Below are 107,245 nucleotides of genomic sequence, written 5' to 3' on the forward strand. Positions count from 1 at the left end.
CACTGCCCGTCGCATGGCTCGTCACAGCATGGGGCGGGCTCGAGCCACAGCCTGACCAGGAGGAGGACCCGGGGTCCTGGGCCCGTTTTGTCAGCTCCGATTCGTACCAGTTAGGCCACCTGCTCGGCGCTACCGCAGGCACCATCCTGGCCCTCTTCGGAGTCTTCGCCTTAGGCTGCTTCCTGGCCAACAGCCGGTCAGGGCGCCTTGCGTTGCCCGCGATGATGACCGCTGCTGCCGGTACCACTTTGCTGCTGGTTCCGGCAGTCATCTCCACGTTTGCCACTCCGGCCATTGGAGCGGCCTACCTCAAAGGCAACGAGGACGTGATGCAGTTGGAGTTTCCGGGGTCCATGACCGGAGCGTTCCTGCTCGGACTCCTGCTTGCCTTCGTGGGTTCAGTCCTCCTGGGCGTCGCGGTATGGCGTTCCGGGGTTCTGCCGCGCTGGGCAGGGGCACTTTGGGCAGCAGGCGCCGTCGTGTTTTACGTCCTGGGCGTTGTCCTGGGACTGGCTACGACAGGCAGCAGCCTGCCAACGCAATCCGCGGGCGCAGTGCTCCTGGCAGCGGCCGGGGGATGGATCGCTTGGAAAGGATCCCGGCAGGTTCCCTTACCCGCCAGAGGGTGAGTCTCAGACATCAGCCATTTTCGGCTGATAGACAATAATCAGCTATTTATGATTGATTATTACCAATCAGCTGCGTACGGTTAGGACATGTACGTTCTGACCGTTGACCAGCGGGGCAGCACCTCCGACGTCGATCGCGTGCCGGAGCTGATTTCCGCACTGCAAAGCCTCACGCCCGCGCGCTTTGAACGTTCGGTAGGTGACGAGCTCCAGGGCGTCGTGGAGCAACCCGACGAAGTGGTGGATATCGCCCTGCATGCCCTCCGCAGCGGGTACTGGTACGTCGGAATCGGTATCGGTGTGGTGCAGCTGGTTCCGGGAGGCAGCCCCCGCGAAGGTTCCGGAAGCGGATTCGTCGCCGCGCGCAAAGCCGTGGAGCTCGCGAAGAGCGCCGCGGGACAGGTGCCGTTGTCAGTGGTGGCGGGAACTATTGGCCGTGGCAAGGAAATCCCGCCCCAAGCCAAGGAAGGTGCCATGGCCGGTGCAAACGCCCAGGCTGTGCTGCGGTTGATTGGACGTCTTGTCCAGCATCGGACGCAGGCCCAGTGGCGGGTAGTGGACAGCCTTCGCGCCCTGCAGGCGGGCGACGGCAAACACGGCAGCCAGAAGCATGTAGCCCAACAGCTGGGAATAACGGAGCAATCGGTGAGCCGTGCCGTCCTTCGCTCGGGCTGGCAGGAAGAATGGGCAGCCAGGCCGGCGGCAGCAATGCTCCTCGACTACGCCCAAAGCCGGATCGTAGCTACCCAAACTGCCCCGACCCAGACTGCCGCGACCCAAACAGCCCAGCCTCAAAGCGACCCGCCCCAAACTGTCCGGCCCCGGAATGAAGGAGACACGTGACCGCACTCTGGATCACCGTCGCACTGCTCGTGGCCGGCTTCGCCGGCTGGCCGGTGACGTCCTTGGTGTTCCGGCTCGCCCGGACCATCGACGACAGGGCGGATGCCGCCAAAGCCGCAGAAGAGGCCGGGAGGGCAGCGGAGGACCCCTCGGCAGACGTCACTGTTGATTCCCCACACATCGAAACCCAAAGCGTGGACGGTGAGCTGACAGCGGCCACTGACGCGCCGCCGTCGTCCGGATCTGCTGCGGAACCGCCGGCGCCAACCCAGCGCATCCTGCGCGGCGGGGCGATCATCGGAATCCTCGAAAGGCTCGGGGTTTGCCTGGCCATCCTGACCGCGCAGCCGGTGGCCATCGCCTACATTGTGGCCATCAAGGGCCTGGGCAGGTTTGCGGAGTTGAAGGAAACACCCGTGGCGGCCGAACGCTTTATCATCGGGACACTGGCCTCCATGCTCTGGGCGGCCGGAACGGCAGCGGCCGTCAAAGTTTTGTTCCTGTCCTAGGAACAAATTGCCGATGTCCTGGGAACAAATGCCGATGCGGGTGTGGGAAGAATCCCGTTCGGGCCTCCGGATGCGTGCAACGGCAGGCAGGGCGATAGGGTAGCCGTATGACAGTTTTTGCCGTTGAGTACGTTTACGCCGCCGATTCCACCGAAGCCCGCAACGAGGCCAGGCCAGCACACCGCGAATGGCTCGCGGGCCTGGCGCAGGACGGCGCCCTCCTGGCCAGCGGTCCGTACGGCGACGGCGCCGGGGCGCTCCTGATCTTCAAGACAGCAGACGAGGCCGCCCTCAACTCGATTCTCAAGCAGGACCCCTTCGCCGCCGCCGGAGTCATCGCCGGGACCCGCATCACGGAGTGGTCACCCATCATCGGCGTGCTCGCCGGACTCGTCGCGTAGCCGCCTCAACACCTTCAAATTCTAGGAGTCCACGTGACCTCGGTCAGCTTGGGAATGCCTGCAGCACCGCCGCCCGTCCTTGCCCCCCGGCGCAAGACCCGCCAGATCAAAGTCGGTTCAGTGGGGGTCGGTTCTGATTCCCCCATCAGCGTGCAGTCCATGACCACCACGCCCACCACCGACATCAACGCCACCCTGCAGCAGATCGCGGAGCTCACGGCGTCCGGCTGTGACATCGTGCGCGTCGCCTGCCCTTCGGCAGACGACGCCGAAGCGCTGCCCATCATCGCCAGGAAGTCCCAGATCCCGGTCATCGCGGACATCCACTTCCAGCCAAAGTACGTCTTCGCCGCCATCGAAGCCGGCTGCGCCGCCGTGCGCGTGAACCCCGGAAACATCCGTAAGTTCGATGACCAGGTCAAGGAAATCGCAGCAGCAGCACGCGATCATGGGACGTCCATCCGCATCGGTGTGAACGCCGGCTCACTGGAGCCGGGCATCCTCAAGAAATACGGCAAGGCCACCCCTGAGGCGCTGGTGGAGTCTGCCGTCTGGGAAGCGTCCCTGTTTGAAGAGCACGGCTTCCACGACTTCAAAATCTCTGTGAAGCACAACGATCCCGTGATCATGGTGGCGGCTTACGAGATGCTGGCGGAGAAGGGCGACTGGCCGTTGCACCTCGGGGTGACCGAGGCCGGGCCGGCCTTCCAGGGAACCATCAAGTCCGCCACGGCCTTCGGTGCGCTCCTGTCCCGGGGCATCGGCGACACCATCCGGGTTTCCCTCTCTGCTCCGCCGGTGGAGGAAATCAAGGTGGGTAACCAGATTCTCCAGTCCCTGAACCTCCGCCCCCGGAAGCTGGAGATTGTCTCCTGCCCATCCTGCGGCCGCGCCCAGGTGGACGTGTACACGCTCGCCGAGCAGGTGACTGCCGGCCTGGAAGGCATGGAGATCCCGCTGCGCGTGGCCGTGATGGGCTGCGTGGTGAACGGTCCGGGCGAGGCCCGCGAGGCAGATCTTGGCGTTGCTTCCGGCAACGGCAAGGGCCAGATCTTTGTGAAGGGTGAAGTCATCAAGACTGTGCCCGAGAGCCAGATTGTTGAGACACTGATCGAAGAGGCCATGCGTATCGCGGAAGAGATGGGGGAGGCCGATGGCGAAGATGCTGTCAAGGGTAGCCCCGTGGTTAGCGTCTCGTAAGGACGTCCCGGACCCGCCGGGACTTTCCGTCCGCACCCTGGACGGCACGGATACTGCCGCGCTCAGGCTGCTGGCACAGCAGGATCCGGTCGCCAATGTCTTTATCCTTGCCCACCTGCTTGCCGCCGGCACTGCCGCACCCACCAGCGGCGGCGCCGGCGTCATTGGTGTTTTTGACGACGGCATCCTGGTGGGGGCGTGCTGGGCAGGGGCCAACCTGGTTCCGGTCCAGCTGGACCCCGAGCTGGCAGGTGTGGTCGCGGAAGTAGCCAACACCTCCGGCCGCCGGTACGCCTCAGCTTTTGGCCCGGCCGAGTCGGTCCTGGCCCTGCACGCCGAACTCGTGGAACTGGGCCACCGGGCCCACGAAGTCCGCGCCGAACAGCCCCTCATGACCATCACGGGCCCGCCGTCGATCGCACCGGACCCCGGCCTGGCCCTGGGAAACCTTGCAGACTTCGACCGCATTCTTCCCGCCTGCGCCGCCATGTTCGAGGAGGAAGTGGGGTATTCCCCGTTCCTCGGCGGCAGGGAGTTCTACAGCCGGCGCGTGGAAGGGCTGATCCGCCAGGGCCATTCCCTGGTCCACTTGAATAACGCCCGCGAGGTGGTTTTCAAAGCCGAACTGGGCGCCGTTACCTCCGAGGTCACCCAGATCCAGGGCGTCTGGATGAACCCGCTCTACCGGGGCCAGGGCTTGAGCGCCGGGTACATGGCCGCCGTGGTGGAGCAGGCGCGGAAAGTTGCGCCCATCACCAGCCTGTACGTCAATGGCTTCAATCTGCGCGCCCGCGCCACCTACGAGCGGGTCGGCTTCCAGCAGGTGGGAACGTTCGCTACTGTTCTTTTCTAGCCGCCTGTTCCAGCCGCAGCGGTGCCGTTAGCTGCCAGGTCTCCGGTCAGGTAGCGCTGTACATTCGGTGCCACGAGCCTGACGACCTCCTCCCGTGCAGCCGACGCCAGGGGTTCCAGGCGGACCACGTAGCGGACCATCATGAGTCCCACCATCTGCGTCGCCACCAGGTCTCCGCGCAAGGCAACTTCCTGAGGCGGCCCAGGCACTCCTGCCATGATCCGGCGGACGACAGTCCGGGTCACCAATTCGCGGAGGAGTGCCGTCCGGGCCTTTGAGCTGAGGGTGCCGCGCAGGAAGGCCAGCAGGCTTGGCTGGGCGGGACTTTCCCAGAGGCGCAGGACGGCGCGGACGATCACCTCGGCCCGCTGTTCCGGGCGGGCGGCCGAAACATCCGCCAGCACGTCCTCCGGGTCGGCTGGGAGTTCCACACTCTGGGCGAAGAGCTCATCCTTGCCGTTGAAGAAATGGTGGACCATGGCAGGATCCACCCCCGCCGCGCGGGCCACCTGCCGCAGGCTGGTGCCCTCGAAACCGTGTTCGGCGAACAGCCTCCGGGCGGCATCCAGGATCCGGTCCCTGGACTCTGTTGTTCCGCCACGCCGACCCCGCCGTGCCGGCAGGGAATCACCTTCCTGCGCGCTCACGCAGTCCGCCTGCGCAGCGTCAGCGACGCAAGCACCAGGACGCCCAGCACGATGGCACCCATGATGGCTGCGTCCTGCCACATCTGTTCCGTCGCCTCCGGGTTGGCGGCAATCTCCTGCAGGGCGTCCACGGAAAACGTCAACGGAAGAATATTCGAGATGGCCTCGAGGACATCATTCATGCGGTCCCGCGCCACGAACAGTCCGCATAGGAGGATTTGCGGCACCACCACTACCGGCATGAACTGGACCGCCTGGAATTCGGTGCGGGCAAACGCTGAGCAGAGCAGGCCCAGGGCCACGCCCAGGACTGCGTTGATGACGGCGATCAGGACCACGAAGCCAGGCGGGCCTTCAATATCAAGATCGAAGATCCAGTACGCCACGGCAGTCGCCACCAAGGACTGCAGGGCGGCCATGATGGAAAACGCGAGGCCATAGCCAAAGAGCAGATCGGATTTATGGACGGGTGTGGTGAGCAGCCGCTCCAGAGTCCCCGAGGTCCGCTCACGCAGCATAGTGATGGAGGTGACCAGGAACATCACCACAAACGGGAAGATGGCCAGCATCATCAGCCCTACGCGGTCGAACGTGCGCGGCGCCCCTGCCGGCAGGGTCTCATTCTCGAAGAGGAAATACACGGCCGTCAGCAGCAGTGCCGGGACCACCAGGATCATGGCGATGCTGCGGTGGTCGTGCCGGAGCTGCTCCAGCACCCGACGGGTGGTTGCGAGCATCATCAGGACATCCATCACCGCATGCTCCTGTCCTGAGTTGCCTTGTCCTGAGCTGCCTTGTCCTGAGTTGTACCGCCCTGCGCGGCCCCGTCCTGGGCAAGATCGTCCTGGTCCGGATCGTCCTGGTCCGGATCGTCCCGGGCAAGGGGAGCCCGTTCTCCTCCCGCCTCCTGGATGATGTGCAGGAAGGCTTTCTCCAGGTCGGCGCTGTGCCCGCGCCGGCTCAGCTCCGCCGGCGTCAGCTGGGCCAGCAGCCGGCCTTCCCGCAGGAGAAGGAGCGTCTCGCAATGGCTTGCCTCCTCCATGACGTGGCTTGATACGAGCAGCGTGGTCCCTTGCCCGGCCATGGTGCGGAAACGGCCCCAGAGGTCCGCCCGCAGCACAGGGTCCAGCCCTACCGTCGGTTCATCCAGCACCAGCAGGCGCGGGCGGGCCACCAGCGCGCAGGCGAGGGATACGCGGCTGAGCTCGCCCCCGGACAGATCCGAGGTCTTCTGCCGCGCCAGCGGTTCCAGTCCGACGGCGGCAATCGCCTCCGCTGCGTCGGCCGCCCCTTTGCGGTGCATGGCCCCGAAGTAGCGCACGTTGCCTTCCACGGTGAGATCAGGGTAGACGCTGGGCGACTGCGTCACATACCCCACCTGGTGCCGCAGCGGGCTGCTGCCCGCACGCTGCCCCAGGACACGCACAGAGCCTGAGGTGATGCGCTGCACCCCGACGATGGCCCGCATCAGCGTGGTTTTCCCGCTTCCGGAGGGACCCAGGAGTCCGGTAATTTGTCCGGCAGGAATAGCAAAGTCAAGGTCCCGAAGGACATGAGTCCTGCCCCGCACAACCGTCACGGCGCTGGCTGCCACCGCAGCGGTGTTGCCCTCAGTGAATGCGCTTTCGGGTGCCGAACGTGACATGGCCGCCTCCGTTGAACTGCAGGTGGTCCGGGGCCGGCAAGCCCGTTAATTCATCACCTGATGAATTAACGCTAAGCCTGCAGGTGCCCGTAATCAACCGCATTGAATGGAAAAGTACTTGATAAATGTGGGCGCTATCACTTAGGTTCGATCTAGCTGCGCTGGAGTGGCGTGGGCGGTCTCACCAGTCCTCACCAGTACTTAGGCGATAACGGCGTTGAGCCACGCCCGGATGCGATGACCAGCCTCGAGGGGGGCCAGGGGCTTTGTATTCCCGGGCGTGGCTCTACTGTGTCCGGAGGAGCCGGGGGCCTACCCGGGGAGTGGGGGCCAGGTGTCCAGTGCCGGTAGATTAGTACCCAGACGAATTTGTCCGGCCCTGCTGATCCAGCACCTCCCCAGAAACGGATATCCTCCCGTGGTTACAAGACTGTCCCAGCTTTTCCTGCGCACGCTGCGTGAAGATCCCGTCGACGCCGAGGTGGCAAGCCACCGGCTCCTGGTCCGTGCGGGCTACATCCGCCGTGCTGCCCCCGGAATCTACACCTGGCTTCCGCTGGGCCTCAGCGTCCTCCGCAAGGTCGAGGCCATCATCCGCGAGGAAATGGCGAATATCGGCGCTCAGGAAGTCCACTTCCCGGCCCTCCTGCCGCGTGAACCCTATGAGGCCACCAACCGCTGGACCGAGTATGGCGAAGGCTTGTTCCGCCTCCAGGACCGCAAGGGCGCGGACTACCTGCTGGCCCCCACGCACGAGGAAATGTTCACGCTGCTGGTCAAGGACCTTTACTCCTCCTACAAAGACCTCCCGCTCAGCCTGTATCAGATTCAGAACAAGTACCGCGATGAGGCCCGCCCCCGGGCCGGCCTGCTGCGCGGACGCGAGTTCATCATGAAGGACTCGTACTCTTTCGACGTTGACGACGCCGGCCTGGATGCCAGCTACACTGCCCACCGTGGTGCCTACCTGCGCATCTTCGAGCGCCTCGGCCTGGAAGTCATCCCGGTCACCGCAACGGCGGGGGCCATGGGCGGATCCAAGAGCGAGGAATTCCTGCACCCCACCGATGTTGGCGAGGACACCTTCGTCCGCTCCGCCGGCGGCTATGCAGCCAACGTTGAGGCGGTCACCACGGTGGTTCCTGCCGACATCGACTACAGTGACGCCCCGGCGGCTGAAGTCCTTGACACCCCGGATACCCCCACCATCGACACGCTGGTGGCTGCAGCCAACGAGCTGGCTCCCCGCAGCGAGGCCGACGGCGGCGCCTGGACCGGGGCGGACACGCTCAAGAACGTGGTGCTCGCCGTTACCCTGCCCACCGGGGAACGCCAGCTTGTGGTCATCGGACTGCCGGGCGACCGTGGCGTTGACCTGAAACGCGTCGAAGCCAACATCGGCTCCTTCCTGCCCATCGCCGGCGAGATCGGCCTGGAGGCAGCCAACGACGACGACCTCAAAAAGCAGCCCCTCATCGTCAAGGGCTACCTCGGCCCCGGCCTCACGCTGGACGAACCCCTGCTTGGCAGCGAAAGCGCCACTAAGCTCCTGTACCTCGTGGACCCCCGCGTTGTCAGCGGCACTACCTGGATCACCGGTGCCAACGAAGCCGGCAAGCATGTGTTCGGCCTCGTGGCCGGCCGCGACTTCACCTGGGACGGCGTCATCGAATGCACCGACGTCCACGAAGGCGATCCGGCCCCGGACGGCTCCGGTCCTTTGGAAATCGCCCGCGGCATCGAGATGGGCCACATTTTCCAGCTGGGCCGCAAGTATGCCGCGGCCCTGGACCTGAAGGTCCTGGACCAGAACGGCAAGCAGGTGGTGGTCACCATGGGTTCCTACGGTGTGGGCGTGACCCGCGCCGTGGCAGCACTGGCCGAATCCAACCATGACGGCAAGGGCCTGGTGTGGCCCCGCGCGGTGGCACCCGCAGACGTCCATGTGGTGGCTGTGGGCAAGGGTGAGGACATCTTCGCCACCGCCGAGCAGCTGGCAGCGGAACTTGAAGCCGCAGGCCTTGACGTCCTTCTGGACGACCGGCCCAAGGTCTCGCCGGGCGTGAAGTTCGGGGACGCCGAACTCGTGGGCGTCCCCACCATCCTCGCCGTGGGCCGCGGCCTGGTGGACGGTGTTGTCGAGATCAAGGACCGCCGCAGCGGCGAAGCCGAGAACGTTGCCGTGGACAAGGCGGTTGACTACGTGGTCAACGCTGTCCGCGCCTCCTGACCCCGGAAGTGCTCCTGGGGATTGAGTCCATCCAGCTCACCACGCTGGTCCTGATCGTGGTGGCCGGTTTCGCCGCCGGCTGGGTGGATGCTGTGGTGGGCGGGGGCGGGCTGATCCAGCTCCCCGCCCTGCTGCTGGTACCGGGCATCACTCCCGTCCAGGCGCTGGCAACGAACAAGATGGGGTCCATTTTCGGTACCGCCACCAGCGCCGTCACCTACTACCGGCGGGTGGGACCGGACCTCCGGACGGCGGTGCCGATGGCCGTCATTGCCCTGGCCGGCAGTTTCGGCGGCGCCGTCCTTGCCGCCAGCCTGCCGTCCAGCGTCTTCAAACCCATCATTGTCGCCGCACTGGTGGCAGTCGCACTCTTTACGGCGCTGAGACCCGACGCCGGCCACATCACCGCGCTGCGGCACGAGGGCCACAAACACTATGTGGTGGCCTGTCTCATCGGTGCTGTGATCGGCTTCTATGACGGCCTGATTGGCCCGGGGACCGGTTCCTTCCTGGTCATCGCCCTGGTCTCGGCGATGGGGTACGCGTTCCTGGAAGCCAGCGCCAAGGCGAAGATCGTGAATATGGCAACCAACGCCGGTGCGCTGCTGTTCTTCCTGCCGCACGGTTCCATCCTGTGGGCCCTGGGCCTGCTGCTCGGCGCAGCCAACATGGCCGGCGGATACCTCGGGGCACGGACGGCGGTGGCGCAGGGCAGCAAGTTTGTCCGCGTGGTCTTCCTGGTGGTGGTAGCTGCCCTCATCATCAAACTCGGCTTTGACGTCTGGCAGGAAAATTTCGCCACCCAGGGCGTAAACGCAGCAAGGTAACGCCCACGAAGTGCAGCGGGCACCAGGGGAAGCCAAGGCTCGTGGCGGTGAACGGCCGGGCGTAGCATGCAGGTATGCCACAGGGTGACGATGAATACGCCAGCGCTTTGTCTGCAGCGGCTGGCCACGCCACGGCATGGCTTCGCAGCCTGCCTGACCGGCACGTCGGCCCCCGTGTACCGGCCCATGACCTGACCGGGGCGTTCGGCGGCCCGTTGCCAATCTCCGGCATGCCCGCGGCAGACGTCGTCGACCTCCTCGCCCGGACAGCCGAGCCCGGGCTCATGGCCATGCCGTCCGGCCGCTTCTTCGGCTGGGTCATCGGCGGAACCTTGCCCGCGGCCCTTGCCTCCGACTGGCTGGTCAGCGCCTGGGACCAGAACGCCGGCCTGCGCTACGCTACCCCCGCCATGGCAGCCATCGAGGAAATCGCCGGAACCTGGCTGCTGGAACTGCTGGGGCTTCCCGCCGGGTCCGACGTCGGCTTTGTCACCGGAGCCACGATGGCCAACTTCACCGGGATGGCAGCGGGACGGTGGCGGCTCCTCGCGGACGCCGGCTGGGACCTTGACCGTGACGGGTTGAGCGGCGCTCCCCGCATCCGCTGCTTCGTTGGCAGGGAGCGGCACGACACCGTAGACCTCGGCCTCCGATACCTCGGGCTGGGCAGGCCCGTGATCGTGGATGCCGATGACCAGGGACGCCTGGTTCCCTCAGCCCTGGAAGCAGCGCTCTCTGAAGGTACCGGGCCGGCCCTCGTGTGCCTGCAGGCAGGGAACCTCCATTCGGGTGCCTTTGATCCATTTTCCGAAGCCATCCCAATTGCCCGGAAGCACGGTGCATGGATCCACGTCGATGGCGCTTTCGGCCTCTGGGCGGCGGCGCCCCGGACCTGCGCCATCTCATCCGCGGCTTCGAGGACGCCGACTCGTGGGGAACTGACGCGCACAAGACCCTGAACGTGCCCTATGACTGCGGCATCGCCGTGGTGCGGGACGCGTCCGCCCTCCGGTCCGCGATGGGCCTGCACACCAGCTACCTGATCCATGACGCCGAAGGGCCTGGCGACCCCTTTGAGAAGGTACCCGAACTGTCACGCCGTGCCCGGGGCGTGCCGGTGTGGGCGGCACTGAAGAGCCTGGGCCGTGACGGTGTGGCAGCCCAGGTGCGGGGCTTGGCGGACGCCGCCTCGGCGATCGCGGCAGGGCTGGCGGACCTGGACGGCGTGGAGGTGCTGAACGACGTCGACTACACCCAGGTGAGCGTGGCGTTCGGCGACGACGACACCACCCGTGCCGTGACGGCGCGCATCATCGAGGACGGCAGGGTGTGGATGTCCGGCTCCCGCTGGCGCGACCGGGACATCCTGCGCGTGTCCGTGAGCAACTGGCGGACAGGGGAGGACGAGGTAGCGACTGCTGTCGCTGCTGTCGGCTCCGCCCTTGCTGCAGTGAAGAGTGCTTGATCAGCTGAAGGCCTTCAGCTGACGCCCACCCCCCTCGCCGGGCTCCGGCAGGCGGTGGGCCGGGGGAAGCCCCTCGAGGGTTCTGCCGGCGAGCGTGCTGGCCACCCAGAGGGACCGCGCCAGGTCGCCGCGATGGTCGGGCTTGCCCGCATACTCCAAGGCGTTTGCCACTTCCCGGGCAATGCCCCACTGCCGGGCCACGTCCGGGTCCAGGCCCGCCGCAGAGCTGAACTCGGCGCAGCGCCGGTGCAGACCGGCCGCGGGATCCCCCAACGGCAAATCGGACAGGCGGTTCCACAGCAGCGGCGCCACGGCAAACTCCGGCTCCCCGATCATCGGTTGGGGATCGATGGCGGCGTAACCGGCCGCCGTCGTAAATTCCGTCTCTGCCTGTCCGGCTACTGCTTGTCCGGCCGATGCCTGTCCGTCTAGGCGCGCCAGGACGTTGAGGTAATGCAGGTCCGTATGCACCAGGGCATCACGCGCCGAACGCCGGCCCACCGCACCCCGGGTCTGGCACACCTCCAGGGCGGCCTCGAGGAGCCACCGGGGGAAGGGGCGCCTCAGCTGTTCCCAGTCGGCAGGCAGGTCATCGCTCCATTGCTCCGCCCGGGCGGCGATGTGCTCGAACTCAAACCACTGCGGCCGGTCGTCGGGGGTGAGGCTCAACTGCCGCACCAGCCCGGCCCAGACCACCACGGCGTCTTCCATGGGTACGGTGGCGAGCGAGCGTCCGCCGTCGAGCCGTTCCAGGAGCATGGCGCAGGTGCCGGCGTCGGAGGCGAGCAGCGCTACCGCGCCCCGGCCCTGCCAGAGGGCCAGGGCGTGCCGCTCAACCCTCGCTTCGTCGTGCGGAAAGGCGATCTTCAGGGCAGCCGGGGCGCCATCCTCCTGCCGGACCGGGATGACGATTCCGCCGTGGCCGTTCCAGGGCAGGGCGCCGGGGAGCAGGTCCGGGGTCAGCTGCCAGTTTTCCAGGCGGCCCCGGATGAGGTCCGGCAGCGACGCGAGCCATGCGCGCCCGGCACTGCTGCGGGTGTAGCGGGCAGCGAGGTCCGGAGGGATGGGTACTACAGCTGGCTGGCTCATCAATCCCAGCCTAAGTCCACGGGCGCGGCCAGTACCGCAGGTCCCGGTCAGACCACGCCCGTGGCCCCCAGCAGGTTGCCGATGCTGAAGGTTGCGGCGAGTGCCAGGGCTCCGCCCACCACCACGCGTACGGCGGCGCGGAGCCTGGAGCCGCCGCCGATCCAGGCACCCAGTGCTCCCGTCAGCGCCAATGCCAGGAGCACAGCGACGAAGGTGACCTGAACCCGGACGTCCGGCGGCGGGAGAAGGATGGCCAGCATGGGCAGCGTTGCCCCGATCACAAAGGCCACCGCCGAAGCAAAGGCCGCATGCCAGGGGCTGACAATATCGTCTTCGTCAATGTTGAGCTCAGCGGAAAGGTGTGCCGCGAGGGCGTCGTGCGCGGTCAGTTCCGCCGCCACTTGCCCAGCCGTTTCCGCTGTGAGGCCCTTGGCCTGGTAGATCGCCGTGAGTTCTGCCAGTTCCAGCTCAGGTTCTTCGGCCAGCTCGCGGCGTTCCTTGTCGATCAGGGCTTTCTGGCTGTCGCTTTGGCTGCTGACCGAGACGTACTCGCCAAGCGCCATCGACACGGCACCGCCCACCAGGCCGGCTGCTCCTGCGGCAAGGATCGCGCCGGACGCGGCAGTTGCTCCGGCGACGCCCACCACAATCGCTGCTACGGAAACGATCCCGTCGTTGGCGCCCAGGACACCGGCGCGCAGCCAGTTCAGGCGCTGGGCCATGTCGTTCCGGTGGGGTTCATTGTCGTGAAAGGAGGATGCGCCCGCGGTGTCCATCCCTACAGCAAACCATCCGGCGCCCCGGCCTGCCAGCACCCGGGGAGAAGGGGCCGGCGATCAATGTGCAGTGTGTGAGCTGCTCCCGGCCCAAGCGGAAGTCGCCCTTCGCCCAGGACCAGCCCGCCATTACTGCGGCAATGGCGGAAGTTGCCCCTCGCCCAAGACAAGTGCGCCCGCCATCACTGGGGCAATGGCGGAAGTCGCCCCTCGCCCAGGACCAGCCCGCCATTACTGCGGCAATGGCGGAAGTTGCCCTTCATCCAGCACAAGGCCCGGTAGCGGGTTCGGGCCGGCGCCCCAGTGCTGTGCGCGCCGCGCTGCTGCCTGGAGGGCCGACAGGGCCCAAGCCCTCGTGGCCCCGTCAGCCAGGGCCACGACGTCACCGTAGGACGGCAAAGTGTCGGTCTCCAAGGCAGCAAGTCCGGAGGCGGGAGCGTCGAGGAACCCCGGGGCCAGGACGTACCCGGGCGGCTGCGGTGGCAGCGCCCCGCACTGCACCAGCGCATACTCGTCAGCCTGGGCGGCGAGCCCATGGTGCTGCGCCAGGAATTCCGAAGCCGGGCCGGCAGCTTCCGGAGGAAGGCGGGTGAGTGCCGCCTGGTAGCCGTACACCGTCTCCAGCTCGGCGCCAGCGGCGGCGACGAGGGCGGTCCCCAGGCTGGCGGCAGCGGGAGGGGAAGTCGAGTCGGAATTGGCAGGGGAGGGCGTGGCCGGGCATGCAGGGGCGGGCAAGGTGGCGTCTTGACGTGCAGTCACTTGCGGTTCAATTCCAAGGGCGCCTGCCGCGCCAAGCCGTTCTGCTGCGAGGAGTTGCGCCGTCCCGGCGCCGGCAAGCAGACGTGCCATGCCGCCGTCGGCCGTTTCCGCGTCCTTGAGGCGCTGCCGGCCGCTGGCAGCGAGGTCTGCCGCGAATTCCGCAACTGGTACTGCGCCACGAGGGCTGGGGGATGTGGGAGCTGCGGTGGGCCGCACACTGGCCGGCGGCGCCGCTTGGGGTGAAGCTGCCGCTGCGGATGCCGCATTTCCCGGCGGCAGCAGCGCCCGGGCCTGGATGGTCAGCAACGTCACAACCTGGCCCATAGCGTCGGCGGCCGGAGTGCCGGCCGCACCGCCCATTTCCGCAGCTGCCAGCTCCTGCCCGGCAGACCGCAGCTCCAGGGCCTCCTCCAGCGCGGCTGCCCGGGCCTGCTCGGAGAAGGGTGGTTCCGCAGGAGCAGGCGGTTCTGGCGGGATCAGGGCGAAGCCGAGGCTAAGGACAAGAAGGGCCGCGAGCGAAAAAACGGCGTACCGGAAATAGCGCATCCGCCTCCGGTTTTCCTGGTTGTCGTCTTTCACAACAGACCATGGTGTCACGTCGGGGAGGAATCTCCGTGCACCAATGAACCGGTAAAATAGCTACGCTAGTACACACAACATCATCTATAGGGAGGCGGCCGGCATCGTGAGCAATGCAGAAGCCACGGCTTCATCAGACCATACCGGAACGGGTAAGGCTGAGGCCGCACACAATCCGGAAGCTGCACGGCTCAGGGCGCTCCTTGAACCCTCGGTCCAGGCCAACCGCCTGTACCTGGAGGACGTGGCCATCCTTCCCGGATCCCACCGTGTAGTCCACGTAGTGGTGGACCTGCCGCAGGAGGAGACCGGCGGCGTCAGCCTTGATGTCATTGCCGACATCTCGAAGGTGCTCTCCGATGTTCTGGACAACGATCCCGGAGATGACGGCCGTCCCTACGATCTTGAAGTCTCCTCGCCGGGCGTCGGCCGCCCGCTGACAGAGCCCCGCCACTGGCACCGCGCCAAGGGCCGGATGGTCAAGGTCAACGTGCTCCAGGGCGATAACGTCACAGGCCGCATCCAGGCCGTTGACAATTCCGGCGTGACCATCGTGCCTGAGATCGCCGTCAAAAAGGGGATGAAGCCCAAGCAGGGCGATCCCATCAAGCTTCCTTTCGACAGGATCCGCAACGGAAAAGTCGAGATCGAATTCAGCCACCTCCTCGAGGATGGTCTGGAACCTGGACACAATGGACCTTCTGAGGAGGCCTGATGGATATTGACATGAGCGCACTGAGACTTCTGGAGCGTGAGCGTGAAATCCCGCTGGACCTCCTGATCCCCACCATTGAGCAGGCGCTCCTGGTGGCCTACCACAAGTCGCCCGGCGCCTTCGAGAAGGCCCGCGCGGAACTGGACCGCAAGAGCGGCCACGTGACCATCTGGGCTGTGGAGATTGACGACGACGGCGCCCCCATCGGCGAGTTCGAGCACACCCCGGAGGGTTTCGGCCGCATTGCTGCCAGCACCGCACGGCAGATCATCCTGCAGCGGCTCCGCGACGTTGAGGACGACAACGTACTGGGCGAGTTCAAGGGCCGCGAAGGCGAACTGGTGGCCGGCACCATCCAGCAGGGCCACAACCCGCACATGGTCCAGGTCAACCTGGGCACCGTTGAAGCGCTCCTGCCCCCGCCCGAACAGGTGCCGGGGGAGAAGTACCTTCACGGCAACCGCCTGCGCGCCCTGGTGATCGACGTGCACCGCGGCTCCAAAGGCCCGTCCGTCACGCTGTCCAGGTCCCATCCGGGGCTCGTCCGGAAGCTCTTCGAACTGGAAGTTCCCGAAATCGCCGACCGCTCCGTCGAGATCGTTGCCCTGGCCCGTGAAGCCGGGCACCGCACCAAGATCGCCGTCAAGGCCAACATCCCCGGCATCAACGCCAAGGGCGCCTGCATCGGTGAGATGGGTTCCCGGGTGCGGGCCGTGATGACGGAACTGAACGACGAAAAGATCGACATCGTCGACTTCAGCGAGAACCCCGCCACGTTCATCGCCAGTGCACTGTCGCCGTCGAGGGTGAATTCGGTCACCATCACTGACGAAGCCACTCGTTCCGCCCGCGTGGTGGTTCCCGATTACCAGCTTTCCCTGGCCATCGGCAAGGAGGGCCAGAACGCCCGTCTGGCGGCCAAGCTGACCGGCTGGCGGATCGATATCATTTCCGACGCAGCCACCACGCGCGAAAACTAGGCAGGCACGCTCCCGGGGCGGCCACGCCCCGGGAGCGTTGCGGTTTCGGGCAGAACGGCCCGGAGGGGCTAGAATAGAAAAGGCCGCGCCCAACGGCCGGCAGCCGTGTGCCTTGAGCATGCCCCTTCCGCTGACACAGCGGAGGTCAGGCATTCCCCGGGCCAGCAGATATGAATGTCAGGAAGATGACCGTGGCAGTGCTTTCCACCGGAAATCAACCCGAGCGTACCTGCATCGGATGCCGGAAGAAGGGCCTGCGGTCGGAATTGCTCCGGCTCGTCGCCGAAGGCAGCGGGTCAACCGCTGTCCTGGTGGATGAACGACGCCGGCTGGCTGGCCGGGGTGCTTGGTTGCACCCCAGCGAATCGTGCCTGGCTCTGGCGATCAAACGGCGGGCTTTCGGACGTGCCCTTCCGGGCGCAACCGGAACTGCCGCCGTCGAACACTGGATCAAGCCGGACACGAACGTTGCAGGCACCACGGCAACTGCAACACCAACCGTCCAACCTGAAAGCGGGTCAGAAATCTGATGGAAACCCGATGAGTTCCCAGCGATGAGTGCGCAACGATGACAACTTTGTTGCGCTCTGCAATGGGCCCTTCCGCAGTAATCGCGGCTGGGGTCCGCAGTAAGAAGTAGACGGTTCGTGCCTGGCTCGGTGCGGACCGAGACAGGAGAAATGTGGCCAAGGTCCGCGTACATGAGCTCGCCAAAGAGCTCGGTATTACTTCCAAAGATGCAGTGACTAAACTGCAGGAACTGGGCGAATTTGTTCGCTCCGCCTCTTCCACCATTGAGGCCCCCGTTGTGCGTAAACTCCGCAACGCCTTCCCCGACGCTGCTGCCAAGGCCTCAGCACCGGCGGCCGCGCCCAAGGCGACCGCCCCGGCCGCAGAAGCACGTCCTTCAACTCCAGCCCCCGGCCCGGCAGCTCCCAAGGCTCCGGCTCCCGCGGCGCAGGCACCGGCCCCCGCCGCTCCTGCGGCTCCGGCCCAGCCTGCTGCTTCGGCTCCGGCGGCACCTGCTGCCAGCAGGCCCTCGGCTCCGGCGGCCCCCGCTGCCACGTCCACCGGCACTGCTCCGTCCACCGGCGCAAAGCCCGGCGCACGTCCGGCTCCCAAGGCCGAAGCTCCCGCTGCCCCCACCCGCTCCGGCGGTCAGGGCGGTTCGGCAGGCAGCTCCGCTCCCCGTCCCGGCGGTCCCCGTCCGGGCAACAACCCCTTCGCTACTTCGCAGGGCATGCCCCGCGGCCGTGGCGGCGACGGCGAGCGTCCTCCCCGTCCGGGCAACAACCCGTTTGCCACCTCACAGGGCATGCCCCGCCCCGGTGGAAGCCGCACCGACGGCGACCGTCCCGGCGGTCCCCGTCCTGCAGCTGGTGCCGGCGGGCCCCGTCCCGGCGGGCCGCGTCCCGCAGCCGGTGCGGGCGGTCCCCGTCCCGCCGCAGGTGCCGGTGGACCCCGCCCGGGTGCCCCGCGCCCCGGCGGCGCCGGTGGAAACCGTCCTACTCCGGGCATGATGCCCAACCGCACTGAGCGTCCCGCACCCGCAGGTGCAGGCCGTCCCGGTGCCGGCGGCCGCGGCCCCGGACGCCCCGGTGGCGCTCCCGGAACCGGTGGTCCCGGTGCCGGTGGCGGAGCTCCCGCAGGCGGTGGCTTCGGCAAGGGTGGCCGCGGACGCGGTGGCACCCAGGGTGCTTTCGGCAAGGGCGGCGCAGGCCGCGGCAAGCAGCGCAAGTCGAAGCGTGCAAAGCGCCAGGAACTTGAGCAGATGAGTGCCCCGTCGCTGGGTGGCGTGAGCGTACCCCGCGGCGACGGCAACACCGTCATCCGCCTCCGCCGTGGCTCGTCCATCACGGACTTCGCCGACAAGATCGAGGCGAACCCCGCCGCTCTGGTTACCGTGCTGTTCCACCTCGGTGAAATGGCAACGGCCACCCAGTCGCTGGACGAGGAAACCTTTGCGTTGCTGGGCGAAGAGCTTGGCTACAAGCTCCAGGTCGTCTCGCCGGAGGACGAGGAGCGCGAGCTGCTCTCCACCTTCGACATCGACTTCGAAGCAGAGCTTGAGGCTGAAGGCGACGAAGACCTCGAGGCACGTCCTCCGGTTGTCACGGTCATGGGCCACGTTGACCACGGTAAGACCCGCCTGCTCGATGCCATCCGCAAGTCCGACGTTATGGCGGGCGAGCACGGCGGTATCACGCAGCACATCGGTGCCTACCAGGTCACGCACAACCACGAAGGCGACGACCGTAAGATCACCTTCATCGATACCCCGGGCCACGAGGCGTTCACCGCCATGCGTGCCCGTGGTGCGAAGGTCACCGACATCGCCATCCTGGTGGTCGCAGCGGACGACGGCGTGATGCCCCAGACCGTTGAAGCCCTCAACCACGCCCAGGCAGCCAACGTGCCCATCGTGGTGGCCGTGAACAAGATCGACAAGGAAGGCGCCAACCCGGACAAGGTCCGCGGCCAGCTGACCGAGTACGGCCTGGTTCCCGAGGAATACGGTGGCGACACCATGTTCGTTGAGGTCTCTGCCCGCCAGAACCTCAACATCGACGAGCTGCTCGAGGCAGTCCTGCTCACCGCAGACGCTGCCCTGGACATGCGCGCCAACCCGAACAAGGACGCCCGCGGTATCGCCATCGAAGCCAACCTGGACAAGGGCCGCGGTTCCGTGGCCACCGTCCTGGTGCAGTCCGGCACCCTGCGCGTCGGCGACACCATCGTGGCAGGCACGGCCCACGGCCGCGTCCGTGCGATGTTCGACGACGACGGCAGCGCCCTGACCGAGGCCGGCCCGTCCCGCCCCGTCCAGGTGCTGGGTCTGTCCAACGTCCCGCGTGCAGGCGACACCTTCTTCGTGACCGCTGACGAGCGCACCGCCCGCCAGATCGCCGAGAAGCGTGAAGCTGCGGACCGCAACGCCGCCCTGGCCAAGCGCCGCAAGCGCATCAGCCTCGAAGACTTCGACCAGGCCGTCGCCGAAGGCAAGATCGACACCCTCAACCTCATCCTCAAGGGTGACGTGTCCGGTGCCGTGGAAGCCCTCGAAGACGCCCTGCTCAAGATCGACGTCGGGGAAGGCGTGCAGCTGCGCGTCATCCACCGCGGTGTTGGTGCCATCACGCAGAACGACGTCAACCTGGCAACAGTGGACAGCGCCGTCATCATCGGCTTCAACGTCAAGCCTGCCGAGCGGGTTGCCGAACTGGCAGACCGCGAAGGCGTGGACATGCGCTTCTACTCCGTCATCTACTCCGCGATCGATGACATCGAGATGGCGCTCAAGGGCATGCTCAAGCCGGAATACGAAGAATTCCAGCTGGGCACCGCCGAAGTCCGCGAAGTCTTCCGCTCCTCCAAGTTCGGAAACATCGCCGGCTCGATCGTCCGCTCGGGCATCATCCGCCGTAACACCAAGGCACGCATCAGCCGCGACGGCAAGATCATCGGTGACAACCTCACCGTTGAGACGCTCAAGCGCTTCAAGGACGACGCCACCGAGGTCCGCACGGACTTCGAGTGTGGTATCGGCCTTGGCTCGTACAACGACATCACCGAAGGCGACATCATCGAGACCTTCGAGATGCGTGAGAAGCCGCGCGTCTAGTCTGAAGTCAGTTTCATAAAGGTGCGGGGCCGTTGGAATTTTTCCGGCGGCCCCGCCCCTTCGCTGGGTGGCCTACGTCTAACGACGTCGGCCACCCAGCTTCGGCAGGCCCGATGCCACTCCCTGGCCGCCGGAAAAATCCCAACGGTGCGTCGTTGACTCGCCTTTCGTGCGTGGCATCAATCCAATCGGGGTACGTTCTGCTGCATCAGGCCGTAGTACCCCCAAATTTTTCTTCTTATAGGAGTTGTTCATGGCTGATCCGGCACGTGCTGCCAAGTTGGCGCAGCGGATTAAGGTTGTTGTTGCTGAGGCTTTGGGCCGGAAGGTTAAGGATCCCCGGCTGGAGGGTATTACTGTTACTGATGCCCGGGTGACCAATGATCTGCAGCATGCCACCGTGTATTACACCGTCCTGGGGGACCAGGCCGTTCAGGCTGATGCTGCCAAGGGCCTGGAGAAGGCCAAGGGTGTGCTTCGGCAGGAGGTGGGGCGCAACCTCAGTATCCGGCTGACTCCCACCCTTGAATTCGTCTCCGACGAGATTCCCGTTATCGCGTCCAACCTCGAGGAGCTGCTCCGGGAGGCCAAGAAGCGCGACGCCGAAGTGGCCGCCCTTGCCGCGCAGGCCCGGCACGCCGGGGACCCCGATCCCTACAAGAGCGACGCGTCCGCCGACGTGGACATCGACGAAGACGACTTCGACGAGGAGGACCTCGACCTCACCGACGCCGGGGAACCCGACGAAGACGGCAGCAAGTAGTCAGCGGACATCCCGCAAACAGAAAACAGGACCCGGATGCGTATCCGGGTCCTGTTTCATTTAAGTCCTCTCCTGATCAACCGTCGACTTCGATGACCCTGCCTTCAGGCTTGGGTGCGGGGGCCTCTGGCATTGACGGATCCGGCTCCGCCGGCAGTGCGTCAACCGTGGCGAAGACGTCGCCGTCCCTAAACTCAACATCCGCGGGCTGGTTCACAGCCAGGAACTGGGACCGCTCTGACCTGGAGTCGAACTTCAGGATCTCACCGCCGAACAGGGACGCCACGTACACGTCGCCATTGTCGGCCACGGCCAGGCCGGTTGGGCTGAGGATGTGGTCCGCCCAGACGGTCGTGTCACCGTTCCACGGGTTGATCTTGAAGATCGCGCCACGCTTGCCCAGTTCGGGTACCTCGGGGCCGCCGGGCAGCGACGTGACGTACAGCCAACCATCCGGACCAATCTCCACATCCGTGGGGACCGGTTCGAAAGCGTACTCGAACCCTGTGCACTCAGGCACGCCCAAAAACTCTGAAACGTCCTTGGAGATCGTAGCCGGCCGCGGTGGAAGGACCACCAGCGTTGACACCTTGCCGGACTCCAGATCAACCTTGAGGACAGCATTCATGCCGGCATCGGCAACGTACGCTGTATCATTCCGGATGGCCAGGGCGTACGGATGCGAGTCGACGATTCCCGTGTACTGGGGTGGAGGGGCATCCGGAAGGGACGCTATTGCAGCAATGCATTCCTCGCTGGTGCCATCCTCCAAGCCGTAGTGCTGGTCCCCGTCCGGGTTGTGCTTCCGTTCGAAGTCCGCGAAGCTGGCGATGGTGCGGACGTCCTTCTCCGGCCCCAGCACCTTCAGATAGCCCTCGAGCTTTTCCGGGTCGCCCTGGCCGGCTCCAACACTCTCCAGGAAATAGGTGCTGGAATCATGGATTTCCACGCCGGCCACTTCCCAACCCGGTTTGGCCGTGTATACATCTTTCGTATCACCATTGGGTTCCACTCGGGTGAGTATGCCCGCGAAGTCCTGGCTGACGCGCACGGATTCGCCGCTTCCGACAGCCAGGTGGAGGGGCGAGAAGAGGCCGGTGGCCATAACCTCGATATCAGGTTCCTGGCTGGATGCGAAAGCCGGAGCGGCCGGGACCATCGTCACGGCCAGGCAGGCAATAAAGGCGAGTTTTCGTTTCATAATTGGGTACTCCGGTTTGGCGCCCTTCACGGGCCGGATAAGGAGCCTCGCGAGAGGCATAAAATTCGGAAACCCCCGGCTCAGGTTAGGCCTGCCGGGCAAGGAATGTCGCCCGGATTTCCCCCTATTGCACCCCCTAGTTTCATCCCCTAACACCAACCCTTTGGCTAGGATCGAGCTATGAACCAGGCGGACAACGGCGATGCCAACCAGTACCTCGAACGGGCGGTGGCCCTGGCCACCCGGAACGTTGCCGACGGCGGCGGTCCCTTCGGTGCTTTAGTGGTGACCAAGGACGGACGGGTACACGAAGGCGTCAACCGGGTCACGCGCGATAACGACCCCACCGCCCATGCCGAGGTGGTGGCCATCCGCACCGCCGCTGCCGCCATCCGGCACTTCGACCTGCGCGGGGCAGTCCTGTACACCAGCTGCGAGCCGTGCCCGCTGTGCCTGGCGTCTGCCCTCTGGGCACGGATCGACCGTGTCTACTTCGCCGCGGACCGCTACGGCGCTGCTTCCGCCGGCTTTGATGACGCCATCTTCTACGACTACTTCTCCGGTACGCGTCCCGAACTCCTCCCGGTCAGCAGGGGAGACGTGCCGGCGTCGGACGCCCCGTTCCTGGCCTGGGGCGAGCACAAAAGCAGGAAGGACTACTAGGTATGGAAGCGTCCCTCATCAAATGTCCGCACTGCGCGAAGACCAACCGGATCCCGGCCAGTGCCGCCGGCCGGCCCCGCTGTGGAAGCTGCCATCGCGGACTGCCGTGGATCGTGGAGGCCGGTGATGCCGATTTCGGCCCGGTGGCCGAACAGTCGCCTGTTCCGGTACTGGTGGACTTCTGGGCTGAGTGGTGCGGGCCGTGCCGCATGGTCAGCCCCGTCCTGGACAAGCTGGCCCGGGAACGGGAGGGAGCCGTCAAACTGGTCAAGGTCGACGTCGACAGGAATCCGGGACTGTCCCGCCGGTTCGATGTGCAGGCCATTCCCACGCTGATGGTTATCGTTGACGGCAAGGTCGCGGCCCGCCAGGCGGGGGCCGCGCCGGCGGAGGTGTTGCGGACGTGGCTGGACGGGGCGCTGGCCGGAACGCGGCGCTAGCTGGAAAGCCGATTAAAGGCGCCCCGGGAGCCTGGACAGGCCTTCCAGCAGTTCCTCGCGCTTGCCGCACAGCGCAATCCGCACCCAGCCCTCGCCAATGGAACCGAAGGCCGTCCCTGGTGCGAGGGCCACGCCTGACTCCGCAAGGAAGCGCCGGACCCAGACGCGGACGTCCCCGCCGCTGGCATGGGACACGTCCGCCCAGAGGTAGAACGCGCCGTCGGCCTTCAGGTACGGAATGCCCTTGGAGTCGAGCACCGCGGACGCGGCGTCCCGGTTGGCCCGGTAGTGTCCGTGCGCGTGCTGGACGTAATCCTGCGGCCCGGTGAGGGCGGCGAGCGCCGCATACTGTGACGGCGACGCCACGCACGAGACGATCGACTCCATCACGTTGTTCATCTTCTGCTCCAGCCCCGGTGGGCATACCAGCGCGCCGATCCGGAGCCCCGTGAGGCCGTACGTCTTGGAAAGTGTCAGCGAAGTGAAGACGCGCGCTTCGCCCGGCAGCCCGCCGTCGAACCTTGCCGGACTCACGTGCGGCACATCGTAGGTGAACGCTTCGTAGCACTCGTCCGAGATTACCCAGAGATCGTGCTGCCGGGCCAGTTCCACGAGTTCCCGCGTCAGCTCTTCGCTGAGGACCGCGCCCAGCGGATTGGACGGCGAGTTCAGGACCAGTACGCGGGTCCGGTCCGTGATGAGCGCCTCGATGTCCCGGGTCCTGGGCTGGAAGCCCTGCTCCGGGTACAGCGGGTAGCCCACGGGAACAGCATTGAGGAGCCGGCTGGTCATGGCAAAAGTGGGGTAGCCCGGGTTCGGGATCAGGATCTCGTCGCCGGGGGAGAGCAGCAGGCTCATGGCGAAGTGCAGCCCCTGCTGGGCGCCGTCCACCACGTACACGCGGTCGGCGTTAATATCGCAGCCCTGCTGCGCCCGGAACCTGGCTGCGAACGCTTCGCGCAGGGCGGGAATGCCGGCGTTGGGGGTGTAGTTGGTTTCGTCGCGGTCGAGGCAGGCCATGCCGGCGTCGAGGACGTGGCGGGGAAGCGGGAACCCGGGCTCGCCGATGCTGAGCACCAGGGCGCCGGGGGTGCGCCACGCGGCCTCCGTGATCTCACGGATCTGGCTGACGGGCACGTCGCGGACATGGGCGGCAAGCTCAGGCATGCCTGCCATCCTAACCGGCTCTTCAGCAGCTGCGTTCAAGCTGCGGCGGGGCCTGGTGGGGCGTGGGCGGGTGCCGGGACCAGCGCCGATATACTGGGAAGCGTGCTTTCTGGACTGGTGATAGTGGACAAACCGCAGGGATGGACCAGCCATGATGTGGTTGGTCGGATGCGGCGCATCGCCGGTACGCGGAAAGTAGGGCACGCCGGCACCCTGGATCCCATGGCAACCGGCGTCCTGGTGGTGGGCATCAACAAGGCCACCCGCCTGCTCACCTACATCGTGGGCACCTCCAAGACGTATACGGCCACCATCAGGTTGGGCCAGTCCACAGTGACGGACGACGCCGAAGGTGAAGTCACTGCCACAGCCGCCGCTGCCGGGGTGGATGAGCAGGCAATTCACCGCGGTGTCGCCGATCTCACCGGGCAGATCCAGCAGGTGCCCAGCAGCGTGAGCGCGATCAAGGTCAACGGCGAACGCGCCTACGCCCGTGTCCGCTCCGGTGAAGAGGTCAAGCTCGCGTCCCGCCCGGTCACTATCCACAGGTTCGAGGTGCACAGCATCAGCAGGGACGATGAAGCGGACGTAGTGGACCTGGACGTCACCGTTGAATGCTCGTCGGGAACCTACATCCGCGCCCTGGCCCGCGACCTTGGCAACGCCCTCGGCGTCGGCGGACACCTCACCGCCCTGCGGCGCACCCATGTGGGACCATACTCCCTGGAGCAGGCGCGCACCCTCGAACAGCTCGCGGAAGAGCTCGACGTCCTCGACATGGCAGAGGCTGCCCGGGCGCTGATGCCCAACCGCGAGCTCAGCCCGGAGGAAACCACCGAGATTTCATTCGGCCGCCGGATTGCCGCCGGCGCCGCCCCCGGCAACCCCGCCGCAGCCACTGCCGAACACCCCGCAGCCGCCTTCGCCCCTGACGGAAGCCTGGTGGCACTGCTGGCAGATGCGGGCAGCTTCGCCAAGCCCGTGCTGGTCTTCGCCCCCGGGACCGGCGGATCCGCAAACGGCCCGGGCACGGGCACCACTGGGGCGGCCTGAGCGTGGACGCGTATTTCTACATCATCCTGGTGGTGGGTCTCCTGTCCACCGGGATCTGCCTGCTGGCCGGCATCCTGAAGAAGGCGCCGAACGACGTCACCATCCTCTCGGTGGCCGCCGTCGAGGTGGCACTCCTGGTATACCTGGTGGGATCTATCGTGCGGGTCATCGCGGGTGAGCCCATCGCCGGGGAGGCGTGGGAGTTCTGGGGCTACCTGGCCACGGCCATGCTCCTGCCGCCCGCCGCCGTCTACTGGTCCGTCCTGGAGCGGACCCGGTGGAGCAACTTTGTCCTGGCCGCCGTCGGCGTCACCGCACTGGTGATGGCCGCCCGAATGAACCAGATCTGGTACTGAAGTGGAAGAAGCACGCAACGTGAAAAACCAGAAACCCGCCGCCAAGGGCGCATCCGCCGCCGTGGCTAGCAAGCAAGCTCCGGTGCGGAACACCCGCAACACCGGGCCGGGCCGCCTGCTGATCGCCGTCTATGCGGTGTTCGCCATCTCAGCGACGGCCCGCGCCGGGTACCAGATCTTCACCAAGTTTTCTGAGGCGCCGCTGGCCTACCTGCTGTCCGCGTTCGCCGCGCTGGTGTACGTGGTGGCCACGGTGTCTCTGGCCAAAGCCGGCAGCACGTGGTTTAAGGTGTCCGTCGCAGCGGTGCTGGTTGAACTGGTGGGCGTCCTGGTTGTGGGTGCCCTGAGCGTCGTTGACTCCGTCCAGTTCCCGCACGAGACGGTTTGGTCCCTGTTTGGCCGCGGCTACGGATTCATTCCGCTGCTCCTGCCGGTCCTGGGCCTGGTGTGGCTGTACCGCCGCCGGCCCTCACGTACAGACTCCAAACGCCGCTAGTCCCACCTACTCTGGTTTAGCGTTGACAGGACGGCCTGCAGCGTCATAAGCAGTTTGTCGGTAGCAGCGCGGGCTTCCGGGTGGTGGTGTCCGTACTTATTTTGGAGTTCAGCTACATTCAACAGTTCCAGCTCGATGGCGTCCTCGTAGCGGAACGGATCCGGCAGCCTCTCGCGCAACTCAGTCTCGGTCACTTCCTGCGGGAGTGGGAATTGGTCGGACAAGATACTGATCACTCGCCGATAAGCCTCCGGCACATCTGTTGACCGCCCGCTTTCACGCAAGGTGTCCGCGAGGGTCCGCAGCATGGGCAGCACACTAACCAGTCCACCTCCGGTGCGCGCATGGTCATCCACGGCCGCTTGGAGAATTTCCACCGATTCGTGAGCATGACCAGCGTCTGCAAGGGCATTTGCCAGGCTGTAACGGATTCTCGTGGTGTCGCTGTGTTCCTCTCCCAGAATCCGTGTTGACTCCACCACGTTCCACCTCAGCAACTCAAAGGCCTGCTCATGTTGGCCCTCTTCGTACAGGCTGCGGGCAAAATCGTTCCTCGCCGCCAGTAGTCGGGCATCATCCGGCAGGAGCCGCACCGCCAGCTCATAGTTGGAACGGAACGTCTCATGCGCCTCGGAGAGCCCCAGCTCATGCTGCAAGTGCGCGAACTCCAATCGGGATTCCAGAGATTCAGGCGTGTCCTTGCCGTCGCTGTTTCGCTGCGCCTTGATCAGGTGCTCATAGTGGGGCACCGCATCGCTTGGTTTGTCGGATCGAAGGTAGAGGCGGGCTACCGCCTGTTGAACGCGGACTGTCCGCGGGTGGGCAGCGCCGAGCGTCGCCCGTTGAGTATCGAGTAGGTGTCCAAGGCGTTCTTGCGCCTCTTCATCCTTGCCTGCGGCAGCCAAGGCGTCGGCCAACGCGAACTCAAGGTCCTGGACAATCCGGATGTCAGCCGCTTCACTCATGACCTCTTTCAACGCTTTGCGCCGCAACGAGATCAGGGCCTCCCACTCACCCTGCAGTTCAAGCAACCTGGCAAGAGTTGCATGCGACTTTAGAGTCTTCTCATCCGTTCCGCCGAGCCGCTGACAGCGGTCATCGTAGAAACCAGCTGCTTCCCGCGCCGCCGTACCGAGGTCTCCAAACATCACGTACGCAGCTATCAGGCACTTCTCCGCCTCTAAAGTCTGTTCACTGTCGGGTCCAGTCGTCAGACGCCACGACCGAAGTAACCGGCGACGGGAATCCAGGGCCTGGTCCGGAACCTCCAAACCCTCACACCACTCCGCAAGCACTGTAAGGGCGTCGACGGTCTGCTGGGCAGAACTACCGAAACAGGTTTCAACAAGGTTCGCCCAGCGGGAGGTATGCTCCAGTGCCGATTCCCAATCGCCAGCCTCATACAAATTGCGCGCAAAGAGGGAAAGCATTTTGAGGCTAACGTCGTCATGCTCTCCGTGAGCTGCTATTTGGTTTTGCAACGCGGTGGTCAAGAGGGGCAGTGCATTTTCCTGCTCCCCGGCCTTGAATAGTTGCCGCGCCGCGCTCCAGCGGTTTTTTATCACATCGCGGTCAGATTCCCCCCGCTGCCTGCTCAGAAGGTCCGCTACGTAGCCGTACTGGTCTGAAGCTTCATGGTGCCTTTTCAACCAGGCAAGCGTGTGTGCTACTACTATCTCGGACTCCACAGTCCCCTGGTGATCAGGGCCCAGCAGGCGCCGTCGGCCTGATGCAGCCAGCAGGGCAAATTCCAGGCCCTCCGCGTGTTCTTTAGCCCAACTCAGGCCTGATGCCAGGATATGGTGCGCCCAAAACTTCATGAGGTGGCAGTCGCTGAAAGCCTCCATCGCTGCTGCATGGATCGTGCGTCTCACCGCCGTGGCGGCTGGTATCTCGCCCCTCTCGACAAGCCGCTCGGCCATGGACTCATGGCAAAAGAGAGTCGTCGGGTGTGCGAAACCGTACGCTTCTATGCAGTCCTCGCTGATTTTCGTATGGAGCGCGAAGGCTTCCTCCTTCGAGCCTGAGAACCATAGGAGCGCAACCAACTCCAGTTTCGCCTGGGTCATCTGGGGATGCTTGGCACCCAGATTTCCCGACGCGCTGTCGATGGCTCCCTCGAGGATGTTCAGGGCTTCGGTGTAGTCCCCAAGTTCCCTCAGTTGTCCGCAGAGGTTCATCGCGGACCGCAAAATCATGACCTGGTTCGCTTCTCCGGTCCGGAGGCGTTCGCCATAGACATGCCCGTGGACGGCTGCACTTTCGGCGTGTCGCCGAACGGCGCCAAGCGCATTTGCGTAATTGTTGCGAATGCTTAGAAGAAGGGAGGAATCTGCATCAAAAGTACCTTCGGCAGTTGGCAGTAACTCCTCATAAAGTCCAACAGCTTCGTGTTGGCGATTAAGTGTGGCCAGAGCCATTCCCACGCCGTTCCGCGCAAGCAGGGTTTCGCGGCTGGTGGGGCCGCTCAAGCGGAGCCGGGCTGCATACAGTTGCTCGTACGTGGACAAAGCAGCGGGGCCGTCGGAGAGGGCGCGGTGCCTTGCGCCGATGCTGTCCAGGCTCTCAAGGGTGTCCTTGTGGTCGGGACCAAGTACCCGGACACGAAGATTGTGGACCCGCTGATGCAAATTCAGAGATTCCACATCCCGGGATACCGCACCTAGAGCTTCTGCATGTTCGTGGGCCAAGGTAAGTGTTAGTGGATGTTCCAGGCCTAACACCCGCTGGGCCCGGTTGAAGAGTTCGTCCGTGGAAGAAACCAGAGTGTGCCGGAGCCCGGCGTCGCTGGATGCAGTGAAAAGTGCGAGGTGGGCGGCAAACACATCGGGATGCTCCGGGCCATGCTGAGTCGTCAGCGTGAGGATCATTTCCTGCGCGCGAGAGATGGCACTTTTCATTGCTTGAACCCCCAGGTTATGCCTGCGGCGGCCGCAGAAACACAGTTCCGCCTATTGAGTGCAACAGTATCCGAACCGCAAGGTCTAAATCTGAGACAGACTCGTCAGGCAACAGAAGTACCGGCAGCAATAGAACGAGGTCAAAGTCGAGGGCGAATGTGACAGAAGCCTGGCCAGCGCCTCAAACGGGCGACTGTCTTGCTCGTCAAAGTGGCCCACTAACTACAGGTAATCTTTAGAGAGTTCCGTGGCCGCTACGGTCCTGAACGTTGATACTTGCACGCAGTTAAAGGCGAGGGTGATGGTCTACATCTGGAACGATCCGTCCGAGGTCCCGGCGGACTTCGGCCCATCTGTTGTCACCTTCGGGAACTTCGATGGGGTGCACCGCGGCCACCAGCAGGTGCTGTCCGAACTGATCCGCACCGCCAGGCTCACCCAGTCCAAGTCCGTGGCCGTCACCTTTGATCCCCACCCGGCCCTCATCCACCGGCCCGAGTCCGCGCCCGAGCTGATCATGGGGCTGGAGGACAAACTGGAGGCACTGGGGGAGCTGGGCCTGGACGGGATCCTGGTGATGAAGTACTCCCTGGACCTCGCCAGCCTCACCGCTGAAGAATTCGTGGAGCAGTTCCTTGTGGACTGCCTGCACGCCAGCCACGTCGTCATCGGCCATGACGCCAGGTTCGGACGCGGCAACTCGGGCGACCTGGACACCATGAAGGCGCTCGGCGGAAAGTTCGGTTTCGAGGTCCACGTCATAAGCGAGTTCGGTTCAGAAGGCTACCCGCTGCATGACGACGACGGTACGGACCGTCGCTGCTCCTCAACCTGGGTGCGCGAAGCCCTCCAGGAAGGGGACGTGTCCACTGCCGCCGCGGTGCTCGGCCGCCCGCACCGGATGCGCGGCGAAGTGGTCCATGGCGCCGCCCGCGGCCGTGCCCTTGGCTTTCCCACTGCCAACCTTGCCTCCGCCGCCAGCGGACTCATTCCCGCTGACGGCATTTACGCCGGCTGGCTGGTTGACCAGGCCGGGACGCGCTGGCCCGCTGCCATCTCCGTCGGTTCCAATCCCACCTTCGACGGCGTCAGCCGCCAGGTGGAAGCCCACGTCATTGACCGGCCGCGGGAAGCCGTGGAGGACTTCGATCTGTACGGCCAGACAGTAGTTGTTGAATTTGTGGCGCGGCTGCGGGGCATGGTGGCCTACCGTGGGCCTGAGGCGCTGGTGGACCAGATGCGGCTGGACGTGGTCCAGGCCCACAACCTGCTGGCCAGGCGCTAACCGTCCGCAGGGCGAACCCCGCAGCGAAAGGCAGCACCGTGTCCGTTGAGAAGAACACCAGGAAGCTGGACGAAGGCATCGTCCGCGATTTCAGCTCGCGGATGAGCTATGCCTCCTATCTGCAACTGCCAACCCTGCTCAGCGCACAGCACCCGGTCAGCCATCCGGAACACCACGACGAAATGCTGTTCATCATCCAGCACCAGACCACCGAGCTGTGGCTCAAACTGGTACTTCATGAGCTGCGCAGCACCGCCGCCTGGCTCCGGGACGATGACCTGGGTTCGGCGCTCAAGGGCATTGCACGGGTCAAGCACATCCAGAAAACCCTCACCGAACAGTGGTCGGTGCTGGCTACCCTAACCCCCACCGAATACTCGCAGTTCAGGGGTTTCCTGGGGAATGCCTCCGGGTTCCAGTCGAGCCAGTACCGCGCCGTGGAGTTCATCCTCGGCAACAAGAACGGCAAAATGCTTTCGGTCTTCGAGTCCGATCCGGAGGCCCACGCCATGCTCGAGCAACTGCTCAACGCACCGAGTATCTATGACGAATTCTTGGCCTACCTGGCGCGCCAGGGTTTCGAGGTGCCGCGGTCCGTGCTGGAACGGGACGTCACCCAGGCCCACGAATTCAGGCCGGAACTCGTTCCACTGTTCAAGCACATCTACGAGAACGCTGCGGAAAACTGGGCTGCTTATGAAGCCTGCGAGGAACTGGTGGACCTGGAGGACAACTTCCAGCTCTGGCGCTTCCGGCACCTGCGCACCGTTCAACGCACCATCGGCATGAAGACGGGAACCGGCGGCTCCAGCGGCGCTGCGTTCCTGCAGAAGGCCCTCGAACTGACGTTCTTCCCGGAACTATTCGCAGTCAGGACGGAGATCGGCCAATGAGCATCCAGCAACAACCCGCTGCACAGCCCGCAGCAGACGCAGGAACATCATTGCAGCAGCGCGCGGCCGAACTCGACCGGCAGGACCCGCTGGCGCACTACCGGAACTTGTTCATTGGCACGGACACCCCGCTGTCCTACCTCGACGGGAACTCCCTGGGCCGGCCGCTCAAGCGGACCGCGGAGGACATCGGCGCCTTTATCCGCAATGGCTGGGGCGGCCGGCTGATCCGGGGCTGGGACGAGGAGTGGCTGGAGCTGCCCCAGACCATCGGCGACCAGCTGGGCCGGGCAGTGCTCGGCGCGGCGCCCGGGCAGACCATTATTGCCGATTCCACCACCGTGGTCCTGTACAAACTCATCCGCTCAGCCCTCGCCGCCGTGGCGGACCCGGACCGGAACGAACTGGTCCTGGACACAGGAAACTTCCCCACGGACCGCTACCTTGTTGAGGGCATCGCCCTCGAGGAGGGCCTGACCCTTCGCTGGATCGAAACCGACCCTGCCGCCGGGGTGACCCTTGACCAGGTGCGCCAGAAAGCGGGGCCCCGCACCGCCGTCGTACTTTTAAGCCACATCGCCTATCGTTCCGGCCATGTGGCGGACCTTCCGGCGATCACCGAAGCAGTGCACGATGCCGGGGCCCTCGTTGTGTGGGACCTTTGCCACTCTGCGGGGTCGGTGGAGCTGGCCCTGGACAGCGCGGGCGTGGACTTCGCTGCCGGCTGCACTTACAAGTACCTCAACGGCGGGCCGGGGTCGCCCGCGTTCGCCTACGTGAACCAGCGCCACCTCGCCTCGCTCAACCAGCCCATCTGGGGGTGGATGGGGCGCAAGGACGCGTTCGAGATGGCGGCCGGGTATGAGCCGGCTCCCGGCATCCGCGGATTCCTCAGCGGGACGCCGGCGATTTTCGGGATGCTCGCCATGCGCGGCACGCTGGACCTCATTGAGGAGGCCACCATGGCGGCCATCCGGGAGAAATCCGTGCAGCTGACCACCTTCGCCATCGAGATCTTCGACGCCTTGCTGGCGCCCCTCGGTGCGGAACTTTCCACGCCCCGGGAACAGGAGGAGCGGGGCAGCCACATCACCCTGGACCACCCCGCCTTCGTGAAGGAAACAGTGGCGGAGCTGTGGGACCAGGACGTGATCCCCGACTTCCGCGCTCCGCATGGCATCCGCGTGGGGCTCTCGCCGCTGAGCACCAGCTTCGGAGAGGTCCTGCACGGCATGTCCGCGATCCGGGACCGGCTGAAAGGCTGAATTCGGACGGTTTCGACAAGATTGGGACGGGGCCGGTAAACTGGACGATGGATCCGGCTGCAGTCCGTGGCGGCTGGTTCCTGCTGAGCTCAGCACTGACGGGATTTCCGATTGGAGATCCCTGACACGTTGCGCCGGCAGACCCGGCAGTGAGTTTCTGACCTGGGCCCTCACGGCACATCCCAAGGAGTTATTGTGGCACTTGAAGCCGCTGTAAAGCAGTCCATCATCAAGGAATACGCAACCGGAGAAGGCGACACCGGTTCACCGGAGGTCCAGGTTGCAGTCCTGACCCAGCGGATCAAGGATCTGACTGAGCACATGAAGGAGCACAAGCACGACTACCACACCCAGCGCGGTCTGCTGGCCATGGTTGGTCGCCGCAAGCGCATGCTGAGCTACCTCAAGAAGACCGACATCGCCCGCTACCGTTCGCTCATCGAGCGCCTCGGCCTGCGCCGCTAGTCGGACTTTAGGGGCGGCCCTTTCCCACACGGAACGGGCCGCCTTCTTCAAATGAAAAATTAAACAGGAGGATCAACCGCATCACGCATTCGCGGTCCTCGGTAGTGATCCCCGGGAACGGCTTCGTTGACTGAAGCCCCGGCCCGTGGGTCTCGATCGATGACCGGGTGCAGGGCCAGTAGACAGATGCTGGCTGGGTTGATGCGGCTGGACTTCCGTCAAACAGAAACGGAGGTGACTCTCTTGGAGGGTCCCGAAATCCAGTTCTCGGAAGCAGTCATTGACAATGGCCGTTTTGGCAAGCGCGTAATCCGCTTCGAAACCGGCCGGCTTGCCAAGCAGGCAGCCGGCGCAGCCATGGTGTACATCGACGATGACACCGCACTGCTGTCCGCCACCACTGCCGGCAAGCACCCGCGTGAAGGCTTTGACTTCTTCCCGCTCACGGTCGACGTCGAAGAGCGTATGTACGCTGCCGGCCGCATCCCGGGCTCGTTCTTCCGCCGTGAAGGCCGCCCGTCCACCGAGGCCATCCTGGCCTGCCGCCTGATGGACCGCCCGCTGCGTCCGGCCTTCGTCAAGGGCCTGCGCAACGAGGTCCAGATCGTGGTGACCGTCCTGGCCATCAACCCCGACGAGCTCTACGACGTGGTGGCCATCAATGCCTCCTCCATGTCCACCCAGCTTTCCGGCCTGCCGTTCTCCGGCCCCATCGGCGGCGTCCGCGTTGCCCTGGTCGCCGACGAAAACGGATCCCAGTGGGTTGCTTTCCCCAAGCACTCGCAGCTGGAAAACTCCGTGTTCAACATGGTGGTTGCCGGCCGCATCGCCGGTGACGACGTCGCGATCATGATGGTTGAAGCCGAAGCCACCGACAACTCCTGGAACCTCATTAAGGAACAGGGCGCCACCGCCCCCACCGAAGAGGTTGTCTCCGAGGGCCTCGAGGCTGCCAAGCCGTTCATCAAGGCACTGTGCGACGCCCAGGCCGACCTCGCCGCCCGCGCTGCAAAGCCGACCGTCGAGTTCCCCGTCTTCCTGGACTACGAGGACGACGTTTACGCCGCTGTTGAGGCTGCTGCCGGCGAGAAGCTGACGGCCGTCTTCCAGATTGCGGACAAGACCGAGCGCAACGATGCATCTGACGCGCTGAAGGATGAAGTCACCGCTGCCCTGGCCAGCCAGTTCGAGGGCCGCGAGAAGGAGCTGTCCGCAGCATTCCGCTCCGTCACCAAGCAGGTTGTGCGCCAGCGCATCCTCAAGGACCAGGTCCGCATTGACGGCCGTGGCCTGACGGATATCCGCCAGCTCACCGCCGAAGTTGAGGTCCTGCCCCGCGTCCACGGTTCGGCCATCTTCGAACGCGGCGAAACCCAGATCATGGGTGTCACCACGCTGAACATGCTGAAGATGGAACAGCAGATCGACTCGCTGTCGCCGGTGAAGACCAAGCGCTACATGCACAACTACAACTTCCCGCCGTACTCCACCGGTGAAACCGGCCGCGTGGGTTCGCCCAAGCGCCGCGAAATCGGCCACGGTGCACTGGCAGAGCGCGCACTTGTGCCCGTCCTGCCGTCCCGCGAGGAATTCCCGTACGCCATCCGCCAGGTGTCTGAGGCTCTCAGCTCCAACGGTTCGACGTCGATGGGTTCCGTCTGCGCCTCCACTCTGTCGATGCTGAACGCGGGTGTGCCCCTGAAGGCCGCCGTCGCCGGTATCGCTATGGGCCTGGTCTCCGACCAGGTGGACGGCCAGACGCGCTACGCCGCACTGACTGACATCCTGGGCGCCGAAGACGCTTTCGGTGACATGGACTTCAAGGTTGCCGGTACCTCCGAGTTCGTCACGGCCATCCAGCTGGACACGAAGCTCGACGGCATTCCCGCCTCGGTCCTGGCAGCAGCCCTGAAGCAGGCCCGCGAAGCACGCCTGCACATCCTTGAGGTGATGGACTCGGCCATCGACACCCCGGATGAGCTCTCCGAGTTCGCACCGCGCGTCATCGCTGTGAAGATCCCCGTGGACAAGATCGGCGAGGTCATCGGCCCCAAGGGCAAGATGATCAACCAGATCCAGGAAGACACCGGTGCCGACATCTCCATCGAGGACGACGGCACGGTCTACATTGGCGCCACCAACGGCCCGTCTGCAGAAGCAGCACGGTCCGCCATCAACGCCATCGCGAACCCGCAGGTCCCGGAAATCGGTGAGCGCTACCTGGGTACGGTCGTCAAGACCACCACCTTCGGTGCCTTCGTATCGCTGACCCCGGGCAAGGACGGCCTCCTGCACATCTCCGAGCTGCGCAAGCTGGCGAACGGCAAGCGCGTGGACAACGTCGAGGACGTTGTCTCGGTGGGCCAGAAGGTCCAGGTGGAGATCACCAAGATCGACGACCGCGGAAAGCTCTCGCTCGCCCCGGTAGTTGCCGAGGAAGAAGGCGCCGAGGTCGAGACCGAGCGCGCCCACACCACGGAGCCTGCCGAAGGCGCTGACGTCTAACAGTTCCGGCTTTCCGGCACACAAGCATGAATCGGCGGGGCCGGTGGATGATCCACCGGCCCCGCCGCTGTTACGATGGCAGCCAGATCCCGGCTGCCCTTTTGAAAGGCCTCAATGACTGTTGTACCCCTGCCGCTTGAGCAGAACCACCGCGGCGACACCCTGGTCCACGGTTCCGACGGCGGCTCCGAAGTCCGGCGTTCCGTGCTGCCTGGGGGAGTGCGGGTGCTGACGGAAGCGATGCCGGGGCAGCGGTCAGCAACCATCGGTTTTTGGGTAGGCGTGGGCTCACGGGATGAGGCGCCCGGACAGCACGGCTCCACCCACTTCCTGGAACACCTCCTTTTCAAAGGGACCAGGCGCCGGACCGCCCTGGAGATCGCTTCGGCCTTTGACGAGGTGGGCGGCGAGTCGAATGCGGCCACGGCCAAGGAAAGCACCTGCTACTTCGCCCGCGTGCTCGATACGGATCTGCCCATGGCCATCGACGTCATTGCGGACATGATCACCGGAGCAGTCCTGGACCCTGCTGAGATGGAGCAGGAACGGGACGTCATCCTGGAGGAAATCGCGATGGACAGCGACGACCCCACCGATGTGGCGCACGAACACTTTGTCGCAGCCGTACTCGGCAACCATCCCCTGGGCCGGCCCATCGGGGGAACCCCGGACGCCATCAAGGCAGTGGCGCGCGACTCAGTGTGGGAGCACTACCAGCGGTATTACCGCCCTGACGAACTGGTGATCACCGCGGCGGGCGGGCTGGAGCACGACGTCGTCTGCGACCTGGTGGTTGACGCCCTCGAGTCGGCGGGCTGGTCGCTGAAGACCGACGCCGCGCCGGTGGAAAGGCGTTCAACTGACCGGGCCCTGATCACAGGGACTGCGGGACTTCACGTGGTCAAGCGCGCGGTGGAGCAGGCCAATATCATCATGGGCTGCCCGACCATCGTTGCCACCGACAACCGCCGCTACGTTATGAGCGTCCTGAACGCCGTGCTGGGCGGAGGCATGTCCTCGCGCCTGTTCCAGGAGATCCGCGAGAAGCGCGGCCTGGTGTACTCGACGTATTCATTTGCCTCCTCCTACGCAGATGCCGGGTACTTCGGCATGTACGCCGGGTGTACGCCGTCCAAGGTGCGCCAGGTCCTGGACCTGCTGTCCATCGAGCTGGAGAAGCTCGCTGAGCATGGAATTTCCGACGACGAGCTCCGCAAGGCCGTAGGCCAGCTCGGCGGCGGCATCGTGCTGGCCCTGGAAGATACGGGTTCGCGTATGTCCAGGCTCGGCCGGGCGGAACTCGTTTCCGGTGAATACCAGGACATCGACGAAACTCTGCGGCTCATTAAGGCTGTAACGGCCGAGCAGGTCCAGGACCTCGCGGCAGAGCTGGCTGCGGCACCCCGCACTGTGACTGTTGTGGGACCCTTTGAAGAGACCGAGACTTTCGGGCTCTAACCGGGCAAACGGCGGGACTTAACTGGGACGGTAAGGCTTGTCTGGCAACCCGGCAAGAATTTTAGTTCTGGAGGTGAGGGACGTGGAACCAACCTCACCCGGCCGCGCGCCACGCGCCTTGGCTGGATTCCTGGGCCATTGGCGGGGAAGTACCCGGCTCGCTGCCGGTGCTTGGGGGCCCGAACGGACCGTGGACGCCGAAGTCACCTATACCCCGGTGGCTGGTGGATCTGCGGTGGCGCAGAGCTATAGTCACCGGGAACCAGACGGGACGCATTTCGAAGGCCACGGAATTTTCACCGTCGACCCGGATCACCAGGACGTTTTCTGGTACTACGTAGACAATGCTGGACCGGCGCCGGCCGCCGCGGCACGCTGCACGTGGCACGACGGCGCCCTTCGCGTGGAGCGCCGTGGCGGTGCCGGCTGGACCCGCCATACCTTGCGCGTGGATGGCGACCTGCTCACGCATGTGACTGAGCTTCGCACCCGTGGCGACACCGCTGCGGGGGACAGCGGGCTGTACGAGGAGGCAGGAGCGGCCAACGGGACTGGCTCTGCCTACGTTCCGTTTATGACTTCGTCGTTCCAGCGGAGCTGACGTTCTAGAACAGCTGCGGACTTCGCGACTTCAGATCGCCGGCGGCTTCAGCTTGCAGCCGCCTTCAGGAGTTCACCATGTCCCACTCCCACTTCCGCTCCCACTCTTTGAGCGGGTCTTTGGGCAGTTTGGGGGGTTGGGCGTAGAAGTCGTCCCATATGGGATCGTCCGGCGGGAAGTCGGCGGGATCGTCAAGGTTGTCATCGGCTGGTTCGTCAAACAGCGGGTCAAAATCCAGGGAGTCCACGAATCCGGGCGTTTTCGTTGCGCAGGTCAGGAGCCCGGCGATATCCGTGGCATGCGTCAGGAGCCCGCATGTATCCGTCGCAGGGGTCAGTAGTCCGGGTGGCCATTCTGGTGGTTCCCAGTCGGGTTGTTCGGCTTTGTAGTGTCGGCCGGTGGGTGAGGTCCAGCCGGGTGGTTCGGTGTGCGTGGCCGGGGAGGGCGTCCAGCCGGTGGCGTGTTTGAGGCGGTGGTGTTTCGGGCAGAGCTGTGCCAGGTTGCTGATCCCCGTATGTCCGCCGTGTTGCCAGGCTTGAAGGTGGTCGGTGTCGTTGTCCAAGGTCCGGTTGTTGCAGCCGGGGAAGGTGCATCTGCCGTCCCTGAGCTGCAGGGCTTTTTTCATGGCTTTGGTGAGGCGGTAGCTGGTGCGTCCGATTTCCAGTGGTGCCCCGTCCCGGGGGTCGACGAGCACCCGGTAGAAGGAGCCGGCACCGTCCGCGACGAGCTTGCGGGCCATGGAGACAGGGATGGGACCATAGCCGTCCAGGGTTGCGGGTTCGTCGGTGAGGCCGAGGAGCGCGAACACGGGGACGGTGATGAGGACGTCCACCTTTGGCATGGGGACGTTGCCGAGATCCGCGTAGCCGTTGCCGCCGGCGTTCTCGTACTCGGCGGTGGCCGGAGCCTGGTGGTCGGTGGTGGCGGTAGCGGCCGCGGTAATCGAGCCATCGAGGTCAGGCGGGGTCAGCGGGGTCAGCGAGGCCAGCCCGATCGTGTCCTGGTCGTCTTGGGTTCTTACCGCGTTACCTTGACCCGGGTTACCTTGACCCGGGTTGCGTTGACTCGTGTTTCCTTGGCCTGTGGTGTTTTGTCCTGTGCTGATTCCGGCGGTGCTGATTCCGGCGGTGCTGGTTCCGGCGGTGCGGGTAAGGGCTGGGCCGGCGCTGAGAAGCAGGCCGGCGGCGATGTCGGGCCGGAGTTGTGTCATTGACCGGGGCTCATCCGGGCCTTGCAGGCCGCGGGCGAGGGCGGTGGTGCGGTTCCAGATGGCTGAGGCCTGGTGTGCGGGGATGTAGAGGGAGAGCCAGGCCATGCCGTCGCGGTCCGGGGTGTATTGCATCCGCCGGTCCGCGGCGCATTTTGCGTGGCGTTTTTCGAGGGTTTCGGGGTGGTGACGTTCGCGCCAGCCGCGAACTTTGGCCCGGAAGCGTCCGGGGACCAGGTCCCCGGCGGCGGCTCCGCGTGCCGGGTTGGGTGCGTCGGGGTCCAGGAAGTGCGCGGCGAGGGCGGCGGCTCCGGCAGGGCCGAGGCCTTCGGTTTCGTCGCCAATGATTTTCGCATGCTGCCACGAGATGGCCCCGGCGGAGAGGGCGTCCATGACCGGCGGCAGGGAGCAGACTTGCCGGGACTGGGTGACGAGCGCCCCGGCGGCGGGGGAGCTGATGGTCAGGACGCCTGCGATTTCCTCGATCGCGGACATCTCCGCGTAAGTGCGTTCGTGTACGGGTGCTTCGGGCGGGGTCATGGCGTGCTGGATCTCGATGGCCTCGGAGACATCCCGGGCCTTGATGGCGGCGATCTGTGCTTCCAACTGCTTCGTTACCGCCATCCGCTCCAGACGGATCTCGTACCGGCGCTGCAGCACATCCACAACAGCACTGCCAGCACCGGCACGGGGACCGGCGGCAGTGCCAGCTTCCAGCCGGTCATCTTCAAGGAACAGCACATCAAGCCGGGCAGTGGAGGCGTGAATGCCCTCCATCGCTGCTGCCCTGCCCGCTCCGTTTCCCATACCAAGATCATCTAATGGGGGTCTGACATTCCGATGGGCATCATCCGCTGACACCCTCCGTACCGGCACAGCCGGCGCAGGTGCTTGGGAAGGAAACAGCGCTAGCGAGCCGATCTCCTCACCTCTTGCGCCGTTTCCCATACCAAGATCATCCATCGAGGCCCTGACATTTCCGGTGCCCGCGGACCGACGGTGCCCGCGAACCAACCAGAGTTGGCGAGGTCAGGAAGAAAAGCTAGTCCTAGCCCCCGGCGAATGGAGGCAGCACATCCACCACGTCGTCGCTTTGAAGGACAACCGAGCGATCCCGCACCGCGACTTCATTGAGCAGGAAGCTGCTCCGCGACAGGATGCGGGGCAGCGGGGGAGTACCGGCAGGAGGCTCGGGGCGCTCCACCGAAAGTACGGCCTCCAGCAGGTCTGTAACAGTGGAGCCCGGCGCCAGTTCGAAGCGCTCTTCCTCCACGCCTGCCGCGGCGCGTGCGGCAGCGAAGTAACGTACGTTCAAAAGGTTCAGCCCCCGATGGCGCTCATGCTGCGGTCCGGCTGGACGAAGTCCGGAGCGTCAAGTCCCACGTGGTCCATTCCATGGGCTTTAGGTTTCAGCCACATGGCGTCCTGCCACCGCTGGGCGAGGGCTTCGTCGCCGGCGCCCGAGCGCAGAAGGCCCAGCAGATCGAACTCCTCACGCGAGAACAGGCAGCTCATAATCTTGCCCTCGGCAGTGATCCGGGTCCGGCGGCAATCGGAGCAGAACGGTTCGGTCACGGAAGCAATAATCCCCACGGTTCCCAGCAACGCGCCCGAAGCAGACCCAGCCACCCGCCGTCGTACTTCAAAGCGTTCAGCCGGGGCGCCGTCACGTGCGCGTGGATCGGGGCTGAGGACAAAATCCGCCGAGAGCAGCTGACGGATCTCGGCGGCCGTGATCATGTTCCGCCGCGTCCAGCCATGGTCAGCGTCGAGCGGCATCTGCTCAATGAACCGCAGCTCGTAGCCGCGGTCCAGCGCCCAGGCCAGGAGGGACGGCGACTCCGCGTCATTGATGCCGCGCATCAGTACCGCGTTGAGCTTGACCGGCCCAAGGCCGGCAGCCCAGGCCGCATCCACCCCGGCCAGCACCTGGTCCAGGAACGGACGGCGGGTCAGCTTGGTGAATGTTTCCTCATGCAGGGAGTCCAGCGACACATTGATGCGGGTCAGGCCGGCCGCCTTCAATGCCGCGGCCTTCTTCGCCAGGCCCACGCCGTTGGTGGTCATGGAGATCGGCAGATCGGGATGATTCCTTCGGAGCGCCGTGATGATGTCCACGAGGTCGTGCCGCACCAGCGGTTCACCGCCCGTGAGCCTCAGCTCACGGACTCCCAGCTGCTCAACGCCGATCCGCACGATCCGGACGATTTCCTCCGCCGACATCACCGCCTGCTTCGCGAGCCACTCCAGGCCCTCGGCGGGCATGCAGTAGGTGCAGCGAAGGTTGCACTTGTCGGTCAGGGACAGCCTCATGTCCGTGGCTCGGCGGCCGTACCTGTCGGCCAGCCCGGCCGGAGCATCTGCGGGGCGGGCAGCAGGGACGCCGGGCAGCGGTGCGGCTGCTTCCGCCCGCGGCTGCGGCATGCCTAGCTGGACACTCATGAATTCAGGCTACGCCACTCTGGGCTCTGCATCACACCCGCCCGTGACAGTGCAGGTGGCGGCAGCAGAATCCGGGTGCGGGACCGGCGCCCCCGGCAGCCGGCGAACCTATGCTGTAGGTGTGAACAGCTCCCAGCCACAGCATGTAGCGCACGACGGCGGGAAACGGCTTCCGGAGCGCCTGGCAGCTTCGCTGCCGCACCGGTCAGGGCCGTCGCTGCCGCACCGGTCAGGGCCGGCACACCGGGGTTGGCTGGCCGCCGCAGCGGGCACCGTTGCAGTCGGCAGCGCGGTGGTACTCGGGGAACTTTTAGCGGGTGTGTTCAGCCCGGCGCTGTCGCCAATGACCGCTGTTGGCGGCGCCGTCATCGATGCGGTCCCGCCCGGGGTGAAGGATTGGGCTGTTCAGCTGTTCGGGACGGCTGACAAAATTGCGCTCCTGGCGGGCATGGCCCTGGTTATTGCAGCGCTGGCCGCGCTGGCCGGGACTGCTGAGGACCGCCGCCGCTTTGCAGGCCTGACTGTCATCGGTGTCTTCGGGCTGGTGGGTGTGGTGGCCGTCCTGACCCGCGCGCAAGCCACCTTCAATGCCATGGTGCTGCCCATACTCACAGCCGTCGTGGCCGGCGCGCTGCTCAGGTTCCTGATCCGCCGTCTGCAGGAATGGGGCAGGCTGCACGAATGGGCGCGTCATGAACCGCAGCCGGGCGGCAATTTGGTGCCCGCCCGCCGTCGTTTCCTGCAGGCCCTGGCAGGCGGCGCGGCCTTCACCGTCATCGGCGGCGCGCTGGCCGCTGTCTGGCGGGGGGCCACCGCGGGCGTCAGCGAAGCGAGGACCCGCGTGACGTTGCCGGTACCCGCGTCACCGGCGCCGCCAATCCCGCCCGGAGCCGAGGCCGGCTTGGACGGCATGCAGCCACTCGTCACCCCTAATCCGGACTTCTACCGCATCGATACGGCGCTGTCCGTTCCGGCCGTCAACCCGGACACGTGGGCCCTGAAAGTCACCGGGATGGTGGACCGGGAGGTTGAGCTGACCTACGCGGAACTGTTGGCCAAGCCCTTGACTGAACGCCATGTGACCATTGCTTGCGTGTCCAACAATGTGGGGGGGGACCTGATCGGCAACGCGCGCTGGCTGGGCTGGCCTGTCCGCGAACTGCTGGCACTCGCAGGCACCCGGCCCGGGGCAGACATGGTGCTCTCTCGCAGCATCGACGGCTGGACTGCCGGCACGCCGCTTGAGGTCCTCACCGACACCCGGGATGCGCTGCTGGCCGTCGGCATGAACGGCGAGCCCCTGCCCCTGGAGCACGGATTCCCCGTCCGGCTGGTGGTGCCCGGGCTTTACGGATATGTATCGGCCACCAAATGGGTCACGGAGCTGAAGGTCACCCGGTTCGCGGACGACGTCGCCTACTGGACTCCCCGTGGCTGGTCTGAGCGCGGTCCCATCAAAACGTCCTCCCGGATCGACGTGCCGCGCGCGGGCCGCACCGCGAAGGCAGGAACAGTCACATTCGGCGGCGTGGCTTGGGCGCAGCACACCGGCATCGGCAAAGTGGAACTTCGCATGAACCGGGGCCCCTGGCAGGAGGCCAAGCTGGCCGAAGGCATCTCGCTGGACACCTGGTACCAATGGAAGCTCAGCACGGAGTTGACCCAAGGCCAGTACGAAGTCCAGGTCCGGGCCACGGATCTCACAGGCCGGGCGCAGGACGAGCAGGGCAGGCCGGCCGCCCCGGACGGAGCCACGGGGTTCCACACGATTAGAGTGGACGTGCAACCCTGATGGCTACCGAAGGCGGAACCATGACCAGCCCGCAACCGCATGGAACGAACCCGCACGGAATGCCCACAGAAGCGCTGCACCCGGGCGGCGGCGGGCCCCGGCAGGAATCGCGGCACGAAGCCACGCACGAGCACCGGCACCAGGCCCGGTCCGTGGCCGAGCACGCGGCCGCCGTCGCCAGACTGCTGCAGCCGCTGCGGTCGGTCAACCGGACCGAACAGCTGCCCCTGCGGGAGGCACTCGGCCGTGCCCTGGTCAGCGGCGTCACTGCCCCCATCAGCCTGCCGCCCTTCGCCAACTCGCAGATGGACGGCTACGCCATCCGTTCCGCTGATTTGCCCGACGGCGGCGGTGAGCTGAGCGTTATGCCTCCCGTTCCCGCCGGTGCCAGCCCGGACGCCCTCAAGCCCGGCATGGCCGCCCCGATTATGACCGGAGCGATGCTCCCGGACGGGGCTGACGCCGTCGTCCCCATTGAGCGGGCCGTTCCGGACCGCTTCCTGCCGCACGGCGAACAGGCAACCGTACGGCTGCCTTCAGCGGCACCCGGCACCTATGTGCGGGAAACAGGCAGCGACGTGCGGGCCGGCGAGACCGCTTTGGCAGCGGGTACGTTCCTGGGCCCGGCCCAACTGGGGCTGCTCGCGGCACTGGGCATCCCCGAAGTCACGGTCCATCAGGCCGTGAAAGTCCTGCTGGTCACTACGGGTGACGAGGTGGTGGCCCCCGGCCAGGACCTTCCGCCCGGCAAGATCTATGACTCCAACGGCACCCTGCTCGAAGCTGCGATGAGGCAGGCAGGACTGGAGGTCCGCCGGGCGGACATCGTCACGGACAACCCGGACCGGCTTCGCACGCTGCTGAGGGCCGAGGGTGGGGAGGCGGATCTCATCGTCACCACCGGAGGGGTCAGCAAGGGAGCTTACGAGGTGGTCCGGCAGGCCATGGAGGACCAACCGGTGGAATTCCTGCATGTGGCCATGCAGCCGGGCGGCCCGCAGGGGATCGGAACCTTCGAAGGGCGCCCCTTCCTGGGATTCCCCGGTAACCCGGTCAGCTGCCTGGTGTCCTTTGAAATGTTCCTCCGCCCGGTGCTGGGCAGCCTGCTCGGCACTCCTGTGCCACGCCTGCCCCTTCGCGCCCGCCTTGGCCAGCCCCTCACGTCACCGGAACATAAGCATCAGGTCCGCCGCGGCACCCTGCAGCCCGACGGAACCGTAGAGCTGCAGGGCGGCGACAGTTCACACCTGATGCATGCGCTCGCGGGCTCCAACGTGCTGGTTCATGTCCCGCAAGGAGTGGCCGCGCTCGCGGCCGGGGCGGAGGTGGAAGTATGGATGCTGTGAATGCAGAACAATCTCCCGCCGCGCTGACGCACCTGCGCCAGGACGGCAGCGCCCAGATGGTGGACGTCTCCGCCAAAGCCGAGACCACCCGCGAAGCCACCGCCACCGCCACGGTCCACACCACCGCGGAAGTCATGGGCCTGCTCGGCTCCGGCGGACTGCCCAAGGGCGACGCCCTCGCCGTGGCCCGGGTGGCCGGAATCATGGCCGCCAAAAAGACTCCCGAACTGATCCCGCTCTGCCATCCGCTGCCACTGTCCAAGGTCACTGTGGACTTTGAACTCGCTCCGGATTCAGTTTCGATCCTGGCCACAGTCAAGACCCGCGGCGTCACCGGCGTTGAGATGGAGGCCCTCACCGCAGCTTCCGTTGCCGCGCTGAGCGTCTACGACATGATCAAGGCCGTGGACAAACACGCCGTCCTGAACGACATCAAGGTCCTGGCCAAAAGCGGCGGCAAGAGCGGGGACTGGACACTGTGAGCACCTCAAGCACCCTCAACGCTCCCGAGCCGCACCGCCACGGCGACGTGCAGGGCCGGAAGGCCGGCGTCGTCATCGCCTCCACCCGGGCCGCCGCGGGCATTTACGACGACGAAACCGGCCCCGTGATCACCGACTGGCTGACCGAACACGGCTTTGACGTGTTCCCGGCCATGGTGGTTCCCGACGGCGAGCCCGTGGGCGCGGCCATCCGTGCCCTCCTCACCCAGCATCCCGCCGTCGTTATTACCAGCGGCGGAACGGGCCTCAGCCCGGACGACCGCACACCGGACGTCACGCTGCCCCTGCTGGACCGCGAAATTCCCGGCATCATGGAAGCGATCCGCAGCGCCGGCGCCGCGAAAACCCCGCTGGCGGTGCTTAGCCGTGGCTACGCGGGCGCTTCCGGGAACACCTTCATCATCAACCTGCCCGGATCACCCAAGGGAGTCATGGACGGACTGACCGTCCTGGACCCGGTGATCGGGCACCTCTGCGACCAGCTGGAAGGCGGACATGGGCACTGAAACATCATTCGAGGTGGTCAACGCCGTCCTCAGCGCGGAGCCAATCTCCGTGGACCAGGCCATCGCGGCGGTGGAGAGCGATGCCGCGGGTGCGGTGGTCAGCTTCAGCGGCGTGGTGCGCAACCACGACGGCGGCAAACCAGTTGAGCGCCTCAGCTACAGTGCGCACCCCACGGCCCACCAGGTGATGGCCGACGTCGTTGCCCAGCTGGTCGCTGAACAAACGGCGGCCGGCAGCTCTGCCGGTCAAGGCGGCGGGTCCCCGCAGTCCGTCCGCATCTGGGCAGCCCACCGGATCGGCATGCTGGAGATCGGGGACCCCGCACTGGTCTGCGCCGTGTCCGCGGCCCACCGGGGCCAAGCCTTTGCCGTGTGCTCCGAGCTGGTGGACCGGATCAAGGAGCAGGTTCCCATCTGGAAGGAACAGTTCTTTACTGACGGAACGGTGGAATGGGTGGGCGCGGGAAGTTAGTCCTGCACCTCCCGCCATGAAGAGGGGCCCAGTGCGAGGTAACGCACAGTCCCCGGTTCCTGTGCGGCCTGGGGCCACCGGTAGGCTTAACGGCATGACCGAACAACTCTCTGCTCCCATGCCCGTTGCCGTGCTGGGCGCGAACGGGCGCATGGGCGCCGAAGCCGTAAAAGCCGTCGAAGCCGCGCCGGACATGAAGCTCGTCGCGGCCCTGGGCCGGGGTGACTCGTTGGACCAGGTCACTGCAGCAGGTGCACGCTTTGTGGTGGACCTGACGGTCCCCGAAAGCACCGAAGCGAACGTCCGTTTCGCCGTCGAACACGGCATCCACGCTGTTGTGGGCACCACCGGCTGGGACAGCGCGCGCCTGTCCGCTCTTGAGGACCTGTTGGCTGGCCGGCCCGAAACCGGTGTCCTGATCGCCCCCAATTTTGCCCTTGGCTCGGTCCTTGCCTCAGCTTTCGCCGCGAAGGCAGCCAAGTACTTTGAGTCGGTGGAGATCATCGAACTGCACCACCCGGACAAGGTGGACGCGCCGTCCGGGACCGCCGTCCGCACGGCACAGCTGATCGCGGCCGAACGCGCCGCCGCGCAGGTCCCGCCGAGCCCCGATGCCACCACCAGCGAACTCGCCGGTGCCCGCGGCTGTGAGGTGGACGGCGTGCGTGTCCACAGCGTGCGCCTCCGTGGCCTCGTGGCCCACCAGGAAGTCCTCCTTGGCAGCGCCGGCGAGCAGCTGACGCTCCGCCACGATTCCTTTGACCGTGCCTCCTTTATGCCCGGCGTTCTCCTTGGCCTGCGCAATGTGGCCGGCCACCCCGGACTCACGGTGGGCCTGGACGGCTACCTGGACCTGGGGCTGTAGGCCATGGCAGGACTTGCAGCTGCCTTTCGGAAAAACCGCACCAAGATCTGGGTCGGCGCCGTCACGCTCCTCCTGGTCTTCTACCTGGTGGTGTCCTTCCAGCGTTCGGTCCTGCTGCTGACGGACAGCAATCCTGCAGCCGTGGCCATCGGGGCGGCGTACCTGGTGCTGCCCGTCATCGGTGCCTGGGCGCTGGTCCGCGAACTGATGTTTGGCGCCCGCACCGAACAGATGGCCAAAGTCCTCGAAGCCGAAGGCGGGCTTCCCGTGGACGAACTCCCCAGGACGCCCGCCGGCCGGATCGTCCGGTCGGCAGCTGACGCCGAATTCGAGAAGTACCGGGCCGAGGCCGAAGCAGCTCCTGGGGACTGGCGCTCCTGGTTCCGGCTAAGCTGCGCCTACGACGCCGCCGGCGACCGCAAACGCGCCCGCGCCTCCATGCGTGACGCCGTCAAGCTCTTCCGGGGCAACGTTCCGGCTTAGCGGACGGCTTTTATCCCGCCCCGCCCCACCTGGTTCGCGGCGTGCCCCACCCATTCCAGCGGCCCGCGCCACTTCAGCAGCACAAACACCATGCCCACGATCACCGCGCTGGCGGCCTGGGCAAAGTACATGGCCTCCTCGGTCCAGCCGGCCGGGAGGGGTTTCAGGTAGAACGCCGAAACCACCCAGACGTGGACGGAGTACAGGGTCAGCGTCATGGCGCCGGCGCCGCGCAACGGCAGCAGCAGGTCCAAAGCGACCCACTCGGCCAGCCTGCCCAGCAGCAGGAACGCCCCAATCACGGCCGCGGCCACCGCCGACGTATGCAGCAGGTCCAAGGTTGTGGCCGAATGGGGTGCAGCGGATGCCAGCCACCACCAGGAACCCTCCTGCGGAATGCCCGTGAGGTTGACCTGCAGAACACTGCCCAGCGGATAGCCGGGGGAGTTCAGCACCTTCTCCAGCGCCGCGCGGCCGCCCCAGTCCTCCATGGCCGCGGTGCCCAGGGCCTTGGCCAGGACTGCCGCGGTGGTGCCGCCAATCAACAGCGTCCAAGGCACCAGCGCCTTGTTCAGCATCAGGCGGCCGACGACGAGCCCCACCAGGAGGTAAGACAGCCACTGGAAGACGGGGTAGTAGCCCGTGAAAAAGACGTCGGCCAAAAGCCGGCCGGGTGTGGACAGATCCTCCCACGAAGGGTTGTGCCCCAGTTTGAGCGGCGGGTTCGCCGCAAGCAGCCACGGACGCAGGAGGTACGCCAATACCGGAGACACCAGGATCCAACCAGCGGCCCAAGCGCAGAGGGCCTTCAGGCGCAGGCCCAGGAACGGCAGGATGCACAGGAACAGCACTGCGTAGTGGACCAGGATGATGGCCACGTTCACTTCCAGGCCGCCGAGGCTGAGTCCGACGGCGGCAATCACCAGGGCTCGCAGGGCCACACCCCGCCGGGCACCGGACAGTTCACGACCCGCCAGCGGCTTGTGCTTTCCAGTGGACAAAGCAAGGCCTACGCCCGCCAGGACCGCGAACAGCGCGGCGGCCCTGCCCGAAAAAACCAGGCCCACCCATGTTGGGGTGAGGCTGGCGTTCGCCTCGAAAGTAGGAAGCAGGTGGGTGGCCATCATGCCCACCAATGCCAGCCCACGGGCTGCGTCGATACCGTACAGGCGCGCCGGAAGCGACCGGCCGGGAGACGTCCTGGTGGAAGCGGCGGCATTACGGGAGGTCATGCCCAGATCGTCTCACACCCGGCTGTGCCTGCCCTGTCAACCAAATCCCCTTGTATTCGAATATATGTTCGAATAAGATGAACCCATGCAGATGCCATCAACCGGAGTCCCCTCCGGAGCCCCAGCCAACGAATCCCGTCATGACGGGCCGCTGAAGGCCATGAGCCCTGGGGTGGTTGATTACCTCTTCCGCCAGCTGGTGACAGGAAAGACTCCCGAGGATATCCAGTGGGAACAGGAAGGCATCAGCCTGTCCGCCCAGCCGGAGGGGGCTGAACTTGCCCGGCGGCTGGCCGAGACGGACATCGACGCCCTGACGCCCGTAGAACTGTTCCACTACGTCCGGGCCGCCCAGCGCCTGGCCGCGTGGGCAGAAGGGCTTCGCCAAACAGCGGTGGCCAGGTATTGCCACCCCGGGCCTGTCTAGCCGCAGCGCGGAGCAGCCCCAGCAGGAGAAAAGGGCCGCAGCGCAACAGAGGTGCGGGGCAGGGGGAGCGCCCACGGGTCAGAGGGGTGCCCGGCAGGACACGCAGGCATAGCCAGCACCACGGTGCCTAGGATGGAGGCGTGTCAGACACCCTTCCTGTCTCCGTCATTCAGTACCGGCCGCTCGACGGAGGCGTCCCGGCCAACGTTGACGAGCACGTACGCCTTATCGAGGACGCCGATGACCACGGCGCGCGCCTGGTGCTCTTCCCGGAACTCTCCCTGACCGGCTATCGGCTGGATCTGCTCGAAAGCCCTGACTCCTGGCTGGTGCCGGGGGACGAACGACTGGGGGATATCCGTGAGATCTGCCGCAGGACGGGGATCACCGCAGTTCTAGGGGCAGCCCTTCGCGAAGCCGATGGCACGCCCCGGCTGGCATCAGTTGCTGTTCATCCGGATGGCAGCACCGAGGCGGCCTTCAAGACGCACCTGCATGGGCCGGAGCGCGAACTCTTCACGGCGGGGGAGGGGCCAACCCTCATCCGGGTGGATGGGTGGCACGTTGCGCTGGCGCTCTGCCTGGACACGTCCGTGCCCGGGCATGCCGGGGACGCCGCTGCCGCCGGAGCCGACCTTTATTGCGTCTCCGCGCTCTACACCAAAGACGAGGACCACCGGCTGGCACTCCATTTGGGTGCCCGCGCCATGGACAACCGGATGTTCACGGCGCTCGCCAACCTCGGCGGCAGCAGCCCGTTGGGCGAATCGTGCGGCCTGAGCGGCTTCTGGGGGCCGGACGGCTTTCCCTTGAAGCAGGCGGCGGGGACCGGCACGGAAGTCGTTTCGTCCGTCCTGCAGCGGAGCCGCCTCGAAAAGTTCCGGCAGTAGATTCCGGAAGTAAAAAATCGAGCCGGGAACCGGCAGCGCCGCGCCGGAAACCCCTATTTGACGTTCATCACGCCCGCCCTATTGTCCTAACCAGCCACGGACAGGGTAACGTTTTTTCCATGGCTGACACTTCCGCGCACATCCCTGCCCTCGGTACCCTCCTGACCGCCATGGTCACGCCGTTCGCCAAGGACGGTTCAGTGGACTACCAGCAGGCGGCGGAACTGGCCACCAAACTCGTGGACGACGGCTGCGACGGCCTGGTGGTCACTGGAACCACCGGCGAAACCTCCACCCTCACCGACGAAGAGAACCTCGGCATGTTCCGCGCCGTCAAGGAAGCCGTCGGCGGCCGCGCCGCCATCATCGCCGGTACCGGCACCAACGACACCGCGCACTCCGTGCACCTCTCCCAGCAGGCCGCAGCCCTCGGCGTCGACGGCATCCTGCTCGTGACCCCCTATTACAACAAGCCGAGCCAGTCCGGCCTCCGGGCGCACTTCGAGACCATCGCCTCTGCCGCTGACGTGCCCGTGATGCTCTACGATATTCCCGGCCGTTCCTCCATCGCCATCGAACCGGAAACCATGATCCGGCTGGCGCAGCACCCCAACATCGTTGCGGTGAAGGACGCCAAGGCGGACTTCGTTGCGGCCACCCGCGTGATGAGCGAGACGGACCTGCTCTTCTACTCGGGCGACGACGGACTGACCCTGCCCTGGATGGCATTGGGCGCCGTCGGCCTCGTCGGCGTCACCACGCACGTGGCCACCCGCCGCTTCCGCGAACTTATCGACGCTGTCAACGCCAACGACCTCGGCACCGCACGCAAGATCAACTTCGAGCTCCAGCCGGTGGTCCGGGCCACCATGACCCGGGTCCAGGGGGCTGTTGCAGCCAAACAGATTCTTAAATGGCAGGGAGTCCTGCCCAACTCGATTGTCCGTTTGCCCCTCGTGGAGCCGGACGAAGCCGAGATCGAAACCATCCGCGGGGATTTGGCGGAAGCGGGGCTGGTCTTTTCCTGAGGGCTGAGACCGGCACCCCTGCCGCCTGGAAAGTAGTGCAATATGACCCAAATCGCCCTGACCGGCCTCGTCACCCCGCCCCGCCTGCCGAACGGCACGCTGCGGATCGTCCCGCTTGGCGGACTGGGGGAGATCGGCCGGAACATGGCCGTGTTCGAAATCGACGGCAAACTGCTGATCGTCGACTGCGGTGTCCTCTTCCCGGAGGAAACCCAGCCCGGCGTTGACCTGATCCTCCCGGATTTCTCGTACATCGAGGACCGGCTGGATGATGTTGTAGCCGTCGTCCTCACCCACGGCCACGAGGACCACATCGGTGCTGTCCCGTACCTGCTGCGCCTGCGCAACGACATCCCGCTGGTGGGCTCGCAGCTGACCCTTGCCCTGATTGAGGCCAAGCTGCAGGAGCACCGCATCCGGCCCTACACCCTCACGGTTGAAGAGGGCCAGGTAGAGAAGTTCGGCCCCTTCGAGTGCGAATTCGTGGCCGTCAACCACTCGATTCCTGACGCCTTGGCCGTCTTCATCCGCACTGCAGGCGGCACTGTCCTGCACACCGGCGACTTCAAGATGGACCAGCTTCCGCTCGATGGCCGGATCACTGACCTCCGGCACTTCGCGAAGCTCGGCGAAGAGGGCGTTGACCTCTTTATGTCGGACTCCACCAACGCGGACGTCCCGGGATTCACCACCGCGGAAAAGGAGATCGGCCCGACCCTGGAGCGGCTGTTCGGCCAGGCCACGAAGCGCATCATCGTGGCGTCCTTCTCCTCGCACGTCCACCGCGTCCAGCAGGTCCTGGACGCTGCCGCCAAGCACAACCGCAAAGTGGCTTTCGTTGGCCGCTCCATGGTCCGGAACATGGCCATCGCGGAGAAGCTGGGTTACCTGGATGTTCCGCCCGGCCTGATCGTGGACATCAAGAACATCGACAACCTGCCGGACAACCGCGTGGTCCTGATGTCCACCGGTTCCCAGGGGGAGCCGATGGCGGCGTTGTCCCGGATGGCCAACGGCGACCACCGCGTGGTGGTGGGCGACGGCGATACCGTGATCCTGGCGTCCAGCCTCATCCCCGGAAACGAAAACGCAGTCTTCCGCATCATCAACGGCCTGCTGAAACTCGGGGCCGACGTCATCCACAAGGGCAACGCCAAGGTCCACGTCTCCGGCCACGCCGCGGCCGGCGAACTCCTCTACTGCTACAACATCCTTGAGCCCCTCAACGCCATGCCCGTGCACGGCGAGACCCGGCACCTGATCGCCAACGGCAAGATCGCCATCGAGTCCGGTGTCCCGGAAGCCAGCGTGATCCTCGCAGACAACGGTACCGTGATCGACCTGAAGGACCACCGCGCCGACGTGGTGGGACAGGTTGAAGTGGGCTTCGTCTACGTGGACGGGTCCAGCGTGGGCGAAATTACCGACGCCGACCTCAAGGACCGCCGCATCCTCGGCGACGAGGGCTTTATCTCCATCATCACGGTCATCAACCGGACCACCGGCAAGGTTGTCTCCGGTCCGGAAATCCACGCACGCGGCGTGGCCGAGGACGATTCTGTCTTTGATGACATCATCCCCAAGATCAATGCAGCGCTGGAAGAAGCAGTGCTGAACCACGCGGACCACACCAGCCACCAGCTCCAGCAGGTTGTGCGCCGGGTGGTCGGCACCTGGGTCAACCGCAAGCTCCGCCGCAAGCCGATGATCATCCCCGTGGTCCTCGAGGCTTAACAGGTCCCGCACCGGCTCCGGCCCGTATTCCCGCCACGTGCAGGAAGTACGGGCCGGAGGTGTTTAAACGGCCCGAACCGGCCTGCTTGATTGAGGGGGATTGGCGGGCTCCAAATCCCCGGGAAACCCGTGCTGTTCCGGTACCGTGGCTAGTATGGCCACTCGTACTACTTCCGCGCCCAATGGTTCCAGCAGGGCCGGCTCCGGCAGCAAATCCGGCGGCTCCGGCGGCCGCGGGTCCGGCTCCACGGCAGCCAAATCCCAGGCCAGGCCCGCGCGGTCCGGCACTGCCAGGACGCGCCAGCTTCCCGCCGTCGAACACCACCAGCCGTGGCTGCTCCGGGTGGTCGGCGGAGCATGGCTGGCCATTGGCCACCTTGTGGGTGGGGGAGTGCGGCGCATCGGATATGACGTCAGCGACCTCCCGGCTGACGAGCGCCGCGACGGCGCAGCCCTCTTCAACCTGGCCTTGGGTATTTTCATCGCCACTTTCGCCTGGTGGGGCCTGACTGGCTGGTTCCCAGACGCCGTCTATAGCGTGGTGAACGGCACGTTCGGCTGGATGTCACTGCTGCTTCCGCTGATGCTTTTTGTCTGCGCCTTCCGCCTCTTCCGCCAGCCCTTCGACGGGCGCGGCAACAACAGGGTGGGCATCGGATTCCTCATCATGACGTTTGCCGGCTGCGGCCTGGCCCACATTCTGGGCGGACAGCCCACCGTGGCCCAGGGCTTTGACGGCCTGCGCCAGGCCGGCGGAATGCTCGGCTTCCTTGGCGCCTCCCCACTGGCCGCGATCCATCCGGCCGTGCCGCTGGTGCTGTACGGGCTGCTGGCTTTTGTGTCACTGCTCATCATTACCGCCACGCCGTTCGGTGCCATCCCGCGGCGGCTGCGCGGCGCGTATGAGCACCTGATGGGCATCGACCTCCTGGACGAGGAACAGGACGGGAACAAGCACGACCGAAGCTACCTTGAGCGGACGCCGCCTGCGGCGCCCAAAAAGAAGAAGCGGCGCTTCTTCGGCAAGGATAAAGATGCCGACGCCGGCCTGGAAGGTTACGTGGGCGACGAAGCCTTCGAACATGCCGTCGTCGATGACGATGATCCACAGCCCCCACATCCCGCCCCCGGTGTCCGCCGCCCCACCCAGGCGGAGATCGCCGTCGAAAAAATCAAGGCCGCGCAGGGGCTTGGCCCTGCTGCCGCCGGCCACGACAACGCGACCGAAGCCATCCCGATGGTCACCCCCGGTATGGCCGCACCCGCGGGCAAGCCGGCCGCCCCGCCAACCGTGCCCTCCAACCCGGTGGCTCCCGCACCGCCGCCCGTGCCGATCCCGCAGCGCACCGAGCAGCTGTCCCTCGCGGGCGACGTGACCTACACGCTCCCTGCCTCCGACTACCTCACGCCCGGATCCATCCCCAAGGAGCGCACGGAAGCCAACGATGCCGTCGTCGCTGCCCTGACCGACACGCTCCAGCAGTTCAACGTCGACGCCACCGTGACTGGCTTCAGCCGCGGCCCCACCGTCACCCGGTACGAGATCGAACTCGCGTCCGGGACCAAGGTGGAGCGGGTCACGGCGCTGTCCAAGAACATCTCCTACGCAGTGGCCTCCAGCGACGTGCGGATCCTCAGCCCCATCCCGGGAAAATCCGCGATTGGCATCGAAATCCCCAACACGGACCGCGAGACTGTGTCCCTGGGCGATGTGCTCCGCAGCCAGAACGCCCGCCGCACCGAGCACCCGATGGTGATGGGCGTGGGCAAGGACGTCGAAGGCGGTTACGTGGTGGCCAACCTCGCCAAGATGCCCCACCTGCTGGTAGCCGGCGCTACCGGTGCCGGTAAGTCCTCCTTCGTGAACTCCATGATCACCTCCATCCTCATGCGCGCCACCCCGGACGAGGTGCGGATGGTGATGGTGGATCCGAAGCGGGTGGAACTCACCGCTTACGAAGGCGTCCCGCACCTCATCACCCCCATCATCACCAACCCCAAGAAGGCCGCCGAAGCCCTCCAGTGGGTGGTCCGCGAGATGGACGCCCGCTATGACGACCTCGCCAATTACGGGTTCAAGCACATCGACGACTTCAACAAGGCCGTCCGTGCCGGCAAGGTCCAGCCGCCGGTGGACTCCAAGCGCGTCATCCGCCCGTACCCCTACCTGCTGGTGATCGTGGACGAGCTCGCAGACCTCATGATGGTCGCCCCGCGGGACGTTGAAGACTCGATCGTCCGCATCACCCAGCTGGCCCGTGCTGCCGGCATCCACCTGGTCCTGGCTACCCAGCGGCCATCGGTGGACGTGGTGACCGGCCTGATCAAGGCCAACGTTCCCTCCAGGATGGCCTTCGCCACCTCCTCCGTGACCGACTCCCGCGTGGTCCTGGACCAGCCGGGCGCCGAAAAGCTCATCGGGCAGGGTGACGCGCTCTTCCTGCCCATGGGCGCCTCCAAGGCCATGCGTGTCCAGGGAGCCTGGGTCACGGAGTCTGAAATCCACAAGGTGGTGGAGCACGTCAAGGGACAACTCCAGGCCACCTACCGCGACGACGTTGCGGCGGAGGCGCCCAAGAAACAGATCGACGACGACATCGGGGACGACCTCGAGGTACTGCTGCAGGCCACCGAACTGGTGGTCACCACACAGTTCGGCTCCACCTCCATGCTGCAGCGCAAGCTGCGCGTCGGATTCGCCAAGGCGGGCCGCCTCATGGACCTGCTCGAATCAAGGGGAGTGGTGGGCCCTTCCGAAGGATCGAAGGCCCGCGACGTGCTGGTGAAACCGGACGACCTCGCCCCCGTCCTGGCCGCCATGAAGGGCCAGGAGGCTCCGGCCGCACCGGATGCCCAGACGGCCGCGCTCAGCGACAACGCCAACGCGAACATTGCCCAGGGCGGGTACGCCGAAGACCTGGTGGCCGCGGACTTGGACCAGCGAAAGCAGAACGTGGAATATTACGACGGCTCCGATTCCCCGCCCGGCGGGTATGACGACGAGGACGGCTCCGAAGACGCCTGGTCCCTCACCGGGCGCTAGGCCGAAGACTGTAGCCTAGAAAGGTGACAAGTACCGATGCAACCGCCGCCGGCCGTGCCGGGGTCTGGAACCTTCCCAATATCCTGACCATGCTCCGCATCGCGCTGGTGCCGTTCTTCGTCTGGTTCCTGATCGCGGACGCGCCCGGACTCCACAGCCAGTCCGGGCCCTGGCGCTGGGCAGCAGCGGCCGCGTTCGCCGTCGCGATTTACACTGACAAACTCGACGGCGATATCGCCAGGAGCCGGAACCTGGTGACCGATTTCGGCAAGATCGCCGACCCCATCGCAGACAAGCTGCTCATCGGTTCTGCCCTGGTGATGCTGTCCGTGCTCGGCGAACTGCCCTGGTGGGCCACCCTGGTGATCCTGGTGCGTGAATGGGGCGTCACCGCCCTGCGCTTCTTCGTCATCCGTTACGGCGTTATTCCCGCCTCGCGGGGCGGGAAGCTTAAAACCGTGGTCCAGACCCTGGCCATCTTCCTGTACCTCCTCCCGCTGGCCGCCGTTGCGCCGTGGCTCACCTGGGCGGCATTCGCCGTCATGATGGTGGCCGTGGCAATCACCGTCTGGACCGGCGTCGAGTACGTGATCGAGGCGATGCGCCTGCGCGCCAAGGGGAAAGTCCAGGGAACCAAAAACAGCGGACAGGAACCGGCATGAACAACCAGCACCATCTGTCGCTTCACCACCTGTCGGAGCAGGCCGTCCGCCAGGCCCTCGAGCTCAAGCGTACGGTGGCAACAGCCGAGTCGCTGACAGCCGGCATGGTGTCCGCAGTCCTCGCTGACACTCCGGGCGCCTCCGGGATGCTGCAGGGCGGAGTGGTGGCCTACCAGAACTCCGTCAAAACGGACGTGCTGAAGGTCTCCGCGGAACTGCTGGCCCGTGTGGGATCCGTTGATACCGGGGTGGCCGCCGACATGGCACAAGGTGCCCGGACGGCCCTTGGCGCCGATATTGGCGTCTCCACCACGGGTGTTGCCGGACCGGAAGCCCACGACGGAAAACCGGTGGGAACGGTGTATATAGGCATTGCTACGGCAGCAGGAACAAACGGCTACGAGTATGTGTTTTCAGGGAACCGGTCGGAGATCCGGGGGCAGGCCTGCGGCGCTGCGCTGGAACGGCTGATCGAAGCCCTGGCTTCCTGAAGTTACCGGGCTGTAAAGTTGATGGGAACAAAAGCCGGTACCGATTAGTTATTACATTGTGTCGCTTCCGGAGAGCGGAGGCGCCTAGGATGAAAACACCAACGGTTCGCTTCACGGCGAACCGGACTAAACGAGGAGCAAGGCGATACAGATGGTAAAGCAGCCCGTATCCGTAAACGGCGTTGTCCGCTGGAAGGATGTGGGCCTCGCCGATCAGGCTAAGAGCGAACAGAAGGAGCGCAAGATGGTGGTACTTCGTCACGAAATCGGTGATGTCCTGCGCGATGTTCGCCAGCGTCAGGGGCGCACGCTCCGTGAAGTCTCGCACAGCGCCCGTGTCTCCCTGGGTTACCTCAGCGAAGTGGAGCGCGGTCAGAAGGAAGCATCTTCCGAGCTGCTGTCTTCAATCTGCTCGGCCCTGGACGTCCCGTTGTCCAGCATGCTCCGCGAGGTCAGCGACCGGGTGGCAGTAGCCGAAGGCGTAGCCGTTCCGGACACCGTTCCGCAGGAATTCTCCCAGCGTTACGGACGCGACCTTGAGCGCGACCTGAACAACGAACTCAACGATGAACTTTCAACGGGACTCCTCTCCGGCGCCCGGTAAGGATTGATCCACCACACGGTGGAATCCTGCACGTTGAAGCCCCCGGCAATCCGCCGGGGGCTTCACGTGTTTCTGCTCACGAACGTGGGCCCTACTTCTCCCCGGCCGGGGCGGCAGGCGGACCATCCTGCGGGAAACCGTCACGCTCATACGTTGCGTTCAGCTTGGCCATAAACCGGGCCAGCTCCTGCAAGTCCTCCACCGGCCATTCACCCAGCCGCTCCCGAAAGACCTGGCGGCGCGCGTCCTGGACCTGGTGCATCTTTTCCTCGCCCTTGGGGGTCAGCTGGATGGCCTGGGCGCGCCCGTCCAGCGGATCGGCTTCCTTGGAAACCAGGCCGATGTTTTCGAGGAATGCAATCTGCCGGCTGACTGACGGCTTGCCCACACCGATGTTCATCGCGAGATCCGTGAGCCGGATAGGGCCCTCCCGGCGGATGACTGTCAACAGGCCGTAGGCGGCGGGCTCCATGTCCGGGTGGACCTGGCGGGAAAGCTGGTTGGAGATGGCCCGCGCGCGCCGCCAGAAGAGGCTGATCTGGTGTTCGACGTTCTGCAGGGCTGCGTCCACCAAATAATCGTCGTCGCGGCCGTCAGGGGTCGGGGCGGCAGGGGAGTTGCTCATGGCAACAATTCTAAGGGTGCGCGATCATGAGAGACTTTTCAGGTGCGAATCAGCGACTATTGGCGACTTATGGACGACGAATTTGGCGCCGGCTACTCGCGGGTCCTCAGCAGCACCCTTGTTCTTGCCGGCGTGGGTGGCCGCACCGCGGACCAGGCGCTGGCCGCCGGCGTGGAACCGCGCAAGGTGTGGCTGGCGGTCTGTGATGTCCAGGATGTTCCCGCCGGACGCCGGCTTGGCCGGGACATGAAGCCCCGCGCCGAATAGCCGAATCTTCCTGACACGCCGGGCCATTGTTCGAATACCTGTTCGGGTAAAGCTATGCTTTTCACAGCGGGTTATCCACATAGCTGCCGTCCTCCGGCCGGAATGTCAGTGGGTCCCATTAGCGTCAGAGATGACCAATAAACGGCCCCTGAGGCCACTCCAAAGCGAGAAAGCATTAGAGGTGTGAACCATGGCGGCAGCCCCGGATCGTGCAAAAGCGCTCGAAGCAGCGCTGGCCCAGATCGACAAGCAGTTCGGTAAAGGCTCAGTCATGCGGCTCGGCGACGAAGTCCGGGCACCCATCGAGGTTATCCCCACCGGCTCCATTGCCCTGGACGTAGCACTGGGAATTGGCGGCCTTCCCCGCGGCCGCGTGGTTGAGATCTACGGCCCGGAATCCTCCGGTAAAACCACCGTGGCACTGCACGCCGTGGCCAACGCCCAGCGCCTGGGCGGCATCGCTGCCTTCATCGACGCCGAGCACGCCCTTGACCCCGAGTACGCCGCCAAGCTCGGTGTGGACACGGACGCGCTCCTGGTCTCCCAGCCGGACACCGGCGAGCAGGCGCTGGAGATCATGGACATGCTCGTCGGTTCAGGCTCCCTCGACGTCATCGTCATCGACTCCGTCGCCGCCCTGGTGCCCCGCGCCGAAATCGAGGGCGACATGGGCGACAGCCACGTGGGCCTCCAGGCCCGGCTGATGAGCCAGGCCCTGCGTAAGATCACCGGCCGCCTGAGCCAGACCAAAACCACGGCGATCTTCATCAACCAGCTCCGTGAAAAGATCGGCGTCTTCTTCGGTTCCCCCGAAACCACCACCGGTGGTAAGGCCCTGAAGTTCTACGCCTCCATCCGTATCGACGTGCGCCGCATCCAGACCCTCAAGGAAGGCGCGGATTCGGTCGGTAACCGCACGAAAGCCAAGATCGTCAAGAACAAGATGGCCCCGCCCTTCAAGGTGGCCGAGTTCGACATCATCTACGGCCAGGGCATCTCCCGCGAGGGCGGCATCATCGACATGGGTGTTGAGCACGGCATCATCAAGAAGTCCGGCTCCTGGTTCACGTACGACGGCGACCAGCTGGGCCAGGGCATGGAAAACTCCCGCCGGTTCCTCCGGGACAACCCGGAGCTCGCCGCCGAGTTGGAGCGGCTGATCAAGGAAAAGCTTGGAGTCGGCGTGAAGCCTGCCGAGGCCGAGTCCAAGGACTCCCCGAAGCTGAAGGCTGTTGACGGGTTCTAACCGTTGAGGGGTACTGACGATGCGCGTCCCCGCCGGTCCCGGACCGGCGGGCGGCGCGCTGCTTCCTTTGCAGATTCTTACCCGGACGGCCCGGAACCTGACTCTCCGATTTCGGAGGACCTCGAACCGGATCCCTTCTCGGTGGCCCAGGCCATTGTCTACCGGCAGTTGACCGCGTCGGCGAAAAGCAGGCTTCAACTGGCCCGCAAGCTTTCCGAGCGGAACATCCCGGAGCACGTTGCTGAGGCGGTCCTGGACAAGTTCGAGGAAGCCCGCCTCATCAATGACGCCGATTTCGCTGACATGTGGGTGCGGAGCCGTTCGCAGTCCCGCAAGCTGGCCAAGGGTGCGCTCCGCCGGGAACTGGCGGAAAAAGGTGTGGACCAGGAAACCGCTGCGGCGGCCCTGGAGCAGATCTCCGACCATGATGAGGAAGCCGCTGCGAGGAGCCTGGTGGAGCGGAAGCTGCGGCCCGGCGCCGATCTGGCAGACCAGGCAGAGCGGGACAAAGCCACGCGCCGGCTGGCATCGATGCTGGCGCGGAAGGGTTACCAGCCGTCCCAGGCCTTCCGCATCGTCACCGAGGTCCTGGACGCCCATCCGGCTCCAGACCATGATGAGCCTTTGAACCGGTACCCTTAACAGGTGAGTTTGACCATTCCTTCCCCCGTTTCCGGCCCAGGCGCTGTTGTGGAGTTGGGCGCTGCCCAGGCTGCGTCCATCTTGGAAAACGGTACCCAGAAGCCACGCACCTACGAGGTCCGTACCTTCGGCTGCCAAATGAACGTGCATGATTCCGAGCGTATGGCGGGCATGCTGGAGAATGCAGGCTACGTGCCGGCGGACGGCGGGCAGGCCGACGTCGTGGTCTTCAACACCTGTGCCGTGCGGGAAAACGCGGACAACAAGCTCTACGGCAACCTCGGTATGCTGGCCCCCGTGAAGGCAGCCAACCCGGGAATGCAGATCGCGGTGGGCGGCTGCCTGGCGCAGAAGGACCGGGAGACGATCCTGAAGAAGGCGCCCTGGGTGGACGCCGTCTTCGGCACGCACAACGTTGGTGCCCTGCCCGCCCTGCTGGAGCGGGCCCGGCACAACCACGAGGCCCAGCTGGAGATCCTCGAGTCCCTGGACGTTTTCCCGTCCACCCTCCCCACCAAGCGCGATTCCGTCTACTCGGGCTGGGTTTCCATTTCGGTGGGCTGCAACAACACCTGCACCTTCTGCATCGTTCCGGCCCTGCGTGGCAAGGAGAAGGACCGCCGCCCCGGCGACATTCTCGCGGAGATCCAGGCCCTCGTTGATGACGGTGCCATCGAAGTCACCCTGCTGGGACAGAACGTGAACTCCTACGGCGTGGAGTTCGGCGACCGGCAGGCCTTCTCCAAACTCCTTCGCGCCTGCGGTGACATTGAGGGACTGGAACGCGTCCGTTTCACCAGCCCCCACCCGGCCGCCTTCACAGACGACGTCATTGACGCCATGGCCGAAACACCGAATGTGATGCCGCAGCTGCACATGCCGCTGCAGTCGGGCTCGGACAAGGTCCTGCGCGACATGAAGCGCTCCTACCGGTCGGCGAAGTTCCTGGGCATCCTGGACAAGGTCCGTGAAAAGATTCCCCATGCCGCCATCTCCACGGACATCATCGTTGGCTTCCCGGGTGAAACCGAAGAGGACTTCCACGCGACCCTCGACGTCGTGGAGAAGTCCCGCTTCGCCACGGCCTTCACGTTCCAGTACTCCAAACGCCCCGGAACCCCCGCTGCGGACTTGCCGGACCAGCTTCCCAAGGCAGTGGTGCAGGAACGCTTCGAACGGCTCACCGAACTCCAGGACCGCATCGCCGCCGAGGAAAACCGCAAGCAGCTCGGCCGCAAAGTTGAGGTTATGGTCACTGCGCAGTCGGGACGGAAGGCCGGGGAAACCCACCGCTTGTCCGGCCGGTCCCAAGACCAGCGGCTGGTGCACTTCTCCGTCCCTGACGGCGCTGAAGCACCGCGCCCGGGCGACCTCGTAACGGTCACCATCACGGAGGCCGCAGCCTTCCACCTCGTGGCCGATCCCACCCTTGACGATTACAGCCTCCGCCGTTCCCGCGCCGGCGACGCCTGGGACAGGTCGCAGGCCGATTCCTGCGGTGTTCCCGCCCCGGGCACCGGCGACGGCAGGACCGGGGTTTCCCTCGGCATGCCCTCGCTGCCTGTGCGCACCCGCTGACCGGTGGGCTCCCAGCCTGTTATCGCCGTCGTCGGTCCCACCGGCTCAGGCAAGTCAGACCTGGCGGTCAACCTGGCACTCGAACTGGACGGCGAAGTCATCAACGCCGACGCCATGCAGTTCTATCGCGGCATGGACATCGGTACGGCGAAAATGAGCCCCGCTGAACGCAGGGGAGTGCCGCACCACCTTCTGGACATCCTGGATGTGACCCAGGAGGCCAGCGTCTCGCAGTTCCAGGAGCAGGCAAGGGCCGCCATCACCGATATCCACGCGCGCGGCAAGCGGGCCATCCTCGCCGGGGGTTCCGGCCTGTACGTGCGGGCCGCCCTGGACGTCCTGGAATTCCCCGGAACAGATAAGGCGCTGCGGCAGCAGCTTGAGGAAGAGCTGGCGGCCCAGGGCTCGGCGGCACTGCTGGCCCGGCTCCAGGCCGTTGATCCGGTGTCCGCCGCCCGGCTCCTCGATGACCGGCGCATCATCCGCGCATTGGAGGTCCATCACCTCACCGGCCGCCCGTTCAGTTCCTTTATGCCGCAACGGGAGTACTTCCAGCCTGCAGTGCAGATCGGCCTCACCGTGGACCGGGACCAACTGCGCGAGCGGCTGGCGCTCCGCGTGCACCGCATGGTGGACAGCGGGCTGCTTGCCGAGGTGGAGCGGCTCGAAGCCCAAGGACTGCGGGAGGGCAAAACAGCGCCCCGCGCCCTGGGCTACGCACAGTTCCTGCGGGTGCTCGACGGCGCAGCAACAGTCGCGGAGGCCGTTGACGAAACCATCGTGGCCACGCGCCAGTTCGCCCGTCGCCAGCTGACCTGGTTCCGGGCTGACCCGCGCATCAACTGGCTGGACTGGCAGGACCTCGGGCTGACGTCCCGCGCGGCAGCACTCTGCGGCTGAAGGGCTGCTTTGCTAAGGAGGTCCTTGTCCGCGTCTGGGGCAGTTCCTGCCGCGGGGGTCGCGTTATGGAGAGACACTTCGGTTTCGGGCCTGCTCAGCCCGGCCGGTACGCTTGACAGCATGAATGAAACCCTTGCCGAGTCAACCGGGCACGCCTTCCGCACGCTGGGCGGGCTCCGCTTCTCCAAGGGCCACGGCACCGGCAACGATTTTGTCCTGGTGGCCGATCCGGAGGGCGAACACACCATAGCGGCTGAGCAGGTGGCCGCCCTGTGCGACCGCCACCGCGGCATCGGCGGCGACGGCCTGATCCGGGCGGTCCCGTCCCGATTCCTGCCCGAAGGCCGGGAGCTGCTGACCGGCACCCCTGATGCCGAATGGTTCATGGACTACCGCAACGGCGACGGATCACTGTCCGAGATGTGCGGCAACGGCGTCCGCGTCTTCGTGCACTTCCTCCGCACGGAGGGCCTGATCGACCTGCCCGACGGCGGTGCACTCACCATCGGCACCCGCGCCGGCACCAAAACAGTGGTGCGCACAGGCGAGGATTACGCCGTCGATATGGGACCGTGGGAGTTCATCTTCCCCGGCGAGGCCACCGCCAAGGCCATGGACTCGCTGGTGACTGCTGACGGACTGGAAGTTCCCCGTCCCGCGTTATCCGTCAGCATGGGCAACCCCCACACCGTGGTTGCCCTCGCGGAACTCTCGGAACTGGCAGGGACCAGGCTGTACACCGCGCCCGAGGTGGACCCGGTGCCCGCCAACGGCACCAATGTGGAGTTTGTGGTTCCGTCCGACCCGCTGGTGCACGACGGCGTCGGTTCCGTCACCATGCGAGTCCACGAACGCGGCGTGGGGGAGACCCAGTCCTGCGGCACAGGCGCATGCGCCGCCGCCGTCGCCATCCGGCACTGGGCAGGAGCGGAAGCTCCGGACACCTGGCGGGTCAACGTTCCCGGAGGTGTAGTAGGCGTGAAGTTTTTCGCCGGCCCCGGTGGCCATGAACACGTGGAGCTCAGCGGGCCCGCCGTTATTGTGGCAACAGGGACGCTTTCCTGACCTTCAAAATCCGGAACGACTTGGATGTTGATTCCCGGGTTACGGCAAAGGAATCATCCAGTTCGGCCGCCAGCCAGCGCTGCAGGGAGTCCGAGCCCAGGTTTTTTTGCACCACGAGCCATGCCGTTCCACCCGGTGCCAGGCGGGGCAGCCACAGCTTCAGCAGGGAATGCAGTTCGTCCTTGCCGATCCGGATGGGCGGGTTGGACCAGATGGTGTCGAAACGCACGCCCGGATCTACAGCATCGGGCGCGCTGGCCACCACGTTAGTCAGTCCCAGCGCTGTCGCATTCTCATTGGTCAGGGTGATGCAGCGTTCGTTGACGTCCACCGCGTAGACCTTTGAATGCGGCGCCCGCAGGGCCATGGTCAGCGCAATGGGGCCCCAGCCGCAGCCGATGTCCAGCAGGTTGCCGGTGGGCGAAGGGGCGGGGACCTCGGCGAGGAGCACCGCCGTTCCCTTGTCGATGCCGTCCGGGCTGAAGATCCCGCTTGAAGTCTGCAGCCGCCGCGTTTCCCCTGCCAGTTCCACCGTGAGCGGCTTGCGGGTAAACGGGCCGGCGGGGGATGAACTGAAATAGTGTGCGGACTCCATAACTGGCCAGAGTAGTTCCCCTTGCAGCGTAATGGGAAACCGCCGCGGGGGACGGTCTGTTAGGGTAGAACCCATGTTCCTGATCTTCGAGTAGCCGGCACGGGCCACGCCCGTCCCGAAGAAACTGTCCCACAGCGATGCAGGCATTTACGCCTTCCGCACATGTGCACCGGACCACGCATAGGCGTTCGCTCCGGCCGCCGGACAATACTCGAAAGTCAGCCTCCTGCTGTCCCTTTCGGCGATTCTCCGGCCTCTTCCGCTTCGCCACCTCGCGTGAGGTGGCAACCACCCGCCGGACCGCTTGCTGCCCGGCGGGACAATCCAGGAGAACTACATGACCGCAGGCCGTCAGCCCAGCGCGAATACTTCCCCAATCACCACCAATCGGCACTATTCTGGAAATGCCGAACCTTCTAAGGAGACCATGACCAGCCAGCCCAACACCGGATCCGATCCAGCCGCCCAGGACATGAGTCCTGAGGAAATACAGGCTGTCATCGACCGGATTCTCTCCAAGGACGTACCGGCCAAAACCGTCAGCACGCCAAGCACAACGCAACGCGGCGACGGAAAAGGGGTACTGGGGAAAGCCCAGGCAATCTCCCGCCTGGATGAAGAACATTCAACGTACGACGGCGACCAGCAGGACCTCGAGGAACGCCGCGCCCTGCGGCGCACGGCCGGGCTGTCCACCGAACTCGAAGACGTCACCGAAGTCGAATACCGGCAGCTGCGCCTGGAACGGGTGGTCCTTGCAGGCATTTGGTCTGAAGGAACCCTGGCGGACGCGGAAAACTCGCTGCGCGAACTCGCCGCCCTCGCCGAAACCGCCGGTTCAGAGGTCCTGGACGGACTGGTCCAGCGCCGTGACAAGCCGGACCCCGGAACGTTCCTGGGCTCCGGCAAGGCGCTGGAGCTGAAGGACATCGTGATGTCCACCGGCGCCGATACCGTGGTGGTGGACGCCGAGCTGGCTCCGTCCCAGCGCCGTGGCCTTGAGGACATCGTCAAGGTCAAGGTGATCGACCGGACCGGACTGATCCTCGACATTTTCGCGCAGCACGCCAAGAGCCGGGAAGGCAAGGCCCAGGTGGAGCTGGCGCAGCTCGAATACCTGCTGCCGCGCCTCCGCGGCTGGGGCGAGTCGATGTCCCGCCAGGCCGGTGGCCAAGTGGGCGGCGCTGCGGCCGGTATGGGTTCACGTGGTCCCGGTGAAACCAAGATCGAACTGGACCGCCGGAGGATCCGCACGCGCATGGCCAAGCTGCGGCGGGAGATCGCCGCGATGAAGCCCGCCCGCGAAACCAAACGCGCCAACCGCCGTCGTAATGAGGTGCCCTCGGTGGCCATCGCCGGGTACACCAACGCCGGCAAGTCCTCATTGCTGAACCGGCTGACGGACGCCGGCGTGCTGGTGGAGAACGCACTGTTCGCCACGCTGGATCCCACGGTCCGGAAGGCAGAAACTGCTGACGGCCTCGGCTACACGCTGGCGGATACCGTCGGTTTTGTCCGCTCGCTGCCCACGCAGCTGGTGGAGGCCTTCCGCTCCACGCTCGAAGAGGTGGCGGACTCCGATCTGATCCTCCACGTGGTGGACGTTTCACACCCGGACCCCGAAGGCCAGATCGCTGCTGTCCGCAAGGTCTTCAGCGAAGTGGACGCCCGCAAGGTTCCGGAGATCATCGTCCTGAACAAGGCTGACGCCGCCGATCCTTTTGTGGTGGAACGGCTGAAGCAGCGCGAACCGCGGAACGTCGTGGTCTCGGCACGTACCGGGGAAGGCATCCCCGAACTGCTGCAGGCCATCAGTGAGGCCATCCCGCGTCCGTCCGTCAAGCTCGAGCTGCTCATTCCCTACGACCGTGGGGACCTGGTCAGCAAGCTGCACGAATCGGATGCCGAGATCATCAGCGTTGACCATGATGAAGCCGGTACCCGGGCAGTTGTCAAAGTCCGGGAAGGCCTCGCGGCTGAACTGGAATCATTCGTCACCCATGACTGACCTCGTGGCTGACGAAGCCACAGGAACGGCCGGCGAGCAGTTCGTCATCGAACTGCTCGACCGGGCCGTTGCAGGCATGGGCGGGCAGAGCCGGGACGGCCAGCACGAGATGGCCAGGCACGTGGCGCGGGCCATCGAAACCGGGGACCACCTGCTCGTCCAGGCCGGCACGGGTACCGGAAAGTCGTTGGCGTATCTCATACCCCTGATAGCCCATGCCCTGGAGAGCAACAAGCCGGCCCTGGTGTCCACCGCGACCCTCGCCCTGCAGACCCAGATTGTGGGGAGGGACCTTCCCCGGCTCCTGAAAAACATCACTCCCGCCCTGGACCGGCCCGTCAAAGTGGCGCTGGTCAAGGGCCGGTCCAACTATGTGTGCCTGCATAAACTCGAAGGTGGTTTTCCCTCCGAGGAACCCGCCGAGGGCCAGCTGTTTTCCCTGGGGGAAGACACCAGCGTGCCGCACTTTGCCGCGGCCGTAGGCGGTCCTGCCTCCCAGCTCGGCAAGGAAGTGGTCCGCCTCCGGGAATGGGCGGAGAAGACCACCACCGGGGACCGGGACGAGCTCCTGCCCGGCGTCACGGACCGCGCCTGGCGGCAGGTCTCCGTCACGTCAATGGAATGCCTGGGGGCGCAAAAGTGCCCCATGGCGGCAGAATGCTTCAGCGAGCTGGCCCGCCAGAACGCCGACGAAGCCGATGTTGTGGTCACCAACCATGCCATGCTCGCCGTCAGTGCTTTCGAAGGTTTGGCCGTGCTGCCCGAGTATGACGTGGTGGTGGTTGATGAGGCCCACGAGCTCCAGGACCGGGTGACCGGGGCTGTTTCCGGGCAGCTCTCGGTGGCCATGGTCCATGCCGCTGCCGCAGGTGCCCGCAAGCACACAGCCATCACCGTGGATGCGCTCAACGCCGCTGCCGCCAACCTCGAGCTGGCCCTGGCGGGAGTCCCCAACGGACTGCTGCCCAACGGCCTGAACGATGAGCAGCTCGACTGCGTGGACCAGCTTCGCGAGGCCTGCCGGGCGGCCCTGTCCGATTCCAAGGGGGACAGCAGTACAACTGCCGACGGCGGACGGCAGCTCGCCCGTTCCCGGCTGATGGTCATCCTGGAACTGTGCGAACGGCTCCTCGCGGCCCGCGAAAACAGGGAAGTGGTGTGGTTCTCCCGCACCAGCTCCTTTGACCCGCAGCAGGGATACTCCCAGCCGGACGAGACCGCGCCCGCGCTAATCAACGTTGCCCCGCTGTCCGTGGCGGGACGGCTGCGGGAGGGCCTGTTCGCCGGGCATACGGTGGTGCTGACCTCGGCAACCCTGGCCATCGGTTCCGCGTTCGAGCCCGCCGCCGGAGGCCTGGGCCTCGTCGGCGAGGGCGCGCCCAGCTGGACCGGCGTCGATGTGGGATCGCCCTTCGACTACCCCAAGCAGGGCATCCTCTACGTGGCCGGGCACCTGCCCAAGCCCGGCCGTGGAGCGTCCCCGGAATCCCTGGCCGAACTGGAAGCCCTGATCCGGGCATCCAGCGGCGGTGCGCTGTGCCTGTTTTCGTCCCGCCGGGCGGCTGAGGAAGCGGCCGATGCGCTGCGGCCAAAGCTGGGAATGACCATCCTCTGCCAGGGCGACTCCACCATGACGGCCCTGGTGAAGCAGTTTGCGGACGAACCCGATACCTGCCTGTTCGGCACCATGTCCCTATGGCAGGGGGTGGATGTTCCCGGCGGGTCCTGCCGGCTGGTGGTCATTGACCGGATTCCGTTCCCGCGGCCGGACGATCCACTGATGACGGCCCGCTCCCGCGCCGTGGCGCAGGCCGGCGGTAACGGCTTTATGTCCGTTTCAGCCACCCATGCTGCCATCCGCCTGGCCCAGGGAGCCGGACGGCTGATCCGCTCGACGGGCGACAAGGGCGTGGTGGCCGTACTGGACTCCCGGCTCGCCACCGAACGCTATGCAGGCTTCCTTCGCGGCGCGCTGCCGCCCTTCTGGCCCACGACGGACCGGAAGACGGCCATCGCGGCGCTTGAGCGGTTGGCGCAGGAGAACTCCTGACGCTGCCGGGAGTGCCTTCGCGCTGCCGGCGGCCTTCAGGTTCGCGCAACACCTTCGCGTTGCGGGTGAACGCCTGACGCTTTCTAGAGCGAGCGGAGCACCGACACAACCTTGCCCATGATGGTGGCGTGGTCGCCCAGGATGGGTTCGTACTGGGTGTTCTGCGGCAGCAGCCAGGTGTGGCCGTCCCGCTGACGGAAGGTCTTGACGGTGGCTTCGTCGTCCAGCAGCGCCGCGACGATATCCCCGTTGGCGGCGTCCGCCTGGCGGCGTACCACCACCCAGTCGCCGTCGCAGATCGCTGCGTCCACCATCGAATCGCCGGCCACCCTGAGCATAAACAGTTCCCCCTGGCCCACGAGCTGGCGGGGCAGCGGCAGGACATCCTCCACCACCTGGTCGGCCAGGATGGGACCACCGGCGGCGATGCGGCCCACGAGGGGAACCATCGCAGTGTCCATGGCGGTGGGAAGTTGGGTCACCGTGCTGCCGCTGCCCGGCAGCAGGACAGAAGGCTCGGTTGCCGGCTTGGTTGAACCACCATCCAACGTCAGAGGCATCAGCACCTCCATGGCGCGGGGCCGTTTCGGGTCGCGGCGAAGGTAGCCGAGCTTTTCCAGCTGCGACAGCTGGTGCGTAACGCTGGACAAGCTCGCCAGGCCCACGGTGTCACCGATTTCCCGCATGGACGGCGGGTAGCCGTTGTCATTGACCGAGCGCTGGATAGTTTCAAGGATTTTCTTTTGCCGCGGCGTCAGGCCCTTGGCGGTCTTCTTCGGTTGGGAGGTTGCCCTGCCCCCGGCGGCTGCTGCTGCCATATTCGCCAATGCCTTTCAGTTTGCCCTTGCCGTTTGGCCCGGACCTGGAGTTGCCGCCGTAATTGTCAGACCCTGCTGATCAACTTCAGAGGTGGTTGTTCTTGTCTTCCAAGCTAGGCCAGCCACATTGCATTTTCAAACATTTGTTCTAGCGAGTCTCGACATTATTCGTTGATAAGTGCTAAAACAGAGAAAGCAAAGTTCGAACATCTGTTCTACTCGGCTTCAAGCCATTCGAAAACCAGGACCACGTCCCGGGGACATCGACGGCCACCGGGCGAACATCGGGCAGCACGGTCAGGTCCAGGAGGGCTCAGTTCATGTCAGCTACATCTGCTTCACAGGGTTCACGTCCGCAGCTTCTTTCAGTGCATCAACTCATGGCGCAGCCGGCGCGCCCGGCCCCCCTGCCGCCGCTGCGCCTGACCCGGCGCGGAAAGATCGTCCTGATCGGCATCCCCCTGGTCCTGCTGGCGGCGTTGCTGCTCTCCCTCGCCGGCTTCTTCAACTCGCCGGCAAAGGCCTCAGACTCCGCGGCGGACCTTTCCCTTACCCCCACGGTTACTGTCACCGTACAGCCGGGCCAGTCACTGTGGGCCATAGCCGGTACCGTCGACCCGGAGCGTGATGCCCGTGACGTTGTGGCAGACATCGTCCAGCTCAACAACCTGACTGCCGGCGTGGTCCATCCCGGGCAACAGCTCTACGTACCCACGCCCTAGCGCCAGGCACTGTCGCAGCGGAGCTGCACGCTGAGCGCGAACAGCGCACCGTCACATTTTCCGGTCTCCCGCACGGGCACTAAACTGTTCAGGTGAATGACCAGCTAGAGCGCCTGAACCGGCTTCCCCTCCGCAACAACCTTCGTGGCCTTACCCCGTACGGCGCGCCCCAGCTGGATGTCCCCATCCTCCTCAACGTCAACGAGAACACCCATGGTGTGCCCGCGGATGTCCGCGCCGCCATCAGTGCGGCAGTGACGGAGGCCGCTGCAGGGCTCAACCGGTATCCTGACCGCGAATTTACCGAGCTGCGCACGGCCCTCGCGGAGTATCTGGGGCACGGGCTCGATGCATCGAACGTGTGGGCGGCCAACGGCTCCAACGAGGTACTCCAGCAGATCCTCCAGGCTTTCGGCGGCCCCGGCCGCAGCGCGCTGGGCTTTCCCCCCACGTACTCCATGTACCCGCTGCTGGCCAGCGGCACGGACACCGAATACATTGTTGGCGAACGGGCTGACGGTTACGGCCTCACTGCTGAATCTGCCGCCCTGCAGGTCAAGGAACTCCAGCCCAATATCGTTTTCCTCTGCTCCCCGAACAACCCCACGGGTACCGGCCTTGGACTTGACGTGGTGGAGGCCGTATACGAGGCCGGCGAAGCCAGCCAGACGATCGTCATCGTGGATGAGGCGTACCACGAGTTCGCCCATGACGGCACGCCCAGCGCCCTTTCCCTCCTGCCAGGGCGGGAGCGGCTGATTGTCTCGCGCACCATGAGCAAGGCATTTGCCCTGGCCGGGGCGCGCCTCGGCTACATGGCCGCAGCGCCAGAGGTCACCGATGCGCTGCGGCTGGTACGGCTCCCGTACCACCTGTCCGCCATCACCCAGGCCACCGCCCTGGCTGCCCTTCAGCACCGCGAGGCGCTGATGGCGGACGTTGAAGACATCAAGAAACAGCGCGACCGGATTGTGGCGGAGCTGACCAGGATGGGCCTGAAGCCCGCCGCCTCGGACTCCAACTACGTATTCTTCGGCGGGCTGGAGAACCCACACCAGGTCTGGCAGGAGCTGCTCGACGCGGGCGTGCTGATCCGGGACGTCGGAATTCCTGGCCACCTTCGCGTCACCGCAGGCACTGAGACGGAAACCACAGCCTTCCTCACGTCCCTGGAAAGCATCCTTGCCGGCCAGGCCAGGCTTCCGGCCTAGACTGGAAGTACCGGCGCTGGACGCCTGAACCACTCCTTCTTCCCAAAGGACACTTGACCATGAGTTCCACCGGATCCAATGCGGCCAGGACCGCGCGCATGGAGCGTGCCACCAGCGAGTCCTCCGTGCTCGTGGAGATCAACCTTGACGGTACCGGCATCTCGGACATCGACACGTCGGTGCCCTTCTACGACCACATGCTCACCGCGCTGTGCAAGCACTCGCTCATTGACCTGACGGTGAAGGCGACCGGAGACACCCACATCGACGTCCACCACACGGTGGAGGATGTTGCCATCACGTTCGGAGAGGTGCTGCGAACGGCCCTGGGGAACAAGGCCGGAATCCGCCGCTTCGGTGAAGCCACCGTGCCACTGGACGAGGCACTGGCGCACGCCGTGGTCGACGTCTCCGGCCGCCCGTACCTCGTGCACGGCGGGGAACCTGCAGGCCAGGAGTACCACCTGATCGGCGGCCACTTCACCGGCTCGCTGACCCGCCACGTCTTTGAAGCGATCACCCTGCACGCGGGGATCTGCCTGCACATGAACGTCATCGCGGGAAGGGATCCGCACCACATCGTCGAGGCCCAGTTCAAGGCGTTCGCCCGTGCCCTGCGCGCAGCTGTTGAGTCCGATCCCCGCGTCGAAGGCATTCCCTCCACCAAGGGTGCGCTGTGAGCGGCCAGGTCCTTCGGGACGGCGCCATCATCGATCCCTCTGCTTCACAGAAGCTGCCGTCACCCGAGGGGAAACCCACGGTCACGGTCCTCGACTACGGTTCCGGGAACGTCCGCTCGGCAGTCCGTGCGCTGGAGCGCGCTGGCGCCGAGGTGATCCTCAGCTCCAAGCCCGAGGATGTCCTGAACGCCGACGGCCTGGTGGTCCCCGGCGTGGGCGCTTTTGAAACAGTTATGCGCGAACTCAAAGCAGTGGACGGCATCCGCCTCATCGGCCGGCGCGTCGCCGGCGGCCGCCCCGTCCTGGCCATCTGCGTAGGCCTTCAGGTGCTGTTCGAAGCAGGCGTGGAGCACGGTACCGAGGCTGAAGGCATCGGCGAATGGCCCGGCAAGGTGGAACTCCTGCCCGCGGAGGTTGTTCCGCACATGGGCTGGAACACCGTCAAGGTACCGGAAGGCTCAAAGCTTTTTGCCGGCGTCGAAAACGAACGGTTCTACTTCGTGCACTCCTACGGTGTGCAGGAATGGAACTTCGACGTCATCCAGCCACGGATGGCCGCGCCCCTGGTCACCTGGTCCGAGCACGGCGCTCCATTCATCGCTGCCGTGGAAAACGGCCCGCTCTGCGCAACCCAGTTCCACCCGGAAAAGTCCGGCGACGCCGGTGCGCAGCTCCTGCGCAACTGGGTGGAAGCCCTCCGCCGGCCCGCCCCGGCCGGCGGCGACGCCTAAATGTGGTCTGTCCTCCTGATGGGCCTCGCCGGCCTGCTCATCGGCGGCGGTATTTCCTTCCGTCAGCAGCGCAAACCGCTCTGGACCCAGGTTTCCTTCTACGTCCTGGCGGGCATGGCACTGCTGGCCGCCTACCTGCTGACGCTGCCGGCCAACTAGCCGCACCCTACCCATCCGTTCCCCCCAACTTTCGAGGATATTGATGAACACCGCTACCGACCTGCCGGTTCTTGAACTGCTGCCCGCCGTCGACGTCGTCAACGGCCAGGCCGTCCGGCTGGTCCAAGGCGAAGCGGGCAGCGAAACAAGCTATGGAACCCCGCTGGAAGCGGCCCTGAACTGGCAGCAGCAGGGTGCGGAATGGGTCCACCTGGTTGACCTGGACGCCGCCTTCGGCCGCGGTTCGAATGCCGAGCTGCTGCGGGAGGTAGTGGGCCGGCTGGACATCAAGGTTGAACTCTCCGGCGGCCTTCGCGACGACGAAACCCTCGAAGCAGCGCTGGACTTGGGCGTGGCCCGGGTGAACCTGGGGACGGCAGCGCTGGAAAACCCGGAATGGACCCGCCGGGCCATTGAACGCTTCGGTGACAAAATCGCCGTCGGCCTGGATGTCCGCGGAACCACCCTGGCAGGCCGCGGCTGGACCAAGGAAGGCGGGGACCTCTGGGACGTCCTGGGCAGGCTCGAGGAGGCCGGGTGCTCGCGCTACGTGGTCACCGACGTGACCAAGGACGGGACCCTGCAGGGGCCCAACGTGGAACTGCTCCGCCAAATGGTCGACAAAACCGGCAAGCCCGTGGTGGCCTCGGGTGGCATTTCGAGCCTTGATGACCTCAAGGTGCTCCGCTCCCTGGTGCCGCTGGGAGTTGAAGGCGCCATCGTGGGTAAGGCCCTGTACGCCGGTGCCTTTACGCTGCCCGAGGCCCTCGACGTCGCCGGCCGCCGCTAGGCAGCCAGGCCAAAAAGGCAGCACCATGGCCAGCACCGAACCCGGATCCGGCACTCCCCAACGCCACCTCCCCGGCCATATCGCAGCAGCACTGGCCGGCGCAGGTGGTGCCACCGACTCTGCCGGCCAGCCCTGGGCAGGGCGCAGCCTGGCGGGGGAGCACGCCAAGATCCATAACTTTGATAACGACGACGGACTGGCCGACCCCCGCTACCTCACCGCCGTCGCGGCCCTGCAGGCAGGGCACGGGGACGAAGCAGCCGTGGTTGCCGCCCTCGCCACCGCCCGTGTCTTTATCCCGATCGTTGCCCAGCTCGCCGAAGAAGCCGAAGGCCGGGACGGCCTGCAGGCCGACAAGCAGTCGGACATGGCGCTGGTGACCCTCAAAGCCGCTGACGGCAGGACCGCCATGCCGGCGTTCACCTCCGCGGAAGCGCTCAGTTCCTGGCATCCAGAGGCGCGGCCGGTAGCGGTCTACGCAGCCCGCGCAGCCCTTTCCGCCGTATCCGAAGGAGCCGAACTGCTGGTCCTTGACCCGGGCTCGGCAGTGACGTTTGTGGTCCGGCGGCCTGCCATGTGGGCACTGGCCCAGCAGCACGAGTGGATTCCGTCGTACACCGATGACGCCCTCGCCCTCCAGATGCGGCAGGCTGCAGCGGGCTTCCCGGCGGTGCGGAGCCTGGAGCTCCTGCCGGGCAGGGGAGTGGCAACCCGCACGGCTGCCGGCGCCACCCTCGGCGGCGGGGGCGCCGGTCCCGAACTGCAGGTGGTCCTCTACCTTGAGGACGGCCTGGACGCCGCCGCCGTCCAGGAGTTGGTGGCCGGACTCCAGGCTGAGTGGTCCCGGAATGTATTGTTTGGTGAGCGGGTCGATTCCATCGAGGTAAAACTGCGGCGCGCTGTCCACTAGCTGCGGCGAGGAGGGGGATCCCCGGCCGGCTGCGGCAGACCGAAGGATTCTTTAGTGAATTTCGCTCTCTACCGGGAGTTGCTCGCCGTGCGGCCCATCAGGCGGCTGCTCCTGGTGGGTATGATCGCCCGGATCCCGCACTCGGCAGCCGGCGTGCTGCTGACCCTGCACATCGTCCTTACCCTCGGCCAGGGATACGCCGCTGCCGGCGCGGCCGCCGCGGTGATGACCATCGGCATCGCCGTTGGCGCACCCTGGCGGGGCCGCCGGGTAGATACGGTGGGCCTGCGCAAGGCCTTGATTCCTTCGGTGGTGTCCGAGACGGTCATTTGGTCCGTTGTACCGCATGTGTCCTACCAGTGGCTCCTGCCGCTGGTCTTTGTGGGCGGACTCCTCACATTGCCCATCTTCAGCGTGGTGCGGCAGTCCTTGGGCGTGCTGGCCGACGGCGATCAGCGCCGCACCGCCTTCGCCCTCGACGCGATCACCACGGAAGTGGTGTTTATGATCGGTCCGGCCGCCGGGGCCATCGTCGCCACCAGCGGCTTCAGCGTTGCCGGCCTGACGATTGTGGGCGTGTCCACGTCACTGGCCGGACTGTTCCTGATGTGGTTCAACCCACCCACCCGCAGCGTCACAATCGTTGACGACTGCGAGGCGGACCAGCAGCGCGCGGCCGAGGCTGCCGTCGTCGCCACCGCCCCCGCCCACGTTCAGGAAGCGGCCGCGGACCTGGCCCCCGCGGGTGCACACACTGCCCGCAGCGCCGGTTTGAGGGAGAGAGTGGCGGTCAGCTTTACGTGGTTCACCGCCTCTGTGGCAGCACTCTTCGCGGTTGCCGCCGGGGCAGGAATGGTTCTCAGTGGCACCGACGTGGGAATCGTCGCCGCGCTCGAAAGGGGCGGACACCAGGCCGAAATCGGCATCGTCTTCCTGTTCTGGTGCGCTGCCTCGGTAGTGGGCGGACTCATCTACGGTGCGATGCACCGGCCCATCTCGCCCATTCTCCTGCTCCTGGGCATGGCCGCCCTGACCATCCCCATGGGCTTCGCCCACGACACCTGGACCCTCGCCCTGGTCTCGCTGCTCCCCGGCCTGCTGTGCGCTCCGGTGCTGTCCTCGGCATCGGAGAATTGGCGGACCTGGTGTCCGAGGAGCGCCGGGGCGAGGCAATGGGCTGGTACGGCTCGGCGCTCACGGCCGGCGTGGCGTTTGGCGCTCCGCTGGCGGGCGTCTTCATCGACCAGGTGGGGCCGTCCGGAGGTTTCGTCGCGGTGGGTGCGGCGGGAGTTGCGCTGTGCCTGGTGGGGTTGGTGCTCCAGCGCCGGCGGCGCCGCAGGTGGGCCGCCTGACCCCCACCCTTCATCGATTGCCCGTAACGGCCTCTAAAGTTCGCCAAGACGGCAGTTACGGAGCAACCGTTGGTCCCGACGGGGCTGGCACTGCCGGAACCGACGACGGCGGCGGGCGGCCCGTGTGGGCCGGCCCGCCGCCGTCGTAATCATGTGAGGTGCTCGTGGCGTGGTACGGCAGTCCTTAGTTGACGGCGCCCGTGTACTTTTCGCCCGGGCCCTTGCCGGGGGCATCGGGGATCAGCGACTCTTCGCGGAAAGCCAGCTGCAGCGACCGCAGGCCATCACGCAAGGGTCCTGCGTGCTGGGAGCCGATTTCAGGAGCCGCAGCGGTCACCAGGCCGGCCAGCGCGGTGATCAGTTTCCGGGCCTCGTCCAGGTCCTTGAGCTCCTCGGCGTTCTCTTCCGCTGCCAGGCCAAGTTTGACGGCAGCGGCACTCATCAGGTGGACGGCTGCGGTGGTGATGACCTCAATGGCCGGCACTTCGGAAATGTCGCGGATTTGCTGGGAGACGTCGCCGGCGGCGCCGGCGGGCTCGAAAACGTGTGAATTACTGTCTGGGGTGCTCATACTGGTAAGCTTGACACAGACCGACTGGATGTCGTTATTTCAGAGATTGTTCCCAAAAACGATCAAGGTTCCCAGCAACGCCTGCGTTGTGGGGAACTTTTTCTGTAGAATGGCATGCAGTTTGCAAGCGGAGTTCTCTCCCACCCGCGTCAGCCGCTGTTCCGGAAGTTTTATGGAACGCAAGGTTGCCGGGTACCTGGTTGGCAGCGGAACCGGCATACGCCGGCACCAAACGTGCTGTTCCTTTTTGGACGCACCCACCCAGTCTTTGAGGCCTTCGATTGCTCCGGCAATTGGGGGCCTTCCCTATTTTCCGGATCCCACAACAACACAGGAGCTTTAACATTAGCGAGCCAAGAATCAATGAGCGTATCCGCGTCCCCGAGGTGCGGCTGGTCGGCCCTGCAGGTGAACAGGTAGGAATCGTCCGTATTGAGGATGCCCTGCGTCTGGCCGCCGAGTCCGATCTTGATCTCGTTGAAGTTGCACCTCAGGCGAAGCCTCCGGTGTGCAAGCTGATGGACTTCGGCAAGTACAAGTACGAGGCCGCGGTCAAGGCACGTGAAGCACGGAAGAACCAGACGAACACTGTTCTGAAGGAAATCCGCTTCCGCCTGAAGATTGACACCCACGACTACGAGACCAAGCGCGGGCACGCACTGCGCTTCCTCGGCGCCGGGGACAAGGTCAAGGCCATGATCCAGTTCCGTGGCCGTGAACAGCAGCGTCCGGAAATGGGCATCCGCCTGCTCCAGCGCTTCGCCGAGGACGTCGCCGAAGTCGGCGTGGTTGAATCCAGTCCCCGCATCGACGGCCGCAACATGGTCATGGTGGTTGGGCCGCTGAAGAACAAGGCTGAGGCCAAGGCCGAAGCACGCCGCGCCACGCAGCGGGCAGAAGCGAAGGCACAGAACGAAGCCAAGGCATCTGGCCGCATCGACGTGTCCGGCGACGACCAGGCACCCCTGACGCAGTCCCTCGCGGACCTGCTTCCTGAGGGATTCACGGTTTCAACGGAACCGGAAGCAGCGCCTGAGGCTCCCGTGCAGGAGGCGGCACCCGCCGTCGAACCTGCTGCTGAAGAAGTTCCGGCCAAGGCAGCCGAAGCTCCTAAGCAGGAAGCCCCGAAGCAGGAAGCTCCTAAGCAGGAAGCCCCGAAGCAGGAAGCTCCCAAGCAGGAAGCCCCCAAGGCTGCGGCTCCGAGGCAGGAAGCTCCCAAGGCTGCGGCTCCGAGGCAGGAAGCTCCCAAGGCTGCCGCACCCAAGGCTGCTGCACCGGCTCCCCAGCCGGCCGCGGCAAAGCCCGAAGCCGCCAAGCCGGCAGCCGCGGCGCCGAAGCCCGCAGCAGTCCCTGCTCCGCCGAAGCCGGTGGCCAGGCCAGCTGCACCCAAGCCCGCTGCCCGCCCTGCCCCCAAGGCAGTGCCGAAGCCCGCTGGTAAGAAGACCACTTAGTTCACAGCTGCCGGAGGTCGCCCTCCGGCAGTCCGCAACCAGCACGCCGCCCCCAGGGGCAGCTGCGCGATAGAACTGCAGGCCCCGCCTGCGGATACGTAAGGAGATCGGTTCCCATGCCGAAGATGAAAACCCACAGTGGTGCTAAGAAGCGCTTCAAGCTGACCGGCAGCGGCAAGCTGCGCCGCCAGCAGGCCAACCGCCGCCACTACCTCGAGCACAAGTCCTCCAGGCTGACCCGCCGCCTTGCCGGCGACAAGATCGTCTTCAAGGGCGACGCCAAGGTCATCCGGAAGATGCTCGGCATCTAATTTCCAAGTTCTTTGACTGGCACCACCTGGTGTAAGTCACCTGCCAAAAAGCCTTCTCAGGCCGCCGGAAATCCGGCAGTAGATGCTTGGGATCAGAATTTCGAAGGAGTACGCACGTGGCACGTGTGAAGAGGGCGGTCAACGCCCACAAGAAGCGCCGGGTTATCCTTGAACGCGCAAAGGGCTACCGTGGACAGCGTTCACGCCTGTACCGCAAGGCCAAAGAGCAGCTGCTGCACTCGTTTGTGTACAGCTACGGCGACCGCAAGAAGAAGAAGGGCGACTTCCGCCGCCTCTGGATCCAGCGCATCAACGCTGCATCCCGCGCCAACGGCCTCACCTACAACCGTCTCATCCAGGGCCTGAAGGCCGCCGAGGTTGAGGTTGACCGCCGCATGCTGGCCGAGCTGGCTGTCTCCGACGCCAACGCTTTCGCCGCACTGGTCCAGGTTGCCAAGGACTCGCTGCCCGCTGACACCTCCGCCAAGAAGGTTGCCACGGCCTAGCAGCTGATGCCTTCCCTCCCAGGAGGGGCAGTTCAGGAACAGGTGGCCCTAGCCACTAAAGTTTCCTATATGAACGAAACCGGGCGCCCGCAGGATTTTCCACTCTCCAACCCCCGAGCTGATCGGGTCAGGGATGTGGCAAAACTTGCCGGGCGCCCGGCCCGTTTAAAGCGCGGACAGTTCCTGGCTGAAGGCCCGCAGGCGGTACGCGAAGCCTTGAAGCTCCATCAACAGCGCCTCGCCGGGGGAGCCCCTGGTGTTGTCACCGAGGTGTTCGCCAGTGAAGCCTGCCTGGACAAATTCCCGGAATTCGAAGAACTTTCCGAAGGCAGCAATGCGCGGCTGGCCACCGACGAGGTCCTGGCCGCTATGGCGGACACAGTCAACCCGCAGGGCATCATTGCCGTCTGCCGGTTCGTCGATGTGGCACTTGAGGAAGTGCTCGACGCCGGCCCGCGCCTCATCGCCGTACTCTGCCAGGTCAGGGACCCGGGGAATGCCGGAACGGTCCTGCGCGCCGCGGACTCGGCGGGAGCGGACGCCGTCATCCTTACCGGCTCGAGCGTGGATATCTATAACCCCAAGGCGGTCCGTTCGACGGCGGGCTCCCTGTTCCACCTTCCCGTTGTGCTGGGCGCGGACGTCACCGAACTGACCGCTGCCTGCCGGGCCCGGGGGATCGGCATCCTCGCCGCAGACGGGTACGGTTCCCTCAACCTGGACGCGCTGCAGGACGAGAACGCCCGCCGCCGCCTGACGGGGGACAATACCCCGTCGGAGTATGACCTGGAAAAACCCACCGCCTGGCTCTTCGGCAACGAGGCGCAGGGGCTGTCCCAGTCCGAGCTTGACCTGGCCGACCACCGGGTGGCGGTGCCGGTATACGGGGCGGCGGAAAGCCTCAACCTCGGCACCGCTGCCACCGTCTGCCTTTATGCCAGCGCGCGCTCCCAGCACCTGCCGGCAGCCCTGCCGAGGTAGCTGAATCCGGGTACCAACGGCAGCGAGGGCCCGGATCAACCGGAGCCCTCGCTTGTGTGAAACGGAAATTTACCGGGAACTCAGGGCGCGCGTGTTGCCTTGCCGCGTCCGGTGATGGCACCGTAGATGCCGGCAACCACCAGGCCGCCTACGATGGCGAGAATCCACGTGCCGAGATCGAAGAAGGCCATATCGCCTTTGTTGAAGAGCAGGCTGCCGATCCAGCCGCCTACTATTGCGCCAACCACACCCAGAACAAGGCTGGTGACCCAACCGCCGCCCACCCTGCCGGGCATCACGGCTTTAACAATGGCCCCCACGATGAGGCCGAGAATAATCCAAGCAAGAAAACCCATGTCTCCTCCTTATAGTGACCGGGATAAACCGTCCCGATGAGGTTCAAGCTAACATAGGGCCCCGTGGTTGTCAGCAGGCTTATGGCCTGTCGCTGGTGCGTGTCTGCAAAGGGGGAGGGTACGGTAACTATGGGCGGAGCCGAGGCAGGATCCGCAGATTGAGTGTGTTCCCAAACCATAAATGAGGTGAACCCCATTGGCTGCAAGTGGCGGTACAAAGGCGATTATTGCGGCTCTTGCCGCCAACCTGACCATCGCCCTCCTGAAGTTTGTTGCGTACTTCCTGACGAGTTCGTCGTCGATGCTCGCCGAAGCCATCCACTCGGTGGCGGACTCCGGCAACCAGATGCTTTTGCTGGTTGGCGGCAAGAAGTCCCAGCGGGCTGCCAGCCCGGAGCATCCCTTCGGCTATGGCCGCGAGCGGTATATCTACGCCTTCATTGTGTCCATCGTGCTGTTCAGCGTCGGCGGCCTCTTTGCCCTGTATGAGGCGTGGGAGAAGTTCCAGCATCCGCACGCCATCGAGGGCGACTTCTGGTGGGTTCCCCTGGCAGTTCTGGTGGGGGCGATCGCCGCCGAATCCTTCTCGTTCCGGACTGCCATCAAGGAATCGAACCACCTCCGCGGACAGCAGTCCTGGGCCAAGTTTGTGCGCAGCGCGAAGCAGCCGGAACTGCCCGTCATCCTGCTCGAGGATTTGGGGGCGCTGCTGGGCCTGGCGTTCGCCCTCGTGGGCGTCAGCATGACGCTTGCTACTGGTAACGGACTCTGGGACGCTGCGGGCACAGGCATGATCGGCCTCCTGCTGGTGGCAATTGCCGTGATCCTTGCCCTGGAGACGAAGTCCCTGCTCCTGGGTGAATCAGCTTCCAAGGATGACGTGGAGCGTATTGCGCAAGCCATCGAGGCGGACGGTAGCCGGATCATCCACCTCAAGACGCTGCACCTCGGGCCGGAGGAACTGCTGGTGGCCGCCAAGATCGCCATCAACCGCAACGCCACCGGCGAAGAGATCGCCAGGGAAATCGATAGCGCCGAGTCACGCATCCGTTCAGCGGTGCCTATTGCCAGGGTGATCTACCTGGAGCCGGACCTGCACCGTTCCGATGCAGCAGGTGCCGGCCATCAACCTGCTGCCGCAGCACCGGGACCCTGACCGCGCCCGGCCAGACCATCAACGCCAGGCAGCCGCTGGCTGCCTCACATCAGGCGGCCAGCGGCTTTTTGCGCTCCAGCAGGCCGCTGGTGACGGCAACGCCCAGGCCCAGGATGGCCAGGCCGGCGCCCACCAGGGCGGGGGCAACATAGCCCCAGCCCCAGGCGATCACGAGCCCGCCCAGGAATGCTCCCAGTGCGTTGGCCACATTCAGGGCGGCGTGGTTCAGGGATGACGCCAGGGACGGTGCGTCGGGGGAGGCGTCCAGGAGGCGGGTCTGCAGCGCCGGTATGAGCATGGATCCGGAAGCGCCCACCACAAACACCATCACCAGGGCCGACCAGGGCCAGTGCGCGGCGATGGCGTACACCACCAAGGCCACGGCGATGGCCGGCAGCACGCTGTAGAGCGTGCCCATTACGGATTCGTCCGCGAGCCTGCCGCCCACCATGTTGCCGGCCACCATGCCCAGCCCGTAGAGGGCCACCACCAGTGGAATCAGCGAGGAGGGGAGGCCGGCAACGTGGGTCATGGTGTGGGAGATATAGGTGTAGGTGGCAAAGAAACCGCCAAAGCCCACGATGCCGATCAGGATGGCAAGCCAGACCTGGAGCCGCTTGAGCGCCCCGAGTTCGCGGCGGATGCTGGCATCCGGATGGGCCTCGTGGAAGGGAACAAACCGCCAGATCAGCACCAGGGTCAGCATTCCAAGCAGGCCCACCAGGATAAAGAGCAGCCGCCAGCCGTAGGTCTGGCCCACCCAGGTTGCTGCCGGAACACCAATGACATTGGAGATACTCAGGCCCGCCATCACCATGGAGATCGCCCATCCGCGCCGGGTGGGCGGCACCAGCGAGGCGGCGATGACGGCGGCAACGCCAAAGAATGCGCCGTGTGGGAGCCCGGCCGCGAAACGTGAAACCAGCATGGTTCCGTAATCGGGGGCCAGGAAGGAAGCCAGGTTGGCCACGGTGAAGAACAGCATCAGGCCCAGGGCCAGGTTCTTCCGGGGAAGTTTGGCGCCGACGGCGGCCAGCAGCGGTGCGCCGACCACCACTCCCAGCGCGTAGGCGGAGATGAGGTGCCCGGCTTCGGGGGTGCTGATGTTCAGGCCCTGTTCAACTTCCTTGAGCAGGCCCATCATGGTGAACTCGGTGACGCCGATTCCCACCCCGCCCATGGCGAGGGCAATGATGGCCATGGCGAGGTTGGGGGCGGTGGTGCGGGTTGCCGTGGCGGACTGTACGACGCTGCTCATGTGCCTGCTTTTCGAATGCTGGAGATACAAGGTGGGCTGCAGCCACGGCAGTGGGGCTGGATGAGGCCTGGACCACCGGGACAACCCCCGGTTCGGCGCAGGTATTCCCGGAAACGGAAGTGAGCGCCCGGGCCTTCCCATTGTCCCTCATAGAATGGGGCGGTGACTGGACTGATACAGGTGGTGGGCGGAGCCGTAGTGGACAGCCTTGCGCAACCTTCCATGCTGCTCGTGGCGCGCCGCAGTGCCCCCGAGAAGCTGGCCGGCCTCTGGGAGTTCCCGGGCGGTAAAGTGGAGCCGGGCGAGGGACCGGAGGCGGCGTTGTGCCGTGAGCTGGGCGAAGAGCTGGGAATCGAGGTGCGCCTCGGCGCTGAGCTTCCGGCGCATTCCCCCCATGGCTGGCCTCTGAATGACCGGGCCAGTATGCGCGTCTGGTTCGCAGAGATCCTGGAGGGTGAGCCGGAGCCCCTCGAGGACCATGACGAACTGCGGTGGGTGTCATTGGCTGATCGGGACGAGGTGCTTGGCCTGCCTTGGATTCCCGCCGACTTCCCGATCGTTCGGGAATTGTTGGCCGCGCTCAGCGTGCCGGCGGCGTGCGGGCGCCCGTAAAATCCCACTTCTGGAAACTGCACTCCTGGGACCGTGCCCCTGAACCTGTACTGCCGGGACCTGCGCTGGCCTGAACCTGTACTGCCGGGACCTGCGCTGGCCTGAACCTGTACTGCCGGGACCTTTGCTGCCGTGAACCTGTACCGCCGGGACCTGCCCTTCCCAGGCCTGACCTGACCTGCCCTGCCCTGCCTAGAAGAGGGTCGCTTGCGTTGCCGGCGTTGCACTGGCGGCGGCCCCTGCGGGTATGGTGGCCGGAATAATGCCTGCGGGGTACTCCGCTTCCTCGCCGCGGGGATCGTCCAGATCGCGGTGGCTGAAGCCCGACGAATCAGAGAAACCGTACCGGGCTTTGAAGTAGCGGACTCTGCCGGCCAGCCATGCCCGGTATTCCTTGGAGGCGTAGGAGCCGGCATAGAGCCGGCGATAACGGCCCGCGAGCTCAGGATGATTGGCTGCCACCCACTTCATGAACCACTCCCTGGTGCCGCCAGGCTTCAGGTACAGTGCGCCGGCAGTCACGCCGGTGGCCCCAGCAGAAGCAAGGGACGCAAAAAGGGAGTCGAGTGCTTCGTCGCTGTCCGTGAGCCAGGGCAGGATGGGCATGGCCATGACTCCGCAGGGGAGGCCGGCGTCGCGAAGCCGTGAGACCAGCTTGAGCCGTGCCCGGGGTCCCGGAGTGCCGGGCTCGATGGCTTCCGATAATGCTTCGTCAGTCATGGCGAGCGAGATGCCGATGCCTACCGGCACTTGGGTAGCAGCACTTTTCAACAGCGGAATGTCCCTGGCCAGCAAGGTTCCTTTGGTGAGGATGGACAGGGGAGTGCCGGACTCGGCCAGGGCGTTGATGATCCCGGGCATCAGTCGGTAGCGCCCTTCGGCGCGCTGGTACGGATCCGTGTTGGTGCCGAGGGCTACCTGGTGCCGGCCCCAGGATGGCTTGGCCAGCTCTTTCCGGAGGACCTCCGCCGCGTTGACCTTCACCACCACCTGGCTGTCAAAGTCCCGCCCGGCGTCGAAATCGAGATACGTGTGGGTTTTCCTGGCGAAGCAGTAGACACAGGCGTGGCTGCACCCGCGGTAAGGGTTGATGGTCCATTCAAACGGCATGCGCGAGCCTGCGGGAACTTTGTTGAGCACCGATTTGGCGGTGACCTCATGAAAGGTGATGCCCGCAAATTCCGGTGTGGTGACCGACCGGACCAGCCCCGCCAGGGGAAGGAGTGCAGGAGCGGCATCACCGGCGGCTGTATTTGCCGGCGGCTGCATCAGTGCTTGGGCGTCCCATCTCATGGGTTCCATTCGAATATACGTTCGAACTTAAGTCAAGCAGCTGGCAGTGCTCCGAGCGGGCCTCCGACCGCACCAATGAGACGCAAACTCAAGCTTCAAGCTCCCAAACCACCCTGATGGCCACACTCACTGAGGTTTCCCCGGCTTCCACCGAGAGCGCTTCCACTGAGACGGCGCGCTGCATCCGGGGGAGCGGGACCGGAGGTTGGGGCGCCACGGTGTCCGTGATGGACAGGACCCGGCCCAGGCGGCCGGAGGCGAGGCGGGCAAACTGCTGGGCCGAGCTAAGTGCGTCCAGCCATGCGGCTTCCCGCGCACGTGCCCGGACCTCGGCGTCGTCCGTAAAGGTCAGTTCAAGGCCATTAAGCCGGACGTCATTTCCGCCGGCCTGCACAGCGTCGGATATCACTGCCGAGGCAGAACCCGGGGCCCGCAGCCTGACGGTGAGGGTACTGGCCGCGACGTATCCGGTGACACTCTGGCCTTCGCCCTCCCGCCAGACGAGGTCTGCCCGGACGTTCAGTCCGGTGGTTCGGATGTCCCCGCCGGCGACGCCATGCCGCCGAAACGTTGACGCCACGGTGTCTGAACTGCTCCCGGCCCGGGACCATGCCGCCTCGACCGATTCGGCGCGGCATTCCACCCCGATGGACACCACCATCAGGTCAGGGGCAGCTTCCGCCGCCCCGGTTCCGGTGACGCTGACAGTCCCGGCGGCCCCGCCGTCGAACTGAGGGCCGTCCTGCCCCACGACGCTGCCCCCTTCACCGGGCCTGCTCGGGTCAGTGAATCCCTCAGCTTCCGTTGGCATGGGTCACGCCTCCATTCCGGAAGGGCCGGCCATCCCGGGCAGGTGGCGGCGCCGGGGACGGGGCGGGCTGTTGCGCAGCGGGTACCCGCCGGCCGCGAGCCCCGCGTGCCGTTCGAAGATGTTGCCGGTCCCCGGATTGCCGGTGCGAAGCACCGACCACCCGGCGGCTGCCAGGTACAGCGGAATGAAGGGCAGTCCCAGGCACCAGGCGTACTGGCTGCAGTGCCTTTCCTCGTGTCCCAGGAGCGCGGGCCGTGACAGCAGGTCTTCGGCTGTGCTGCGGCACAGCATCACATTGCCCAGGGTGTAGGCGTGCGCAAACGGCACCCGCCACCGGTAGCCACCGGCCATGATGAGCCCCCGGGGACCCCGGCGGAGCTCCGTCCGCGCAAGTCCTGCCACGGCGAGGCCCAGGAGGGTGCTGCCGTTCGCAGCGTTCGCGGCCAGCCGCAGCACCTGCGGAACTGTCAGGGGCCCCCGAAGCGCCCATGGCTCCCGTGGTGTCATGAGGCCATGCTAGCCGGACGTTCAATTAGACTGGAGGGCAGTGGCCGCCGGATTTTCCGGTATGCCCTGACCTGGTCATTGAATGAACCGATATTTGCACGTGAATTAGGGTCATTCATCCATGACCTGCCAGTGACGGACGAGCCGCCGGGAAACCGCGCAGGCTGCCTGTTCACCGGCAGCCACGACTCGTAGCTAAGAACAGTAGATGACTGAAACTTTGCCGGGCGCCGCCATCCCGAACCCTACGGATGAAGCCGCCATTACTGCCGCTGTAGACCAGGCCATCGCCGCCATCGCCGGCGCGGCCACCCTTGATGAGCTGAAGGCGGTGAGGCTCGCGCACACTGGTGAAAAGTCGCCGCTGAGCCTCGCCAACCGTGAAATCGGCAAGCTGGCCAAGGACCAAAAGGCCGTCGCTGGAAAGCTCATGGGCGCCTCCCGCGGGCGGGTAAACAAGGCGCTCGCGGACCGCACGGCAGAGCTGGAAGCCGAAAACGACGCCCGGATCCTGCTGGAAGAGACGGTTGACGTCACCGCCGCCCCCCGCCGGCGTCGTGCCGGTGCCCGGCACCCGCTGTCCACTCTGCAGGACCGCGTGGCGGACATCTTTGTTGGCATGGGCTGGGAAATCGCCGAGGGTCCCGAAGTGGAATCCGAATGGTTCAACTTCGATGCCCTGAACTTCAAGCCGGACCACCCGGCCCGCGAAATGCAGGACACCTTCTTTGTGGAGCCCCCCGAGGCCCACCTCGTGATGCGCACGCACACGTCTCCGGTGCAGGTCCGCTCCATGCTGGAACGCGAGCTTCCCATTTACGTGTTGTGCCCTGGCAAGGTGTTCCGCACCGATGAGCTGGACGCCACGCACACGCCGGTGTTCCACCAGTTCGAGGGCCTGGCTATCGACAAAAAGCTCAGTATGGCGGACCTCCGCGGCACCCTTGAGCACTTCGCGCGGCAGATGTTCGGCGACGAAGCCCAGATCCGGCTGCGTCCCAACTACTTCCCGTTCACCGAGCCGTCCGCCGAGCTCGATATCTTCCACCCAGGCGCCAAGGGCGGACCGCGCTGGATCGAGTGGGGCGGCTGCGGCATGGTCAACCCCAACGTTCTCCGCGCCGCGGGCATCGACCCGGACGTCTACTCAGGTTTTGCCTTCGGCATGGGCATCGAGCGGACCCTGATGTTCCGCAACGAGGTCGGCGACATGCGCGACATGATCGAAGGCGATGTACGTTTCAGCGAGCACTTCGGGATGGAGATCTAACAGTGCGTATCCCTATTTCCTGGCTGCGTGAATTCGCGGAGGTACCGGCCGGAGCAACGGCCGAAGACGTAATGGCCGAACTGGTGAAGGTCGGCTTTGAAGAAGAGGACGTGCACCGTCCCACGGACACCCTGAAGGGTCCCGTCGTGGTGGGCCAGGTCCTGAGCCTGGTCAAGGAACCGCAGACCAACGGCAAAACCATCAACTGGTGCCAGGTCCGCGTTGTCCCCGAAGGGCAGGAGCAGACGCTCACCGGCGAGGGCATCGACCCGTCCGGCGTGCAGGGCATTATCTGCGGCGCCCACAACTTCGTGGAAGGCGACAAGGTGGTGGTCACCCTGCCGGGCGCCGTGCTGCCCGGAGACTTCCACATCTCTGCCCGCAAGACCTACGGCCACCTCTCGGCGGGCATGATCGCCTCCGTCCGCGAACTGGGCATCGGCGACGACCACGACGGCATCCTGGTGCTCTCCCGCATCGGCCTGGACCCGGAAATCGGCACCGATGCCATGGAGCTGCTGGGCCTGTACGACGAAGCCGCCGAAATCAATGTCACCCCGGACCGCGGCTACGCCTTCTCCCTCCGTGGCGTGGCACGCGAGTACGCGCACGCCACTGGTACCACGTTCACCGATCCGGCGTCGCGCGTCAGCGCCCCCGCGGAACTCTCCGGCGGCTACGGCGTCAAGCTCAACGATGACGCCCCCATCTACGGCAAGCCGGGCTGCGACCGGTTCGTGGCCAGGACGGTCCGTGGGGTGGACGCCACCAGGCCCACCCCGCCATGGATGACCTCCAGGCTCCGCCTGGCCGGTATCCGTTCCATCTCCCTGCCGGTGGATATCTCCAACTACGTGATGCTGGAACTTGGCCAGCCCACGCACTGCTACGACCTGGACAAGCTGTCCGGGGAGATCGTGGTGCGCCGCTCCGCGGCCGGCGAAAAGATCACCACCCTGGATGACAAGGAGCGCAGCCTCGACCCCGAGGACCTGCTGATCACCGATGATTCCGGCGCCATCGGCATCGCCGGCGTCATGGGCGGGGCAGCCACCGAGGTGGGGGACACAACTTCCAACATCCTGGTGGAATCCGCGCACTTCGACGAGGTGTCCATCGGCCGGTCCCGCCGCCGCCACAAGCTGCCGTCGGAGGCGTCCAAGCGCTTCGAGCGCGGCGTCGACTGGCAGGTGGCCGGCATCGCCGCCCAGCGCGTGGTGGACCTCCTCGTGGAACTCGCCGGCGGCACGGCAGACGAGGCGGGAACCGACGTCGGAACCGCCCCGGACTCCGTGACGATTCACCTTCCGGCAGGCTTCGCCGCTGCCCGGATCGGCATCGATTTCACCGAAGAGCAGATCGTCACGTCCCTCGAGGACCTGGGCGCGGCCGTGGTGAAGAACGACGCCGGCTGGAGCGTCACTGCCCCCAGCTGGCGCCACGACCTGGAGACCAAGGAGGACCTCTCCGAGGAGGTCGCGCGCCTGGTGGGCTATGACAAGATCCCCGCCACGCTTCCCGTGGCCCCTCCAGGCCGCGGCCTCACGCGCGTGCAGCAGCAGCGCCGCCGCCTGATCCAGGCCCTGGCTGATGCGGGCCTCACCGAGGTCCTGGCCTACCCGTTCGTCTCCAAGGCGGCGAATGACACCTTCGGCACTGCTGAAGAAGGCACACTTCGAAGCGCCGTCAAGCTGGCCAACCCGATCAGTGAGGAGCAGGGATTCCTGCGCACCTCCATCCTGCCGGGGCTCATCGAGGTGGCCAAGCGGAACCATTCCCGCGGCTTCCGCGACCTCGCCCTCTTCGAGGCGGGCCTGGTGTTCCTGCCCGCCGAAGAGATGGGTACCGCGTCAATCCCGCCGCTGGGCGCCAAGCCCGCCGATGAGGTGCTGGATGCACTGTACGACGGCGTCCCCGCCCAGCCGTTCCACCTCGCCGTGGTCCTCACGGGACATGATTCACCGGCCGCCGCCGGGCACGCCCCGCGTGTGTGGGACTGGGCTGACGCTTTGGACATTGCCCGGCTCGCCGGCGACGTCCTGGGCGTGGAGCTGGTGGTCAGCCAGGGCAGCCACCAGGCATTCCACCCCGGCCGTACTGCCCGGTTGTCCCTCCGCACCGGCGAAGTGGTGGGCTACGCCGGTGAGCTGCACCCCAAACTGCTCGCAGCGTCGGACATGCCGGCCCGCTCGGTGGCCCTGGAGCTCAACGCCGACGCACTGTTTGACGCTGCGCCGGACGTCATTGTGGCACGCCACATCTCCACGTTCCCGGTGGCCACCCAGGACGTGGCGGTGGTAGTTCCTGCCAAGGTGCCGGCCGACGACGTACTGGCCGCACTCCGCGAAGGTGCCGGTGAGCTGCTGGAAGATGTTGCGCTCTTCGACGTCTACGCCGGCAAGGGGATCGAGGAAGGCAAAAAATCCCTGGCCTTCGGCCTCCGGTTCCGCGCCGATGACCGCACCCTGACCGCGGACGAAGCGTCGGCAGCCCGCGAAAGCGCCGTTGCCCTGGCCGCCGAGCGGTTTGGGGCAGTCCAGCGGTAGCCGGGAAGTAGACACGGTACAAACGGAAGGTCCCCACAGCCAGGATGAATTGATCCTGGCGGCGGGGATCTTTCCCGTTTGTCCAGCTACGGTGCCTTACGGAACCAGGACAACCTTGCCGGTGGTGCGCCGGCCTTCCAGGTCGCGGTGCGCCTGGGCGGCCTGCGACAGGGGGTAGCGGGCGCCGATCCGGACCTTGAGGCTGCCATCTGCAGCGGCGGCGAAAACCTCGTCCGAACGCCAGCGGCGTTCCGCCGCATCCCTCAGGTGGTGCGCAATGGTGGGTCTGGTCAGGAACAAGGATCCGCCGGAGTTCAGGCGTTGGGGATCCACGGGGCGGGACCGGTCCTGATGCCGCTCCGAAGAGCACCAGCATTCCACGGACGCGCAGTGCGGCAAGTGAGCCGTCAAAGGTGTCCTTTCCCACGCCGTCGTAGACCACGTCGGCGCCGGTGCCGCCGGTAATGTCCCTGACCCGTTCGGCGAAACCCTCGTACCGCAGCACGTGGTCCGCGCCGGCGTCCAGCGCCAACTCTTCCTTTTCGTCACTGGAAACGGTGGTGATGACTTCCGCGCCCCTGGCTTTGAGCATCTGGGTCAGGAGCAGTCCTACACCGCCGGCGCCCGCGTGCAGCAGCACGGTATGCCCTGGCTCCACCTTGAAGGTTGAGTTCATCAGGAAGTGCGCCGTGATGCCCTGCAGGGAGAGCGCGGCGGCGGTGAAGTCATCGATCCCGGGGGGTACGGGCAGCGCGGCGTCCTCGTCCACCAGCGCATAATCGGCGTAACAGTTGATGCCCTCGGCTGTGGCGATCCTGTCGCCGATGGCGAACCCGGTAACTCCGTCGCCCACCGCTTCCACCGTGCCGGCGGCTTCTGATCCGGGGGTGAAGGGATACGGGACCTTGTAAGTGCCGCTGCGCTTATAGGTGTCAATGAAGTTCACTCCCGCTGCGGCCACCTTGACCAGCAACTGGCCCGGACCCGGAACCGGCCGGTCCACGTCCGCATACTCAAGGACTTCCGGGCCGCCTGCCTGGCGTGCGACGATGGCATGCGTCATGGCTCTCCTTCCCCGGGCCCGGCCTTTCCAGCCCCGGCTGCCGGAACCATCCTAAAGACTCTTCAAGCTAAGCCCGCGTTATCAACCCACGATGCATAAATATCGGTACTAGTGAATAATTTTGCTGTAAGGTGGACCCATGACTATTTCTGTTGCAGTCTCAGGCGCCAGCGGCTATGCCGGCGGAGAGGTGCTCCGCCTCCTGGCGGGCCACCCGGATGTGACCATCGGGGCAATCACAGCGCACAGCAACGCCGGCTCACGACTGGGCGAGCTGCAGCCCCACCTGCACGGGCTGTCCAGCCGCATCCTGGAGGACACCACGGTGGAGAACCTCTCCGGCCACGACGTTGTCTTCCTCGCACTGCCGCACGGTGCCTCTGCCGAAATTGCGGCCCAGCTTCCGGAGGGGACAGTGGTGATCGACGCCGGCGCCGACCACCGCCTGGAGGACCCGGCGGCCTGGGAAAAATTCTATGGCTCAGCCCACGCCGGCACCTGGCCCTACGGCCTGCCGGAACTGCCCGGCCAGCGTGAAGCCCTCAAGGGCGCCAGCCGCATCGCCGTGCCCGGCTGCTACCCGACGTCGGCCCTGCTGGCCCTGACGCCAGGGTTCGCCGCCCACCTCCTCGAGCCCGACGACGTCGTGATTGTTTCCGCGTCCGGCACCTCGGGCGCGGGCAAGGCAGCGAAAGTGAACCTGATCGGCTCCGAGGTGATGGGATCCATGAGCCCCTACGGCGTGGGCGGCGGACACCGGCACACCCCAGAGATCGAACAGGGCCTGTCGAATGCGGCAGGGGAGCAGGTGACGGTCTCCTTCACACCCACCCTCGCACCGATGAGCCGCGGGATCCTCACCACCGCCACCGCCAGGGTCAAGCCGGATACCACTGCTGAACAGCTGCGCCAGGCGTGGACCGAGGCGTACGACGACGAACCCTTTGTGCACGTCCTGCCCGAAGGTCAGTGGCCCGCCACCAAGTCCGTCCAGGGATCGAACCACGCTGCCATGCAGCTTGCCTTCGATGCGCACACCGGCCGGGTGATTGTCACCTGCGTGATCGACAACCTCACCAAAGGGACCGCCGGCGGCGCCGTCCAGTCCATGAATATCGCACTCGGCCTGGCAGAAACCGCCGGCCTTGACCTGCAGGGAGTAGCCCCGTGACAGTTACCGCACCCCGTGGATTCCGGGCCGCCGGCGTCACCGCCGGATTGAAAGCGTCGGGCAACCCGGACCTTGCTTTGGTGGTCAACGACGGCCCCGCGAAGGCTGCCGCCGCGGTGTTCACCAGCAACCGCGTGGCTGCGGCCCCGGTCCACTGGTCCCGACAGGTGGTATCGGACGGCCGCGTGGACGCCGTCATCCTCAACTCCGGCGGTGCCAACGCCTGCACGGGGCCCACCGGCTTCCAGAACACCCACAGTACGGCCGAAAAAGTGGCCGAAGTGCTGGGTATTTCGGCCACGGATGTTTTTGTCTGCTCCACCGGGCTGATCGGTGAGCAGTTGCCCATGGACAAGATCCTTCCCGGCGTGGAGGCGGCCGCTGCTGCCCTCAGCACCGACGGCGGACCCGACGCGGCCACCGCCATCATGACCACCGACTCAGTGCCCAAGTCCGCGCTGTTCATCGGCACCGACGCGGACGGCCAGGAATTCAGCATCGGTGGAATCGCCAAGGGTGCCGGCATGCTCGCACCGGGCCTGGCCACCATGCTGGTGGTCCTCACCACGGACGCCCTGGTGGAGGCGGAGATGCTCGACGTCGTCCTCCGCGACGCCACGCGCGTCACCTTCGACCGGGCCGACTCGGACGGCTGCATGTCCACCAATGACACTGTGGTCCTGCTGGCCTCCGGCGCCTCCGGCGCGGTGCCGTCCGCCGAAGCCTTCGGCTCGGGCCTCACCCAGGTATGCGCCGAGCTCGCACGGAAGCTGATCGGCGACGCAGAAGGTGCCAGCCACGACATCGCCATCCGCACCTTCAACGCCGCCAGCGAGGCCGACGCCGTAACCGTCAGCCGCTCCGTGGCCCGCTCCAACCTCTTCAAGGCCGCCATCTTCGGCAAAGACCCGAACTGGGGACGTGTGCTTTCCGCCGTCGGCACCACGGACGCCGTTTTCGAACCTGACCAGCTCAACGTCTCCATGAACGGTATCCAGATCTGCCGCAACGGCAGCATCGGCGACGACCGGGCCCTCGTGGACCTGGAGCCGCGCGAAGTGCTGGTGGAGATCGACCTGCAGGCGGGCGACGCCGAGGCCACCATCTGGACAAACGACCTCACCCACGACTACGTGCACGAGAACAGCGCCTACTCCAGCTAGGAGCCCCCGCGCACCCGGCAAGAACCGTTGCGGAAAGTGACAGCATGAACACCCAGACGCGTGAAACCACCAGCATGTCCGATGCCCAGGACAAGGCCGGAACCCTGATTGAGGCCCTGCCCTGGATCCAGCGGTTCGCCGGCACCATCATGGTGATCAAGTACGGCGGCAACGCCATGGTCAACGACGATCTCCGCCGCGCCTTCGCCGAGGACATCGTGTTCCTCCATCACGTAGGCATCCATCCGGTGGTAGTCCACGGCGGCGGCCCACAGATCAACTCCATGCTCGGCCGGCTCGGCATCGAGTCCGAATTCAAGGGCGGCCTCCGCGTCACCACCCCTGAAGCCATGGATGTGGTCCGGATGGTCCTCACCGGCCAGGTGGGACGCGAACTGGTGGGACTGATCAATTCCCACGGCCCCTATGCTGTGGGCATGTCCGGGGAAGACGGCGGCCTGCTGCGCGCAGTCCGGACGGGAACCGTGGTGGACGGCGAAGAAGTGGACCTCGGGCTGGTCGGCGAGGTGGTGGGAGTCGACCCCGCCGGCATCGTGGACATCCTCGAGGCCGGCCGGATCCCGGTAATCTCGACGGTTGCCCCCGAGATTGTGGACGGCGGAGACGGCGTGCCCGGCACGGCGCGCTTCCAGCCCACCGGCCAGGTCCTCAACGTCAATGCGGACACCGCGGCGGCAGCCGTCGCCTCGGCGCTGGGCGCCTCCAAGCTGGTCATCCTGACTGACGTCGAGGGCCTGTATGCCAACTGGCCGGACAAGTCCTCGCTGATCTCCTCGCTGACCGCCTCGGAGCTTCGGGACATGCTGCCGAGGCTCGAATCGGGCATGATCCCCAAGATGGCGGCCTGCCTCAAGGCCATTGATGAGGGTGTGGAACGCGCGCATATTGTGGACGGGCGCCTGCCCCACTCCATGCTTCTTGAAACATTTACGACGGCGGGCATCGGCACCCAGGTAGTCCCGGACGAGGAGATCAACGCATGAACAGCACGGAGAATCTCGACAAGCTCGATCACCGGAGCCCGGTGACAGAACTGGTGGAGACCACGGGCCACGCCGGCTCCGAATGGCTGGCCCGCTACTCCACGTCCTTGATGGGCGTGTTCGGCACTCCGCAGCGCGTCCTGGTCCGCGGTGCCGGCTGCCTTGTCTGGGATGCTGACGGGAAGGAATACCTGGACCTGCTGGGCGGCATCGCCGTCAACGCGCTGGGCCATGCCAACCCGTTCGTCACGTCGGTCATCTCCAGCCAGCTTGCAACACTGGGCCACGTGTCCAACTTCTTCACCAGCCCCACCCAGATTGCGCTGGCCGAAAAGCTCCTGGCCCTCACCCATGCCCCGGCCGGTTCCAAGGTGTTCTTCACCAACTCCGGCACGGAGGCCAATGAGGCTGCCTTCAAGCTCGCCCGGCGCAATGGTGATCCTGCCGGCACAGGGCCACGGACCAAAATCATCGCGCTTGAAGGTGCCTTCCACGGCCGGACCATGGGTGCGCTGGCGCTGACAGCCAAGGAAGCCTACCGCGCCCCGTTCGAGCCCCTGCCCGGCGGCGTGGTGCACATCCCGTTCGGCGACATCGAAGCCCTCGAAGCCGCAGTGGACGAAACCGTGGCAGCAGTCTTCCTCGAGCCCATTCAGGGTGAAGCAGGGGTCCGTCCCCTCCCTGCCGGCTACTTGCGCGCAGCACGGGAACTCACCACCAAAGCCGGCGCCCTGCTGATCCTCGACGAGGTGCAGACCGGCATCGGACGGACCGGCAAATGGCTCGCCAGCGAAGATGCGGGCATCGTTCCGGATGCAGTCACCCTGGCAAAGGGCCTAGGCGGCGGCTTCCCGATCGGTGCGCTGATCACCTTTGGTGACGCGACGTCGTCGTTGTTGAGCGCAGGACAGCACGGCACCACGTTCGGCGGAAACCCCGTGGCCACGGCGGCTGCCCTGGCCACCCTGCACGCCATCGAAAGCCAGGATGTCCTGGCCAACGTAGCTGCCGTGGGGGAACACCTGCGCGCCGCGCTCGCAGCCATTCCGGGCGTTACGGAAGTCCGGGGCGAGGGCCTGCTGATCGGCTTCGACCTGGACGCGGACGTGGCGCCGGCAGTAGTGCAGGCAGGTCTTGACGCCGGCTTCATCGTCAACGCCCCCGGGCCCCGAACCATCCGCCTGGCTCCACCGCTGGTCCTCACCACAGCACAGGCAGACTCATTCCTCGCAGCCTTCCCGGTCATCCTCCAGACAGCTAAGGACGCCCAGTGACAACAGCCACCGGCACTACCCGGCACTTCCTCAAGGACACGGATCTCAGCCCGGCCGAACAGGCTGAGGTCCTGGAACTCGCCGCCCGCATGAAGGCAGATCCGTACAGCGTCCAGCCCTTCGCCGCAGGGGGCAGCGGCCGCAAGACCGTTGCCGTGATTTTCGACAAGACCTCCACCCGCACCCGGGTCTCGTTCGCCACGGGTATCGCCGACATGGGCGGCAATGCCCTGATCATCAACCCGGGCGAGGCGCAGATCGGCCACAAGGAATCCGTGGAGGACACAGCGAAAGTCCTGGAACGGATGGTCTCCACCATCGTGTGGCGGACCGGCGCGCACGCCGGCCTGGTGGCGATGGCGGACAACTCCAAGGTGCCGGTCATCAACGCCCTGTGCGATGACTACCACCCCTGCCAGCTGCTCGCGGACCTGCTGGCCGTGAAGGAGCACAAGGGCGAGCTCAAGGGCCTCACCATGAGCTACCTGGGGGACGCGGCCAACAACATGGCCAACTCCTACCTGCTGGCCGGCGTCACGGCGGGCATGCACGTCCGCATCGCCGGGCCCGAGGGCTACCTGCCCGCCGCAGATATCGTGGCCGCAGCGGAGGAACGCGCGGCCCAGACCGGCGGTTCTGTGCTGATCACCAGTGACGCCGTGGAGGCGCTGAAGGGTGCCGACGTCGTCGCAACCGACACATGGGTATCCATGGGCCAGGAAGCTGAGAAGGAAGCCCGGCTGCAGCTGTTCCGGGAGTTCTCCGTCGACGAGGCGGCCATGGCACACGCTGCGGAAGACGCCGTCGTGCTGCACTGCCTGCCCGCCTACCGAGGTTACGAAATCTCAGCCGGCGTCATTGACGGTCCGCAGTCCATCGTGTGGGATGAGGCCGAAAACCGGCTCCACGCCCAGAAGGCGCTGATGGCCTGGCTCATGCACCGGTCCGGCCTCGCCTTCGTTGACGGACTTTCGCCCGTAGAAGGCACCGGGGAGAGCACGTTCTAGTGTCCGCCCAACCGGCGTCGCCGGGCTCCAGCCCGGCCACCAAAACCGCCCGCCAGGCCCGCATCACCGCCATCCTGACGGGTGAATCGGTGCGTTCCCAGGCGGAGTTGGCGGCCCTGCTCGCGGACGACGGCGTGCAGGTCACCCAGGCCACCCTGTCCCGGGACCTGGTGGAACTCGGGGCTGTCCGCGTCCGCGGGAAAGAGGGTGTGCTGGTCTATGCAGTCCCAGGCGAGGGCGGCGAGCGGGCGGCGAAAAGCGGCGTGAGCCAGGAAATCCTGGATGCCCGGCTGGCCAGGCTGTGCAGCGAACTCCTGGTCACCGCCGAAGCATCGGCCAACATCGCCGTGCTCCGCACCCCGCCGGGCGCCGCTAATTTCCTGGCCCTGGCCATTGACCATTCGGTGATGCCGTCCATCCTGGGCACCATCGCCGGGGACGACACCGTACTGCTGGTGTCCCGGGACCCGAACGGCGGCCAGGACCTCGCCGCCAGGTTCCTGCAACTGGCCGAAGAAGCCGGGCAATAAGCTTGAAGACAACATCTACGAACCCCAATCACAAGGAGCATTTGAAGTGACTGAACGCATTGTGCTCGCCTACTCGGGCGGCCTGGACACCTCAGTAGCCATCGGCTGGATCGGCGAAGCCACCGGCGCCGAGGTCATCGCCGTAGCGGTCGACGTCGGACAGGGCGGCGAGTCCCTCGAGACCATCCGCCAGCGCGCCCTGGGCTGCGGCGCCGTCGAAGCCTACGTGGCCGACGCCTCCGACGAGTTCGCCAACGAATACGCGATGCCCACCCTGAAGGCCAACGCCCTCTACCAGGGCCACTACCCGCTGGTGTCGGCCATCTCCCGCCCGGTCATCGTCAAGCACCTGGTCAAGGCCGCCCGCGAGTTCGGCGCCACCACCGTTGCCCACGGCTGCACCGGCAAGGGCAACGACCAGGTCCGCTTCGAAGTGGGCATCCAGACCCTCGGCCCGGACCTGAAGTGCATCGCCCCCGTCCGCGACCTCGCCCTCACCCGCGACAAGGCCATCGCCTTCGCCGAGGAAAAGGGCCTGCCCATCGAGACCACCAAGAAGAACCCGTACTCCATCGACCAGAACGTCTGGGGCCGCGCCGTGGAAACCGGCTACCTCGAGGACATCTGGAACGCCCCCACGAAGGACATCTACGACTACACCGCCACCCCGGAGTTCCCGCCGGCACCGGACGAAGTCACCATCTCCTTCCAGGCCGGCATCCCGGTAGCGATCGACGGCGTCAAGGTCACCCCGCTGCAGGCCATCAAGGAACTCAACCGCCGCGCCGGCGCCCAGGGCGTGGGCCGGATCGACGTCGTCGAGGACCGCCTGGTGGGCATCAAGTCCCGCGAAATCTACGAAGCACCCGGTGCCATGGCGCTGATCACCGCCCACAAGCACCTCGAGGACATCACCATCGAGCGCGAGCAGGCCCGCTTCAAGGCCACCGTTGGCCAGCGCTGGGCCGAGCTGGTGTACGACGGCCAGTGGTTCTCCCCCCTCAAGCGCTCCCTGGACGCCTTCATCGAGGACACCCAGAAGTACGTCTCCGGTGACATCCGCATGGTGCTCCACGGCGGCCAGGCCATCGTCAACGGCCGCCGCTCGGACACCTCGCTCTACGACTTCGACCTCGCCACCTACGACACCGGCGACACCTTCGACCAGTCCATGGCCCGCGGCTTCATCGAGCTGTGGGGCATGTCCGCCAAGGTTGCCTCCGGCCGCGACATCCGCGTCGAAGGAAAGTAAAAACCGGTGGTTGAGCAAAAAGCTGAGATGGGCCCACGGGCGCAGGGGTCCCCGGCCGAGCGCAGCGAGGTTGGGGTGCGCTCGGGGACGAACACGGGCGCGCTGTGGGGCGGCCGGTTCGCCGGCGGCCCCGCCGATGCCCTGGCGGCGCTGAGCAAGTCCACACACTTCGACTGGCGGCTGGCGCGCTACGACATCGCCGGTTCCAAGGCGCACGCCCGTGTGCTGCACAAGGCCGGCCTGCTGGACGCCGCCGAGCTGGAGGGTATGCTTACGGCCCTCACCCGGCTGGATGAGGACGTAGCCTCGGGCGCGTATGTGCCGGCGGAGTCCGATGAGGACGTGCACGGTTCGCTGGAGCGCGGCCTGATCGAGCGTGCCGGAACGCAGCTGGGCGGCAAGCTCCGCGCCGGCCGGTCGCGCAACGACCAGGTGGCCACGTTGGGCCGGATGTTCCTGCGCGACCATGCCCGGATCATCGCCCGAGGCGTGCTGGCCACGGTGGATGCGCTGGTGGAGCAGGCCAAGGTGCACCACGGCGTGGCCATGCCGGGCCGGACCCACCTGCAGCACGCCCAGCCGGTATTGCTCAGCCACCATCTCCTGGCCCATGCCTGGGCGTTGCTGCGCGATGTGCAGCGCCTTCAGGACTGGGACAAGCGCGCCGGCATCTCGCCCTACGGTTCGGGTGCCCTGGCGGGCTCCTCCCTGGGACTGGACCCGGAAGCGGTGGCCGCGGACCTGGGTTTCTTCTCGGCGGCCCACAACTCGATCGACGGCACCGCATCCCGGGATGTCTTCGCCGAGTTCGCCTGGGTGTGTTCGATGATCGGCGTGGACCTTTCACGGATCTCCGAGGAAGTCATCCTCTGGGCCACCAAGGAGTTCTCCTTCGTGACGCTGCACGATTCCTACTCCACGGGATCGTCCATCATGCCGCAGAAGAAGAATCCGGATGTGGCGGAGCTGGCCCGGGGCAAGGCAGGGCGCCTGATTGGCAACCTGACCGGGCTCCTGGCCACGCTCAAGGGACTGCCGCTGGCGTACAACCGCGACCTGCAGGAGGACAAGGAGCCGGTGTTCGATGCTGCCGACACCCTCGAGCTCCTGCTTCCGGCCGTCTCCGGCATGATCGCCACCCTGACGTTCAACACCGAACGGATGGAGTCGCTGGCACCCCAGGGCTTTGCGCTGGCTACGGACATCGCCGAATGGCTGGTCCGTCAGGGCGTTCCGTTCCGCGAGGCGCATGAGCTGTCCGGCGCGGCCGTCAAGCAGGCGGAATCCCGCGGCGTGGAGCTGTGGGACCTGACGGATGAGGAGTATGCCGCCATCTCGGAGCACCTCACGCCGGAGGTCCGCACAGTCCTGTCCACGGAGGGCTCGCTCAACAGCCGCAACTCCCAGGGCGGAACGGCACCGGCCGCCGTCGAACGCCAGCTGGTTGCGCTGGAAGCCGAGCTCGCCGGCGTGCGGGAGTACGCAAAGTAACAGCCCAACGCTCTCTCAGTTGATGCCCCTTTTTGGCCAACGCTCTCTCGCTTTCCTTAGGAAAGTGAGAGAGCGATTCCGAAATTCGCGCGTTATCTGAGAGAGCGTTGCGGGTTAGTGGGGCGCGGACCCGCCGCTAGGGTGGAGCCATGAGCGACTCCTTCCGCAGGCAACTCCGGGCCCTTCCCGACTTCCCGGACTCCCTGCCAGGCTTTGACCCGGATACCGCCCCGGCAGATCCCGCGGAACTGTTCAGGCAATGGCTGGACGAGGCACAGGCCGCGGGGGAGCGCCAGCCGCACGCCTGCAGCCTCGCCACCGTGGACGGCCAGGGCCAGCCGTCCTCGCGGATGCTGATCCTGAAGAACATCGACGACGACGGCTGGCACTTCGCCACGTCCCGCACCTCACGCAAGGGCAGGGAACTCGGCGGCAACCCTCGTGCGGCCCTGAACTTCTACTGGCCGTCGCTGGGGCGGCAGGTCAGGGTAGCGGGGCCCGTGGTGGAGCTTTCCGCCGAGGCTTCAGCCCGCGACTGGGACGAGCGCCCGCGCTCCGACGGCAGCGATAACCCCAACTGGCAGCTCTACGCCGTCCAACCCGCCGAAATCGAGTTTTGGCAGGCAAGCCTCGACGGCCCCCACATCCGCCACCGCTTCGGCCCCGATGGCGTTATTCCCGGCTAGTATGAGCGCCATGACAGCTCCCGCACCTGACGTCCTGCTTGCCGGAATCCATAAAGCCGCCGACGACGTTGCCTCCGATGTTGCCAAGCTCGGCGATGAGGACGTGACGGCTCCCTCCGCGCTGCCCGGCTGGACGCGGGGCCACGTGCTGGCCCACCTGACCGGAATCTCCAACGCCATGGCCAGGCAGCTCGAGTACGCGGCCCGCGGCGAGACCATTGAGCTGTACGACGGAGGCATGCAAGGCCGGAACAGGGCCATCGACATGACTGCCGGGCACGACGCCGCCACCCACCTCACAGACCTGAAGGCAGCCCTGGACCGGGTGCTGCGGGCTTTCGATGTACTGCCCGGCGTCAAGGATTCTTCGGCCAACGGCACCGGCTGGTGGGCACCCATCAGTTATCGAGGGGGAGTGGTCCTGGATGGTGGGCTCGCCCTGTGGCGGGAACTCGTCATCCATGCCGCGGACCTGCTGACGGGCAGGGGACCGGAAACCTGGAGCCGGCCGTTCTGCGAGCACCTGTTCGATTTCCTCGCAGCCCGCGTACCGGCGGAGGACAAACTCGTGCTGCAGCCCCTCGGCCTTCCGCCAGTGAGCATCGGCGGGGGGAACCGGTCCACAGTGGTCAGCGGAATGATCACGGATATCGCGGCCTGGCTCGCCGGCCGCGAACCTACCCTTGGCAGCCTGCGCGCCTCCGCCGCGGCGGATGGTGTTGATCTGCCGGCCCTCCTGCCCTGGCCGGCCGGAACGCCTGCCCCCAAGTAACGGTCCGCCCCCGGCACCTTGCGAGAGATGGCAGCAGCGTGCTCAGGCGGCCTCGCGTGCCAGCAGGCTCTCCTTGATGGGCAGTCCCCAGCGGAAGCCGCCCAGCGAGCCGTCCGTCCGGATAACGCGGTGGCAGGGCACAAACAGGGCTGCAGCATTGAAGGCGCAGGCGCTGGCGGCGGCCCGCACAGCTTTGGGATTGCCCGCCAGCCCGGCGTACTCGGTATACGTGACAGGGGATCCCGGCCGGACCAGCCGCAGCACGTCCCAGGCGTGCGTACGGAAGGGCCCCGACATCTGGAGCACGGGCACACGCATCGCCGGTCCCGGATCCCCCGCATAGAACGCCTCCACGGCTGCAGAGACGCTGCCAAGGTCAGTGACCAGCTCAACGGCGGCCGGCCGCAGCGACGGATGAATTTGCCCGGTCAAGTCGCCGGGCTTGTCGGTCCACCCGCTCGAAAGGACCTGCCCGTCCCGGGCGAGGATGGTGAACGGGCCGTCCGGAGTGGACATCTGAAGCAACTGGGCCTTCATCGTTTCGCTTTCTCTGCTGTTCCGGTGCCTGCACCGGCAAGCTTCGTTGTGCCGCCCGGACGGGAGGCGGCTGCGGCCTGGGCTGCTGCCCGCCACAAATGCATGGTGGCGTACGAGCGCCAGGGGCTGACCTCGCGGAAGTCCGGGCTGGCGGTGCCGGCACCAATTCCGCCACCAGGCTCCGCATGCCCTGGCCGGTCGAGCGCCCTCATCCCGTTCCGCACCGCCGCGTCGTTGGCCAGGAAGACATCCGGGGCGCCGAGGACCCGCATGGCGAGGTAGCCCACCGTCCATGGTCCCACCCCCGCCAGCGGCAGCAGCTTCGCGCCGAGGCTGGCCAGGTCATCACCGTAGCCGAAATCCAGCCTGCCCTCAGCGAGTGCGGAGGCTGCCGCACGCAGGGCCTCCGCACGTTTCCTGGGTCCGCGAAGGAGGGCGTAGCCGTCAGCGGCAATGTCGGCCGCCGTGGGAAACATCCGCTCCAGGCCTTCGCCGGGGCTTTGGCTGGAACGCCCGACGGCGGCCAGTTGCGTGAGTGCCGTCCGCGCCGCAGCCACGGTGATCTGCTGTCCGACCATCGCCCGGACCAGCATCTCGCCGGGGTCCAGGGCCCCGGGCATCCTGACGCCGGGAGCGGCAGCCACCGAGGCTGAGAGTCGACTGTCCGCTGCCAGCGCGCCGTCGATGGCCACCGGATCGGCATCCAGGTCGAACAGCCTGCGGACGCGGCTCAGCAATGCCGGCAGGTCGCGAAGGTCCACTGCGCCGACGGTGAGGGTAAGCGGCCGTCCTTGGGCGCCGCCGTCGTACTCAATCCGAAAACGTGCGTCGCCCTGCGGCAGCCGCAGGGTACGCGCGTAGGACGTTGCTGATCCTGCTTCGATTCCGGGGATGGCGCGCACGGCCAGGAACGTGAAGATGCCGGAATCGAAGGGCTCGCGGTAGGGGAGGCTGAGGGTCAGGGCGGTGGATCCCGCGGGAACTTTTGGGTGCCGTGCGGCGCGGAGGGCGGTGGGCGTCATGTCGAAGACCTCCACCATGGTCTCGTTGAACTGCCGGACACTGCTGAAGCCGGCCGCGAAGGCGACGTCAGCCAGCTTCATGGACGTGGACACCAGCAGGGTCCGGGCCGTCTGGGCACGCCCGGCCCGAGCCAGCGACAGTGGACCGGCGCCAAGTTCCTGGCTGAGGATGCGGTTCAGCTGCCGCGAGGAATAGCCAAGGCGGGCGGCCAGGCCGTCCACGCCGTCCCTGTTGACCACTCCGTCGTTGATCAGGCGCATGGCCCGCCCGGCAATGTCCTGCCGGACGTTCCAGGCCGGGGTGCCGGGAACCGCCTCGGGGAGGCAGCGCTTGCAGGCCCGGTAGCCGGCGTCGTGCGCTGCGGCGGACGTTTCGTAAAAGGTGACGTTCGCGGCCTTGGGCGTCCTGGCCGGGCATGACGGGCGGCAATAGATGCCCGTGGTCCGGACGGCAGTGAAGAACTGCCCGTCGAACCGGGTGTCCCGGGCGTCTATTGCCCGGTAGCGCTGCCAGAAATCCATTCCTCCATCCTGCCAGCCGCGCACGGTAGGGGCTAGCGGAAATCGGACATGGCCGTGGTGGCGTTTTTTCTGCTTTGTGCAGGGTATTGCTGCTGGTTTTGGATAGAGTCTGGCCATGAGCAGAAGCCCCTCGCCGGACCGGGAACCGTTGCGGGAATTCCTGTCCGGAGATGCCCGCGAGCTGGGCCCGCTGCTGCTGGGGGCTGTCCTGAGCCACGATTCGAGGGAAGGGCGGGTGTCCGTCCGCCTCACCGAGGTGGAGGCCTACCTGGGTCCGGAGGATTCCCTTCATCCCGATCCCGGTTCACACACCTACCGGGGCCCCACTCCGCGCAATGCCCCCATGTTCGGTCCGGCGGGGCACTTGTACGTCTACTTCACCTACGGGATGCATCACTGCACGAACATCGTGTGTGGTCCGGAGGGGGTGGCCTCCGCCCTGCTGCTGCGTGCCGGGGAGATCGTGGAGGGTGCCGAGCTGGCCCGGCACCGCCGTCCCACCTCGAAAAATCCTGCCGACCTGGCCAGCGGCCCGGCCCGCCTCGCCAAAGCCCTGGGCCTGACCACCGCCTACAGCGGACGTGACGCGCTGGTGCCGCCGTTCGGGCTCACGCTTCCGGACCGCCCGGCCACGCAGGTCAGCTCCGGGCCCCGGGTTGGGGTCTCCGGCGCCGGTGGATCGGAGGATTACGCCTGGCGGTTCTGGCTCAGCGGCGATCCTACGGTTTCCAGGTACAAGGCAGCGAAGCCCAGGCCGGCCAGGCAACACTTGCGTTAGCGGAAATGGTTGTAGAATGGACGGTCTGTCTTTTGCGATAGGGGAACGTTAATGCTCGACGCCGATTTGGCCCACGAACGGGACTATGTTGCCGGGCTGTATGCCCGGCTGGAGGAGCTCCGCGAGGAAAAGCGCAAGCAGCTTGCGCAGGTCCGGCGGGCAGGGGCCGTGGGCACCATGCAGAACGTTTCCGAGCGTGATGCTTTCGCGGCTTTGTATGAGGACCGCCTGGCGCAGCTGGATGCGGTGGATGACCGGCTGGTGTTCGGCCGCCTGGACCTGGACTCCGGGGAAGCCCAGTACATCGGCCGCATCGGCCTCACCACCGAGGACCTGCAGCGGCTCATGGTGGACTGGCGCGCGCCCGAAGCCGGCCACTTCTACCAGGCCACAGCCTTCGACCGGCAGGGCGTCCGCCGCCGCCGCCACCTGATCCTGCAGGGCCGCGAAGTCAAAGCCATCGAGGATGATGTCCTCGACGCCGACATGCTGACGGACGACGAGTCCCTTCAGGGCGAAGGCGCCCTGCTCGCGGCCTTGAACTCCAAGCGCACCGGCCGGATGTCTGACATCGTCAGCACCATCCAGTCCGAACAGGACCGCATCATCCGGTCCTCCATCTCCGGTGCCGTGGTGGTCCAGGGCGGACCCGGCACGGGCAAGACCGCTGTGGCGCTGCACCGCGCCGCCTACCTGCTGTATACCCACCGGGACCGACTGAAGTCCGCCGGCGTGCTGCTGGTGGGCCCGTCGTCGTCGTTTATGAAGTACATCGAAAGGGTGCTGCCTTCGCTGGGCGAGACCGGCGTCGTGATGGCCAGCGTCGGCCGCCTGATGCCCGGCATCAACGCCGTTCCGGAACCTGATGCCGACGTCGCCGCCATCAAGGGACGCCTCGATATGGCTGCCATCGTGGCCAACGCCGTGGCCAACCGCCAGCGTATTCCCGCGGAGAACCGGATCCTGGAGGTGGACGGCCGCAGGCTGGTGCTGACCCCGCGCCAGGTCCGTCGTGCCCGTGAACGTGCCCGTTCCACTGGTAAGCCGCACAACGAGGCCCGCGTGACGTTCGTCAAGATCCTGCTGCGCGAACTGACGGAGCAGATGACCGAGCTGGTGGAAGCCGGGAACATCGGCAACAACGCGGACCGCTCCTACCTCGCCGAGGACGTCCGTACCGCCCGTGATGTGCGGATTGCCCTCAACCTGTGCTGGATGCCGATGACGCCCGAGAAGCTGATCTCGGAGCTGTTCAGCAAGCCGGCTGTGCTGGAGTTCTGCACTCCGCACCTGGCTCCGGCCGAGCGAGCCCTGCTGCTGCGGCCCGCTGACGCGCCCTGGACCGAGTCCGATGTCCCGCTGCTGGACGAAGCCGCCGAGCTCCTGGGCGAGTTGGACCCCGCAGCCGGCCGGGGCCTGGCGCAGCAGGAGCATGACCGCGCCCGGGATCTGGCCAACGCCAAGCAGACGCTGGTCAACATGGAGGCAGCCGGGGTTGATCCGCTGATGTCCGCCGAGGAACTGGCAGAGCAGAACCAGGAACAGGAAGCGCGGCTGACCGCAGCGGAGCGTGCCACGAGCGACCGCACGTGGGCCTTCGGGCACATTGTGGTGGATGAGGCGCAGGAACTTTCGCCCATGCAGTGGCGCCTGCTGGTCCGCCGCTGCCCGCTGAAGTCCTTCACCATAGTGGGGGACATCGCGCAGACGAGTTCCGTGGCCGGGGCGAATTCCTGGCAGGGTGCGCTCGCCCCGATGTTCGGGGACCGCTGGCAGCTGGAAGAACTGACCGTCAACTACCGCACCCCGTCCCAGATTGCCGAGGCAGCGGTCCGGATGGCCAACGCGGCGGGGCTTGTGGTTTCCGCGCCGAAGGCCGTGCGGGAAGGGCGCTGGTCGCCCGTCATTGATGAGGTGGAGCCGGGCCAGGTGGTCAGCCGCCTGCTGGAGGTCCTGCCGGAAGAACTGGGAGCGCTCGACGGCGGCCTGCTGGCAGTCATCGCCGACGGTCACCTTTTGCCGGAGGCCACCGCCGCCCTGCGCGCCGAGTATGGCCGCCGGATCGGCACCGGTGCCGGCAGCTACGAGCAGGACATCGTGGTGATCAGCCCCCGTGAAGCCAAAGGCCTGGAGTTCGACGGCGTAGTGGTGCTGGAGCCCGCCACGATGCTGAACCACGAGCATGGCAAGGTGGGGGACCTGTACGTTGCCATGACCCGCGCCACCCAGCGGCTCCGGCTGATTGCTGCCGAGCCCGTACCGGCCGGCATCAAGCGCTGACCCTTTCTGGCTGGTGTCCCGTTTCGGGGCGCGGGTGCCCGGGCCTTCGTCCGGCGCCCGCGCCCGGTAATACTGCTAACTTAGAAGGCGTGCCGGAAATCAACAGCCTCGAATCGCAACAGAACGACCCCACTTTTGCCAACGTCTGGCAGGAACTGAAGTGGCGTGGCCTGGTCCACGTCTCCACCGACGAAGCAGAGCTGGAAAAGCTCCTCGCCGGTGCACCGGTCACGTACTATTGCGGCTTCGATCCCACCGCACCGAGCCTCCACCTGGGCAACCTGGTCCAGCTGCTCGTGATGCGCCGGCTGCAGCTGGCCGGCCACATGCCCCTCGGGCTCGTGGGCGGTTCCACCGGCCTGATCGGCGACCCCCGCCCCACCGCCGAGCGCACCTTGAACACCAAGGACACCGTGGCCGAATGGGTGGGCTACCTGCAGGCGCAGGTCAGCCGGTTCCTCAGCTTCGAGGGCGGCAACGCTGCACGAATGGTCAACAACCTGGACTGGACAGCGCCGCTGAGCGCCATCGACTTCCTGCGTGAAGTAGGCAAGCACTTCCGCGTGGGCACCATGCTGCGCAAGGACGCCGTGGCTTCGCGGCTGAACTCCGACGAGGGCATCAGCTACACCGAGTTCAGCTACCAGATCCTTCAGGGCATGGATTACCTCCAGCTGTACCGGGACTACGGCTGCATGCTGCAGACCGGCGGGTCGGACCAGTGGGGCAACCTCACCAGTGGTACCGAGCTGATCCGCAAGGTGGAGGGCAAGAGCGTCCACGCCCTGGGAACCCCGTTGATCACCAACTCGGACGGTACTAAGTTCGGCAAGAGTGAAGGCAACGCCATCTGGCTCGACGCCGGCATGTGCAGCCCGTACGCCTTCTACCAGTTCTGGCTCAATACCGCCGATGCCGATGTTGTGGACAGGCTGAAAGTGTTCACCTTCCTGACCCGGTCCGAGATCGAAGACATCGCCAAGGCTGTGGCCGAGCGACCGTTTGCCCGTGAAGGCCAGCGGAAGCTTGCCTTCGAAGTCACGTCGCTGGTGCACGGAGTGGAGGCCACCGAAAAGGTCATCGCCGCTTCGGCGGCGCTGTTCGGCAACGGTGACCTGTCAGCGCTGGACAAGTCGACCCTGCAGGCGGCGACCTCAGAGCTTCCCTCCACCACTGTTCAGGTGGACGCGCTTGGGATCGTTGATCTGCTGGTTGCCTCCGGTCTTTCGGACAGCAAGTCTGCTGCCCGGCGCACGGTTGGTGAGGGCGGAGCCTATGTGAACAACGAGAAGGTGCTGGACCCTGAAGCTGTGATCCCGGAGTCCGAACTCCTGCATGGGCAGTACCTCCTCCTGCGCAGGGGCAAGAAGAACCTGGCCACAGTCGAAGTACTGGTTCCCTAGCCCAAAGAAACACACCTTGCACGCTCCTCCGCAGGCGATTTGCACGCCCGCGGAGGGGCGTGTATTGTTTTCTGAGTCGCCACCGCCGAGTGGTGACAAACCCCCAACAAATAAGAAGCAATTCTTGGCCGCGCAAAGCGTGGATTGAAGAAAATGCTTCGCTTTTTTGCTGGGCGGATTCATTCCACCGAGTGAATTCCGGGAAAATAACCGGATTTGCAAAGTGAAATTGAATGAAATAAGATTGAAACATCGCAGCGAAGAAATACTGAATAGAAATTCACTGAATGAATTGTTTCGGGAAT

100 protein-coding genes and 3 pseudogenes (1 of these 103 cut by a window edge) are annotated in these 107,245 nt (G+C 65.8%); 78 read left to right on the forward strand and 25 right to left on the reverse strand.

Features of this window, described 5'->3' with window-relative positions; genetic code table 11:
- The 6 genes from QFZ36_RS20045 to QFZ36_RS20070 form a co-directional block, all read left to right on the forward strand.
- Positions 1-629: the 3' portion of a hypothetical protein gene (locus QFZ36_RS20045; RefSeq protein ID WP_306638886.1), read on the forward strand. Its footprint begins 64 nt before the window's first position; 629 of the gene's 693 nt are visible here — the last part of the coding sequence; its start codon lies off the left edge, out of view; its stop codon occupies positions 627-629.
- Between the two features lie 87 nt (positions 630-716).
- The gene (locus QFZ36_RS20050) at positions 717-1,472 is read left to right on the forward strand and encodes a MarR family transcriptional regulator (RefSeq protein ID WP_306638888.1); all 756 of its coding nucleotides are present in this window, start codon (positions 717-719) and stop codon (positions 1,470-1,472) included.
- On the forward strand, positions 1,469-1,981 hold the full coding sequence (locus tag QFZ36_RS20055; RefSeq protein WP_306638889.1) for a hypothetical protein: 513 nt from the start codon (positions 1,469-1,471) through the stop codon (positions 1,979-1,981). The genes QFZ36_RS20050 and QFZ36_RS20055 overlap by 4 nt, the downstream gene beginning before the upstream one ends.
- Positions 1,982-2,088: 107 nt before the next feature.
- Positions 2,089-2,382, forward strand: coding sequence for a YciI family protein (locus QFZ36_RS20060; RefSeq protein ID WP_306638890.1), 294 nt, complete (start codon positions 2,089-2,091; stop codon positions 2,380-2,382).
- A gap of 33 nt (positions 2,383-2,415) precedes the next feature.
- Positions 2,416-3,582 carry a flavodoxin-dependent (E)-4-hydroxy-3-methylbut-2-enyl-diphosphate synthase gene (ispG, locus tag QFZ36_RS20065; protein ID WP_235521789.1) on the forward strand — a complete coding sequence of 389 codons (1,167 nt, stop codon included), beginning with the start codon at positions 2,416-2,418 and terminating at the stop codon, positions 3,580-3,582.
- Entirely contained in the window at positions 3,545-4,435 is an 891-nt protein-coding gene (locus QFZ36_RS20070) for a GNAT family N-acetyltransferase (protein ID WP_306639288.1), read from the forward strand. Before ispG ends, QFZ36_RS20070 begins: the two co-directional genes overlap by 38 nt.
- Here the strand turns inward: QFZ36_RS20070 and QFZ36_RS20075 are convergent.
- The 3 genes from QFZ36_RS20075 to QFZ36_RS20085 are packed head-to-tail and all read right to left on the reverse strand — an operon-like array spanning position 4,432 to position 6,727.
- Complete coding sequence (locus QFZ36_RS20075) at positions 4,432-5,082, reverse strand: TetR/AcrR family transcriptional regulator (RefSeq protein ID WP_306638892.1); 651 nt, start codon at positions 5,080-5,082, stop codon at positions 4,432-4,434. The genes QFZ36_RS20070 and QFZ36_RS20075 overlap by 4 nt on opposite strands.
- The gene (locus tag QFZ36_RS20080) at positions 5,079-5,822 is read right to left on the reverse strand and encodes an ABC transporter permease (protein WP_306638895.1); all 744 of its coding nucleotides are present in this window, start codon (positions 5,820-5,822) and stop codon (positions 5,079-5,081) included. The genes QFZ36_RS20075 and QFZ36_RS20080 overlap by 4 nt, the downstream gene beginning before the upstream one ends.
- Positions 5,823-5,833: 11 nt before the next feature.
- Positions 5,834-6,727 carry an ABC transporter ATP-binding protein gene (locus QFZ36_RS20085; protein ID WP_306638897.1) on the reverse strand — a complete coding sequence of 298 codons (894 nt, stop codon included), beginning with the start codon at positions 6,725-6,727 and terminating at the stop codon, positions 5,834-5,836.
- Between the two features lie 418 nt (positions 6,728-7,145).
- Here QFZ36_RS20085 and QFZ36_RS20090 point away from each other — a divergent pair, with 418 nt between their 5' ends.
- The 3 genes and pseudogenes from QFZ36_RS20090 to QFZ36_RS20100 all read left to right on the forward strand — a co-directional run bounded on the left by QFZ36_RS20090 (position 7,146) and on the right by QFZ36_RS20100 (position 11,249).
- The gene (locus tag QFZ36_RS20090; RefSeq protein WP_306638899.1) at positions 7,146-8,957 is read left to right on the forward strand and encodes a proline--tRNA ligase; all 1,812 of its coding nucleotides are present in this window, start codon (positions 7,146-7,148) and stop codon (positions 8,955-8,957) included.
- An 8-nt stretch (positions 8,958-8,965) separates the two neighbouring features.
- Positions 8,966-9,784 carry a sulfite exporter TauE/SafE family protein gene (locus QFZ36_RS20095; RefSeq protein WP_306638901.1) on the forward strand — a complete coding sequence of 273 codons (819 nt, stop codon included), beginning with the start codon at positions 8,966-8,968 and terminating at the stop codon, positions 9,782-9,784.
- A gap of 74 nt (positions 9,785-9,858) precedes the next feature.
- Positions 9,859-11,249, forward strand: a pseudogene (locus tag QFZ36_RS20100) (pyridoxal phosphate-dependent decarboxylase family protein).
- Here the strand turns inward: QFZ36_RS20100 and QFZ36_RS20105 are convergent.
- The 3 genes from QFZ36_RS20105 to QFZ36_RS20115 all read right to left on the reverse strand — a co-directional run bounded on the left by QFZ36_RS20105 (position 11,250) and on the right by QFZ36_RS20115 (position 14,452).
- Entirely contained in the window at positions 11,250-12,338 is a 1,089-nt protein-coding gene (locus QFZ36_RS20105; RefSeq protein ID WP_306638902.1) for an aminoglycoside phosphotransferase family protein, read from the reverse strand.
- Between the two features lie 47 nt (positions 12,339-12,385).
- On the reverse strand, positions 12,386-13,114 hold the full coding sequence (locus QFZ36_RS20110) for a VIT1/CCC1 transporter family protein (RefSeq protein WP_306638904.1): 729 nt from the start codon (positions 13,112-13,114) through the stop codon (positions 12,386-12,388).
- Positions 13,115-13,345: 231 nt separating this feature from the next.
- Complete coding sequence (locus QFZ36_RS20115) at positions 13,346-14,452, reverse strand: DUF4439 domain-containing protein (protein WP_306638906.1); 1,107 nt, start codon at positions 14,450-14,452, stop codon at positions 13,346-13,348.
- A 106-nt stretch (positions 14,453-14,558) separates the two neighbouring features.
- Between QFZ36_RS20115 and rimP the strand changes: the two genes are divergently transcribed.
- From rimP to rbfA, 5 genes are all read left to right on the forward strand, one after another.
- A complete protein-coding gene (gene rimP, locus QFZ36_RS20120; protein ID WP_306638907.1) occupies positions 14,559-15,167 on the forward strand; it encodes a ribosome maturation factor RimP in 609 nt (202 codons plus the stop codon).
- Complete coding sequence (nusA, locus tag QFZ36_RS20125) at positions 15,167-16,147, forward strand: transcription termination factor NusA (RefSeq protein WP_306638909.1); 981 nt, start codon at positions 15,167-15,169, stop codon at positions 16,145-16,147. The genes rimP and nusA overlap by 1 nt, the downstream gene beginning before the upstream one ends.
- Positions 16,148-16,332: 185 nt before the next feature.
- The gene (locus QFZ36_RS20130; RefSeq protein ID WP_373427057.1) at positions 16,333-16,677 is read left to right on the forward strand and encodes a YlxR family protein; all 345 of its coding nucleotides are present in this window, start codon (positions 16,333-16,335) and stop codon (positions 16,675-16,677) included.
- Positions 16,678-16,829: 152 nt separating this feature from the next.
- Positions 16,830-19,769: a translation initiation factor IF-2 gene (gene infB, locus QFZ36_RS20135; protein WP_306638913.1), complete on the forward strand. Its 2,940-nt coding sequence runs from the start codon at positions 16,830-16,832 to the stop codon at positions 19,767-19,769.
- 253 nt (positions 19,770-20,022) lie between these two features.
- The gene (rbfA, locus tag QFZ36_RS20140; protein WP_306638914.1) at positions 20,023-20,532 is read left to right on the forward strand and encodes a 30S ribosome-binding factor RbfA; all 510 of its coding nucleotides are present in this window, start codon (positions 20,023-20,025) and stop codon (positions 20,530-20,532) included.
- Positions 20,533-20,608: 76 nt separating this feature from the next.
- On the opposite strand, the gene QFZ36_RS20145 is transcribed toward rbfA, so the two are convergent.
- Positions 20,609-21,733: a ScyD/ScyE family protein gene (locus QFZ36_RS20145; protein ID WP_306638917.1), complete on the reverse strand. Its 1,125-nt coding sequence runs from the start codon at positions 21,731-21,733 to the stop codon at positions 20,609-20,611.
- 180 nt (positions 21,734-21,913) lie between these two features.
- Between QFZ36_RS20145 and QFZ36_RS20150 the strand changes: the two genes are divergently transcribed.
- A complete protein-coding gene (locus QFZ36_RS20150; RefSeq protein ID WP_306638919.1) occupies positions 21,914-22,396 on the forward strand; it encodes a nucleoside deaminase in 483 nt (160 codons plus the stop codon).
- Positions 22,397-22,398: 2 nt separating this feature from the next.
- Positions 22,399-22,836, forward strand: coding sequence for a thioredoxin (gene trxA / locus QFZ36_RS20155; protein ID WP_306638920.1), 438 nt, complete (start codon positions 22,399-22,401; stop codon positions 22,834-22,836).
- 12 nt (positions 22,837-22,848) lie between these two features.
- Here trxA and QFZ36_RS20160 read toward each other — a convergent pair whose 3' ends face one another.
- Positions 22,849-24,003 (reverse strand): pyridoxal phosphate-dependent aminotransferase, encoded by a 1,155-nt coding sequence (locus tag QFZ36_RS20160; protein ID WP_306638922.1) that lies wholly within the window; start codon positions 24,001-24,003, stop codon positions 22,849-22,851.
- A 102-nt stretch (positions 24,004-24,105) separates the two neighbouring features.
- On the opposite strand from QFZ36_RS20160, the gene truB reads away from it, so the two are divergent.
- From truB to QFZ36_RS20175, 3 genes are all read left to right on the forward strand, one after another.
- On the forward strand, positions 24,106-25,056 hold the full coding sequence (gene truB / locus QFZ36_RS20165; RefSeq protein ID WP_306638924.1) for a tRNA pseudouridine(55) synthase TruB: 951 nt from the start codon (positions 24,106-24,108) through the stop codon (positions 25,054-25,056).
- 2 nt (positions 25,057-25,058) lie between these two features.
- Positions 25,059-25,412 carry a hypothetical protein gene (locus QFZ36_RS20170; protein ID WP_306638925.1) on the forward strand — a complete coding sequence of 118 codons (354 nt, stop codon included), beginning with the start codon at positions 25,059-25,061 and terminating at the stop codon, positions 25,410-25,412.
- 61 nt (positions 25,413-25,473) lie between these two features.
- Positions 25,474-25,908, forward strand: a complete 435-nt coding sequence (locus QFZ36_RS20175) for a hypothetical protein (protein ID WP_306639289.1) — start codon at positions 25,474-25,476, stop codon at positions 25,906-25,908.
- Here QFZ36_RS20175 and QFZ36_RS20180 read toward each other — a convergent pair.
- Positions 25,905-28,808 carry a tetratricopeptide repeat protein gene (locus QFZ36_RS20180; RefSeq protein ID WP_306638926.1) on the reverse strand — a complete coding sequence of 968 codons (2,904 nt, stop codon included), beginning with the start codon at positions 28,806-28,808 and terminating at the stop codon, positions 25,905-25,907. The genes QFZ36_RS20175 and QFZ36_RS20180 overlap by 4 nt on opposite strands.
- Before the next feature lie 301 nt (positions 28,809-29,109).
- Between QFZ36_RS20180 and QFZ36_RS20185 the strand changes: the two genes are divergently transcribed.
- The 7 genes from QFZ36_RS20185 to QFZ36_RS20215 all read left to right on the forward strand — a co-directional run bounded on the left by QFZ36_RS20185 (position 29,110) and on the right by QFZ36_RS20215 (position 37,280).
- The gene (locus QFZ36_RS20185) at positions 29,110-30,093 is read left to right on the forward strand and encodes a bifunctional riboflavin kinase/FAD synthetase (RefSeq protein ID WP_306638928.1); all 984 of its coding nucleotides are present in this window, start codon (positions 29,110-29,112) and stop codon (positions 30,091-30,093) included.
- Positions 30,094-30,131: 38 nt separating this feature from the next.
- Positions 30,132-30,986 carry a tryptophan 2,3-dioxygenase gene (gene kynA, locus QFZ36_RS20190; RefSeq protein ID WP_306638930.1) on the forward strand — a complete coding sequence of 285 codons (855 nt, stop codon included), beginning with the start codon at positions 30,132-30,134 and terminating at the stop codon, positions 30,984-30,986.
- Entirely contained in the window at positions 30,983-32,251 is a 1,269-nt protein-coding gene (kynU, locus tag QFZ36_RS20195) for a kynureninase (protein ID WP_306638931.1), read from the forward strand. Before kynA ends, kynU begins: the two co-directional genes overlap by 4 nt.
- Before the next feature lie 195 nt (positions 32,252-32,446).
- Complete coding sequence (gene rpsO, locus QFZ36_RS20200; RefSeq protein WP_104042798.1) at positions 32,447-32,716, forward strand: 30S ribosomal protein S15; 270 nt, start codon at positions 32,447-32,449, stop codon at positions 32,714-32,716.
- Between the two features lie 243 nt (positions 32,717-32,959).
- Entirely contained in the window at positions 32,960-35,221 is a 2,262-nt protein-coding gene (locus QFZ36_RS20205; RefSeq protein ID WP_306639290.1) for a polyribonucleotide nucleotidyltransferase, read from the forward strand.
- 114 nt (positions 35,222-35,335) lie between these two features.
- Positions 35,336-36,679 (forward strand): M16 family metallopeptidase, encoded by a 1,344-nt coding sequence (locus QFZ36_RS20210; protein ID WP_306638933.1) that lies wholly within the window; start codon positions 35,336-35,338, stop codon positions 36,677-36,679.
- 82 nt (positions 36,680-36,761) lie between these two features.
- Entirely contained in the window at positions 36,762-37,280 is a 519-nt protein-coding gene (locus QFZ36_RS20215; RefSeq protein ID WP_306638935.1) for a DUF1579 domain-containing protein, read from the forward strand.
- A gap of 64 nt (positions 37,281-37,344) precedes the next feature.
- Here the strand turns inward: QFZ36_RS20215 and QFZ36_RS20220 are convergent, their stop codons facing one another.
- The 3 genes from QFZ36_RS20220 to moaA all read right to left on the reverse strand — a co-directional run bounded on the left by QFZ36_RS20220 (position 37,345) and on the right by moaA (position 40,929).
- Positions 37,345-39,294: an HNH endonuclease signature motif containing protein gene (locus QFZ36_RS20220; RefSeq protein WP_306638936.1), complete on the reverse strand. Its 1,950-nt coding sequence runs from the start codon at positions 39,292-39,294 to the stop codon at positions 37,345-37,347.
- A 241-nt stretch (positions 39,295-39,535) separates the two neighbouring features.
- Positions 39,536-39,802: a MoaD/ThiS family protein gene (locus QFZ36_RS20225; RefSeq protein WP_306638937.1), complete on the reverse strand. Its 267-nt coding sequence runs from the start codon at positions 39,800-39,802 to the stop codon at positions 39,536-39,538.
- Positions 39,803-39,807: 5 nt separating this feature from the next.
- Positions 39,808-40,929, reverse strand: a complete 1,122-nt coding sequence (moaA, locus tag QFZ36_RS20230; RefSeq protein WP_306638940.1) for a GTP 3',8-cyclase MoaA — start codon at positions 40,927-40,929, stop codon at positions 39,808-39,810.
- A gap of 121 nt (positions 40,930-41,050) precedes the next feature.
- On the opposite strand from moaA, the gene QFZ36_RS20235 reads away from it, so the two are divergent.
- From QFZ36_RS20235 to QFZ36_RS20265, 7 genes are all read left to right on the forward strand, one after another.
- On the forward strand, positions 41,051-42,721 hold the full coding sequence (locus QFZ36_RS20235) for a molybdopterin-dependent oxidoreductase (RefSeq protein ID WP_373427058.1): 1,671 nt from the start codon (positions 41,051-41,053) through the stop codon (positions 42,719-42,721).
- 20 nt (positions 42,722-42,741) lie between these two features.
- Positions 42,742-44,067, forward strand: a complete 1,326-nt coding sequence (locus tag QFZ36_RS20240; RefSeq protein ID WP_306638941.1) for a molybdopterin molybdotransferase MoeA — start codon at positions 42,742-42,744, stop codon at positions 44,065-44,067.
- Entirely contained in the window at positions 44,055-44,549 is a 495-nt protein-coding gene (gene moaC / locus QFZ36_RS20245) for a cyclic pyranopterin monophosphate synthase MoaC (protein ID WP_306638942.1), read from the forward strand. Before QFZ36_RS20240 ends, moaC begins: the two co-directional genes overlap by 13 nt.
- Positions 44,546-45,076 carry a MogA/MoaB family molybdenum cofactor biosynthesis protein gene (locus QFZ36_RS20250; RefSeq protein ID WP_306638944.1) on the forward strand — a complete coding sequence of 177 codons (531 nt, stop codon included), beginning with the start codon at positions 44,546-44,548 and terminating at the stop codon, positions 45,074-45,076. Before moaC ends, QFZ36_RS20250 begins: the two co-directional genes overlap by 4 nt.
- Entirely contained in the window at positions 45,066-45,548 is a 483-nt protein-coding gene (locus QFZ36_RS20255) for a molybdenum cofactor biosynthesis protein MoaE (protein ID WP_306638946.1), read from the forward strand. Before QFZ36_RS20250 ends, QFZ36_RS20255 begins: the two co-directional genes overlap by 11 nt.
- Positions 45,549-45,642: 94 nt before the next feature.
- Positions 45,643-46,413: a 4-hydroxy-tetrahydrodipicolinate reductase gene (gene dapB / locus QFZ36_RS20260; RefSeq protein WP_306638947.1), complete on the forward strand. Its 771-nt coding sequence runs from the start codon at positions 45,643-45,645 to the stop codon at positions 46,411-46,413.
- 3 nt (positions 46,414-46,416) lie between these two features.
- On the forward strand, positions 46,417-46,896 hold the full coding sequence (locus QFZ36_RS20265; protein ID WP_306638948.1) for a hypothetical protein: 480 nt from the start codon (positions 46,417-46,419) through the stop codon (positions 46,894-46,896).
- Here QFZ36_RS20265 and QFZ36_RS20270 read toward each other — a convergent pair.
- Positions 46,893-48,128: a heparan-alpha-glucosaminide N-acetyltransferase domain-containing protein gene (locus QFZ36_RS20270; protein WP_306638950.1), complete on the reverse strand. Its 1,236-nt coding sequence runs from the start codon at positions 48,126-48,128 to the stop codon at positions 46,893-46,895. The two genes, QFZ36_RS20265 and QFZ36_RS20270, sit on opposite strands and share 4 nt — an antisense overlap.
- Positions 48,129-48,213: 85 nt before the next feature.
- On the opposite strand from QFZ36_RS20270, the gene QFZ36_RS20275 reads away from it, so the two are divergent.
- From QFZ36_RS20275 to QFZ36_RS20310, 8 genes are all read left to right on the forward strand, one after another.
- Entirely contained in the window at positions 48,214-48,555 is a 342-nt protein-coding gene (locus tag QFZ36_RS20275; protein ID WP_306638952.1) for a hypothetical protein, read from the forward strand.
- Between the two features lie 140 nt (positions 48,556-48,695).
- Positions 48,696-49,445, forward strand: coding sequence for a carbon-nitrogen hydrolase family protein (locus tag QFZ36_RS20280; RefSeq protein ID WP_306638954.1), 750 nt, complete (start codon positions 48,696-48,698; stop codon positions 49,443-49,445).
- Positions 49,446-49,564: 119 nt separating this feature from the next.
- Complete coding sequence (gene dapA / locus QFZ36_RS20285; protein WP_306638956.1) at positions 49,565-50,473, forward strand: 4-hydroxy-tetrahydrodipicolinate synthase; 909 nt, start codon at positions 49,565-49,567, stop codon at positions 50,471-50,473.
- A gap of 42 nt (positions 50,474-50,515) precedes the next feature.
- Complete coding sequence (locus QFZ36_RS20290; protein ID WP_306638958.1) at positions 50,516-52,207, forward strand: ribonuclease J; 1,692 nt, start codon at positions 50,516-50,518, stop codon at positions 52,205-52,207.
- A gap of 154 nt (positions 52,208-52,361) precedes the next feature.
- Positions 52,362-55,250: an FtsK/SpoIIIE family DNA translocase gene (locus tag QFZ36_RS20295; RefSeq protein ID WP_306638960.1), complete on the forward strand. Its 2,889-nt coding sequence runs from the start codon at positions 52,362-52,364 to the stop codon at positions 55,248-55,250.
- Between the two features lie 23 nt (positions 55,251-55,273).
- The gene (gene pgsA / locus QFZ36_RS20300; protein WP_306638962.1) at positions 55,274-55,912 is read left to right on the forward strand and encodes a CDP-diacylglycerol--glycerol-3-phosphate 3-phosphatidyltransferase; all 639 of its coding nucleotides are present in this window, start codon (positions 55,274-55,276) and stop codon (positions 55,910-55,912) included.
- A complete protein-coding gene (locus QFZ36_RS20305; RefSeq protein WP_306638963.1) occupies positions 55,909-56,403 on the forward strand; it encodes a CinA family protein in 495 nt (164 codons plus the stop codon). Before pgsA ends, QFZ36_RS20305 begins: the two co-directional genes overlap by 4 nt.
- 151 nt (positions 56,404-56,554) lie before the next feature.
- A complete protein-coding gene (locus QFZ36_RS20310) occupies positions 56,555-57,007 on the forward strand; it encodes a helix-turn-helix domain-containing protein (RefSeq protein WP_050055661.1) in 453 nt (150 codons plus the stop codon).
- A gap of 91 nt (positions 57,008-57,098) precedes the next feature.
- Here the strand turns inward: QFZ36_RS20310 and QFZ36_RS20315 are convergent, their stop codons facing one another.
- Positions 57,099-57,632 carry a MarR family winged helix-turn-helix transcriptional regulator gene (locus QFZ36_RS20315; protein WP_306638964.1) on the reverse strand — a complete coding sequence of 178 codons (534 nt, stop codon included), beginning with the start codon at positions 57,630-57,632 and terminating at the stop codon, positions 57,099-57,101.
- Between the two features lie 42 nt (positions 57,633-57,674).
- Here QFZ36_RS20315 and QFZ36_RS20320 point away from each other — a divergent pair, with 42 nt between their 5' ends.
- From QFZ36_RS20320 to dapF, 6 genes are all read left to right on the forward strand, one after another.
- Positions 57,675-57,899, forward strand: a complete 225-nt coding sequence (locus QFZ36_RS20320) for a DUF3046 domain-containing protein (protein WP_306638965.1) — start codon at positions 57,675-57,677, stop codon at positions 57,897-57,899.
- 190 nt (positions 57,900-58,089) lie between these two features.
- On the forward strand, positions 58,090-59,145 hold the full coding sequence (gene recA, locus QFZ36_RS20325; protein WP_091418086.1) for a recombinase RecA: 1,056 nt from the start codon (positions 58,090-58,092) through the stop codon (positions 59,143-59,145).
- Between the two features lie 141 nt (positions 59,146-59,286).
- Entirely contained in the window at positions 59,287-59,787 is a 501-nt protein-coding gene (locus QFZ36_RS20330; RefSeq protein WP_306638966.1) for a regulatory protein RecX, read from the forward strand.
- A 48-nt stretch (positions 59,788-59,835) separates the two neighbouring features.
- Positions 59,836-61,365, forward strand: coding sequence for a tRNA (N6-isopentenyl adenosine(37)-C2)-methylthiotransferase MiaB (gene miaB / locus QFZ36_RS20335; RefSeq protein ID WP_373427092.1), 1,530 nt, complete (start codon positions 59,836-59,838; stop codon positions 61,363-61,365).
- Between the two features lie 3 nt (positions 61,366-61,368).
- Complete coding sequence (miaA, locus tag QFZ36_RS20340) at positions 61,369-62,265, forward strand: tRNA (adenosine(37)-N6)-dimethylallyltransferase MiaA (protein ID WP_306638968.1); 897 nt, start codon at positions 61,369-61,371, stop codon at positions 62,263-62,265.
- Positions 62,266-62,385: 120 nt separating this feature from the next.
- A complete protein-coding gene (gene dapF, locus QFZ36_RS20345; RefSeq protein ID WP_306638970.1) occupies positions 62,386-63,330 on the forward strand; it encodes a diaminopimelate epimerase in 945 nt (314 codons plus the stop codon).
- On the opposite strand, the gene QFZ36_RS20350 is transcribed toward dapF, so the two are convergent.
- Positions 63,302-63,925, reverse strand: coding sequence for a class I SAM-dependent methyltransferase (locus QFZ36_RS20350; protein ID WP_306638972.1), 624 nt, complete (start codon positions 63,923-63,925; stop codon positions 63,302-63,304). The genes dapF and QFZ36_RS20350 overlap by 29 nt on opposite strands.
- 427 nt (positions 63,926-64,352) lie before the next feature.
- Between QFZ36_RS20350 and hflX the strand changes: the two genes are divergently transcribed.
- Together hflX and QFZ36_RS20360 are read left to right on the forward strand one after the other, a co-directional pair.
- Positions 64,353-65,933, forward strand: a complete 1,581-nt coding sequence (hflX, locus tag QFZ36_RS20355) for a GTPase HflX (protein WP_306638974.1) — start codon at positions 64,353-64,355, stop codon at positions 65,931-65,933.
- On the forward strand, positions 65,926-67,983 hold the full coding sequence (locus tag QFZ36_RS20360) for an ATP-dependent DNA helicase (RefSeq protein WP_306638976.1): 2,058 nt from the start codon (positions 65,926-65,928) through the stop codon (positions 67,981-67,983). Before hflX ends, QFZ36_RS20360 begins: the two co-directional genes overlap by 8 nt.
- 83 nt (positions 67,984-68,066) lie before the next feature.
- Here the strand turns inward: QFZ36_RS20360 and lexA are convergent, their stop codons facing one another.
- On the reverse strand, positions 68,067-68,801 hold the full coding sequence (gene lexA / locus QFZ36_RS20365; RefSeq protein ID WP_306638977.1) for a transcriptional repressor LexA: 735 nt from the start codon (positions 68,799-68,801) through the stop codon (positions 68,067-68,069).
- A 380-nt stretch (positions 68,802-69,181) separates the two neighbouring features.
- Between lexA and QFZ36_RS20370 the strand changes: the two genes are divergently transcribed.
- The 8 genes and pseudogenes from QFZ36_RS20370 (at position 69,182) to QFZ36_RS20405 (ending at position 75,356) form a co-directional block, all read left to right on the forward strand.
- A complete protein-coding gene (locus QFZ36_RS20370; protein WP_306639293.1) occupies positions 69,182-69,523 on the forward strand; it encodes a LysM peptidoglycan-binding domain-containing protein in 342 nt (113 codons plus the stop codon).
- Between the two features lie 92 nt (positions 69,524-69,615).
- Positions 69,616-70,734 (forward strand): histidinol-phosphate transaminase, encoded by a 1,119-nt coding sequence (locus tag QFZ36_RS20375; RefSeq protein WP_306638978.1) that lies wholly within the window; start codon positions 69,616-69,618, stop codon positions 70,732-70,734.
- Between the two features lie 59 nt (positions 70,735-70,793).
- Positions 70,794-71,414, forward strand: coding sequence for an imidazoleglycerol-phosphate dehydratase HisB (gene hisB / locus QFZ36_RS20380; protein WP_306638980.1), 621 nt, complete (start codon positions 70,794-70,796; stop codon positions 71,412-71,414).
- A complete protein-coding gene (gene hisH, locus QFZ36_RS20385; RefSeq protein WP_306638981.1) occupies positions 71,411-72,145 on the forward strand; it encodes an imidazole glycerol phosphate synthase subunit HisH in 735 nt (244 codons plus the stop codon). Before hisB ends, hisH begins: the two co-directional genes overlap by 4 nt.
- Positions 72,146-72,304, forward strand: coding sequence for a hypothetical protein (locus tag QFZ36_RS20390; RefSeq protein ID WP_200833278.1), 159 nt, complete (start codon positions 72,146-72,148; stop codon positions 72,302-72,304). It begins immediately after the preceding gene.
- A gap of 43 nt (positions 72,305-72,347) precedes the next feature.
- Positions 72,348-73,094, forward strand: a complete 747-nt coding sequence (gene priA, locus QFZ36_RS20395; RefSeq protein ID WP_306638982.1) for a bifunctional 1-(5-phosphoribosyl)-5-((5-phosphoribosylamino)methylideneamino)imidazole-4-carboxamide isomerase/phosphoribosylanthranilate isomerase PriA — start codon at positions 72,348-72,350, stop codon at positions 73,092-73,094.
- Positions 73,095-73,119: 25 nt separating this feature from the next.
- Complete coding sequence (locus tag QFZ36_RS20400; protein WP_306638983.1) at positions 73,120-74,004, forward strand: SseB family protein; 885 nt, start codon at positions 73,120-73,122, stop codon at positions 74,002-74,004.
- Between the two features lie 54 nt (positions 74,005-74,058).
- Positions 74,059-75,356, forward strand: a pseudogene (locus QFZ36_RS20405) (MFS transporter).
- Between the two features lie 184 nt (positions 75,357-75,540).
- Here QFZ36_RS20405 and QFZ36_RS20410 read toward each other — a convergent pair.
- A complete protein-coding gene (locus QFZ36_RS20410; protein WP_306638984.1) occupies positions 75,541-75,927 on the reverse strand; it encodes a DUF1844 domain-containing protein in 387 nt (128 codons plus the stop codon).
- A 386-nt stretch (positions 75,928-76,313) separates the two neighbouring features.
- On the opposite strand from QFZ36_RS20410, the gene infC reads away from it, so the two are divergent.
- From infC to QFZ36_RS20430, 4 genes are all read left to right on the forward strand, one after another.
- On the forward strand, positions 76,314-77,378 hold the full coding sequence (infC, locus tag QFZ36_RS20415) for a translation initiation factor IF-3 (protein ID WP_373427059.1): 1,065 nt from the start codon (positions 76,314-76,316) through the stop codon (positions 77,376-77,378).
- Between the two features lie 116 nt (positions 77,379-77,494).
- Entirely contained in the window at positions 77,495-77,689 is a 195-nt protein-coding gene (gene rpmI, locus QFZ36_RS20420; RefSeq protein WP_009358635.1) for a 50S ribosomal protein L35, read from the forward strand.
- Between the two features lie 116 nt (positions 77,690-77,805).
- Positions 77,806-78,195, forward strand: a complete 390-nt coding sequence (rplT, locus tag QFZ36_RS20425; RefSeq protein WP_142035313.1) for a 50S ribosomal protein L20 — start codon at positions 77,806-77,808, stop codon at positions 78,193-78,195.
- A gap of 69 nt (positions 78,196-78,264) precedes the next feature.
- Positions 78,265-79,176 carry a TrmH family RNA methyltransferase gene (locus tag QFZ36_RS20430; RefSeq protein ID WP_306638994.1) on the forward strand — a complete coding sequence of 304 codons (912 nt, stop codon included), beginning with the start codon at positions 78,265-78,267 and terminating at the stop codon, positions 79,174-79,176.
- 80 nt (positions 79,177-79,256) lie between these two features.
- Here the strand turns inward: QFZ36_RS20430 and QFZ36_RS20435 are convergent, their stop codons facing one another.
- Positions 79,257-79,532 (reverse strand): GlsB/YeaQ/YmgE family stress response membrane protein, encoded by a 276-nt coding sequence (locus QFZ36_RS20435; protein WP_142035319.1) that lies wholly within the window; start codon positions 79,530-79,532, stop codon positions 79,257-79,259.
- A gap of 196 nt (positions 79,533-79,728) precedes the next feature.
- On the opposite strand from QFZ36_RS20435, the gene QFZ36_RS20440 reads away from it, so the two are divergent.
- Positions 79,729-80,688, forward strand: coding sequence for a cation diffusion facilitator family transporter (locus QFZ36_RS20440; protein WP_306638995.1), 960 nt, complete (start codon positions 79,729-79,731; stop codon positions 80,686-80,688).
- A 49-nt stretch (positions 80,689-80,737) separates the two neighbouring features.
- On the opposite strand, the gene QFZ36_RS20445 is transcribed toward QFZ36_RS20440, so the two are convergent.
- Complete coding sequence (locus tag QFZ36_RS20445) at positions 80,738-81,946, reverse strand: MFS transporter (protein ID WP_306638997.1); 1,209 nt, start codon at positions 81,944-81,946, stop codon at positions 80,738-80,740.
- Between the two features lie 162 nt (positions 81,947-82,108).
- On the opposite strand from QFZ36_RS20445, the gene QFZ36_RS20450 reads away from it, so the two are divergent.
- The gene (locus QFZ36_RS20450; protein ID WP_306638998.1) at positions 82,109-82,558 is read left to right on the forward strand and encodes a (deoxy)nucleoside triphosphate pyrophosphohydrolase; all 450 of its coding nucleotides are present in this window, start codon (positions 82,109-82,111) and stop codon (positions 82,556-82,558) included.
- A gap of 192 nt (positions 82,559-82,750) precedes the next feature.
- On the opposite strand, the gene QFZ36_RS20455 is transcribed toward QFZ36_RS20450, so the two are convergent.
- From QFZ36_RS20455 to QFZ36_RS20465, 3 genes are all read right to left on the reverse strand, one after another.
- On the reverse strand, positions 82,751-83,851 hold the full coding sequence (locus QFZ36_RS20455) for an Rv2578c family radical SAM protein (RefSeq protein ID WP_306639000.1): 1,101 nt from the start codon (positions 83,849-83,851) through the stop codon (positions 82,751-82,753).
- A gap of 88 nt (positions 83,852-83,939) precedes the next feature.
- Positions 83,940-84,662, reverse strand: a complete 723-nt coding sequence (locus tag QFZ36_RS20460) for an SIMPL domain-containing protein (protein WP_306639002.1) — start codon at positions 84,660-84,662, stop codon at positions 83,940-83,942.
- Positions 84,663-84,665: 3 nt separating this feature from the next.
- Positions 84,666-85,169: a hypothetical protein gene (locus tag QFZ36_RS20465; protein WP_306639004.1), complete on the reverse strand. Its 504-nt coding sequence runs from the start codon at positions 85,167-85,169 to the stop codon at positions 84,666-84,668.
- A gap of 208 nt (positions 85,170-85,377) precedes the next feature.
- Between QFZ36_RS20465 and pheS the strand changes: the two genes are divergently transcribed.
- On the forward strand, positions 85,378-86,439 hold the full coding sequence (pheS, locus tag QFZ36_RS20470) for a phenylalanine--tRNA ligase subunit alpha (RefSeq protein WP_306639006.1): 1,062 nt from the start codon (positions 85,378-85,380) through the stop codon (positions 86,437-86,439).
- Positions 86,440-86,441: 2 nt separating this feature from the next.
- Positions 86,442-88,985, forward strand: coding sequence for a phenylalanine--tRNA ligase subunit beta (gene pheT, locus QFZ36_RS20475; protein ID WP_306639008.1), 2,544 nt, complete (start codon positions 86,442-86,444; stop codon positions 88,983-88,985).
- A 96-nt stretch (positions 88,986-89,081) separates the two neighbouring features.
- Here the strand turns inward: pheT and QFZ36_RS20480 are convergent.
- Positions 89,082-90,048: pseudogene (locus QFZ36_RS20480) on the reverse strand (quinone oxidoreductase family protein).
- A 139-nt stretch (positions 90,049-90,187) separates the two neighbouring features.
- On the opposite strand from QFZ36_RS20480, the gene argC reads away from it, so the two are divergent.
- The 10 genes from argC to QFZ36_RS20530 all read left to right on the forward strand — a co-directional run bounded on the left by argC (position 90,188) and on the right by QFZ36_RS20530 (position 100,398).
- The gene (gene argC / locus QFZ36_RS20485) at positions 90,188-91,219 is read left to right on the forward strand and encodes an N-acetyl-gamma-glutamyl-phosphate reductase (RefSeq protein ID WP_306639009.1); all 1,032 of its coding nucleotides are present in this window, start codon (positions 90,188-90,190) and stop codon (positions 91,217-91,219) included.
- A complete protein-coding gene (gene argJ / locus QFZ36_RS20490; RefSeq protein WP_306639010.1) occupies positions 91,216-92,382 on the forward strand; it encodes a bifunctional glutamate N-acetyltransferase/amino-acid acetyltransferase ArgJ in 1,167 nt (388 codons plus the stop codon). Before argC ends, argJ begins: the two co-directional genes overlap by 4 nt.
- 44 nt (positions 92,383-92,426) lie before the next feature.
- Entirely contained in the window at positions 92,427-93,386 is a 960-nt protein-coding gene (argB, locus tag QFZ36_RS20495; RefSeq protein WP_306639011.1) for an acetylglutamate kinase, read from the forward strand.
- Positions 93,383-94,660, forward strand: a complete 1,278-nt coding sequence (locus QFZ36_RS20500; RefSeq protein WP_306639012.1) for an acetylornithine transaminase — start codon at positions 93,383-93,385, stop codon at positions 94,658-94,660. Before argB ends, QFZ36_RS20500 begins: the two co-directional genes overlap by 4 nt.
- Positions 94,657-95,667: an ornithine carbamoyltransferase gene (gene argF, locus QFZ36_RS20505; protein WP_306639014.1), complete on the forward strand. Its 1,011-nt coding sequence runs from the start codon at positions 94,657-94,659 to the stop codon at positions 95,665-95,667. The genes QFZ36_RS20500 and argF overlap by 4 nt, the downstream gene beginning before the upstream one ends.
- Positions 95,667-96,197, forward strand: a complete 531-nt coding sequence (locus QFZ36_RS20510; RefSeq protein ID WP_306639016.1) for an arginine repressor — start codon at positions 95,667-95,669, stop codon at positions 96,195-96,197. Before argF ends, QFZ36_RS20510 begins: the two co-directional genes overlap by 1 nt.
- 46 nt (positions 96,198-96,243) lie before the next feature.
- Positions 96,244-97,449: an argininosuccinate synthase gene (locus QFZ36_RS20515; protein WP_306639017.1), complete on the forward strand. Its 1,206-nt coding sequence runs from the start codon at positions 96,244-96,246 to the stop codon at positions 97,447-97,449.
- 27 nt (positions 97,450-97,476) lie between these two features.
- Positions 97,477-98,940 carry an argininosuccinate lyase gene (argH, locus tag QFZ36_RS20520; protein WP_306639295.1) on the forward strand — a complete coding sequence of 488 codons (1,464 nt, stop codon included), beginning with the start codon at positions 97,477-97,479 and terminating at the stop codon, positions 98,938-98,940.
- Positions 98,941-99,089: 149 nt separating this feature from the next.
- Positions 99,090-99,626: a pyridoxine/pyridoxamine 5'-phosphate oxidase gene (locus QFZ36_RS20525; protein WP_306639019.1), complete on the forward strand. Its 537-nt coding sequence runs from the start codon at positions 99,090-99,092 to the stop codon at positions 99,624-99,626.
- 10 nt (positions 99,627-99,636) lie between these two features.
- Positions 99,637-100,398: a maleylpyruvate isomerase family mycothiol-dependent enzyme gene (locus QFZ36_RS20530; protein ID WP_306639020.1), complete on the forward strand. Its 762-nt coding sequence runs from the start codon at positions 99,637-99,639 to the stop codon at positions 100,396-100,398.
- A 42-nt stretch (positions 100,399-100,440) separates the two neighbouring features.
- On the opposite strand, the gene QFZ36_RS20535 is transcribed toward QFZ36_RS20530, so the two are convergent.
- Both QFZ36_RS20535 and QFZ36_RS20540 read right to left on the reverse strand, forming a co-directional pair.
- Entirely contained in the window at positions 100,441-100,935 is a 495-nt protein-coding gene (locus tag QFZ36_RS20535; protein ID WP_306639022.1) for a methylated-DNA--[protein]-cysteine S-methyltransferase, read from the reverse strand.
- The gene (locus QFZ36_RS20540; RefSeq protein WP_306639024.1) at positions 100,932-102,479 is read right to left on the reverse strand and encodes a DNA-3-methyladenine glycosylase 2 family protein; all 1,548 of its coding nucleotides are present in this window, start codon (positions 102,477-102,479) and stop codon (positions 100,932-100,934) included. The genes QFZ36_RS20535 and QFZ36_RS20540 overlap by 4 nt, the downstream gene beginning before the upstream one ends.
- Before the next feature lie 115 nt (positions 102,480-102,594).
- On the opposite strand from QFZ36_RS20540, the gene QFZ36_RS20545 reads away from it, so the two are divergent.
- From QFZ36_RS20545 to tyrS, 3 genes are all read left to right on the forward strand, one after another.
- A complete protein-coding gene (locus QFZ36_RS20545) occupies positions 102,595-103,257 on the forward strand; it encodes a DNA-3-methyladenine glycosylase (RefSeq protein ID WP_306639025.1) in 663 nt (220 codons plus the stop codon).
- 51 nt (positions 103,258-103,308) lie between these two features.
- Entirely contained in the window at positions 103,309-105,537 is a 2,229-nt protein-coding gene (locus QFZ36_RS20550; RefSeq protein ID WP_306639027.1) for a HelD family protein, read from the forward strand.
- A gap of 89 nt (positions 105,538-105,626) precedes the next feature.
- The gene (gene tyrS, locus QFZ36_RS20555) at positions 105,627-106,940 is read left to right on the forward strand and encodes a tyrosine--tRNA ligase (protein ID WP_306639029.1); all 1,314 of its coding nucleotides are present in this window, start codon (positions 105,627-105,629) and stop codon (positions 106,938-106,940) included.
- The last annotated feature ends 305 nt before the right edge of the window (positions 106,941-107,245 follow it).

The organism is Pseudarthrobacter siccitolerans (assembly GCF_030823375.1).
Taxonomy (GTDB): Bacteria; Actinomycetota; Actinomycetes; order Actinomycetales; family Micrococcaceae; genus Arthrobacter; species Arthrobacter siccitolerans_A.

Excerpts from the sequence above, each read along its gene's own strand:
- QFZ36_RS20145 (WP_306638917.1), bottom strand. The coding sequence starts at position 21,733 with ATGAAACGAAAACTCGCCTTTATTGCCTGCCTGGCCGTGACGATGGTC.
- QFZ36_RS20500 (WP_306639012.1), top strand. The coding sequence starts at position 93,383 with ATGAACAGCACGGAGAATCTCGACAAGCTCGATCACCGGAGCCCGGTG.
- dapA (WP_306638956.1), top strand. The coding sequence starts at position 49,565 with ATGGCTGACACTTCCGCGCACATCCCTGCCCTCGGTACCCTCCTGACC.
- QFZ36_RS20315 (WP_306638964.1), bottom strand. The coding sequence starts at position 57,632 with ATGAGCAACTCCCCTGCCGCCCCGACCCCTGACGGCCGCGACGACGAT.
- QFZ36_RS20445 (WP_306638997.1), bottom strand. The coding sequence starts at position 81,946 with ATGAGCAGCGTCGTACAGTCCGCCACGGCAACCCGCACCACCGCCCCC.
- QFZ36_RS20255 (WP_306638946.1), top strand. The coding sequence starts at position 45,066 with ATGGGCACTGAAACATCATTCGAGGTGGTCAACGCCGTCCTCAGCGCG.
- QFZ36_RS20070 (WP_306639288.1), top strand. The coding sequence starts at position 3,545 with ATGCTGTCAAGGGTAGCCCCGTGGTTAGCGTCTCGTAAGGACGTCCCG.
- kynU (WP_306638931.1), top strand. The coding sequence starts at position 30,983 with ATGAGCATCCAGCAACAACCCGCTGCACAGCCCGCAGCAGACGCAGGA.
- QFZ36_RS20525 (WP_306639019.1), top strand. The coding sequence starts at position 99,090 with ATGAGCGACTCCTTCCGCAGGCAACTCCGGGCCCTTCCCGACTTCCCG.
- rbfA (WP_306638914.1), top strand. The coding sequence starts at position 20,023 with ATGGCTGATCCGGCACGTGCTGCCAAGTTGGCGCAGCGGATTAAGGTT.
- argH (WP_306639295.1), top strand. The coding sequence starts at position 97,477 with ATGGGCCCACGGGCGCAGGGGTCCCCGGCCGAGCGCAGCGAGGTTGGG.
- QFZ36_RS20535 (WP_306639022.1), bottom strand. The coding sequence starts at position 100,935 with ATGAAGGCCCAGTTGCTTCAGATGTCCACTCCGGACGGCCCGTTCACC.
- QFZ36_RS20460 (WP_306639002.1), bottom strand. The coding sequence starts at position 84,662 with ATGCCAACGGAAGCTGAGGGATTCACTGACCCGAGCAGGCCCGGTGAA.
- nusA (WP_306638909.1), top strand. The coding sequence starts at position 15,167 with ATGGATATTGACATGAGCGCACTGAGACTTCTGGAGCGTGAGCGTGAA.
- QFZ36_RS20265 (WP_306638948.1), top strand. The coding sequence starts at position 46,417 with ATGGCAGGACTTGCAGCTGCCTTTCGGAAAAACCGCACCAAGATCTGG.
- QFZ36_RS20310 (WP_050055661.1), top strand. The coding sequence starts at position 56,555 with ATGGTAAAGCAGCCCGTATCCGTAAACGGCGTTGTCCGCTGGAAGGAT.
- QFZ36_RS20550 (WP_306639027.1), top strand. The coding sequence starts at position 103,309 with ATGCTCGACGCCGATTTGGCCCACGAACGGGACTATGTTGCCGGGCTG.
- QFZ36_RS20540 (WP_306639024.1), bottom strand. The coding sequence starts at position 102,479 with ATGGATTTCTGGCAGCGCTACCGGGCAATAGACGCCCGGGACACCCGG.
- QFZ36_RS20295 (WP_306638960.1), top strand. The coding sequence starts at position 52,362 with ATGGCCACTCGTACTACTTCCGCGCCCAATGGTTCCAGCAGGGCCGGC.
- dapB (WP_306638947.1), top strand. The coding sequence starts at position 45,643 with ATGACCGAACAACTCTCTGCTCCCATGCCCGTTGCCGTGCTGGGCGCG.
- argC (WP_306639009.1), top strand. The coding sequence starts at position 90,188 with ATGACTATTTCTGTTGCAGTCTCAGGCGCCAGCGGCTATGCCGGCGGA.
- hflX (WP_306638974.1), top strand. The coding sequence starts at position 64,353 with ATGACCAGCCAGCCCAACACCGGATCCGATCCAGCCGCCCAGGACATG.
- QFZ36_RS20160 (WP_306638922.1), bottom strand. The coding sequence starts at position 24,003 with ATGCCTGAGCTTGCCGCCCATGTCCGCGACGTGCCCGTCAGCCAGATC.
- moaC (WP_306638942.1), top strand. The coding sequence starts at position 44,055 with ATGGATGCTGTGAATGCAGAACAATCTCCCGCCGCGCTGACGCACCTG.
- QFZ36_RS20110 (WP_306638904.1), bottom strand. The coding sequence starts at position 13,114 with ATGGACACCGCGGGCGCATCCTCCTTTCACGACAATGAACCCCACCGG.
- rpmI (WP_009358635.1), top strand. The coding sequence starts at position 77,495 with ATGCCGAAGATGAAAACCCACAGTGGTGCTAAGAAGCGCTTCAAGCTG.
- QFZ36_RS20290 (WP_306638958.1), top strand. The coding sequence starts at position 50,516 with ATGACCCAAATCGCCCTGACCGGCCTCGTCACCCCGCCCCGCCTGCCG.
- QFZ36_RS20455 (WP_306639000.1), bottom strand. The coding sequence starts at position 83,851 with ATGAGATGGGACGCCCAAGCACTGATGCAGCCGCCGGCAAATACAGCC.
- argB (WP_306639011.1), top strand. The coding sequence starts at position 92,427 with ATGAACACCCAGACGCGTGAAACCACCAGCATGTCCGATGCCCAGGAC.
- QFZ36_RS20130 (WP_373427057.1), top strand. The coding sequence starts at position 16,333 with ATGACCGTGGCAGTGCTTTCCACCGGAAATCAACCCGAGCGTACCTGC.
- QFZ36_RS20305 (WP_306638963.1), top strand. The coding sequence starts at position 55,909 with ATGAACAACCAGCACCATCTGTCGCTTCACCACCTGTCGGAGCAGGCC.
- QFZ36_RS20270 (WP_306638950.1), bottom strand. The coding sequence starts at position 48,128 with ATGACCTCCCGTAATGCCGCCGCTTCCACCAGGACGTCTCCCGGCCGG.
- QFZ36_RS20220 (WP_306638936.1), bottom strand. The coding sequence starts at position 39,294 with ATGGGAAACGGAGCGGGCAGGGCAGCAGCGATGGAGGGCATTCACGCC.
- QFZ36_RS20545 (WP_306639025.1), top strand. The coding sequence starts at position 102,595 with ATGAGCAGAAGCCCCTCGCCGGACCGGGAACCGTTGCGGGAATTCCTG.
- lexA (WP_306638977.1), bottom strand. The coding sequence starts at position 68,801 with ATGGCAGCAGCAGCCGCCGGGGGCAGGGCAACCTCCCAACCGAAGAAG.
- QFZ36_RS20410 (WP_306638984.1), bottom strand. The coding sequence starts at position 75,927 with ATGAGCACCCCAGACAGTAATTCACACGTTTTCGAGCCCGCCGGCGCC.
- QFZ36_RS20400 (WP_306638983.1), top strand. The coding sequence starts at position 73,120 with ATGGCCAGCACCGAACCCGGATCCGGCACTCCCCAACGCCACCTCCCC.
- QFZ36_RS20085 (WP_306638897.1), bottom strand. The coding sequence starts at position 6,727 with ATGTCACGTTCGGCACCCGAAAGCGCATTCACTGAGGGCAACACCGCT.
- QFZ36_RS20360 (WP_306638976.1), top strand. The coding sequence starts at position 65,926 with ATGACTGACCTCGTGGCTGACGAAGCCACAGGAACGGCCGGCGAGCAG.
- dapF (WP_306638970.1), top strand. The coding sequence starts at position 62,386 with ATGAATGAAACCCTTGCCGAGTCAACCGGGCACGCCTTCCGCACGCTG.
- QFZ36_RS20210 (WP_306638933.1), top strand. The coding sequence starts at position 35,336 with ATGACTGTTGTACCCCTGCCGCTTGAGCAGAACCACCGCGGCGACACC.
- QFZ36_RS20150 (WP_306638919.1), top strand. The coding sequence starts at position 21,914 with ATGAACCAGGCGGACAACGGCGATGCCAACCAGTACCTCGAACGGGCG.
- QFZ36_RS20060 (WP_306638890.1), top strand. The coding sequence starts at position 2,089 with ATGACAGTTTTTGCCGTTGAGTACGTTTACGCCGCCGATTCCACCGAA.
- QFZ36_RS20275 (WP_306638952.1), top strand. The coding sequence starts at position 48,214 with ATGCAGATGCCATCAACCGGAGTCCCCTCCGGAGCCCCAGCCAACGAA.
- QFZ36_RS20465 (WP_306639004.1), bottom strand. The coding sequence starts at position 85,169 with ATGACACCACGGGAGCCATGGGCGCTTCGGGGGCCCCTGACAGTTCCG.
- QFZ36_RS20435 (WP_142035319.1), bottom strand. The coding sequence starts at position 79,532 with ATGGGTTTTCTTGCTTGGATTATTCTCGGCCTCATCGTGGGGGCCATT.
- hisB (WP_306638980.1), top strand. The coding sequence starts at position 70,794 with ATGAGTTCCACCGGATCCAATGCGGCCAGGACCGCGCGCATGGAGCGT.
- recA (WP_091418086.1), top strand. The coding sequence starts at position 58,090 with ATGGCGGCAGCCCCGGATCGTGCAAAAGCGCTCGAAGCAGCGCTGGCC.
- QFZ36_RS20390 (WP_200833278.1), top strand. The coding sequence starts at position 72,146 with ATGTGGTCTGTCCTCCTGATGGGCCTCGCCGGCCTGCTCATCGGCGGC.
- QFZ36_RS20180 (WP_306638926.1), bottom strand. The coding sequence starts at position 28,808 with ATGAAAAGTGCCATCTCTCGCGCGCAGGAAATGATCCTCACGCTGACG.
- pheS (WP_306639006.1), top strand. The coding sequence starts at position 85,378 with ATGACTGAAACTTTGCCGGGCGCCGCCATCCCGAACCCTACGGATGAA.
- QFZ36_RS20350 (WP_306638972.1), bottom strand. The coding sequence starts at position 63,925 with ATGGAGTCCGCACACTATTTCAGTTCATCCCCCGCCGGCCCGTTTACC.
- QFZ36_RS20430 (WP_306638994.1), top strand. The coding sequence starts at position 78,265 with ATGAACGAAACCGGGCGCCCGCAGGATTTTCCACTCTCCAACCCCCGA.
- QFZ36_RS20080 (WP_306638895.1), bottom strand. The coding sequence starts at position 5,822 with ATGATGCTCGCAACCACCCGTCGGGTGCTGGAGCAGCTCCGGCACGAC.
- trxA (WP_306638920.1), top strand. The coding sequence starts at position 22,399 with ATGGAAGCGTCCCTCATCAAATGTCCGCACTGCGCGAAGACCAACCGG.
- priA (WP_306638982.1), top strand. The coding sequence starts at position 72,348 with ATGAACACCGCTACCGACCTGCCGGTTCTTGAACTGCTGCCCGCCGTC.
- QFZ36_RS20240 (WP_306638941.1), top strand. The coding sequence starts at position 42,742 with ATGACCAGCCCGCAACCGCATGGAACGAACCCGCACGGAATGCCCACA.
- QFZ36_RS20105 (WP_306638902.1), bottom strand. The coding sequence starts at position 12,338 with ATGAGCCAGCCAGCTGTAGTACCCATCCCTCCGGACCTCGCTGCCCGC.
- QFZ36_RS20530 (WP_306639020.1), top strand. The coding sequence starts at position 99,637 with ATGACAGCTCCCGCACCTGACGTCCTGCTTGCCGGAATCCATAAAGCC.
- moaA (WP_306638940.1), bottom strand. The coding sequence starts at position 40,929 with ATGAGTGTCCAGCTAGGCATGCCGCAGCCGCGGGCGGAAGCAGCCGCA.
- QFZ36_RS20050 (WP_306638888.1), top strand. The coding sequence starts at position 717 with ATGTACGTTCTGACCGTTGACCAGCGGGGCAGCACCTCCGACGTCGAT.
- QFZ36_RS20370 (WP_306639293.1), top strand. The coding sequence starts at position 69,182 with ATGGCGCAGCCGGCGCGCCCGGCCCCCCTGCCGCCGCTGCGCCTGACC.
- QFZ36_RS20185 (WP_306638928.1), top strand. The coding sequence starts at position 29,110 with ATGGTCTACATCTGGAACGATCCGTCCGAGGTCCCGGCGGACTTCGGC.